Raw genomic sequence first — 113,887 nt, forward strand, 5'->3', positions numbered from 1 at the left:
ACGACGCTCGCGTCGGGCAGGTTGAGGAAGTACTGGTACCAGGCGTACGGCGTGGTCATCTCCGGATCGAGCCATACGTTGCCGCCCCCGGTGGACTTCCCGAGCTTGCGTCCCTCGGAGTCCGTCACCAGCGGAGTGGTCACCGCGTGCACCTGCGCGCCGTGCACCCGCCGCACCAGGTCGACGCCCGCGACGATGTTGCCCCACTGGTCGGAGCCGCCGATCTGCAGCTTGACCCCGTGCCGCTCGTACAGCTCCTGGTAGTCGGTCGCCTGCAGCAGCATGTAGCTGAACTCCGTGTAGGAGATCCCGTCGCCCTCGAGCCTGCGCTTGACGGTCTCCCGCGCGAGCATCGTGTTGACGGAGAAGTGCTTGCCGATGTCGCGCAGGAACACCGGCACGGACATCGCGCCCAGCCAGTCGAGGTTGTTGACCTCGATGGGCGGCACGTCGGCGTGGTCGAAGTCGACGAACTTCGCGAGCTGCCCGCGCAGCCGCTCCGCCCACTCCCGGACCGTCTCCTCGGAGTTCAGCGTGCGCTCGCCGACGTCACGGGGGTCGCCGATCAGCCCGGTGCCCCCGCCCGCGAGCAGCACCGGCCGGTGCCCGGCGTTCTGGAAACGCCGCAGCACGAGCATCTGTACGAGGTGACCGGCGTGCAGGCTCGGCGCGGTCGGGTCGAACCCGATATAGACCGCCAGCGGACCCGCGTCGAGATCGCGCCGCAGCGCGTCGAGGTCGGTGGACTGCGTGATCAGCCCTCGCCAGGCCAGCTCGTCAAGAATGTGCTCACTCACGCACTGGATTTTCCCCCACGCCCCGGTTCACCCCTCAGCCCGGGCGCGAACCCGGCCGCCACGCCGGTATGTGCTGACCGCCGGGGACCCGTCGATCCAGAACCGCCAGGGGATGTCCATCGCCGCGGCCACCCCCACCCGGGGGCCCGTGCGGATCTGCTCCTCGGGCACGCGCGGGCCGTCGAGCAGGCGCACGGACGCGTCCGGATCGGTGAGGTCGATGCCGTTGTGGGCGCGGTCGACACCGAGCACCGACGTCAGCACCGCGGGGCCCTTCGCGACGGCTCCGTTGCCTCTCGCGGTCGGCCGCCGCGACCTCGCCAGCTCGGTGCCCTCCAGCACCTCGCCCGCGCGCAGCAGGACCGCGCCCGGCTGCCCGTCGGTGAGCCCGACGATGTTGGCGCAGAAATGCATGCCGTAGACGAAGTAGACGTACAGGTGCCCGGCCGGACCCCACATCACATCGTTGCGCGGGGTACGGCCCCGATAGCAGTGCGACGCCGGGTCGTCGAGCCCCCGGTACGCCTCGACCTCGGCGAGCCGCACCCGCACGGTGCCCTGCTCGCCGCGGGACTCCAGCACGCAGCCCAGCAGCCGCCTGGCGAGGTCGACGGGATCGACGGCGAGCTCGTCGCGCGTGAGCTGACGGCTCATCGCGATGCGGGCCGATCGGTCGGAAACGGCACGGCTCCCCCAGCAGTGTCGGTCGGAAACTCCGGCCGCCACTCTAGGAGCCCGCCGCGACGGCCGGTCACCCTGTCGCCCACGACCGGTGCTCGGCCAGGCGCGCGACGAGCCGGTCGCGCTGCTCGGCGACCCGCGCAGGCGCCGTCCCGCCCCGCGCGTCCCGCGACGACACGGAGCCCTCGACGGTCAGCACCTCGCGCACGCTCGGGGTGAGCGCAGGGTGGATCTTCGCCAGCTCGTCGTCGGTCAGCTCGTCGAGCCCGGCGGCACGCCCCTCCGCGACCCGCACGCACTCGCCCGCCGCCTCGTGGGCGCTGCGGAACGGCACACCCTGCCGCACGAGCCACTCCGCGATGTCGGTGGCGAGCGTGAACCCGGCAGGCGCCAGCTCGGCCAGCCGTTCGGTGTGGAACGTGAGCGTGCCGAGCATCCCGGCGATCGCGGGGAACAGCAGCTCGAGCTGCTCGACGGAGTCGAAGACCGGCTCCTTGTCCTCCTGCAGGTCCCGGTTGTACGCGAGCGGCTGCGCCTTGAGGGTCGCGAGCAGCCCGGTGAGGTTGCCGATCAGCCTCCCCGACTTGCCCCTGGTCAGCTCGGCGACGTCCGGGTTCTTCTTCTGCGGCATGATCGAGCTGCCGGTGGCCCACGCGTCATCGAGGGTGACGTAACCGAACTCGGCGGTGTTCCAGATGATGACCTCCTCGGCGATCCGCGAGAGGTTCACCGAGAGCATCGCCACCGCGAACGCGAACTCGGCGGCGAAGTCGCGCGAGGCGGTGCCGTCGATCGAGTTCTCCACCGACGTGGTGAAGCCCAGTTCCTCCGCCACGGCCTCGGGGTCGAGGCCGAGTGACGAACCGGCCAGCGCGCCCGAGCCGTACGGCGACTCCGCGGCGCGGACATCCCAGTCGCGCAGCCTGCCGACGTCCCGCAGCAGCGACTGGGCGTGGGCCAGCAGGTGGTGCGCGAGCAGGACGGGCTGCGCGTGCTGCAGGTGCGTGCGGCCCGGCAGGACCGCGTCCGGGTACCGGTCCGCCTGCGCGACCAGCGCGTCGACGACGTCGAGCGTGCCCGCGACCACCCGGCGTGCCGCGTCGCGCAGCCACATCCGGAACAGCGTCGCCACCTGGTCGTTGCGCGAGCGGCCCGCGCGCAGCTTGCCGCCGAGCTCCGCGCCGGCGCGTTCCAGCAGACCGCGTTCGAGGGCCGTGTGCACGTCCTCGTCCGCGATGGTCGGCGTGAACGCGCCGGACGCGACATCGTCGGCCAGCGTGCCGAGTGCGGCGAGCATCGCGTCCAGCTCGTCGCCGGTGAGCAGCCCCGCCCGGTGCAGCACGCGGGCATGCGCCCGCGAGCCGGCGATGTCGTAGGGCGCCAGTCGCCAGTCGAAGTGGGTCGAGGCGGAGAGCGCCGCCATCGCCTCGGCAGGGCCGCTCGCGAACCGCCCGCCCCACAGGGCCACCGGCTGCCCGCTGTCCTTCTCGGTCACGCTGTCACTCTCTGTCGGAAACGGTCAGTTCTTGCTCTGCTGGCGCTTCGCCGCGATCTTGCTGGGCAGGCCCCACAGCTGCACGAAACCCTTCGCCAGCGACTGGTCGAAGGTGTCGCCCTCGTCGTAGGTCGCCAGGTTGAAGTCGTACAGCGACTCGTCGCTGCGCCGGCCCGTCACGGTCGCGGTGCCGCCGTGCAGCACCATGCGGATCTCACCGGTCACGTGCTCCTGGGTCTTCGCGACGAAGCCGTCCAGCGCGTCCTTCAGCGGCGAGAACCACAGGCCGTCGTACACCAGCTCGCCCCAGCGCTGCTCGACCTGCCGCTTGAACCGGGCGAGGTCGCGCTCGACGGTGACGTTCTCCAGCTCCTGGTGCGCGGTGATCAGCGCGATCGCGCCAGGCGCCTCGTACACCTCGCGGCTCTTGATGCCCACCAGCCGGTCCTCGACCATGTCGAGCCTGCCGATGCCGTGCGCGCCGGCGCGGGTGTTGAGCTCCTGGATGGCCTCGAGCATCGTCACCGGCTTGCCGTCGATGGCCACCGGCACGCCCTTGTCGAACGTGATCACCAGCTCGTCGGGAGCCTGGAAGTGGACGGTCGGGTCCTGGGTGTAGGAGTAGACCTCCTTCGGCGGCGCGTTCCACAGGTCCTCGAGGATCCCCGTCTCGACCGCGCGGCCCCACACGTTCTGGTCGATGGAGAACGGCGACTTCTTGGTGACGTCGATGGGCAGGTCGCGCTCCTCGGCGTAGGCGATCGCCTTCTCCCGCGTCCACGCGAAGTCCCGCACCGGGGCGAGCACGTTCAGGTCCGGCGCGAGCGCGCCGATGCCCACCTCGAACCGCACCTGGTCGTTGCCCTTGCCGGTGCAGCCGTGCGCGACGGTGGTCGCGCCGTGGTACTTGGCGGCCTCGGCGAGGTGCTTGACGATCACCGGCCGCGACAGCGCCGACACCAGCGGGTACCGGTCCATGTACAGCGCGTTGGCCTGCAGCGCGGGCAGGCAGTACTGGTCGGCGAACTCGTCGCGCGCGTCGGCGACGACGGCCTCGACGGCGCCGCAGTCCAGCGCCCGCTTGCGAATGGTCTCCAGGTCCTCGCCGCCCTGGCCGAGGTCGACGGCCACAGCCACCACCTCGGCGCCGGTCTCCTCGGCGATCCAGCCGATCGCCACCGAGGTGTCGAGCCCGCCCGAGTACGCGAGCACCACCCGGTCAGTCATGGTTGTTCTCCTCACTACCGTTTACGTCCGAAGTAGACGATCGCTGCGCCATCGCGGCGAAGCGGCCTGCCAGGTCCTTGCCCGACAGCGGTTCCCTGGCGATCACCGCCACCGTGTCGTCGCCCGCGATCGAGCCGACGACCTCCTCCAGCGCCGCCCTGTCGATCGCGCTGGCCAGGAACTGCGCGGCCCCCGGCGGGGTCCGCAGCACCATCAGGTTGCCCGAGGCGTCCACCGAGACCATCAGCTCGGCCAGCAGCCGCGACAACCGGGACGTACCGCCCTGCACGCCCCGCACCGGGCTGCCGTCCTCGGGGATCACGTACACCGGCGCACCGGAGTCCGCGCCCCGCAGCTTCACCGCGCCCAGCTCGTCGAGGTCCCTGGACAAGGTAGCCTGCGTGACCTCGATGCCCTCGGCGGCCAGCAGTTTGGCCAGCTCGGTCTGGCTGCGGATGGCCATCGTGGACACCAGCTCGGTGATCCTGGCCTGACGGGCGGCTCTGCTCATGGCGCCTCCGCGGGAGGGAATACGTCGGCGCGGCTCATCGTCGGTCCACCTGGTCGAGCAGCCAGACGAGCAGCGCCTTCTGTGCGTGCAGGCGGTTCTCCGCCTCGTCCCACACCGCGCTGGCCGGGCCGTCGAGCACCTCGTCGGTGATCTCCCAGCCCCGGTGCGCGGGCAGGTCGTGCAGCACGATCGTGTCCTGGCCGGTGCGGGCCAGCAGCTCGGCGTTGACCTGGTACGGCCGGAACGGCAGCACCCGGTCCTTGCCGTCGTTCTCCTGGCCCATCGAGGTCCACGCGTCCGTGGTCACCACGTCGGCGCCGTCGACCGCGGCGTGCGGGTCGGTGAACACCGTCGCGCTGCCGCCCGTCTCCGCCGCTCGCTTGGCCACCGCGTCGAGCACCCACGGCGCCGGGTGGAAGCCCTCCGGCGCCGCGACCCGCACGTGCAGCCCCGCCGTCACGCCGCCGAGCAGCAGCGAGTGGGCCATGTTGTTGGCCGCGTCACCCAGGTAGGTCAGGGTCAGCCCGGCGAGGGTGCCCTTGTACTCCCGGATCGTCTGCAGGTCGGCGAGGATCTGGCACGGGTGGAACTCGTCGGTGAGCGCGTTGACCACCGGCACGCTCGCCACCGAGGCGAAGGCGTCGATGCGGGCCTGCGCGAACGTGCGCCACACCACCACGTCGACGTAGCGCGACAGCACCCGCGCGGTGTCCTCGATGGTCTCCTCGCGGCCGAGTTGCATGCTCCGCCCGTCGACCACCACCGGGTGCCCGCCGAGCTGCGCGATGCCGACCTCGAAGGAGAACCGGGTCCGCGTCGAGTTCTTCTCGAAGATCACGGCGGCAGCCTTCGGGCCCGCGAGCGTGTCGCGGTAGGGCTGCTTCTTCAGCTCGTCGGCGAGGTCGAGGACCTGGAGTTGCTCCTCGGGGCTCAGGTCGTCGTCGCGGAGGAAGTGGCGAGGCATGTCAGTCGGTGTCCTTCGTGGTGGTGGAGTCGAGTGCGCCGGGAAGCGCGGCCAGGAACTCGTCGGCCTGCTCGTTGCTGAAGACCAGTGGTGGGGCGAGCCGGATGACGTCGGGCTGGATCGGGTTGATCAGCAGGCCCGCCCGCTGCGCCGCGGCGGCGACCGTGGCCGACACCTGCTCGCGCAGCAGGATACCGATCAGCAGGCCCGAGCCCCTGACCCCGCCGATCAGGGGGTGACCGAGGTCTTCGACGCCGGCGGCGATCTCCTTGCCGAGGCCGGATGCGTGTTCGAGCAGGCCGTCGGCGGCGATCGTGTCGAGCACCGCGAGCCCGGCCGCGCAGCACACCGGGTTGCCGCCGAAGGTCGTGCCGTGCTGGCCGGGCTCGAACAGCGACGCGGCCTCACCGGTGGCGATGCACGCGCCGAGCGGCAGTCCGCCGCCGAGCCCCTTCGCGAGCGTGATGACGTCCGGGACGATGCCGGCCTGGTGGAAGGCGAACCAGCTGCCCAGCCTGCCGATGCCCGTCTGCACCTCGTCCACCACCAGCAGCGCGCCGTGCCTCGCCGTGATCGCGCGGGCGGCCTGCAGGTAGCCCTCCGGGGGGACGACGACGCCGTTCTCGCCCTGGACGGGCTCGACGACGAACGCGGCGGTCTCGCCGTCGACGGCGGCCTCCAGCGCGGCGACGTCACCGAAGGGGATGTGCTCGACGCCGGGGACCAGCGGCTCGAACGGTGTGCGCTTGCCGGGCTGGCCGGTGAGCGACAACGCGCCCATCGTCCGGCCGTGGAAACCGCCCTCGGTGGCGATCACCTTCGTGCGGCCGGTGCGCCGGGTCAGTTTGAGCGCGGCCTCGACGGCCTCGGCACCGGAGTTGCAGAACAGCACCCGGCCGTCACCGTCCACACCCGACAGGTCGAGCAGCCGCTCGGCCAGCTTCAGCGCGGGCTCGTTGATGTAGAGGTTCGACGTGTGGCCGATCGTGGAGATCTGCTTGGTCACGGCCTCCACCACGGCGGGGTGGGCGTGGCCGAGCGCGTTCACGGCGATGCCGGTGAGCAGGTCGAGGTAGCGGTTGCCGTCGGCGTCCCACACGACGGCGCCCTCACCGCGCTCCAGCGACAGCTGCGGGGTGCCGTAGTTGTTCATCATCGCGGCCTGCCACCGCTGCTGCTTGTCCTGGTTGGACACTACGCTCCCCCTGTCTCCTGCGGCAGGACCATCGTGCCGATGCCCCGCGACGTGAACACTTCGAGCAGTACCGAGTGCGCGATCCGCCCGTCGATCACGTGCGCCCTGCGGACGCCGCCGTTGATCGCCCGCAGGCAGGCCTCCATCTTCGGGATCATGCCGCTCGCGAGGCTCGGCAGCAGTTCCTCCAGCCGGTCGGCCTCGATGCGGTCGATCAGCGACGAGCGGTCGGGCCAGTTCGCGTAGAGGCCCTCGACGTCGGTGAGCACCACGAGCTTCTCCGCGCCGAGCGCCGCGGCGAGCGCGCCCGCGGCCGTGTCGGCGTTGACGTTGTGCACCACGCCGTCGATGTCGGGGGCCACCGTGGATACCACGGGAATGCGCCCGGCGTTGACGATGTCGAGCACGGCGTCCGGGTTGACGCTCGCGACCTCGCCGACGAGCCCGACGTCCACGGGCTCGCCGTCGACCGTGGCGTGCTTGCGCTCCGCGGTGAACAGCCTGCCGTCCTCGCCGGAGATGCCGACCGCGTACGGGCCGTGCGCGTTGATCAGGCCCACCAGCTCGCGGCTGACCTGGCCCACCAGCACCATCCGGACCACGTCCATCGTCTCCGGGGTGGTGACGCGCAGGCCGCCCTTGAACTCGCCCTCGATGCCCAGCCTGCCGAGCATCGCGGTGATCTGCGGGCCGCCGCCGTGCACGACCACCGGCCGCAGCCCCGCGATGCGCAGGAACACCATGTCCTGCGCGAACGCCCGCTTGAGGTCGTCGTCGATCATGGCGTTGCCGCCGTACTTGATCACCACGGTGGCGCCGTGGAACCGCTGCAGCCACGGCAGCGCCTCGATCAGCACACCGGCCTTCTCCGCCGCCGTGGCCAGCCGCTCGTCGGCGGGTACCAGAGATTCCGCCCCCGTCATGTCGAGTACGCCGAGTTCTCGTGCACGTACGCGTGCGTGAGGTCGTTGGTCCAGATCGTCGCCTTCTCCTCGCCCGCCTTGAGGTCGACGATCACGCTCACGGCGCGCTCGGTCAGGTCGACCTTGTCGCGGGGCTCGCCCGGCTGGCCGTCCTTGCAGATCCACACGCCGTTGAACGCCACGTCGAGCGCGCCGGGTTCGAACGCCGCGTTCGTGGTGCCGACGGAGGCGAGGATGCGGCCCCAGTTGGGGTCCTTGCCGAAGACGGCGGTCTTGAAGAGGTTGCTGCGCGCGATGGCGCGGCCCACCTCGACGGCGTCGTCCTCGGTCGCCGCGTTGACGACCTCGATCGCGATGTCGTGGTCGGCGCCCTCGGCGTCGCCGAGCAGCTGCTGGGCGAGGTCGTGGCAGAGCTCGGTGAGCCGCGCGGTGAACTCGGCCTCGTCCGGCGTCACCCCGGATGCGCCGGAGCACATGAGCAGCACGGTGTCGTTGGTGGACATGCAGCCGTCGGAGTCGAGCCGGTCGAAGGTCACCCTCGTGGCGGCGCGCAGCGCGCGGTCGGCCGTGTCCGCGTCCACCTGTGCGTCGGTGGTGACGACCACGAGCATCGTGGCCAGCGCGGGGGCGAGCATTCCCGCGCCCTTCGCCATGCCGCCGATGCTCCAGCCGCCGCCCTCGCGCAGTGCCTCCTTGCTGCGGGTGTCGGTGGTCATGATCGCCTCGGCCGCGGCGGGTCCACCCGCCGTGGAGAGCCCGGCCGCGGCGTCGGTGATGCCTGCCATGAGCTTGTCTGCCTGCAGCTGCTCCCCGATGAGGCCGGTGGAGCACACGACGACGTCGATCGCGCCGATGCCGAGCTTGTCGGCCACCAGCTCCGCGGAGGCGTGCGTGTTCTGGAAGCCCTCGGGACCGGTGTAGCAGTTGGCTCCGCCGGAGTTGAGCACGACGGCCTTGGCCTTGTTGCCCTGCATCACCTGCTCGCTCCACAGCACGGGGTTCGCCTTGCAGCGGTTGGTGGTGAACACGGCGGCGGCGACATCGGAGGGTCCGTCGTTGACGACGAGTGCGACGTCGGGTTTGCCGCTGGCCTTGAGGCCCGCGGTGACCCCGGCGGCCCGGAAGCCCTGGGGAGAGGTGATCGTCATGGCGCGACTCCTACGGCCGGAAGTCCCGTGGTCTCGGGCAGTCCGAGCGCGATGTTCATGGACTGGACGGCACCGCCCGCGGTGCCCTTGGTGAGGTTGTCGATGGCGGCCACGACGACGAGCCTGCCCGCGTCGGCGTCGACGGCCACCTGCAGCTGGACGTTGTTGGAGCCGACGGTGGCCGCGGTGGTGGGCCAGCTTCCCTCGGGCAGCAGCTGCACGAACGGCTCGGCGTCGTAGGCCTTCTCGTACGCGCTCCTGACCGTGGCGAGGTCGGTGTCGGCCGCGAGCGGAGCGCTCGCGGTGGTGAGGATGCCGCGCGGCATGGGCGCGAGCACCGGCGTGAACGACACGGTCACCCGCTCGCCCGCGACCAGGCTCAGGTTCTGCGCGAACTCCGGCGTGTGCCGGTGGGCGCCGCCGACTCCGTAGGCACTGGCCGAGCCCATCACCTCGGAGCCGAGCAGGTGCGGCTTGAGGCTCTTGCCCGCACCGGACGTGCCGGTGACGGCTACCACCGTGACCTCGGGCTTGACGAGGCCCGCGGCGAACGCGGGCGCCAGCGCGAGCGTGCCGCCGGTCGGGAAGCAGCCGGGGACGGCGATGCGCTTGCTGCCCTTGAGCCGCTCGCGGGCGCCGGGCAGCTCGGGCAGACCGTAGGGCCAGGTGCCCGCGTGGTCGCCGCCGTACCAGCGCTGCCAGTCGGTCTCCTCGGTGAGCCGGTGGTCGGCGCCGAGGTCCACGACGAGGACGTCCGGGCCGAGCTGGGCCGCGAGCTGGGCGGAGTGCCCGTGCGGCAGCGCGAGGAAGACGACGTCGTGGCCGGCGAGCTTCTCGGGGGTCGTCTCCGTGACGACCCGGTCCGCGAGGGGCACCAGGTGCGGCTGGTGCTGGCGCAGCGGCGTGCCCGCGCTGCTCGCGGCGGTCAGTGCGCCGATCTCGATGTCCGGGTGGGCGAGCAGCAGGCGGAGGAGCTCCCCACCCGCGTATCCGGTGGCACCGGCCACCGCAACCTTCACCGTCATACGCATGATTATGCATGACTGCGCAATATCAATCAAACGGGTTTCCCTAGGCGGGGGTGACGGCTCCGTTCGCGCCGCTTCGCGGCCGGAGGCCCGTTCTTGTCGGTGCCCGCTTCTACGGTCGCAAGACATCAACGAGAACGACACGCGGGGGCATGATGATCGAGCACGGTGACCGGGGACCACAGGAAAGGCGGGCCGGTGATGACGCATCCGCTGGTGCGAGCCGTGCGGGACGGCCTCGCGGAGCTGGCCAACCCGGCCAAGGCGCCGGACATGCGGCGGTACATGAAGTCGGAGCTGCCGTTCCACGGGGTGCCCAAGCCCGCCAGGGAGCTTCTTGGACGCCGGCTGTTCGCGGAGTACCCGCTGCCCGACGTGCCGGTGTGGGAATCCGTGGTCCGGCAGCTGTGGGACGAGGCGGCCCACCGCGAGGAGCGGTACCTGGCCATCGACCTCACGGGCCACCGCGCCTACGCCCGCTGGCAGACGCCGGAGCGGCTGCCGCTGTACGAGCACCTGATCGTCACCGGGGCATGGTGGGACTTCGTGGACGAGATCGCGATCCGCCGCGTCGGTCCCCTCCTGAGGGCAGACCCGGAGACGGTGTCACCGCTGGTGCGCGCGTGGGCCCGCGACGGCGACCGGTGGAAACGCCGGACCGCCGTCATCTGCCAAGTGGGGTCCAAGCAGGCCACCGACCCGGACCTGCTCGCGTACTGCGTGGAGGCCAACGTGGGTGACCCGGACTTCTTCCTGCGCAAGGGCATCGGCTGGGCCCTGCGCCAGTACGCGCGCACCGACCCGGACTGGGTCCGCGCGTTCGTCACCGGACACCCCGGGCTGTCCCCGCTCTCCAGGAAGGAGGCGCTCAAGCACCTGGGCAGCACCACCACTACCGCGTAGCGGCCAATTTCGGCGCGTAGCGGCAGCAGCCCTGCGGAGCGGCAGGAGCCCTGCCGCTCCGGGACACCGTCAGCCGCGGAGAACGGCGCCGAACCGCTCGGTCGCGGCGGCGACGGCGGCATCGCGGGCCTGGGTCGCCTCCTCGACGGTGAGGGTCCGGTCGGCCGCGCGGAAGCGCAGCTTGTACGCCAGCGAGCGCTTGCCCTCGCCCACCTGCTCGCCCGTGTAGGTGTCGAACAGGGTGACGTCCTCGATCAGCTCGCCGGCGCCCTCGCGCAGCGAGGCGGCCAGGTCGGCGGACGGCACGTCGGCGCCGGTCACCAGTGCCACGTCCAGCAGCACGGGCGGGAACGGCGAGATCGACGGCGCGGGCCGGGAGTCGCGCAGCGGCACGGCGTCGAGGTCGAGCTCCATCGCCACGGTGCGCTTGGGGAGGCCGAGCGCCTCGACGACCTTGGGGTGCAGCTCACCGGCATGGCCGACGGCGACGTCGCCGACGAGCAGCCGGGCGCAGCGGCCCGGGTGCCACGGCGGCAGGTCGGCGGCCTCGGTGCGCAGCTCGACCCCGCCCGCCTCGGCGATGGTGCGGGCGGCCTGCACGGCGTCGGCCCAGTTCGCGGTCTCGCCCTCGCCCCACCAGCCGGAGCGGCGGCGCTGGCCGGTGAGCACCACGGCGACGTGCTGGGGCTGCGCGGGCACCGCCCGCTCCAGCGCGGCCAGGTCCTCGTCGCTCGGGCGGGCCTCGACGCCGGGGTCGGGCGCGGCGGCGCGGCCCTCGCCGGGCAGTACCACCTGGCCGATGTGGAAGAGCGCGAGGTCGCGGAAACCGCGGGAGATGTTGCGCTGCACCGTTTCCAGCAGACCGGGCAGAAGGGAGGTCGCCAGCTGGTTCTTGTCCGCCTCGAGCGGGTTGCGGACGGTCAGGCCGCGCCTGCGGGCGTCGTCGGCGGGCAGCCCGAACTCGTCCCAGACCGAGGCCGGGACGAACGGGAAGGGCAGCACCTCGACGTAGCCCGCCTCGGCGAGCGCGCGCGACACCGTGCGGCGGCGCCGCTGCGTCTCGGTCAGGCCCCGGCCCGCGGGCGCGGGCGGCAGCGTGGACGGGATGCTGTCGTAGCCCTCGAGCCGCAGCACCTCCTCCACCAGGTCGGCGGGCTGCGCGAGGTCGCCGCGCCAGCTCGGCGGCACGGCCGTGACGAGCGCGGTTCCGTCGTCGCCGGTGCCGACGGCGACCTTGCAGCCGATCTGCGTGAGGCGGCCGACGGTGACGCCGCGCTCGTAGCGCACGCCGGCGACCCGGTCGGGCAGGTTGATCGGCATCGTGATGGCCGGCATCGGCGGGACCTCGCCCACGTCGGTGCGGCCGGGACGGATGCTGCCCTCGCCGTACTGGCGCAGCAGCCTGGCCGCGCGCTCCACCGCGACCGCGCACAGCTGCGGGTCGGTGAAGCGCTCGAACCGCTTCGCCGCCTCGGAGAACAGCTTGTGCCTGCGCGCGGTGCGGCTGATCGACGGCGGGTCCCAGTGGGCGGCCTCGAGCAGCACGTCGGTGCTGTCCGTGCTGATCTCGGTGCTCGCGCCACCCATGGTGCCCGCCAGCGAGATGACGCCGCTGTCGTCGGCGATCACCACGTCGTCGGGGTCCAGCGCGCGCTCGGCGTCGTCCAGGGTGACGAGCTTCTCGCCCTGCCGGGCCCTGCGCACCACCAGGTCGCCCTTGATGGAGCCGGTGTCGAACGCGTGCAGCGGGTGGCCCAGTTCGAGCATCACGTAGTTGGTGACGTCGACGGCCAGCGAAATGGAGCGCATGCCGGACAGCAGCAGCCTGCGCCGCATCCACCACGGCGTCGGGGCGCCGGCGTCGAGGCCCGTCACGCGGCGCAGCACGAAGCGGCGGCAGCCCTCCGGGTCCTCGATGTGCACGGGCCAGGCCTCGCCCTCGGCCTCCGGCACCTCGATCTTGGCGGGGTCGCCCAGCGGCACGTCCAGAGCGCACGCCAGCTCACGGGACAGGCCGCGGATCGACAGCGCGTAGCCCCGGTCGGGCGTGGGAGCCAGCTCCAGCACGGTGTCGTCGAGGTCGAGCACCTCGCGGGCGTCGTCGCCGGGGCTCGCGGTGCCCGACGGCAGGACGAGGATGCCGGTGTGGTCCTCGCCGAGGCCCAGCTCCCTCGCCGAGCAGATCATGCCCTCGCTGACGCGGCCGTAGGTCTTGCGTGCCGAGATCGTGAAGTCGCCGGGCAGCACCGCACCCGGGAGCGCGACGACCACCAGGTCGCCCTCGGCGAAGTTGCTGGCGCCGCAGATGATCCCGTTGGTGCGCGGGCGGGTCGGGTCGACCTCCTCGGCGTCCTCGGCCGCGTCGCCGGTCCCGGCGGTGTCGTCGTCGGAGTCGGCATCGTCGTCCGCCTCATCGAGGTCGGCGTCGCCGACCTCCACCTGGCAGTACCGGATCGGCTTCTTGAACTCGGTGAGCTCCTCGATCTCGACCACGCGGCCGATCACGAGCGGACCGGTGACCGTGCCGAGCGGCTCCACGCCCTCGACCTCGATGCCGATGCGCACGAACGCGTCGACCAGCGCCTCGGTCGTGACGTCGTCGCTGAGCTCGAGGTGCTCCTTCAGCCAGCTGACGGGGACTCGCACTACGCCACTCCTTCTCGCGGGACACCCGCACCCGGTCGGCGCGAACGACCAGCTTCGCGATTGTCAGCCATTCACGCCTCCGTCCCGAAGGGAAGGGTGAACCGCACGTCGCCCTCCACCATGTCGCGCATGTCGGGGATGCCGTTGCGGAACTGCAGGGTCCGCTCGAGGCCCATGCCGAAGGCGAAGCCCGAGTACACGTCGGGGTCGACGCCGCAGGCGCGCAGCACGTTGGGGTTGACCATGCCGCAGCCGCCCCACTCGACCCAGCCCGCGCCGCCCTTCTTCTCCGGGAACCACACGTCCACCTCGGCCGAGGGCTCGGTGAACGGGAAGTAGTGCGGGCGGAACCGCGTGCCGGACTCCTCACCGAAGATCGCCCTCGCGAACGCGTCGAGCGTGCCCTTGAGGTGCGCCATCGTGATGCCCTTGTCCACGGCGAGACCCTCGACCTGGTGGAACACGGGCGTGTGCGTGGAGTCCAGCTCGTCGGTGCGGAACGTCCGGCCGGGGCAGACGATGTAGACGGGCAGGTCGCGGTGCAGCAGCGCCCTCGCCTGCACGGGCGAGGTGTGCGTGCGCAGCACGAGGTTCGAGTCCTCGTCGCCGACGTAGAACGTGTCCTGCAGCTGCCGGGCGGGGTGGTCCTTGCCGAAGTTCAGCGCGTCGAAGTTGAACCACTCGGCTTCGAGCTCGGGGCCCTCGGCGACCTCGTAGCCCATGCCGATGAAGACGTCCGCGACCCGCTCGGCGATGGTCGTGATCGGGTGCCGCGCACCCCGGGGGACGCGGTCCCACGGCAGGGTGACGTCGACGGCCTCCTCCCGCAGCACGCGCTCGTCGCGCTCGGCCTGCAGGGCGGCGAGCCGGGCGTCGTAGGCGGCCTGGACGGTCTGCCTGGCCTCGTTGACCCGCTTGCCGGCCTCGGCCTTCCGCTCCTTGGGCAGCGAACCGATCTCGCGGCGCGCGAGCGACAGCGGCGCCTGGTCGCCGAGGTGGGCCGGCTTCACACCGGCCAGCGCGTCGAGGTCCGCGGCGGCGGCGAACTCCTCCTCGGCCGCCTTGACGGCGGCCGCGAGCTTCTCGGAGGCGAGCGGGTCCACCTGCGGGGACTCTTGCTTGTCGAAGGCTTCGGACATGGCTCCTCGGCGTCCGCAGACGGTTCTGGAAGCACCACGCAGGCGCGAGCGAACGTGGCGGAGGGACGGGAAGATTCTAGGTGATCCGGGTTGGCCGCCCGGCGGTCACCCTCGGTCAGGGCTCGTTCCGCAACGCGCTCGCGTAAAGGCAGACGGCGGCCGCGGTGGCCAGGTTGAGGCTTTCGGCCCTGCCGTAGATGGGCACCTTCACGACGGCGTCGGCCGAGGCCAGCACGTCCTCGGGCAGCCCGTGGGCCTCGTTGCCGAACAGCCACGCCGTCGGCTCCGCAAGGCCGGGCGCCGAGCGCAGGTCCTCGTCCGCGTAGCCGTGCGCGGCGACGGTGCGCAGCCCCGCCCGCGCGCACGCGGCCAGCACGGCGGCGACGTCGCGGTCCCTGGCGACGGGAAGGTGGAAGAGGCTGCCGGTGGAGGCGCGGACGCACTTGCCGTTGTGCACGTCCACCGCGTCGCCCGCGAAGATCACCGCGTCGGCACCCGCGGCGTCGGCGGCGCGGAGCACGGTGCCCGCGTTGCCGGGATCGGCGATGCCGACCAGCACGGCGACCAGGCGCGGCGACCCGGCCAGCGCCGTGTCCAGCCCGACGGTGACGGTGTCGCACACGGCCACGAGGCCCTGCGGCGACACGGTCTCCGACAGCAGCTCGGCCGCCCGCTGGTTGATCGGCGACACCCGGGGTGCCTGGTCGAGCAGGTCCGGATGCCTGGCCGCGGCGGCCTCGGTGACGAACAGCTCGTGCACGCGCCCGTACCGCAGCGCCTCGCGCACGGCCCGCGCTCCCTCGGCGAGGAAGCGGCCCGCCTCCTCGCGGCCGGACCGGGTGGTCAGGCGCCGGGCGGCAACGACCCGGGGCGTCCGGTGCGTGAACACCGTGACCTCCCCGGGTCGGTCGTCACCGGCGATCAGGCCGACTTCTTCTCTTCGGTGTTGACGTTCTGCTTCGCGAGCTCGGCGAGCGAGGCGAACGCAGCGGCGTCGTTGACGGCGAGCTCGGCCAGGATCTTGCGGTCGACCTCGACACCGGCGGCCTTCAGGCCCTGGATGAACCGGTTGTAGGTGATGCCGTTCTGCCGGGCGGCGGCGTTGATGCGGGTGATCCACAGCTGCCGGAAGTCGCCCTTGCGGGCACGACGGTCCCGGTAGGCGTAGTTGAGCGAGTGGAGCGTCTGCTCCTTGGCCTTGCGGTACAGCCGCGAACGCTGACCGCGGTAGCCGCTGGCCAGTTCGAGAGTTGCGCGACGCTTCTTCTGGGCGTTCACCGCCCGCTTGACGCGTGCCACGGGTCCATCCTGTCGTTCAGGGGGCGCGCCTGGGCGCCCCGGTGGTTACGGCGGTTCGTCGGAGGGTCAGCGACCGAGCAGCTTCTTGATGCGCTTGACGTCGGCGGCGGCGACCTCGGTGGTGCCCTCGAGGCGGCGCGTGACCCGGCTGGACTTCTTCTCCATCAGGTGGCGACGGCCGGCCTTCTGGCGGCGGATCTTGCCGGTGCCCGTGACCCGGACACGCTTCGACATCCCGCTGTGAGTCTTGTTCTTCGGCATTCTTTCCTCTTTCAGACGGCAGCACACCGAGAACCGGTGTGCTGCTGTGCGTGCTCTCGGCCGACGCTGGCCGTCACGACTCGGCGGACTCGGTTTCCTTGGCCGCCTTCGACTTTGCCTTCGCGTTCTTGTGCGGCGCCAGCACCATGATCATGTTGCGGCCGTCCTGCTTCGGCGACGACTCCACGAAGCCCAGCTCGGCGACATCGTCGGCGAGCTTCTGCAGGAGCCGGAATCCCAGCTCGGGCCGCGACTGCTCCCGTCCTCGGAACATGATCGTCACCTTGACCTTGTTGCCGGCCGCGAGGAAGCGGGACACGTGGCCCTTCTTCGTCTCGTAGTCGTGCTGGTCGATCTTGGGACGCAGCTTCTGTTCCTTGATGACGGTCAGCTGCTGGTTCCGGCGGGACTCGCGGGCCTTCTGGGCGCTCTCGTACTTGAACTTGCCGAAGTCCATGAGCTTGGCCACGGGCGGGCGTGCCTGCGGGGCCACCTCGACGAGGTCGAGGTCGGCCTCCTGGGCGAGCCGCAGCGCGTCCTCGATGCGGACGATGCCGACCTGCTCACCGTTCGGTCCCACGAGGCGAACCTCGGGAACACGGATGCGCTCGTTGATGCGCGTCTCGGAGCTGATGGGGCCTCCTTGGTCCAAGTGTCGCTGTTCTCGTCTCGACCCTGGTGCCCACATACCACGGGCCCCGGTCACACGTACTCTTCGTACTCGTGTGCGGGGCCCTCGATCCGATCGGTGCCTGGCGGTACCAGGCGTTCCGCCTGCGCCGATACGGTGGAACCGCTCGTACGCCGCGGGACCGGACCCGGCCGCCTCGTCGTGCTGGCGGCGACTCGGGTGGGAGCGGGGCTCCACTTGCGGCCCCCGATCGCTCGGAGGCTGGTCGCTCGTGGAAGGGTACCAGACGTGGTGGACAACGCTTCTCAGCAGCCCGAAAATTCCCCGGACGACCGCGAGCTCCGGGACATCCCGAGTGTCGAGGTCATCAGCAGGGCCGCCGTCATGCTGCTCTCCGCCGCCGCCGAACGGCTCGGCCTCGCCGACTCCGACCCCGACACGAGCCCGCACCGCGACCTCGACGAGGCCCGGAGGCTGATCACCGCCCTCGCCGGGCTGGTCACCGCCTCCGGCGAGTACCTCGGCCTGCACGCGGCGCCGCTGCGCGACGGCCTGCAGTCGCTGCAGAAGGCGTTCCGGGAGGCGTCCGCGGTGCCGGACGAGCCGGGTCAGGGCCCCGGCGAGAAGTACACGGGCCCCGTCTACTGACCTACCCGTCGAGGACGGCGAGCGCGTCGATCTCCACGAGCAGGCCCTCCGGAAGGCCCACGTACACGGTGGTGCGCGCGGGGTACGGCGCGGGGATCAGCGCGTTGTAGGTCTCGTTCAGCTCGGCGAAGTGCGCGGTGTCGGTGAGGTAGACGCGCATCATCACGACGTCGGTCATGCTCGCGCCCGCCTCGGCGAGCACGGCCTCGAGGTTGGCGAACACCTGCCGGGTCTGCTCGGCCACGCCGCCGGGCACGACCGTGCCGGTGGCGGGATCGATGCCCACCTGGCCCGCGAGCTGCAGGATGTCGCCCTTGCGCTTCGCCTGCGAGTACGCGGCGACGGGCTTGGGGGCGGCGTCCGTGCTGATCGCACCGTTCGTCATCGGCTGGTTCCTCCCTGTTCGGTCCTCGTCCATCCACATCGGACGGACGCTTCCTCCGCGGCCGCCAGCAGGTCGGGGACCAGCGCCAGCAGGCCGTCGATGTCGAGCAGCACGGTGGGCACGGACAGCGACAGCGCGGCGAGCACCTCGCCGCGGGCTCCGCGCACCGGTGCCGCGATGCAGTGGATGAAGTCCTCGTGCTCTCTCGCGTCGAGGGCGTACCCGCGTTCGGCGACGCCCGCCAGCTCGGCGAGGTAGGCGTCGGCGTCGCGGATGGTGTTCGCCGTGAGGGCCGGGTAGTCGAGCGAACGGGCCAGCTCCTCGCGCCGGGCCGGGGGCAGCGCCGCGGCCAGCACCTTGCCGACCGCGGTGCAGTGCAGCGGCGCGCGCTTGCCGACGCGCGAGTACATCCGCACGGCGTGGTGCCCCTCGACCTTGTCGATGTAGACCACCTCGCCGTCCTCGAAGCTCGCGAGGTGCACGGTGTGGCCGGTGCGCTCGTTGAGCGCGGCGAGCGCCGGTTCGGCGCCGCGGCGCACGTCGCGCTGTTCGAGTGACCGGTTGGCGAGATCGAACAGCGCGCTGCCCAGCCGGTAGTGCCGGGCGCCCTCGCGGTGCACGAAGTGGTGCGACTCCAGCGTGCGCAGCAGCCGCAGAACGGTGGACTTGTGCACGCCGATCTCCTCGGCGAGCTGGTCGAGCGTCTTCGGCTCGCCGGCCAGCGCGGCGACGAGCGTCAGCGCGCGGTCGAGGCTCTGGCTCACTGGTGCACCAGCTCCCCGCCGCTCAGCCGCGCCGCCGCCCACTCCTGCTCGCCGGCACGCAGCAGCGTGGCCACGACGCCGCGGGGCAGCGGCGCGCTCACGTCGTCCCGGGTGAGCAGGGTCGCGGCGGCCTGCAGGTGTCCCGCGCGCAGGCGGGTGCGGGCGTCCTCGCCGCGCAGCGTGGCCGCGAGGAACCCGGCCGCGAACGCGTCACCGGCCCCGACGGGCTCCACCACGTCGACGGCGAGCGCGGGCTCGAACACCGGCGCCCGTCCGCACTCCAGCAGCGTGGCGCCGCGTTCGCCGTGCTTGACCACTACCGTGGCCGGTCCGGGCAGCAGCGCGCGCAGGCGCGCGGGCTCACCGGTCCCCCACACCTGCCCGGCCTCGTCCTCGCCGGTCAGCACGAGGTCGGCGCGAGCGGCGAGCGCGGCCACCTCGGCGGGGTCGCGGCCCGCCCACAGCGCGGGACGCCAGTTGACGTCGAACGACACCAGGCGGTTTTCCCGTGGCGCGTCGAGCAGCGCGCGGACGAGGTCGTGGCAGCCGGGCGACAGCGCCGGGGTGATGCCGGAGAGGTGCACCAGGCGCACGCCATCGAGGTCCACTGTGGACAGCAGTTCGGGTCCCATCGCGGACGCGGCCGAGCCCGCGCGGTAGTAGCGCATGACGGTGCCCGACGCGCCGTTCTCCTTGACGTAGAGGCCGGTCGGGCGCGCGGGGTCGGCGCGGACGCCGCGGACGTCGACACCCTCGGCGGCGAGTTCGCCGACCAGTGCCCTGCCGAAGGCGTCGTCGCCGACCGCTCCGGCGAACGCGCTCGGCACACCCAGCGCGGCCAGCGCGCGGGCCACGTTGGACTCGGCGCCGCCGACGGTCCGGCGCCACGTGCGCACCTCGTCGGCGGGCCCCGGCTCGGCGGGCACGAACACCGCCAGCGCCTCGCCGACGCACAGCACCTCGACCACGTATCCCCTCCGCATCCGGCCGTTGACCCCGCTGTGAGCGCGATGCTACACCTTTCGAATGCGTTCTACGCAATCAGCGTTGCACATAGCGCAACGTAGGCCCGCGACGATGGACACCGCCGCCCTGCGCGCCCTCGGCGAGGAGCGGCTCGACTGGCGGTTCAAGGCGCTGCCCTCGGACTGGGAGGGCCGCCCGCTCGCCGAGGCCGCCGCGAGCGGGGCGAGGCTGTTCGACGACGGGTTCGTCGGGCCGGTCGTGGTGCTCGGCGCGGCCGCGCTGGACCACAACCTGCGCGCGATGGCGGACTGGTGCGCCGCGCACGGCGTCGCGCTCGCCCCGCACGGCAAGACCACGATGGCGCCGCAGCTGTTCGCGCGGCAGCTCGAGCACGGCGCGTGGGGCATCACCGCCGCCAACGCGAGCCAGCTGCGCGTGTACCGCGCGTTCGGCGTCTCGCGGGTGCTGCTGGCCAACCAGCTCGTGGACCCCGCGGCGCTGCACTGGCTCGCTGCGGAGCTGGGCCGTGACCCGGCGTTCGAGTTCTGCTGCTGGGCCGACTCCGTGCGCGGCGTCGAGCTGATGACCGAGGCGCTGGCCGGCGCCCCGCGACCCGTCGACGTGCTCGTGGAGCTGGGCGCGGGCGGCGGGCGCACCGGCGTGCGCGACCGGGAGACCGCGCTCGCCGTCGCCGCCGCGGTGCGCGACAGCCCCGTGCTGCGGCTGCGCGGCGCGGGCGGTTACGAGGGCGCGCTCGCCCACGACACCGGCGCGGAGGCACTGGCCCGCATCACGTCCTATGTGGACGACCTGCGCGCGCTGACGATCGCGCTCGCCGAGGGCGGCTACGCCGCCGGGGACGCACCGCTGCTCGTCACCGCGGGCGGCAGCGCCTACTTCGACCTCGTGGCCGAGGGGCTCAGCAGCGGCTGGCCCGGGGACCTCGCCGTACTGCCGATCCTGCGCAGCGGCGCCTACCTCACCCACGACGACGGCTTCTACCGCGCGATGTCGCCGCTCGGCGCCGCCCCACGGGTCGAGGGCACCCCCTTCGAACCCGCGCTGCGCGCGTGGGCTCAGGTGACGTCGCGGCCCGAACCGGACCTGGCCCTGCTGACCCTCGGCAAGCGCGACGCGTCGTTCGACGAGGGGCTGCCCGAGCCGCAGCTGCACCGCCCACGCGGCGGCGGCGTGCGGGAGCTGGCCGGCCACACGGTGACCAAGCTCAACGACCAGCACGCGTTCGTGGCGCTGCCGCCGGGCTCGCCGCTGGAGGTCGGCGACTGGGTGGGGCTCGGGCTCTCCCACCCGTGCACGGTGTTCGACAAGTGGCCGGTCGTCCCCGTGGTCGGCGAGGACGGCGAGACCGTCATCGACCTGGTCCGCACCTACTTCTAGGAGACCGAGATGGACACCGTCCTGCGCGGCGCGCGCATCGCCGACGGCACCGGGAGCGAGCCGTACGAGGGCGACGTCGGCATCGGCGAGGGCCGCATCACCGCGATCGGCGGGCCGGGCTCGCTCACCGGTTCGCGTGTCGTCGACAGCACCGGGCTCGTGCTCGCGCCCGGTTTCATCGACATGCACGCGCATTCCGACCTCCAGGTGCTCGCCGAACCGGACCACCTCGCCAAGGTCTCGCAGGGCGTCACCACCGAAGTGCTCGGCCAGGACGGGCTCTCCTACGCCCCCGCCGACGACGCGACGCTGGCCGCGCTGCGCGCGCAGCTGGCAGGCTGGAACGACGACCCGCCGGGCTTCGACTGGAACTGGCGCTCCGTCGGCGAGTACCTCGACCGGCTCGACGAGGGCATCGCGGTGAACGCCGCCTACCTCGTGCCGCAGGGCTCGGTGCGGATGCTCGCCGTCGGCTTCGAGAACCGGCCCGCCACCGAGTCCGAACTGGACACCATGCGGCGGCTCGTCGTCGAGGGCATGAGGCAGGGCGCGTTCGGTCTGTCGTCGGGACTCACCTACACCCCCGGCATGTACGCGGACACCGGCGAGCTCGTGGCGCTGTGCGAGGTCACCGCCCAGCACGGCGGGTACTACAGCCCGCACCACCGCAGCTACGGCGCGGGCGCGCTGGAGGCGTTCGCCGAGATGGTGGAGGTGTCGCGGCGTTCGGGCTGCCCGCTGCACCTCGCGCACGCGACGATGAACTTCTCCGTCAACAAGGGCAGGGCGCCGGAACTGCTCGCGTTGCTGGACGACGCGCTCGCGGACGGGTGCGACATCACGCTCGACACCTACCCGTACCTTCCGGGCGCCACGTACCTGTCCGCGCTGCTGCCCAGCTGGGCCGCGGAGGGCGGTCTCCACGCCACGCTCGCGCGACTGTCCGATCCGGACACCCGCGAGCGGATCCGCGCCGAGCTCGAGGAGACCGGCTCCGACGGCGCACACGGGGTGCCGATCGACTGGGCCGCCATCGAGATCAACGGCGTCCGCGACCCGGCCAACGCGCACCTGGTGGGCCACAGCGTCGCCGCCTCGGCCGCGGCGCAGGGACGCGCGCCCAGCGACCTGTACTTCGACGTGCTGCTCTCCGAGCGGCTCGGCACGTCGTGCCTCATGCACGTGGGGCACGAGGAGAACGTCCGCGCGATCATGCGGCACCGCACGCACACCGGCGGCAGCGACGGCCTGCTCGTCGGCGACCGCCCGCATCCGAGGGCGTGGGGCACGTTCCCGCGCTACCTCGGCCGGTACGTGCGCGAGCTCGGCGTGCTCTCGCTCGCGGAGTGCGTCGCCCACCTGACCGGCAGGGCCGCGAGGAGGCTGCGGCTGCCCGACCGCGGGCTGGTGCGCGAGGGCTACGCCGCGGACCTGGTGCTGTTCGACCCGGAGACCGTCATCGACACGGCCACGTTCGACGCGCCGAGACAGCAGGCCGAGGGCATTCCGTACGTGTTCGTCAACGGCGTCGCCGCGATCGACGACGGCCGGTCCACCGGAGCCCTCGCGGGCGGCTCCCTGCGCTCCCCCGGGAGGACGGCGTGACCGGATTCGTCGACTGGCTGCAGGAGTCCACGGCGGGGCTGCTGACGCTGGCCGCGGTGTCGATCGCCGTGCTCCTGGTGCTGATCATCCGCGTGAAGCTGGAGCCGTTCATCGCGCTCATCGTGGTGGGCCTGCTGACGGCGCTCGCCGCGGGTGTGCCGGTGGGCACGCTGGTCGGCTCGGCACAGGGTGCGTCGGACTCGTTGCTGGAGTCCGGTTTCGGGGGCGTGCTCGGGCACATCGCGGCGATAATCGGGCTCGGTACGCTGCTCGGCGCCGTGCTGGAGAAGTCGGGCGGCGCGCAGGTGCTCACCTCGGCGCTGCTGCGGGCGTTCGGCGAGCAGCGGGCTCCCCTCGCGATGGGCATCTCCGGGCTGATCTTCGGTGTGCCCGTGTTCTTCGACATCGGCATCTTCGTGCTGGCACCGCTGGTCTACGTCGCGGCGAAGCAGGGCGGGCGCTCGATCCTGCTGTACTGCCTGCCGCTGCTGGCGGGGCTGTCGGTGACGCACGCGTTCCTGCCGCCGCACCCCGGTCCCGTCGCCGCGGCGGGACTGCTGGGCGTGGACCTCGGCTGGGTCATCCTGATGGGCGCGGTCGCGTGCCTGCCCGCGTGGTTCCTCGGCGGGGTGCTGTTCTCGTCGTGGATCGGCAAGCGCATCGACGTCCCCGTACCGGAGGAGATGCTGGCCGCGTCACGGCAGGACGGGCCGGGCGCCGCGAAGGACGCGCCGTCGCTGCGGCTGGTCTCGGTGATCATCGCGGTGCCGCTCGTGCTGATCCTGCTCGGCACGTTCGGCAGCATCCTGCTCACCGAAGGCTCGTGGCTCTCCGGTGCCGCCACGTTCGCCGGCACGCCCGCGGTGGCGCTGACGATCACGGTGCTGCTGGCGTTCTGGCTGCTCGGCACGCGGCGCGGGATGACGGCGAAGGACCTCGCCGAGCTCTCCAGCGTCGCGCTGCGGCCGGTGGCGATGATCCTGCTCGTGGTGGGCGCGGGCGCGTTCTTCGGCACGGTGCTCGCCGAGACCGGCATCGGCGACGCGGTGGCGAGCTCGCTCGACTCGGCGGGGCTGCCGGTGATCCTCGCCGCGTACGTGATCAGCTGCGGCATGCGCATCGCGCAGGGCTCGGCGACCGTCGCGATCGTGACCACCACCGGCATCATCGCGCCGACCGTGGCCCAGCTCGGCTACTCCCAGCCCCAGCTGGCGCTGCTCGTGGTGGCCATCGCGGCCGGGTCGATCATCGCCTCGCACGTCAACGACGGCGGGTTCTGGATCGTCTCGCGCTACTTCGGGATCTCGGTGCAGGACACGTTCAAGACGTGGACGGTGCTGGAGACGATCCTGTCGGTGGTGGGCTTCGCCGTGGCCGCGCTGCTGATGGTGTTCGTGTCGTGACGCCTCACGACACGGGCGAGTACCTGACCTCGGGGCGGCCCACGCTGCCGTAGTGCGGTTTGCGCTCGGCGAGGCCGTTGTCGGCGAGGTACTCCAGGTACCGCCGCGCCGTCACCCGGGAGACCCCGGTCGCCGTGGCGACCGCGGCCGCCGACAGCCCGTCGCCCGTCTCGGCGAGCACCGCGCTGATCGCGTCGAGGGTCGCCCCGCTCATCCCCTTCGGCAGCGAACCGTGGTCGGGGGTGCGCAGGGTCGCGAGCATCCGGTCGACGTCGGCCTGCCCGCTGACCTCGCCCGGTTTGGCGATGTGCTCCCGGAACTGGGCGTAGCGCTCCAGCTTGTCGCGCAGCGACGCGAAAGTGAACGGTTTGAGCAGGTACTGCACCACGCCCGCCGACACCGCCGCGCGGACCACGGCGAGGTCGCGCGCCGACGTGACGGCGATGACGTCCACTTGCGCGCCCGCGGCCCGCAGCGCCTGGCACACGGCGAGGCCGTGGGTGTCGGGCAGGTAGAAGTCCAAGAGCACGAGATCGACGGGGTGCCGCCCGCAGAAGCGCACCGCCTCGCTGCCGGAGTGCACCACGCCGGCGACCGTGAAGCCGGCCACGCGCTCGACGTACTGCCGGTGTGCGTCGGCGGCGACCGGGTCGTCCTCCACCACGAGCACGTTGATCATCCGGTGACGTTCCCTCCCGCCGAACCGTAACAGTCCCTCACCGCAGCGGGATCCGCACCGTGAACACGGCACCGGGAGCGTTGGCGACCTCCACCGTGCCGCCGTGCCTGCGCACCGCCTGCCCGACGAGCGCCAGCCCGAGGCCCCGGCCCGCCTCACCCCCGCCCGGCTTGGTGGACCAGCCCCTGCGGAAGATGTCCGACGCCGCGTCGTCCGCGATGCCCGGACCGGTGTCGGCGACGCGCAGCAGCAGCTCCCGCTCGTCGGCGCGCACGGTCACCGTCACCCTGGGCGCGCGCTCGGCGGCCGTCTCGATCGCCGCGTCCACCGCGTTGTCGACGAGGTTGCCGACGATCGTCACCAGGTCGCGGGGGCCGATGTGCGGCGCGGGGTCCTGCATCGCGGTGTCCTCGGTGAGCACCAGCTCCACGCCACGCTCGCTGGCCTCGCTCGACTTTCCCAGCAGCAGCGCGGCGAGCACCGGTTCGGCGACCGCGCCGACGACCCGGTCGGTGAGCTGCTGCGCGGTCTCCAGCTCGGCCGTGGCGAACTCGACCGCCTGCTCGACCTTGCCGAGTTCCACCAGCGACACCACCGCGTGCAGGCGGTTGGCCGACTCGTGCGCCTGGGAGCGCAGCGACTCGGCGAAGCCGCGCACGGTGTCCAGCTCGCCGGTGAGGCTCTGCAGCTCGGTGTGGTCCCGCAGCGTCACGACGTTGCCCATCCGGTCGCGCGAGCGCACCGGCATCGTGTTGACGAGCAGCACCCGCGTGTCGGTGACGTGTAGCTCGTCGCTGGCCGGCTCGCTCGACACGAATGTGGAGACCAGCCCGGGCACGAGCCCCAGCTGCCCCACGGGACGGCCGCGGACGTCGGCGGGCAGGCCCAGCAGCTCGCGCGCCGCGTCGTTGCACAGCACCACGCGCCCGTCGCGGCCGACGAGGACGAGCCCCTCGCGCACCGAGTGCAGGATGGCCTCGTAGTACTCGAACATCCGGCTCAGCTCGGCCGGGCCCACGCCCCTGGTCTGCCTGCGCAGCCGCGCGCTGACGAGGTAGCTGCCCGCGACGCCGGCGACGAGCACGCCGCCCGCGACCGCGAGCACCGGTGGCAGGCGCTCACTCAGCTCCTTCGAGATCGACTCCACCGTGATGCCGACCGCGACCAGCCCGGCCACGCCGCGGTCGTCGTCGAACACCGGCGCGACGGCACGCACGGACGGGCCGAGCGTGCCCGTGTAGGTCTCGGTGAACAGCGTGCCGCGCAGCGCGGGCCCGGTGTTGCCGATGAACCGCTTGCCGATGAGTGACGGGTTCGGGTGCGTGTAGCGGATGCCGTCCCGGTTCATGATCGTGATGAAGTCGACGCCCGTGTCGGCCCTGACCCGCTCGGCGAAGGGCTGCAGCTCGGCGCTGGGGTCGGCCGCGGCGAGCGCGTCCCGCACGCCGGGCGAGTCGGCCAGCGTCGCCGCCACCGACACGACCTCCTCCGCGGCCTTGTCGTCGGTCGCCTGCGCGGCGTCCAGGTAGGCGAGCACGGTGCCGCCGCCGACGAGCAGGCCCACCAGCACGAGCTGCAACACGAGCAGCTGACGGGCGAGGCTCCAGCGCCGGGCGGAGGACAGGGACGACGGCACGCGCACCGCCACATGACATCACAGTCGCGGCGAACGAAATGAACACAACCGTGACCCCCACGCGGACGGTGCCGATAGTCGTCCTGACGCAAACCGACCCGAGGAGGCAACGATGCCTGAACCGTCCACGGCGGCAGGCCAGGCCCCGAAGCGCCGCGACCGGATGCACTACCTCTACCTCGCGGTGATCGCGGCGGTGGTGCTCGGCGTGATCGTCGGGTTCGCCGTTCCCGACTTCGCCGCGGAGCTCAAGCCGCTCGGCAGCGGCTTCGTGTCCCTGATCAAGATGATGATCAGCCCGATCATCTTCTGCACGATCGTGCTCGGCATCGGCTCCGTGGCCAAGGCCGCGAAGGTCGGCAAGGTCGGCCTGCTCGCGCTCTGTTACTTCCTGCTGATGTCCACGTTCGCGCTGGCGATCGGGCTCGTGGTGGGCAACATCCTGCACCCCGGCGAGGGCATGCACCTCGACCCCGCGGACGCCGCGGCCGTCCAGGAGCAGGCCGCCGAGGGCGGCGAGGGCACCGTCGACTTCCTGCTGGGCATCATCCCCGAGTCGCTCGTGTCGGCGTTCACCGAGGGCTCGGTGCTGCAGACGCTGCTCGTGGCCCTGCTGGCCGGGTTCGCGCTGCAGAAGATGGGCGGCGCCGGCGAGCCGATCCTGCGCGGCATCGAGCACATCCAGCGGCTCGTGTTCCGCATCCTGGCGATGATCATGTGGGCCGCGCCCGTGGGCGCGTTCGGCGCGATCGCCGCCGTGGTCGGCGAGACCGGCTGGGAGGCTTTGCGCAGCCTCGCCGTGATCATGATCGGCTTCTACCTGACGTGCCTGGTGTTCGTGTTCGCCGTGCTGGGTGCGGTGCTGTGGTTCGGCGCCCGGATCAACGTGTTCAAACTGCTGGGCTACCTCGGCCGCGAGTTCCTGCTGATCGTGTCCACGTCGTCGTCGGAGTCGGCGCTGCCGAGGCTCATCGCGAAGATGGAGCACCTCGGCGTCAGCAGGCCGGTGGTCGGCATCACGGTGCCCACGGGCTACTCGTTCAACCTCGACGGCACCGCGATCTATCTCACGATGGCCACGCTGTTCATCGCGACCGCGCAGGGCAGCCCGCTCGGGGTCGGCGAGCAGATCTCCCTGCTGGTGTTCATGATCATCGCGTCGAAGGGCGCGGCGGGCGTCAGCGGCGCCGGCATCGCGACGCTGGCCGGTGGCCTGCAGTCGCACCGTCCCGAGCTGGTCGATGGCGTCGGCTTCATCCTCGGCATCGACCGGTTCATGTCCGAGGCCCGTGCGCTGACCAACTTCGCGGGCAACGCCATCGCGACGGTCGTGATCGGCTCCCTGACGAAGGAATTCGACCGGGAACAGGCGCATCGCGTGTTTTCCGGACAAGATCCGTTCAACGAGGCTACGCTCGTGGATGATCACCAACCTGCGGCCGAGACGGAGCGGGTGAAAGAACCCGCACCCGTCTAGAGCTGTCCGGGCCGGCGTACTTCCACATCCCCCGGCCGGCCCGGTGGAATCCCAGCACACTGGGGTTCGATCGACCGCCAGGTCTCGCCCGTGATCGCGGGCCGGGCCTGGCGGTCCGCGCTTTCCGGGGTCCGTCAGCCGAGCCGCGCCCGCAGGCCGCGCAGGCCCCGGCGCATCATCGCGGCGTGGTTGACGCGGAACACCGGGTGGGCGAACGGCGAAAGCGTGCGCAGCAAGGTCTTGTGCACCACCACGTGCTGGGCGATCTCGAGCCGCGTGCCGCCGCCGTCCGCACGGACGAGGCCGGTGAGCGAGCCCTCCAGGTCACCGGCGAGCGCGACGCCGAGCCGCCCCGCGCGCTCGTCCTCCTCCACGCGCGTCAGGCGCAGCCGTAGCGCGAACGGGAGGCTGGCGCGGCACACGAGCTCGGCGGTGTCGTCGTCGACGCGGGTCACCGACCGCACGTCGGGCCACCACGCGGGATAGCTGCCGAGGTCGACGAGCGTGGCGAAGACGGTGGGTGCGGGAGCCCTGATCGTCCAGTCGGTGCGGAACCGGTAACGGGTCAGCGGCACCCACCCAGTATGCCGCCGACCCATTGTGGTTCAGCCCATCCTGTAGCCCACCATGCAGTGAAGGTGGCCTTCACCGCGTTCAGCTAGGCCAGGATGGGCTTGAGGAACTGGCCCGTGTAGCTCTCCTCGCTGTCCGCGACCTGCTCCGGCGTGCCCTCGGCGACCACCATGCCGCCGCCGGACCCGCCCTCGGGGCCCATGTCCACGATCCAGTCGGACGTCTTGATCACGTCGAGGTTGTGCTCGATCACGATCACCGTGTTGCCCTTGTCCACCAGCCCGTTGATCACGCCGAGCAGCTTCGAGATGTCCTCGAAGTGCAGGCCGGTCGTCGGCTCGTCCAGCACGTAGACGGTCTTGCCGGTGGAGCGCTTTTGCAGCTCGCTGGCGAGCTTCACCCGCTGCGCCTCACCACCGGACAGCGTCGGCGCGGGCTGGCCGAGCCGGACGTAGCCGAGGCCGACGTCCACGAGCGTGTGCAGGTGCCGGTGGATGGCCTTGATCGGCTCGAAGAACTCGGCGGCCTCCTCGATCGGCATGTCGAGCACGTCGGAGACCGTCTTGCCCTTGTAGTGCACCTCGAGCGTCTCGCGGTTGTAGCGGGCGCCCTTGCAGACCTCGCACGGTACGTAGACGTCCGGCAGGAAGTTCATCTCGATCTTGATGGTGCCGTCGCCCGCGCACGCCTCGCACCGGCCGCCCTTGACGTTGAAGGAGAACCGGCCCGGCTGGTAGCCGCGGACCTTGGCCTCCGTGGTGGCGGCGAACAGCTTGCGCACGTGGTCCCACACACCCGTGTAGGTGGCCGGGTTGGAGCGCGGCGTCCGCCCGATCGGCGACTGGTCCACGCGCACGAGCTTGTCCACGTTGTCCAGGCCGCGCACCCGCGTGTGCCTGCCAGGCACCTGGCGCGCGTTGTTCAGCTTGTTGGCGAGCACCGTGGCGAGGATGTCGTTGACGAGCGTCGACTTGCCCGAGCCCGACACCCCGGTGACGGAGATGAGGCAGCCCAGCGGGAACGACACGTCGATGCCGCGCAGGTTGTGCTCGCGCGCGCCGACGACCGTCAGCTGGCGCTTCTTGTCGACCGGGCGCCGGATCGCGGGCACCTCGATGACGCGCCTGCCGGAGAGGTAGGCGCCGGTGAGCGACTCCTTGTTGCGCAACAGCTTCTTGTACGGTCCGCTGTGGACGATCTTGCCGCCGTGCTCTCCCGCGCCGGGGCCGATGTCGACCACCCAGTCGCTGGAGCGGATGGTGTCCTCGTCGTGCTCCACGACGATCAGCGTGTTGCCCAGGTCGCGCAGCCTGGTCAGCGTCTCGATGAGCCGGTGGTTGTCGCGCTGGTGCAGGCCGATCGACGGCTCGTCCAGCACGTAGAGCACGCCGACGAGCCCGGAGCCGATCTGCGTCGCCAGCCGGATGCGCTGCGCCTCCCCGCCGGACAGCGTGCCCGCCGCGCGGTCGAGGGAGAGGTAGTCGAGGCCGACGTCGAGCAGGAACCGGAGCCGCGCCTGGATCTCCTTGAGCACGGCGCCGGCGATCATCGCCTCGCGCGGGCCGAGCTCCAGGTCGTCGAGGAACTCCGAGGCCTCCGCCACCGACAGCGCGCAGACCTCGGCGATGGAACGCTCCCCCTGCTCGGCGTGGGCGAGCGTGACCGCGAGAATCTCGGGCTTGAGCCGGGTGCCCTGGCACGCGGGGCACGGCACCTCGCGCATGTAGCCCTCGTAGCGCTCGCGCGCGTAGTCGGACTCGGTCTGCTCGTGGCGCCGCTCCAGGAACGGGATGACGCCCTCGAAGTTCGCGTAGTAGGAGCGCTGCCTGCCGTACCGGTTGCGATAGCGGACGTGCACCTGCTCGTCCACGCCGTGCAGCACGGCCTTCTGCGCCTTGGCTGGCAGCTTGCGCCACGGCTGGTCCATGCGGAAGCCGATGGTCTCGGCGAGCGACTCCAGCAGCCGCTCGAAGTACTCGGCGCTCTGCCCGCCCGCCCACGGCGCGATGGCGCCCTCGGCCAGCGACAGCTCGTCGTCGGGCACCACCAGCTCGGGGTCGACCTCCTTGCGCACACCGATGCCGGTGCACTCGGGGCAGGCGCCGTAGGGCGAGTTGAACGAGAACGAGCGCGGCTCCAGGTCCTCGATCGCCAGCGGGTGCCCGTTGGGGCAGGCCAGGTTCTCGGAGAAGCCGCGGATGCGGTGCGGGTCGTGCTCGGGCAGGTCGACGAACTCCAGCTCGACCAGGCCGTCGGCGAGCCGCAGCGCCGTCTCGACCGAGTCGGTGAGCCGTTGCTTCGCGGTGGCCTTGACCGTGAGCCGGTCGATCACCACCGCGATGTCGTGCTTCTCCTGCTTCTTCAGCTTCGGCGGGTCGGTGAGCGCGTGCACGGTGCCGTCCACGCGGGCGCGCGCGTAGCCCTGCTGCTGGAGGTTGGCGAACAGGTCGACGTACTCGCCCTTCCGGCCGCGCACGACCGGGGCGAGCACCTGGAACCGGATGCCCTGCTCCATGTCCAGCACCTGGTCGACGATCTGCTGCGGCGTCTGCTTGCTGATCGGCTCGCCGCACTGCGGGCAGTGGGGCTTGCCCGCGCGGGCGTAGAGCAGGCGCAGGTAGTCGTAGACCTCGGTGATCGTGCCCACCGTCGAGCGCGGGTTGCGGGAGGTGGACTTCTGGTCGATCGACACGGCGGGCGACAGGCCCTCGATGAAGTCGACGTCCGGCTTGTCCATCTGGCCGAGGAACTGTCGGGCGTAGGCGGACAGCGACTCCACGTACCGCCGCTGGCCCTCCGCGAAGATCGTGTCGAACGCCAGGCTCGACTTGCCCGAGCCCGAGAGGCCGGTGAACACGATCATGCTGTCTCGCGGCAGGTCGATGTCGACACCGCGCAGGTTGTGCTCGCGGGCGCCGCGAACTACGAGGCGATCAGCCACCCGAAGGTCCCTTCACTGGTCTGTGGAGTGCCGGCGTCGAATCTGACAATCGGCCGCCACCATGCTAGGTCGCACCACCGACAGAAACCGCCGGCTCGGAGTCCGGCCGGACCGGTGCCTCGAGGGCGGGACCCCTCCTGCCGGGGCGCGAACCGGTGAGCACACGGTACGCCGGTCGTTCGACGAGGACGGTCACGAGCCAGCCCAGTACGACCGCGAACGCGACCACCAGCACCAAGCGTAACCACCACACCGACAGGCCCGCCTCGGAGAGGACCCTCGCGAGCTGGTAGCCCAGCGCCTGGTGGACCAGGTAGACGCCGAAGCTGATGCCGCTCAGCCACGCGACCGGCCTGCGCAGGCGCCGCAGCCCCGGCAGGTCCCAGTCGGGGCCCCTGGCCGCGAGGCACATCAGTCCGAGCATGACTGTGAACCCGGCCACGGACTCGGGCCGGGGCTCGCTCGTCCGGAACGCGTGCAGCACGATCACGGTGAGCAGCATTCCCGCGAGGTGCGGGGTGGAGAGCCTGCGCCGCTGCCACAGCCAGATCGCGAGGCCGACCGCGAACAGATGCGCGTAGAAGAGGCCGCTCGCCGTCGGCAGCACGTCGAGGACCAGGCTCAGCACGGGCGACGCCGCGGCGATCCCGAGCACGGCCCACAGCGCGGTGTGCAGCCGCACCCGGTGGTGGAGCCGGGCGCGCCAGAGCAGCGCCGCGCCCGCGAACGCGAGCACCTGGATCGGCATCGTCCACCACGAGCCGTCGATGCGGTGGTACGGGTCGGGGTTCCACAGGTGCAGCAGGCTCCCGTGGAGCAGGAGGTCGTTGAGGTCGGGGACGTGCCACGGCGGCAGCGGGCCGGGCACGTCGGGCACGACCGGCGGCGCGAACAGCAGACCGGACCAGCCGGGCCGGTACTCCCAGCCGTTGAAGCCGACCACCAGCAGGCGCGCGGAGACGTAGGTGAACGCCAGTGCGGCGAAGTAGGCGGGCAGCATCCGCGCGAGCCGGGCCCGGAACCACGTCCCGGCGTCGCCCCTGCGGAGCGTCGGACCGATGAAGTAGCCGGAGAGGACGAGCAGCGTGACCGTGCCGAACGGGACGTTGAAGGAGAAGGGATACGCCTCGATGCCCGGCACACCCGCCGCCACGCCCGTGACGTGACCGGTCACCACGAGGGTGATCGCGACCACCCGGATGAGGTCCCAGCTGAGCCGCCGCGACGACGCACGGTGAGGCCGCGGGGAACTCGTCACTGATTTTCCTCTTTGCCGGTGATCTCGGTCAGCGCACACTAACCGGCTGTACGGGCGCGCTCTCGATCGGGGCGCGATCACCTACTACCGTGTGCCGGGTGAACGTCGTTGAGGAGTACACCGGCCACGTCGAGCCAGGGGGCGACGCCGCGCGGCGCACGCTCGACGCGCTGACCATCACCAAACTCTCGGTCGGCCCCATGGACAACAACGCCTACCTGCTGGTCTGCCGGGCCACCAACGAGGCGCTGCTGATCGACGCGGCGAACGACTCGGAGCGGATCTCCGACCTCATCGGGCACGGCCCCGACCGCCCTGCGCTGCGCAAGATCGTCACGACCCACCAGCACGCGGACCACTGGCAGGCGCTGGGCGCCGTCGCCGGCGCGAACGGGTCCTACACGGCGGCCCACCCCGCGGACGCGGACCCGCTGCCGGTGCCCCCGGACTACCTGCTGGAGCACGGCGACACGATCACGGTCGGCGACTGCACCCTGGAGGTCATCCACCTGCGCGGCCACACGCCGGGCTCGCTGGCGCTGCTCTACCGCGACCCGGCGGGAGTGCCGCACCTGTTCACGGGCGACTCGCTGTTCCCAGGCGGGGTCGGCAAGACGAACTCGCCGGAGGACTTCACGTCGCTGCTGAACGACGTCGAGGAGCGCGTCTTCGGGCAGCTGCCGGACGAGACCTGGTTCTACCCGGGCCACGGGGACGATTCGACACTGGGCGCGGAGCGCCCGAAGCTGACGGAGTGGCGACAGCGCGGCTGGTGAGCTGACCGTCCTACCAGTCGTCGTCGCCGAAGAACGCGTCGACCTCCTCGCGCATCCGCGCGGCATCGACCGAGGGCAGGCGTCGGTGCCGCGCGACCAGTTCCTCGGCGGTGTGCCGCGGCCTCGGCGTGTCTGCCAGGCGGTGGCGCGCCCAGCGGCGAGCCGCCGCCGTCAACTCGGCCCGGTGCGGCAGCGGGCTGTCGCGCTCCAGGAACTCCCACATGCCCCAGATGGCCACGGCGAACGCGGTCCGCGTCGTGGCGGGCGTCTCCCGCCAGGCGGGTAACCCTCGCGCCCACAGCTCAGCGGTGACGGGCGTGTGCCCGGCGGCCACCAGACGGGCCACCAGGAAAGCCACGTCGACCGCCGCGGCGCCGGTGCGTGACCAGGCCCAGTCCACGATCCGTGCCCGCCCTCCGTCCACCAGGATGTTGAGCGGGTGCAGATCGGTGTGCACCAGGCTGTCGCCGTCGGCGGCCTCGATCGCGTGGCCTTCCAGATCGATCAGCCGATGCAGGTGCTCCCGCGCCCACGGGTCGAGATCCGCGGGCGTGTTCCTGGCCAGCCGGCGCCAGGCCGCCAAGCGGCCCCACTGCTCGGCGAGGAGGGGCGCGGACGCCGGACAGTGCGCCAGTTCGCGGGCGAGCGTCGTCACCGCCTCGGCGACCACGGGCAGATCGGCCGAGCCGGGCGCGAGATCGGCGTGCCGTCCGGCGGCGTGGTCGAAGCCGAGCAGCAGCCAGCCGTCCACCTCGGCTCGCCACCACAACCGGGGCGCGACCGCCGAAGGCAACCACGGATTGACCTCCGCCTCGTGCCGGTGCATCCGTCCGCGCCGACCTTCCGCGCCGGCGATGCCCTTGCAGAACACCGGCCCCTCGGAGGTGTGCAACGTCGCCGAGAAGTCGGAGTTGCGCCCGGCGGAGGGAATCTCGGCGCGGACGACGGTCCCGGCCTCCCGCTCGATCGCGGCACGCACCGGCGCGGGCAAGGCTTCCCAGGTACTGCGGGCCATCGCTCCCCCTACCCGCACGCGGGCGGCGGGTCGTCGTGGCAGCCATTGTGGCAGCCGGTGCACGAGATGCTGTTCACCTGTGGCCAGAGGGCCGCGTCCACCGTGTACCCGGCCTGCTCGATGACGGCGACCGTGCGCAGCAGCGTGGTGTGAGCGGCCTCGCCCGATGGCGCCGGCTCGCCCTCGACGGCAGGCACGTGATGCAGGAACCGGCCCGCGACCCGGTCGCAGAAGTCGGCGACGCCTGGCAGGGGAACGTCGCCGTCCCCGAGTACGGCGAGCCCGTCCTGCTCGACCTCGAACAGGTCGGCGTCGGAGATCCGGCGTGGGACCTCGCTCCCCTCGCCGTCGACTACGCCGACTTCTCCCGCGTCTCCGACGACGACTACCGCGCCTTCTCCGACGCCTACGGTGCCGATGTTCTGAGGTGGACGGGTTTCCGCCCCGTGGCCACCGTCAGCGAACTGCGGTGGACCGCGTTCGTGCTGAGCAAGGCCGACGGCACCAACGACGCGACGCGGGAGGCACGGCACCGGCTGGCGTGCCTTCGCGGCGAGGTCGAGCGGCCGTGGTCCTGGACCGCGTTCTGAGCGTGCACCCTGTGGAGATCCGGCACCCTCAGCCCGCCCGCCGCGCGAGTGAGCGGATCGTCGTCGTGCCCGGGCCCGACGGCAGGAACGCGAACACCGTCGACGGGATCGCCGATTCCCGGAGCCTGCGCAGTTCCGGTTCCTGGTAGCGCACACACCTGTCGTGCCATTCCCGGATTCCCGCCATCCAGTCTTTCAGTCCGTCCGCGTGGCGGGTGAGGATCTCCCGCACCGGGTCGTCGACGTCGTGCTCCTCGAACAGCGCCGGCAGGCCTTGCTCGACCAGGGTTTCGAACTGCCGCATCCGCTGTTCCATGAGCTTCACCACGAGGTCGCGGGCGTGGAGGCGGTCGGTGTTCAGGAACTTCTCCACCACCAGCACCATGTTGTGCACCTCGCCCTCGTACTCGACTTCCTTCTGGTACGAGTACAGGTCGTTGGTGAAGCACGCGTAGTCCTGCGCCGAGGTTTCCAGCTCCCGCAGCACCCGCGTCTGGTACAGGTGCTCGGGCACCTCGTCCGCGTGCGCCAGGCGCGCGAGCCCGATCGTCATGTCCGAGCCGAACGTCCTGCGCCGCGTCTCCACGTAGTCCACCGGGTCCGGGATCCGGTTCTGCGCCTGGTTCGCAAGCTCCCAGAGCCAGCTCGCCGTCATGTCCTCCACGGCCGCACGGAACCGCCTGCGCGCGAACTCCGGCATCGGGCCCGCGGTGCGCCGCCACAGGTCCGCGAGCCCGCGTTCGAGCGCGTTCGCCGGTTCCGGGGTCTCACCCGCGTCGAGCGGCATGAACGCGGGGAACCGGTCGTTGCACGCCTTCGCCGCCGCGAGGTTGCGGCCCGCGCCGAACACGACCGGGAAGTAGTCGTCGCCGTAGGTGCCCCAGGCGAGCCAGTCCGCCGACAGGTACAGCTGCCCGGGGCTCGCGTCGGCGTGGATCATCGACGCGCAGTGCGCCAGGTCCAGGCCGCGGAACCGGCGCTCGTCCCACACGCCGCCCGCCTCGACGCCGGGCACGGAGTCGAACATGCCCATCCGCCGAGCCCAGCCCACCGCGTACTCCCTGGCGTCGTCGAGGTGCGGGCTCATGCGGAACGGATACGGCAGGTACACCTCGGGCAGCGGCAGCGGGCCGGTCGGCGTGAACGGCACGTGTGAGTGAGCACTGGCCCTGGGCCGCGCGCCGGGCGCGAGGTTGATCCCCGCGGTGCCGAGACCGCTGGGCCCGAACCCGGTTCCGCCGGACACCTCCTCGTTCATGTACCTGCTCGACTTCGCGTGCCATTCGTGCCCGCCGGCCTGCCAGTCCTGCAAGCCTTTCGCGTAGGCGAGCACCGCGGTCCGCTCGTGCGGCGCCGCGCCGTACTCGGCCAGCAGCGCGGGGATCTCGGTCACGGCCGTGTTCTCGAACTGCTGCAGACGCGAGGTGAGCAGGTCGTTGACGAGCTCGGCGGCGTCCTGGGTGGGGCAGTCGAGGAACCGCTCGAACACGAGCACCGCGTTGGAGTTCTCGCCCTCCTCCCGCACCTCGCGCTGGTAGGAGAACAGGTCGTTGCGCAGGTGCACGGCGTCGGCGAACGTGTCGGTGAGCACCCGCAGCGGGCGCGTTCCCGCCAGCCCCGCCGGGATCTCCGCGCGGGCGGCATACTCGATGAGGTTCGCCGACCACGGCGCGCCGCCCACCCTCCGCCGCATCTGGATGTACTCGATGGGGTTGGCGATCCGGCCGCGGTCGATGTTGTCGAGCTCCCACATCGACTCGACCATCAGGTTGTGTGTGCTGGTGCGGAACCTCTCGCGCCACGCGGGCGACATCGCGGGTACGGTCCGTGCCCACAGGTCCTCCAGCCCCGCCTCGGCCGGGTTCTCCGGTTCCGGCGGCTCCTCGCCGTCCTCGGTCATGAACAGCTCGAGCCGGTCGAGGTAGGTCCTGGCGCCGTCGAGGTCACGGGAGTACTTGAACTGCTCGAGGAAGTGGTCGTCGAAGAAGAACACCCAGACGTACCAGTCGGTGATCAGGTCGAGCGTGGGACCGTCGCAGTCGGGGTGGGTGTACGCGCACATGAGCGCGTAGTCCATTGCGGACAGATCCTCCTCCGTCCACACCAGACCACCGCCGGGTTTCTCCGTGTCGAGCATGCCCATCCGCCGGGCCCACGCCGTGCTGTGCGCCCTGGTCCCCTCCAGGTTCCGGGTTGATCCGCGCGGGATAGGGCAGGTAGAAGTCCGGCAGCGTGAATGCCTGCATGAGCGTTCCAACTCCCTCGGGGGCCGACTGCGGTGCTGCGCTCGCCCTCGACGCTGACAGCCCGCCACCACCGCGGGCTACGTCCGCGAGGGGGAACCGGCGGAACCGTCGGAGGACCCGCCGCGGACACGCTGCGTAGCCCACGACGCGGTGAGGCGTTTCCGACTTTCGATGGGTTGCCGTCAGCGCTTCACGGCCACCAGCCTGGGTGCATGGGTTCGACACGCCGGGTGCCGGCCGTCCTCACCGGTCTGGTCCTCCTGCTCACCGCCACGGCGCCCGCGACCGCCGGGGAGTCAGCCGGCTCCGTGTACGAGGTGGACACCGCGAACGCCGCGCAGCGCACGGAGATCGCCGCCACGGGCGTGGACGTGCTGGGCGTGCGGGACGGCACGCTGACGTTCGTGGCGGGCCCGGAACAGGCACGGGAACTGCGCGCCGACGGGTTCCGGCTCCAGCGTGTCGGCGAGGCGCCCACCCGGGTGACGGACGCGGCCGCGCCCGCCGACTTTCCCTCTGGCGACGAGGGCTACCACACCTACGCCGAGGTGACCGCGGAGCTGGAGCAGGCCACGCGCGACCACGGGGACATCACGCGGCTCTCCAGCGCGGGCGAGTCGTTCGAGGGCCGCCCGCTGCACGTGCTGAAGATCAGCGACAACGCGGCGGCGGACGAGGACGAGCCCGAGGTGCTGTTCACCTGCAACCAGCATGCCCGCGAGCACCTGACCACCGAGATGTGCCTGCGCATCGTCCAGCGCTTCACCGACGGCTACGGCAGCGACGCCACGGTCACCGGGTTCGTCGACAGCCGCGAGATCTACGTGATCCCGACCGTGAACCCGGACGGCGCCGAGTACGACATCAGCGGCGGGCAGTACCAGGGCTGGCGCAAGAACCGCCAGGGGCAGGGCACCGACGTCAACCGCAACTGGGGCCACCGATGGGGCTGCTGCGGCGGGTCGAGCGACGACTCCGCCGACGAGACGTTCCGCGGCACGGAGGCGTTCTCCTCCCTCGAGGCGAGGGCGGTGGCCTCGTTCGTCGACTCCCGCGTGGTCGGCGGCGCGCAGCAGATCACCGCGCACATCGACTTCCACACCTACTCCGAGCTCGTCCTGTGGCCCTACGGCTACACCACGGACGACACCGCGGAGGGGATGAGCCCGGAGCAGGCGAAACGGTTCTCCGACGTCGGCACCGAGCTGGCGAACAGCAACGGGTACACGCCCCAGCAGTCCAGCGATCTCTACGTCACCGACGGGTCGATCAACGACTGGATGTGGGGCGAGCACCGGATCCTGAGCTTCACCTTCGAGATGTACCCCGCGGACGGGAACGGTCTCGACGGCTTCTACCCGCCCGACGAGCAGATCGGCCCGCAGACCGCGCGCAACGACGGCGCGGTGGACATCCTGCTGCGCGAGGCGGGCGAGCCGGGCTGAGTCTCGAGTCCTAACCGGACTTGCTCTGGTCGTTGCTGAGCCACTTCTCCGGCCGCATCCGCACGAGGATCGAGCGGTCGCCGAGCGCGCCGTCGACGTAGGCGGCCGCGTCGGCCTCCGGCAGGTAGCGGCGGGTGATCGCGAGCGCCTGCTCCCGCGTCGGCGGCTCGTCGTTCCCGACGACGGGTCCCTCGGCGGTGACGTAGCGGTAGGGCCATTCCTCCGACTGAGCGACGAGGCTGAACCGGCCCGCCTTGCGGATGTTGCGGTCCTTGACGGTGTCGCGTTCCATCCAGAGCAGCACCTCGCCGTCCACGTAGTCGTACCAGATCGGCACGGCGAGCGGCGCCCGCCCGTCCCGCTCCACCGCGAGCACCCCCACGTGCACCCCGGACAGGAACGCCTCACGCTCGGCTGCGGTCATGACGAACGACATCGCGATTGTCCCTTCGGCTCCCCAGAGCTGGTCATCGTCGCCAACACGGGGAGCCGCAAGAACATTCCGCCTCAGGCGTAGGCGCTCGCGAGTTGCTCCGCCCGGTCGAACGGCGACCAGCCGACCTCCCGGCCGTCGAGCTGCGCGACCATCACCTCCAGGCCCGCGTGCCAGCCCGCGCCCGCCGGGGCGAGGGTGTCGCGGTCGCCGACGACGTTGGTGAACACCACGTGGCAGCCGCCGTCGCCGTCCGGGGACAGCTCCCAGCGCAGGGTCTCCTCGCCCCACGTGAACTCCAGCAGCCTCGGCGGATCGGCGCGCAGCACTTCGCCCTCGGTGACGTGGCCGGGGTCCATGCCGTAGCGGCGCACCTGCTCGGCCGTGACGCCGAACCGCAGGCGCGCGCCGGGTCGCAGGTCGAACTCCACGACCGCGGGGAACCACGAGCGCAGGTGCTCCGGCTCGGTGATGGCCGCCCACACCTTCTCCGGCGCGTGCCGCACGTGCCGCTCGAAGCGCAGCGCGCACCGGCCGTCACCGGTCTCGTGCACGGTGCCCAGGTCCAGCTCGGTGGTGTAGTCGCGGCGCAGTCGCTCGGTGCGCTCGGCGGGCCACGGGCAGCGGACGTCGCCGTGCAGCGCGGCGAAGAACAGCTCCAGGTGCGTCTGCCACGCCGCGAGCGCGGTCGCGCGCAGCCCGGCGAGCCGGGACGGCACGGTCTGCGTCAGCACGAGCCGCGTGCCGACGGGCTCCTGCTCGCGCAACTCGAACCGCACGCGCCCGGCGGGCACACCGTCATGCAGCCACGCGTACTCCACGACGCGGCCCTCCTCGACGGCGGTCACCTCGCCGGTCTCGGCGTAGCCGTGCGCGAACACGACCGGAACCGGCCCGTCCACCCGTGGTTCGTCGCCCTCGGCGAGTGTCCGCCACACCTCGGCGGGCGGTTGCACGAGATCGCGCTCGAACCGCAGCTCGTACCCCTCGCCCGAGCGGCGCACCTCACCGCGGCCGAGGCCGAACTCCTCGACGTAGCGTTCCGCGCGGGCGAGGAACTCCGGTGCGGGCGCGGGGCGGCCGTCGAGCCGTGCGCCCAGCAGGTCGAGGCACGCGTCCCAGCCGGGGGCCTGGCGCGCCACCGAGGGCAGGTCGCCGGTGGTGCCGGTACCGCTGAGCGTGTGGCTGAACAGCAGCAGGCAGCCGGAGTCGTCGGGCACCAGCTCGAAGCGCAGCACCGAGTCCGCCCAGCGGAAGGCGTAGACCTTCGGCGGGTCGTACTCCAGCACCTCGCCCTCGGCGAACGGGCCGCCGAGGTCGTGGCGCTCCTCGCCGAAACGGAACCGCATGGCGGCCCCGATCGAGGGCTCGGTCTCGATCGCGGCGGGGAACCAGTGCGCCGACTCGGCCGGGTCGGTGACCGCGCGCCACACCTTCTCCGGCGCGTGCGCAAGCCGCCTTCTGAAGCGCAGCACGGGTTTCCCTGCGACGACGTCCATGCTGCCCAGCGGGTCGAGCTCGCCGAGCGCGGTGCCGAGCGCGTCGAGGCAGCCCAGCCAGCCCTGGTGCATCTGCCCGGCCCACTCGTCGTCGGCGAAGCGGTGCCGGAAGATCAGCAGGCAGCCCGTCCCGTCGGGTTCCAGGTCGAACCGCGCGTGGTGGGTCCCGGTCTCGGCGTCGAACTCGTCGAACGCGAACACCGACTGCTCGGCCAGGTCGGTGATCACCGCGCGGACCTCGGTGCCCTCCTCGTCGCGGAACCGGATCGCCCCGCCGACCCGCAGGTCCAGTTCGGTCGCGGTCAGGGGATACCACCGGCTCAGGTGCTCCGGTTCGGTCAGCGCTCGCCACACCTTCGCGGGCGGATGCCGCAGCCTGCGCTCGAACCGCAGCTCCCAGCGGTCCCCCACCCGTCGCGCCACGTCGTTCACTGGTCATCCTTTCCGTCGTCGTCGGGCATCGTGTCGAGGTGCCGCTCCAGCGCGTCGAGCCGGTCCGCCCAGAACCGCCGGTAGGGCGCGAGCCAGGCGTCGATCTCCAGCAGGGGTTCCGGGCGCAGGCGGTACCAGCGGCGCTGCGCGTCGTGCCGGACGTCGACGAGCCCGGCCTCGCGCAGCACCTTGAGGTGCTTGGAGACCGCGGGCTGGGTCAGCGTCAGCCGCTCCACGAGATCGCCGACCACGCGTTCACCATCGCGCAGCAGGTCGAGGATCTCCCTGCGCCGGGGCTCGGCGAGGATCTCGAACGTTGTTGCCACCTGAGCAATATAACTACACAGGCATATAGAGGCAAGGGTCAGTGCCAGGTGGCCTGGTGCTCCCTGATCTGCCCGGTGACGCTGGAGCCGTCGTAGTACCGCTCGTAGAACGCCGGGTCGACGTGGTGCACCACCGCGCCGAAGTTGCACTGCATGGGGTTGAAGTACACGGGCGCCTGCCCGTAGCGGGCCACGCAGTAGTCGAAGTACGCCGCGCACGCGTCGGCCGCCCAGTCGCTGATCCGGATCACGGGGTGCTCGACGAGCTCGCGCACCACGGCGGCCTTGAACGGGCCGCGGTGCCGCAGCATCCAGTTGTCCTCACCGCGCGACATCGTGCCACCCGGGCCGTACTTCTGTGCCAGCATCGCGTCCACCACCGCGCGCCCGTCCGGGTACCTCGGCGACGGCACGTAGGTGGCCTCCTTGAGCCCCTCGACACCGAACGTCTTGAGCGCACCGCTGGCCACCGGGGCCCGCTCGTTGAGCGGTTCGTGCCGGAAGCCCAGCCCCGTGGCGATGTCGGGAAAGGCGCCCATGAGCACGTCGTCGAAGAAGCCGCAGAAGATCCAGTTGCCGAGCCCCATCGCCTCGGCGGACAGGCGCATGTTCTGCACCATCGAACCCGGCGGGTACGTCTCCACCTGGAACAGGAACTGCTCGTACTGGCTGATGGCGAGCGGGAACTCCAGCTTGCCCTGCCCGACCCACCGCGCCGTGCCCGCGGGCTCGGCCGTCGCGTCGTCGACGAGATAGACGTGCCAGGCGTCGAAGATGTTGAGCAGCGCGCTGAAGTAGAGCCAGCCGACGTCGGTGACCGGGATGAACCACGTGGTGCCCGGCCGGTTCAGGTTGTACTGGTACGGCCCGAACAGCGACGCGTTCGGCGCGCCGGGCGCCCGCACCGCCCAGTCGACGTCGGGCCTGCCGTCGTGGATCTTGCGCAGTCCGGACCGGTACCAGTCCAGCACCTTGTGGTAGTCGCGCTCGCTTTCGATCTCGACCATCCGCTCGCGCTCGGTGCCGGGGTCGTAGACGAACGCGCCCTCGTCCTTGATCACCAGCAGGTCGTGTGCGAACGAGTTGCCCGCGGCCGCGGCGGTGCGTCCCGCGATGCCGGTCAGCTCGGGGAAACCGCCGCTCGTGGCGATGTCCCAGTGCACCATGCCGTTCGGCCCGCAGGCCGACCACGCGGTGATCGCCTCCTCCACCTCCGTCAGCGGCACCACGGGATGCTCGGAGACGAACGCGAGCGGGCCTCTCGGCTGGCGCAGCCGCCTGCCCGTGGCGGAGAGCTCCTCCTCGCCGCTGTCGATGCGGTAGCCCAGGGCGACCCTGCGGCTGCGCAACGTCGACAGCAGTTGCGGCAACGTCCGCGTCCGCTCGAAGTAGGCCTTCAGCTGCCGCTGCTCGGACTCCGTGGGCTCCGTGGCCGCGTGCGGTGCGGTGGTTGTCATCGGCTCCTCCTGATCCGTGGCCGATCAGGGACGCCGGAGCTGCATCCGGTCGCCTTGCTCCACAATGGACTCCAGCGGCCGGCGCGAACCGCCTCGGCGGCCCGTGCCGCCTGGCTGACCGTGTTGGCCGACAGGAGACGGCGCGGCAGAGCTTTCCGCGCCATCCGAGCAGAATAGGCCCGCCCGCGCCGTGGCGGCACCGCCACGCGGCGCAAGTGAAATGTGGAGCCCTGCCCTAGAAAGCCCGACCGCGGTGGGGCTCAGCGCGTCCGCCAGTCGGCGTGCAGCCTGCGGGAGGCCACCAGCTCCACCGCGAGCAGCACGCCCACCGCCTCGGCGGCCAGCAGCCCGATCAGCACGAGCAGCTGGGTCACCCCGGCCTGCACGGGCCCGGCACCGCCGAGCAGCACGCCGACGAACGCACCGGGCAACGTCACCAGCCCCACCGTGCGCGTCTGGTCCAGCGGCGGGATGAGCGCGTGCCCGGCCGAGGGGCGGCAGATCTCCAGCGCGGCGGCACGCTGCGGCAGCCCGAGCGCGAGCGCGGCCTCGTACTCGCCGTAGCGCGTCCGCAGCTCGTCGACGGCGCGGCGCGCGGCCTGCGCGGTCGCCGTCATCGTCCCGCCGATCACGATGCCCGCGATGGGCACCACCGCGATCGGCCGCAACGGCACCACGCCGGACGCCAGCACCAGCCCCAGGACGGGCACCACACCGCCGCCGAGCGCGACCGCCACCCACGCCGCGTCCCTCGGCACGCCGATCCGCCGGGCCGCCGTCACCACGGCGACGGTGAACATCAGCAGCACGAAACCCGCCGTGAGCCAGCCCGAGCGCAGCACGGCCACGATCACGAACGACACCGCCGCGAGCTGCACCACCGCACGGACACCCGCGACCACCACGGCCCGCCACGAGCCGAGCCCGCCGAGCCACACCACCGCCGCCGCGAGCGCGAGCAGCAGCACCAGCACGACCGCCAGCGCGGGACCGGCGACGACAGCTCCATCACTCACGTGGAAGATCGTCGCCCATCGCGGCGCTAACCTCGACCCCGTGACGCACAACGAGCCCGCTGAGCCCGAGTACCCGCAGTCGCGTTTCCAGCCGCCGCCCGGTGCCGCCCGGATCCTGCTCATCCGCCACGGCGCCTCCGCCGCGGCCCGCGAGAGCGAGCCGTTCCCGCTGGTCGGGGGTCAGGGCGACCCGACGCTCGCACCGGACGGCCACGAGCAGGCCAAGAGGGTGTCCGACCGGCTCGCAGGCGAGCCGATCGCCGCGCTCTACGTCACCACCCTGCGCCGCACCGTGCAGACAGCGGCACCGCTCGCGGAACGCCTCGGCCTCACGCCGTCCGTCGAGGAGGACCTGCGCGAGGTGCATCTCGGCGAGTGGGAGGGCGGCCTGTTCCGCAAGCACATCGCGGAGGGCCACCCGGTCGCGCGCAGGCTCGCGGAGGAGCAGCGCTGGGACGTGATCCCGGGCGCGGAGTCCAACGACGCCTTCGCGGCGAGGGTCGGCGGGGCCCTGCACCGGCTCGCCGCCGCGCACCCGGACGAGCAGATCGCGGTGTTCACCCACGGCGGGGTGATCGGCCAGGCGATGGCGCTGGCGAGCGGGGCGAAACCGCTGGCCTTCGCGGGCGCCGAGAACGGCTCGATCTCGGAACTGGTGGTGACCGGGGAGCACTGGCTGGTGCGCCGCTTCAACGACCACGCCCACCTGGACTGACGCCCTCAGGCGAGGATCCGCAGCGGGTTCTCCACGAGGGTGCGGAACTCGGCGAGCCAGCGGGCGGCGACGACGCCGTCGACGGGTCGGTGGTCCACCGACAGGGTGACGGTCATCGTCTTGCGGATCGCCACTTCGCCGTCGACGGCGACGACGTCGTCCCGCACGGCGCCGACCGCGAGGATCGCCGACTGGGGCGGGTTGATGATCGCCGCGAACTCCTCGACGCCGAACATGCCGAGGTTCGACACGGTGATCGAGCCGCCCTTCAGGTCCCGCTGCGTGAGCGCGCCGTCCCTCGCCTTGCGGGCCTGCTCCCGGATCTCGGCCGCGATCGCCGACACCGACTTGCCGGCGCAGTCGCGGATCACGGGCGTGGCCAGTCCGCCGTCCGTGGCCACCGCGACGGCGACGTCGACATTCGCGAGCCGGTGCACCGACTCCGGCGTCCACACCACGTTCATGTCGGGCACGAGCTCGTGTGCCTTGGCCACCGCCTTCACGACGAGGTCGTTGACCGAGACCTGCTCGGAGCCGCCGAGCTCGGCCCTCAGCCCGGTGAGCCGGTCGGCGAAGCAGCGGGCGCGCACGTAGAAGTGCGGGGCGTCGCGTTTGCTCTCCGTCAGCCTGGCCGCGATCGCCCTGCGCATCCGCGTGTGCGGCACCTCGTCGAACTCGGCCGGCACCGCCGGCAGGCCGGGAGACGCCGGCTCCGGCTCGGGTGCCACGGCCACCGGAGCCGGAGGGGTGAGGCGCCCGGCGGGCTCGGCGTTCTCCCTGGCGGCCACGGCGGCCATGACGTCCTTGCGCACGATCCGCCCGCCGGGCCCGGTGCCGTGCAGGTCACCCAGCCGCAGCCCGGCCTCCTTCGCCAGCTTGCGCGCGAGGGGGCTTGCGAAGATCCGCTCCGTCGCCGCCGCCGACCGCTGCCGGGGCACCTCCCCCGCGGGCGCCTCCTCGACGGGCTCGGGCGCCTGACCCACCCCGAGCCGCGCGAGCTCGGCGTCCACGTCGGACACCTCTTCGTCGACGCCACCGACTACCGCGATCGGGTTACCCACCTCGGCCTGCACCGAGGCTCCGGCGAGGATCTTCAGCAGCCTGCCTTCGGCCTCCGCGGTGATCTCGACCTGCGCCTTCTCCGTCTCGATCACCACGAGCGGGTCGCCCTCGCGGAAGGTCGCCCCTTCGTCGATGCACCAGTTCGACACCACCGCGTCGGCGGATGCGGCGGCAACCGCCGGCATGTTGAGGAGTTCGGCCACGTCGTTTCCTCGGAGAAAGTAGGTACGGGAACGGGGTTACTGCGCGATCCTGGTCAGCGTCTCGACCACGTCCGGCGTGCGCGTGATGGCGGCCTGCTCGAGCACCTTGCTGATGCTCGGCGCGGCCTCGCCGCCGTGTACCCGCTGCACCGGCTGGTCGAGCCAGTCGAACAGCCGCCGCTGGATCTCGTCGGCGAGCCAGGCTCCGTAGGAGGTCCCGGCGGCGCCCTGCTCCACGATCACCACGTTGTTCGTCTTGCGCACGCTCTCGCCGATCGTGTCCCAGTCGAGGCTCGCGCGGTCCAGCCACCGCAGGTCCACCACCTCGGGGTCGATCCCGTCGAGCTGTCCCGCCGCCTCCAGCGCCACGTTGGTCATGGCCGAGTAGGTGAGCACCGTGAGGTCGGTGCCATGCCGCTTGACGCTCGCCTTGCCGACGGGAAGGCAGTAGTCGAGATCGTCGGCGGGGCCGGGGCCGGTGGCCTTGTACAGGTCGACGTGCTCGATCACCAGCACCGGGTCGTTGCACGTGAGCGCGCTGTTCATGAGGCCCACGTAGTCGAAGGGCGTCGACGGCGCGACGATGCGCCAGCCCACGGCCGTCGCGAAGATGCCCGCGGGATCCATGGAGTGCTGCGAGCCGTACCCCGCCCCCATGGCGATCTTGGTCCGCAGCACCAGCGGCACGTCGATGTCGCCGCCGAACATGTGCCGCACCTTGCCGATCTGGTTGAACACCTGATCGGCGGCCACCCAGACGAAGTCCGCGTACATCAGCTCGACGACCGGCCGGAACCGGTTGTCGACGGCGATCCCGCCCGCGAGCCCGGCGAACGCGTTCTCGCAGATCGGCGTGCCCAGCACCCGGCCGGGGAACGCCGCGGCGAGCCCCTTGGTGGCCCCGTTGGTGCCGCCGCCGAGCTTGTGGATGTCCTCGCCGAGCACCACGATGCGGTCGTCGGTGAGCATCCGCCGGTGCATCACCTCAGGGATGACCTCGATGAACTTGCGCTCGGCGAGCTCACCGTCGAACGCCTCGTCGTCGACGACGCGGACACCCTCGAACTCCTTGAGGTCGCTGCGGATGCCGACGTCGACGAAGTCGGGGTCGGGCCACAACGCGGGCTTGATGCGCTGCTCTCCCCGCTTGCCGCCCGGCAGAGGCTCCAGTAGCGCCGCACCGATCTCCTTGAGCGCGTCCTTCGCCTGGCCGAGGAACTTCTCGCACCCGGCCTCGGTCAGCAGTTCCCGCTCGGCGAGCCGCCGGACCATCGCATCGAGCGGGTCGCGTGCCTTCCACGCGGCCTCCTCGTCCTTCGACCGGTAGCCGAACGCGCTGCCGGGGAAGGGCCCGTTCTGGTGGAAGTACCGGTAGACGTCGGCCTCGATCAGGGTCGGCCCGTGGCCCGCGCGCATGTGCTCGACGGCCTGGACCGTCGCGAGGTGGACGGCGAGCGGGTCCATGCCGTCGACGCGCCAGCTGCGGATGCCGAAACCGGGGCCCCTCGCCGACAGGCGGCTGTCGCCCGTCGCCTCCTCGACCGTCGTCGCCACCGCGTACTGGTTGTTCTCGACGAAGAAGCACACCGGCAGCCGCCAGGCCGCGGCGAGGTTGAACGTCTCGAGCGCGGAGCCGATGTTGACCGCGCCGTCCCCGAGGAACGTCACCGACACGGCGTCGTCGCCGGACTGCTTGCTGGCCCAGGCGAACCCGGCAGCCTGCGGCACGGCGCCACCCACGATCGCGTTGGTGCCCATCGCCCCGGCCTCGCGCCAGCACAGATGCATGGAGCCGCCCCGGCCCCGGCAGTAGCCCTCGGCGAGGCCGCAGATCTCGGCGAGGGTGCGGCGCAGCATCGCCTTCACCTCCGGCCGCAACGGCTCCTCGGGATCCACACCGCCGGGAGCGAGGTAGCCGAGCGCCTTGGACAGGAACTGGTGGTGCCCCCGGTGGGAGCCGTTGATCGTGTCGGCGGGCCGCAGCGCCAGCACGGCGCCGGCGGCGCCGCCCTCCTGCCCGATGCTCGAATGCGCGGGCCCGTGCACCAGGCCCTTCCTGGCGAGGTCGAGCACGTACTCCTCGAAGACCCGGATCAGGGCGACGTGGACGAACAGGTTCTTGAGCAGTGCCGGATCGGCCTGCCGCCAGTCCGCGTCGGTCGTCCTCAGCTCGTGCCACCCGGAGGCCGCGTGCAACTCCGTGTACTCGGGCATCGCTTTCCTCCACCGAACAGCGTCTCGACGCGGCGTTTCAACAAACGGATCACTCGTTTCAAATGACAGTAGCGAGGCCCTGCGCATCCCGCAAGGGACCGCCCAGACGGCAGTGCCCACCTGGACTGACGCGAAAGCGTCGGACCCCGAAGGCATCATGGGGGCATGTACCGCGAGAGCCCCGCGCCCGCGCACCTGCGCGACGCCGTGCGCTGCCTCTGGCAGAGCACGGTGACCCCGGGCAAGCGGATCGTGCCCGACGGGTGCGTCGACCTGATGGTCGCCGGCGAGCGGGTGTTCGTCGCCGGGCCCGACACCGGGCACTGGGACACCGCGCTGCCCGGCGGCACCCTCGTGCACGGCATCCGCTTCCGGCCCGGTCACGCCCCGCGCGCGCTGGGCGTGGCCGCCGCGGAGCTGACCGACCAGCGGGTGACGCTCGCCGACCTGTGGGGCTCGCACGGAGCCGCGGCCACCGACCTGCTGCTGCACCGGCCCGCCGCGCTCGCCGACGTCGTCGCGGGCAGGTTGTCCCGCGAGCGGGACCCGCTGCTGGAGACGCTGCTCGCCCGCCTCGACGACGGGGTCGCCCGGGTGTCGGAGGCGCTCGCCGGGCTCGGCGTCGGCGAGCGCCAGCTGCGGCGGCGGTTCACGCTCGCCGTCGGCTACGGGCCTGCGACCTACCTGCGCGTCGCCCGCCTGCAGCGCGCCATCGCGGGCACCCACAGGGCCGCCGACCTCGCGTCGCTCGCCGCCGGGGCCGGCTACGCCGACCAGGCGCACCTCTCCCGCGACTGCCGCGACCTCACCGGCTCCACCCCGCGGGCCTTCTTCCGGCTCGCCCTGGCCGCGTGACCGTTCCGTTCAAGACCCGGCCCGGCCGGGCTGCCATGCTCACGGCATGAGCACATCGGCACTCGACCGCGCCCACGACTTCCTGGTGACCCACGCGAGGCTGCTCGAACGCCGCCTCGCCGAGCTGTGGCTCGGCAAGTCGGCCCCGGCCACGGCGTTCGCGGTGCTCGACGCGCTCGCGGCATACCGCAACCCCGACGGCGGCCTCGGGCACGCCCTCGAACCGGACGCGCGCGCCCCGGAGAGCCAGCCCCTGGCCGTGGACTTCGCGCTCGAGGCCGTCGAGCAGGTGCTGGACTCGCCGGCCGGGGCCGATCCGGTGGTCCGTGACCGGGTCGCCGGGTTCGCGGAGAGTCTCGTGCCCTACCTGGAGTCAGTCGCCGCGCCCTCCGGCGGGCTGCCGATCGTGCTGCCCTCGGTCGCCCGGTACCCCCGGGCCGCGCACTGGGGCGACGGGCGGTTCCCGCCCGGGCTCAACCCGACGGCCGGCATCGTCACGCGCCTGCGCAGGGCGGGGGCGAAGGGAGCGTGGCTGGACACCGCCGACGAGTTCTGCCGCGCCGAGATCGACCGGCTCACCGGCCTCGACGGGCACAGCGCGCTCAACGTGCTCCACTTCCTCGCACACGCGCCCGACCGGGACTGGGCCGCCCGCCAGCGCGCGGAGATCGCCGGGCGCCTCGCCGGCCTGCCCCACTTCCACCTCTACCCCGGGGAGGGCTACGGGCTGACCCCGCTCGACCTGGCCCCGCTGCCGGACGACCCGCTGCGCGAACTGGTCCCCGCCGACGCCGTCACCGCGCACCTCACGGCGCTCGCGGCGGCCCAGCAGCCCGACGGCGGCTGGCCGCTGTCGTGGGAGCCGCCCGGCCCGGCGTCGCTACTGGAGTGGCGCGGCGTGGTGACACTGAAGGCTGCCCGCGCGCTCGGGGCCAACGCCTGAAGGCTGGACACCACCCCGAGGGAACGGCAGACTGGGGAAACCGCCTACAGCAAGTGTGTGACTATGTGCGTTCGGTATTACTGCCGGTGAAATCTCGCACAAATAGGATCGAGAAGCGCACGAACCCGCACAGACGGGCTAGTCTATGCGCATGTCTGTCGCGCTCGAGAACGTGCTCGCCAAGGCCGGCCTCCGGGTCAGCTCGTCGCAGTTCCTGGCACTGGTGGAGGAGGCCGCACGACGGCTGTCCCCGCCGAACCCCGAGCCTGCGCACTACTTCTCCGCCGAGCAGCAGGAGGCGCTGGCCGACGTGGGACTCGACCTCGCGTCGCACCGCCAGGGCGAGACCGACTACCGCGCCCGCAGCGTGGCCGAGCACGCCGTGCTCGCCGACTCCGCCCTCACGGTGATCGAGGCGGCCCGCAGGCTCGGCGTCGACGACAGCAGGATCCGGCACCGGCTCAAGGAGCGCAGGCTCACCGGCTGGAAGGACCAGGGCGGCTGGCGCCTGCCCGCGTGGCAGTTCACCGCCACGAGCGTCCTGCCGGGCATCGAGACCGTGCTGCGTGCCGTGCCCGAGGACTCGCCCGCGCTCGTCGTCGCGGCGTTCATGAGCACTCCGCAACCCGACCTGGTGATCAACGGCAAGCCCGCCACCCCGAGGCAGTGGCTGCTCGCCGGGGGCGATCCGGAGCCCGTCGCGCAGCTCGCGACCACGCTCGGCACCCCGGCCTGAACACACGGCGAGAGCACGAGGAGACGGTTAGTCACGCTCGATGGCAAGGCTGCCACTACCCCCCGCGCGCGCGGTACTGCTCAACGAGCTGCGCAGGAACGAGGACATCGTCGCGGTGCACCCGGGCACCCGCCTGGTCCGGATCTTCACCGCCCGCGGCAACCACCCACAGCGCTGGGACACCTTCCGCTACACCGGCCCGCTGCCGCACGGCCGCTTCGACCCGCAGCAGCCCCGGCACGGCGAGCCGGTGCACGACCCGCACAACGGTGTCCTCTACTTCGGACTCTCGGTGCGCACGAGCATCGCGGAGGTCTACCAGACCACGTCCACTGTGGACCGTAAGACGCGCGGGCCGCACCTGGTGATCGTGCGACCGTCGCGCACGCTGCGCCTGCTCGACCTCTCCGGCCTGTGGCCGACGCGGGTCGGCGCCTCGCAGGAGATCTCCAGCGGGCCGAAGAAGATCACCCAGGCCTGGGCGAGGGCCGTGCGCGCGGCGTTCGGCGACCTCGACGGCGTCTGGTACCGGTCGTCGATGGACTCCGGCGCACCGGCCGTCTGTCTGTGGGACCCGCCCTCGGGCGGCGCCCTGCCGTCGTCGCCGGACGTGCTGCTGCCGCTGGACCATCCCGGTCTCGACGTGCCGCTCAGCCGCGTCTGCCAGGAGCTGAACTACCTGATGCTCAACTGACCGGCAGGTACCGCCGCCACCAGTCGAGCACGGCTTCGAAGCGCTGCAGCCGGTGCCGGGGCTTTCCGGACCGGGTCAGCTCATGGCCCTCGCCGGGGAACAGCAGGAACTCGGTTTCCGTGCCGTTCTTCTTGAGCGCCACGAACATCCGCTGCGCCTGCTCCAGCGGGCAGCGCCAGTCCTGTTCGGAATGCACCACCGCGAACGGGATCCTGATGTCGGCGGCGTAGGTGAGCGGGCTGCGCCTGCGCTGCTCCTCCGGGTCGGTGCCCACGTAGTTCTCGGTGAAGAACCAGCCGATGTCGGAGCTGCCGGAGAACGAGTCCCACGCGTTGACCGCCCGTTCGCTCCACGCGGCGCGGAACCGCTCGCCGTGGTGCGACGCCAGCCAGCCGGTCATGAACCCGCCGTAGGACCCGCCCATGACGCCGACTCGCCCGGAGTCCACATCGGAGCGTTCCAGTACCGCGTCGAGCAGGGCCAGCAGGTCGTCGGCGTCGACGGTGCCGAGCGCCCCGACGACGGCACGCCCGTGCCGCTCGCCGTAGCTCGCCGACCCGCGCGGGTTGGCGAGCACCACGGCGTACCCGGCCGAGGCATACACCTGCGCCTCGTCGAAGAGGCTCCACTCGTAGGGCGCGAACGGTCCGCCGTGGATGACGAGCAGCACCGGGTGCGGGCCCTCGCCCTCGGGCAGTACGAGCCAGCCGTGCACGGGGTAGCCGTCCGGCGCGGTCGCGGTGAGCTCCTCGGCGGACCGGATGCCGCTGTCCCGCAGCGGCGCGGAGAAGTCGGTCAGCCGGCTGGCCTCGCCGCCGCTCAGCACCACGACCTCGCCCGCGTCGGCGGGGCCCGCCTGCACGAGGACGATCGTGTCCCCGTCGACCGCGAAGCTCCGCACGGCGGCACGCTCACCGGCGAACAGCTTGAGCCCGGACAGCTCCACGCGGTCGCCCTCGCGCGGCACCGAGCGCAGCTCGGCCGCGCCGCGGTTGCGCACCACCACGAGCACGCCGTCCTCGTAAGGGACCGGCTCGCCCACCGGGGCGCAGTCGACCGTCTCGGTGTCGGTCAGCCTTCTCGGCTCCCCGCCGGGGGCCGCGGCCCACAGGCCGGTGTTGCGCGCCACCTCGGACAGCCCCTCGAACTCGAGGCCGTAGTAGAGGATCGTGCCGTCGGCGGCGACGGCGGGATGCGAGGCGGTGCCCCGGGTGCGCACCGCGAGCACGGGAGCGCCGCCCCCGGCGGGAACCGCGTACAGGTCGGTGTGCAGCGTCTCGGTGCGGTCCCAGTCGCGCGGGGCGACGACGAGCACCGACTCGCCGCCGGGTGTCCACGCCGGGTCGGAGACGTCGGCCTCACCCTCGGTCAGCGGTGCCGGGTCCGTCGCGGGCTCGGCCGTGTCCACCACGAACAGGCGCTTCGGCCGGTCGCGCAGGAAGCCGACGTCGTCGACGCGGTAGTCGTACCGCGTGATGCGCCGCGGTGCCTCCTCGGCCGCCTCGGGAGCATCGTCCTCGCCGGGAGGCGGGGTGCCGTAGCGGCCGGGCTCGGGCACGCGCGCGGTGAACGCGATCCGCCGCGAGTCGGGTGCCCACACCGGTGCGTCCACGCCGAGGGGAAGTTCGGTGACCCTGCGTGCCTCGCCGCCCGAGACGGGCATGACGTGCAGCTGAGGGCGGGAGAGCGGGCCGGACTTGCCGGTGCCGCGCAGGAAGGCGACCCACCGGCCGTCCGGGGAGACGGCGGGTGCGCTGTCGCGCTCTCCGTGGGTCCAGGGGGTGTCGGCGCCGTCCGGCCCGATCCGGCGCAGCGAACTCCGGTAGGAGTTGCCTGCCAGATCGGGCCGGGACAGCGCGACCAGGATCAGGTCGCCGGCGGCTGCCGGCCTGCCGGGAACGGCGAGCAGTTCGAGGTCAACGGGACGCACGGCCCCGACACTACCCGATCCTTAGCAGAACTAACGGTTACTTCTCGGTCCGCGAACCGGCTTCCTGCTCCGCGTGGTCCTGGGCCCCGAGCTCCTTCGCCTCGCGCTCCTCACGCTGCTCGGGCGCCTCGGCCTTGAGGTTCATGCCCCCGGCGCTCGCGGCCTCGGGGTCACGCTTGGCCTTGCGCAGGCTGAGCAGCGTGGTGGCGGTCAGGACCACCACGATGAAGCCGAGCGACATCCAGTTGTTGATCTCCAGCCATGCCGGGGTCACGTGGTACTCGTGCAGCGCGTGCAGCACGAGCTTGAGCCCGATGAAGCCGAGGATGATCGCCAGCCCGTAGGACAGGTAGACGAGCTTGTTGACCAGGCCGCCGAGCAGGAAGTACAGCTGCCGCAACCCCATCAGCGCGAAGGCGTTGGCGGCGAACACCAGGTAGGCGTCCTGCGTGATGCCGAAGATCGCGGGGATCGAGTCGACCGCGAACAGCAGGTCGGCGCTGCCGATCGCGACGATCACCACGAACATCGGCGTGATGTAGCGCTTGCCGTCCTTCTTGACGAACGAGTGGTGCCCCACGTAGTCGTCGGTCACGGGGAAGATCTTGCGAACCCAGCGGGTGACGGCGTTCTCGTGGTACTCCTCGTGCCCGCCGTTGTCGCGGACCATGCTGACCGCCGTCCACACGAGCACGGCGCCGAAGAGGAAGAAGATCCACACGAACTGCGCGATCAGCGCGGCACCGACCGCGATGAACGCACCGCGCATCACGAGCGCGATGAGAATACCGATGAGCAGGACCCGGTGCTGGTGGATCGCCGGGACCTTGAACGACGACATGATCACCATGAAGATGAACAGGTTGTCGACCGACAGGGAGTACTCGGTGATGTACCCGGTGAAGAACTCGACCCCGGGATCGTGTCCACCGAACACCCAGACCCCGATACCGAACAGCACGGCGCACGAGACGTAGAAAGTCACCCAGCGGGCGGCCTCGCCTGTCGTGACCTCGTGCGGCTTGCGGTCGACGATCACGAGGTCGATCGCGATCAGGACGAGTAGCCCGCCAATCGTGGCGAGCCACAGCCAAAAGGGCACCGTCATCTAAAGAATCCTCCGGTTAGCGGGATAGCGGCCACTACCCGGAGGTCTCTCCCACCGGACGCACCGGCCGACGGCGCCGGGTGCCCCGAGGGGACAGCCGTGTTGACGACACCGTCGCGAAGGAATACTCCCCTCCACAACGCCTCCATCATCGCGGGTCGGAGTCCGGAAAGCCAGCCACGATCACGCACGTCACCTTGCTTGCATGCGTAACTTCGGTCACATCGGACAACCCTGTGTGCCTGGTCCGGGATGCCCGTCGGACGTTCTCAGCAAACGCACCATAATGTGAACGCCGTGCCCCGAACACTCGAGCTACGCGGCCGTCGAGGCCGCCTGCTGACGATCTATCTCGTGGCCGCGGTGCTGGTCGCGGGCGGCGCGGTCTGGCTGACCAGCGGCGACGAGCCCGCCCGGTTCCACACGCAGGACGCGACCATCGACGTCGCGGCGGCTCCCGGCTCACCCGATCGAGTCCAGCTGGACGTGACGCTGTACCTGCCTGAGCAGACGCCGGCGCCCGCCGTGCTGCTGCCGCACGGCTTCGGCGGGGACAAGACGAGCGTGAGCCGCGACGCGGGCGAACTCGCCGAGCGTGGCTTCGTGGTGCTGACCTATTCGGCTCGCGGGTTCGGGCACAGCACCGGGCAGATCTCGCTGAACGACCCCGACTACGAGGTGGCCGACGCGTCCCGCCTGGTCGATCACCTGGCGAGCCTGCCCGAGGTGCTCAAGGACTCCGACGGCGACCCGCGCGTCGCCGTCACCGGCGCCTCCTACGGTGGCGCGCTCGCGCTGCTGCTGGCGGGCACCGACCGGCGGATCGACGCGATCGCGCCGGTGATCACCTACAACGACCTCGCCCAGGCACTGCTGCCCAACGCGGCCACCAGGGACGACGTCCAGGCGGGCACGCCGTCGCCGGGCGCGTTCTCCGCCGACGGCGTCCTCAAACGGGCCTGGGCGGGCACGCTCTTCGCCGCGGGCCTCGGCGTCGCCTCCACCTCCGGTGGCACCGGGCCCGACGCCGTCGAGGCCGGCGACGAGGTGGACAACGACGACGTCGGCGCCGGCACCGCCTCGGCGGGCGCGTCGGCCCCGGCCGCCGCGGGCGGTGCGCAGCGGCCCCCGTCCTCGGCGCCCCAGCCGGGCACGTGCGGCCGCTTCACCCAGGCCGTGTGCGCGGCCTACACCGACGTCGCCACCGACGGGCGTGCCTCCGAGCGGACGATCGAGCTGCTGCGCCGCGTCTCCCCCGCGTCCGTCACGAGCGACATCACCGTGCCGACGCTGCTGGTGCAGGGCGAGAACGACACGCTGTTCGGACTGGACCAGGCGGATGCCAACGCCCGGCAGATCACCGAGGCCGGGGGCTCGGTGTCCACGATCTGGTACACGGGCGGCCACGACGGCGGCGGTCCGGGACCGCAGCTGCGCGGCAAGATCGCCGACTTCCTCCGGTTCCACCTCACCGGCGAGGGCGAGGACCCCGGAACGCCGTTCACCTACGACGTCCAGGGCGCGCTGCGGGCCAACGGCGCACCGTCCGTGCGCAGCGTGGAGGCCCCCGCGTACCCGGGGCTGACCTCGGGCACCACCGAGCGGCGCGACGTCGCACTCGGCGGGCCGGAGCAGACGGTCGTGCGCCCGCCGGGCGGCACGCCGGCCGCGGTCAGCGGCATCCCCGGCCTCAACCGGGTGGTGGCGGGCTCCTCACGGCTGTCCGGCCTGTTCTCGGTGGACCCGCCCGGCCAGTCGGCGGTGTTCGCCTCGCAACCCGTCGACGCGCAGCTGCTGCTCGCCGGGGCCTCGACCGTGCGACTGCGGGTGTCGGCCGACGGCCCGGTGCCCGACGGCGGCGCGGTGCTCTTCGCCAAGCTCTACGACGTCAGCCCCGACGGCAGCCGCACGCTGCCGGGCAGCGCGATCGCGCCGATCCGCGTCCCGGACCTGCCCGCCGACGGCTCCCCCGGCGAGGTCACGGTGACTCTGCCCGGCGTGGTGCGGCCGATCGAGGCGGGCCACTCGCTGCAGCTCGTGGTCGGCACCACCGACCAGGCCTACGCCACGCCGACCGAGCCGGCCGCGTTCACGATCTCCCTGGTGGACGGCTCGCCGCTGTCGGTGCCGGTGGTGCCGGGCGAGACGGTGACCTCCGGCTGGCCGGCCGGGCAGCTGCTCGGCATCGCGGGCGCGCTGCTCGCCGCCGCGGCGGTGGCGGTCGTGGCGGCGCTGCGGCGCAAGCGCTCGCACAAGGTGGACCCGGAGCTCGCCGGGACGCCGATGGTGATCGAGGGGCTCACGAAGTCCTACCCCGGCGGGCTCACCGCCGTGAACGACCTCTCCTTCCGGGTCGAACCGGGCCAGGTGCTCGGCCTGCTCGGCCCCAACGGCGCGGGCAAGACCACGACCCTGCGCATGCTGATGGGCCTGATCACGCCCACCAAGGGCGAGATCAGGGTGTTCGGATACCGCATCACACCCGGCGCGCCGGTGCTCTCCCGCATCGGCTCGTTCGTGGAGGGCTCCGGCTTCCTGCCGCACCTGTCCGGCGAGGCCAACCTGCGGCTGTACTGGCAGGCCACCGGCCGCCCCGAGGAGAAGGCCCACTTCGCCGAGGCACTGGAGATCGCGGGGCTCGGCGACGCCGTGCACCGCCGGGTGCGCACCTACAGCCAGGGCATGCGGCAGCGGCTCGCGATCGCGCAGGCGATGCTCGGCCTGCCGGAGCTGCTCGTACTCGACGAACCCACCAACGGGCTCGACCCGCCGCAGATCCACCAGATGCGTGAGGTGCTGCGGCGCTACGCGGCGACCGGGCGCACGGTCGTCGTGTCCAGCCACCTGCTCGCCGAGGTGGAGCAGACCTGCACGCACGTGGTCGTCATGCACCGTGGGCGGCTCGTGGCCTCGGGAGAGGTGCACGAGATCGTCGCCGCGGGCGGCGAGGCGACGTTCCGGGTGGACAACCCTGAGGCCGCCGCCGAGGCGCTGCGCGCCGTGGGCGGAGTGTCCGGTGTGGACATCGAGGGCACCCTCGTGCACGCCGACCTCGACGGGCTCGCCCGCTCCGAGGCCGTCGCGGCGCTCGTGCGGGCCGGGGTGTCGGTGGAGCAGGCGGGGCCGAGGCGGCGCCTGGAAGACGCGTTCCTGCAACTGGTCGGGGAAGGTGGTGAGGGCAGCTCATGAGCAAGGCGAGCAAGGCCGCCGAGGAGAACGCGCGCCTCGACCACGGCGTGCACACCGACCCGGCGGCGCTGGACGAGCTGACCGACGCGGCCAGCAGCGAGGCGACCGAGGTCGGCGCCGACGGCGCCGTGGCCGGGTACCGGGCGGGCCGCACGCTGCGGCTCGGCGTGGAGCTGCGCAGGCAGCTGCGCAGGCGGCGCACCCAGCTCGTGCTCGGGTTCGTGGCGCTGCTGCCGTTCATCCTCGTGGTGGCGTTCGAGATCGGCGACGCGAACCCGAACAACCGCTCGGGCGGCTTCATCGACCTGGCCACGGCGAGCGCGCCGAACTTCGTCGTGCTGGCGATGTTCGTGTCGGGCTCGTTCCTGCTGCCGATGATCGTGGCGCTCTACTTCGGGGACACCATCGCGAGCGAGTCGTCGTGGTCGAGCCTGAAGTACCTGCTCGCGATCCCGGTGCCGCGCCACCGGCTGCTGCGGCAGAAGGCGATCACCTCGGCGCTGCTGTCCGCGCTGACGCTCGCGGTGCTGCCGGTGGTGTCGCTGATCGTCGGCGTGCTCTGGTACGGGGCGGGCGACGCGATCAGCCCGACCGGCGACTCGATCTCGTTCGGGCAGAGCGTGCTGGCCATCCTGCTCGGCACCGTCTACATCATGATCCAGCTGGCCTGGGTGGCCGGTCTCGGCCTGCTGCTGAGCGTGTCGACCGAGGCACCGCTGGGCGCGGTCGGCGGCGCGGTGCTCGTGTCGATCCTGTCCCAGATCCTCGACCAGATCACCGCGCTCGGTGGCCTGCGGGACTTCCTGCCCACGCACTTCTCGTTCGCGTGGATGGACCTGATCGCCACCGACATCGACTGGACCGACATGGCCAGTGGCGCGCTCTCGGCCGTGCTGTATGCGACGATCTTCGGTCTGCTGGCCGCACGCCGGTTCGCGACCAAGGACATCACCAGCTGAGGGAGCCCCGATGCCGTCGATTCACCTCGAACCCGAGGGCGACGTCGCCGTGCTGCGCATGGAGCACGGCAAGGCGAACGCGCTCGACATCACGCTCTGCCGGGAGCTGAGCACCCGGTTCGAGGAGGTGGCCGAGGCAGGCGGCTACCGGGCGGTGGTGCTGACCGGCACCGGTGGCGTGTTCTCCGCCGGCGTGGATCTCAAGCGGATCGTGGACGGCGGCGCGAGATACGTGGCGGAGTTCCTGCCCGCCCTGTCGGACGCGTTCCTGAGCGTGTTCGACTTCCCCCGCCCCGTGGTCGCGGCGGTGAACGGGCACGCGATCGCGGGCGGTGGCGTCCTCGCCGCCGCGTGCGACCACCGGGTGCTCAACGCGGGGCACGGGCGGGTCGGCTGGACCGAGCTGCTGGTCGGCGTGCCGTTCCCGCTCGTGGCGATGGAGATCCTGCGCTGCGCCTACGGTTCGGCGCGCCTGCCGCGGCTCACGTTCGCGGCGGGCACCCCCGCCGGGCAGGACGCGCTGGCGCTCGGCCTGGTCGACGAGCTCGCCGAGGCGGACGCGGTGCTGCCGAGGGCGCTGGAGGTGGCCCGCACGCTGGGTGCGGTGTCCCCCGCCGCGTTCGCGCACACGAAGAACCAGATCCACCGGCCGTACAACGAGCGCATCGGCGAGCAGCGCGCCGCCGACGACGCGAGGGTGGAGCAGCTGTGGTCGGCGCCGGAGTCCCTCGCGTCGATCGGCGACTACGTGCGTTCGGTGCTCGGCTCGCAGTGAAGGCCACCTTGCCTGCGTTGGGCGCAGTGAAGGTGGCCTTCACTGCGGTTCGGGTAGCCCGCTAGCCCCACTGGTACTTGAGGAACTTCCCGTCGAGGGTCACGACCACGCGCTCGCCGCCGGGGTCCTCGCGGCGGTCGACGTCGAGCTTGAAGTTGATGGCGCTCATGATGCCGTCGCCGAACTTCTCGTGGATCAGCTCCTTGATCGTCGGCCCGTAGACCTGCAGCACCTCGTAGAACCGGTAGATCGTCGGGTCGGTCGGCACCGCCTGCTCCAGCGCGCCGCGCGTGGGCTGCGCGGTGAACGCCTCGACGGCGTCGGTGCCGAGTTCGAGCACGTCGGCGACCGACCGCGCCTGCGCCGCGCTCATCGGGTGCTCCCCGAGCAGGGCCGCGGTGGTCCACGCGAGCGGCGCGTCGGCCACCTCGGCGAGCCTCTCCCACGTCAGCCCGAGCCTCGTCTTCGCGGCGACCACCGCCCGGCCCGCTTCCTTCTTCGTCAGCATGGCGCCGACCGTAATGCCGTCACGTTGCGCCGGTGTTTCGGCGAAGGAGCAAGATCATCCAGCGGGGCTCACCGCACACGGAACTCGTTGCCCTCCGGGTCCCGCAGCACGAGGCACCGTCCCGTGGCGTCGTGCACCTCGCGCAGCACCGTCGCCCCGCCCTGCGTCAGCACCGCGACGCGCGCCCGCACCTGTTCCCAGCCCTGTTCCGTGCCGGGGCGCGGTGCGCTGGCGTTGACGTCGAGCCGCACACCGCCGGTCCCCGGCCGCTCCTCCGGCACGCGCCGGAACAGCAGCCGCGGCCCCTGGCCCGCCGGGTCCGCGACAGCGGCGAGCGTCCCCTCCTGCCCCGGTTCCTCCGGTTCGACCTCGTAGTCGAGCGCGAGTGCCCAGAACTGCGCGAGCCTGCGCGGGTTCGCGGCGTCAAAGGTCACCTGCACACCAAGCGCCATGCGGACCAGTGTGCACCGGGACACGGACGGTTCCGGCGTAAACTTCGCCGATCACCGGCTCGCACACGGCCCATCCCGGCAAGGAGGCCGCCATGTCCCGCCCCGTGCACTTCGAGATCCACGCGAGCGACCCGGAACGCGCGATCACCTTCTACGCGACGGTCTTCGAGTGGTCGTTCGAGAGATGGGGCACCAGCCCGTACTGGATCGTGTCCACGGGCGATGGCCCCGGCATCGACGGCGGGCTCACCCAGCGGGAGGGACCGGAGCCGGCGAAGGACGCCCCGCTGAACGCGTGCCCGCTCACGATGGACGTCGACCACCTCGACCCGGCGATCCGGAACGTGGAGCAGGCCGGCGGCAGCGTCGTCGAGCCCCGGCGCGCCATTCCCGGCGTCGGCTGGGTCGCCTACTGCCGGGACACCGAGGGCAACCTGTTCGGGCTCATGGAGAACGATCCCAGCGCGGAGTGACGCCCTACTTGACCCCCGCGGCGTCCATGCCGCGCATCTCCTTTTTCAGCTCGGCGATCTCGTCGCGCAGCCGCGCGGCCAGCTCGAACTGCAGGTCGCGCGCGGCCTGCATCATCTGCTCCGTCATCTGCTGGATGAGGTCGGCCAGCTCCGCACGCGGCATCGTGGTGACGTCGCGATCGGTGAGCACACCCGAGCTGCGCACGCGGTCGCCCTGCTCCGGCTTCTTGCCCCGCGACGCGTTGCGGCCCGAGCCACCGACGGCGATGCCCTCTTCGGAGTCCTCGGCCTCGGTGTAGACGCGGTCGAGGATGTCGGCGATCTTCTTGCGCAGCGGCTGCGGGTCGAGGCCCCGCTCCTTGTTGTACGCGATCTGCTTGTCGCGCCTGCGGTTGGTCTCGTCGATCGCGTACTGCATCGAGTCGGTGATCGAGTCGGCGTACATGTGCACCTGGCCCGAGACGTTGCGTGCGGCGCGGCCGATCGTCTGGATCAGGGACGTGCCGCTGCGCAGGAAGCCCTCCTTGTCGGCGTCGAGGATCGCCACCAGCGACACCTCGGGCAGGTCGAGCCCCTCCCGCAGCAGGTTGATGCCGACGAGGACGTCGAAGTCGCCGGAGCGCAGCTGCCGCAGCAGCTCCACCCGGCGCAGGGTGTCGACCTCGGAATGCAGGTACCGGACCCGGATGCCGAGCTCCAGCAGGTAGTCGGTGAGGTCCTCGGCCATCTTCTTGGTCAGCGTGGTGACGAGCACGCGCTCGTCCTTCTCGGCGCGCGTGCGGATCTCGTGCACCAGGTCGTCGATCTGGCCCTCGGTCGGCTTGACCACCACCTCGGGGTCGACCAGCCCGGTCGGGCGGATGACCTGCTCGACGAACTCGCCGCCGGCCTGGCCCATCTCGTACGGTCCCGGCGTGGCCGAGAGGTACACCGTCTGCCCGATCCGGTCGGAGAACTCCTCCCAGGTCAGCGGCCGGTTGTCCAGGGCGCTGGGCAGCCGGAACCCGTGCTCGACGAGCGTGCGCTTGCGGGAGGCGTCGCCCTCGTACATCCCGCCGATCTGCGGCACCGTCTGGTGCGACTCGTCGATGACGAGCAGGAAGTCGTCGGGGAAGTAGTCGAGCAACGTGGCCGGGGCCGAACCGGCCGGGCGGCCGTCGACGTGCCGCGAGTAGTTCTCGATGCCGGAGCAGAACCCGACCTGGCGCATCATCTCGATGTCGTAGCTGGTGCGCATGCGCAGCCGCTGCGCCTCCAGCAGCCTGCCCTGCTTCTCCAGCTTCGCGAGCTGCTCCTCGAGCTCCGCCTCGATGCCCTGGATGGCCTTCTCCATCCGCTCGGGACCCGCGACGTAGTGGGTGGCCGGGAAGATCCGCACCTCGTCGACCTCGCTGACGATGTCGCCGGTGAGCGGGTGCAGGTAGTACAGCTTGTCGATCTCGTCGCCGAAGAACTCGACCCGGATGGCGAGCTCCTCGTACGCCGGGATGATCTCCACGGTGTCGCCACGCACCCGGAACGTGCCGCGCGCGAACGCCAGGTCGTTGCGCGTGTACTGCACGTCGACCAGCGCCCGCAGGAATGTGTCGCGCTCGACCTCCTGGCCGACCTCCAGCTTCGCCGAGCGGTCGAGGTACGACTGCGGGGTGCCGAGACCGTAGATGCACGACACGCTCGCGACCACGATGACGTCGCGCCGCGACAGCAGGTTCATCGTCGCGGAGTGCCGCAGCCGCTCCACGTCGTCGTTGATCGACGAGTCCTTCTCGATGTAGGTGTCGGTCTGCGGGACGTAGGCTTCCGGCTGGTAGTAGTCGTAGTAGCTGACGAAGTACTCGACCGCGTTGTTGGGGAACAGCTCCCTCAGCTCGTTGGCCAGCTGCGCCGCGAGCGTCTTGTTCGGCGCCATCACCAGCGTCGGCCGCTGCACCCGCTCGATCAGCCACGCCGTGGTGGCCGACTTACCGGTACCCGTGGCGCCCAGCAGCACGACGTCCTTCTCGCCGGCCTTCAGCCTGCGTTCGAGCTCGTCGATGGCCGCGGGCTGGTCGCCGGCGGGCTGGTACTCACTGACGACCTCGAAGCGGCCGTCCGACCTCGGGATCTCGGAGACGGGCCGGAACTCGGAGTGCGCCAGCACGGGGTGTTCGGTTGCGAAAGCCACGTTCCCCAGGGTAAGCGCAGCCACCGACAATTCCCGCCCGGCGGCGGGCAACCCCTGCTAGGAGGCGCGGATCAGCCCCGGCGGCAGGTTGCGCGCCGACACCGCGAGGCACGCCTCGCAGGGCATGCCGGTGAAACCGGACAGCAGCTCGGCCTGCCCGGGGACGATCCCCTCGCCACAGAGGGCGGCCAGCTCGCGGGGCGGCGTGCCCGGAGCGGGTGCGGGCACCAGGTGACACACGCGTCTGGTCTCGCCGACGACACCGCGCCGCAGGCGGACGACCATCACCGCTTCACCCGGTTCTCGCACGACGGACCCCATATCAGAGGAGAGTAGGGGCACGCACCGGCGAACTCTTCGTGCCACCCGACCAATGATCGGCCACACTACTGGTCCGGCAGACCGAAAAGGTGTCACACGTGGTGTGTCGTGGCCCCCTGGCGGGGAGGCGACGGAGCCCCTGAGGGCGGACCCCCAGCGCCACCTGCAGTGAAGGCCACCTTCACTGCGCCCAACGCAGTGAAGGTGGCCTTCACTGCACGAAGGGGTTGCCCCGAGCGAGGGGGTCAGCGCCGGGGCAGGACGGCACCGCCGAGGCGGTGACAGAGGTTGAGCGCGAGCTCGACATCGAGGCGGTTGTCCGACACCGGCCTGCCGAGCAGCTCCTGGGCCTTGCGCACGCGGTACTGCACCGAGTTCTTGTGCATCAGCAGCCGCGCCGCCGCGGCGGTGTAGCTGCTGCCCGTGGCGAGGAAGACCCGCAGGGTCTCCCGCAGCCGTTCGTGCTGGTCGTCGTCCACGGCGAGGCCCCGCAGGGTGTCCTCGACCCACATCCGCGCCGCCGACAGGTCCGACGCCATCAGCGCGAACGCGCCGACGTCACGGAACGCGAGCACGCGGTCACAGCCCTTGCCCGCGGCGACCGCGAGCGCGTGCACGCGCGCGGCCTGCCGGTGGGTCCGCCGGAACCCCTCGAGGTCGCGGCCAGGGTCGCCCACCGCGAGGCGCACGTCGGCGTCACCGGCGATCGCCCGCTCCAGCTGCTCGGCCGTGGGCACCTGCGGCTCCCTGACCGGCAGCCACACCCACGCGCACAGCTCGTCGTTGGGCACGAACAGCGGCCGCGCGTCGCGCGCCAGCTGCTCCGAGAACCGCCCCGCCAGCGCCTCCAGCCCGGCGAGCGGGTCGATCGGATGCGCGGTGTCGGCGTACCAGACGACGAGGCCCACGTGGTTGCCCCGCAGCCGGTAGCCGAGCGCGGCCTCGCTGGCGCCGATGTCCAGTCCGTCCTCGTCGAGCAGCGCGCGCACCCTGGCCGCCCGCACCGCGCTGCGGTTGAGCAGCCAGTTGTCGCGCTCCTCCTCGTAGGCGGTGACGACCTGCTGCGTGACGCGGTCGATGAACGCGAACGCGCCGGACAGCGCGTCGCGCAGGGCGGCGCCGAGCACGTCCACCTCGTGGATCTGCCGGATGCCCTCGTCGATCGCCTGCTCCAGCACCGCCATCTGCCCGAGGTAGTAGGCGCGGATCAGGTCGACCACCGGGGTGCCGCGCTGCGCGAGGCGGCGGGCGTACTCGAGCGCGGCGGCGGGCGCCTCGACGCGGGCCGGGTCGATGCCGTGCATGAAGATGCGCACCGCGGTGTCGATGTTCTGGTACACGCTCGCGGAGAGCAGGCTGACCATGCCCTCGTCGTCGTGCACGAGGTGCGGCAGCTCCTTTTCGTAGAGGCTCACCAGCTCGGCGGTGACCTCCGCGGCGCGCTCGTTGAGCGCCGCGGCGATCCGCGAGAGCCTGTCCGAGCGGCCGGCCGCGTCCTCCACGTGATCACTCTAGGGCGTGCGCTCGCCCTGTGGGGGCGAACCCCGCAAGATGGCAGCATGCATCCGCCGAAGCGCGAGAGGTTCGACGTCGCGGCACGCACCAACACCGATCCGAAGGGGATCGTCCGCGAGGTCGAGGAGTACCGCCGGACGCCGTTCGGCCTCTACCTGGCGCGGCCCACGCCCGGCCGCCGGCAGTTCCACTACCTCGAGTCGTGGCTGCTGCCCGCGCTCGGCCTGCGCGTGACCGACTTCTGGTTCAGCCCAGGCCACGAACGCGACCAGGACTTCTACCTCGACGTCGTGAGCATCGAAACCGAGGGCGACACATGGCTGGTCACCGACCTCTACCTGGATCTGGTGCTGCGCGAGGGCAAGGGCGTCGAGGTGCTCGACACCGACGAGCTGCTCGCGGCGGCCGAGGGCGGCCTCGTGCCGAGGGAGCAGGCGTGCCGCGCGCTGGAGACGGCCTACGCGACCGTCGACGCGCTCGCCAGCCACGGCTACGACCTCGCGCGCTGGTTGTCCACTGTGGACATCTCGCTGAGCTGGCGCCGGCATCCACCGAACGGTTGATGCCCGCTGCACCCAGGGGTGGACCCGGGTATGGCCGCCGGGACGATCCGGACAGCACCCTGACCAGGCGATCCTTGGTCCATGCCCATCATCGACGTGCAGAACCTGCACAAGCGCTACGGCGACAAGGTCGCCGTCGAGGACGTCTCGTTCACGGTCGAGCGCGGGGAGATCTTCGGGATACTGGGGCCGAACGGAGCCGGCAAGACCACGACGGTCGAGTGCATCGAGGGCCTGCGCAGGCCCGACGGCGGCACCGTCTCCGTACTGGGGCTCGACCCGAGGCGCGACACCGCCGAGCTGCGCCAGCGGCTCGGCGTCCAGCTGCAGGAGAGCGAGCTGCCGGAGCGGATGAAGGTCCGCGAGGCGCTCGATCTCTACGCCTCCTTCTACCGCGACCCGGCGAACCCGGACGAGCTGCTCGACATCCTCGGCCTCACCGCCAAACGCGACTCCGCGTACAAGAAGCTCTCCGGCGGCCAGAAGCAGCGGCTCTCGATCGCCCTGTCGCTCATCGGCAACCCCGAGGTCGCCGTGCTCGACGAGCTCACCACCGGACTCGACCCGCAGGCACGGCGCGAGGTGTGGGACCTGATCGAGCACGTGCGCGCGGGCGGCGTGACGATCGTGCTCGTCACGCACTTCATGGAGGAGGCGGAGCGCCTCTGCGACCGGCTCGCGCTCATCGACTCGGGCAAGGTCGCCGCGATCGACACCCCGGCCGGGCTCGTCGCGGGCGTCGACGACGAGCAGCGGATCCGGTTCCGGCCTTCGCAGCCGATCGAGGACGCGGTGTTCGCGGAGCTGCCCGAGGTGCGCAGCGTGGAGCGCCGAGGGAACCAGCTCGTGATCACGGGTACGGGCAACGTGCTGCACGCGGTCACGTCCGCGCTGGCGCGCAGGCAGATCATCGCCGGCGAGCTGCGGGTGGACCAGGCCAATCTCGACGACGCGTTCGTCGCGCTCACCGGCCGGAAACTGGACTGAGGGGAAACAAGGACATGTCCGCACTGGGCAAGATGACCGCCAGCGAGACCAGGCTGTTCCTGCGCGATCCCGGGGCACCGATCACCGTGGTCGGCATTCCCGTGGCGCTGCTGCTCGTGTTCAGCCTCATCCCCGGCGCCAACGAGCCGAACGCCGAGTTCGGCGGCAACTCCGTGATGGCCAACCTGATCGCCCCGCTGGCCGTCGCGATCCTGCTCGGGATGCTCGCGCTGACGATCTTCCCGGCCTTCATGGCGACCTACCGCGAGAAGGGCGTGCTGCGCAGGCTCTCGGCCAGCCCCGTCTCGCCGAGCACGCTGCTGCTGGCCCAACTGATCGTCAACCTCGTCGCCGCGCTCGTGGTGGTGCTGCTGGTCGTGGTGATCGGCACCGCCGTCATCGGCATGGAGGCACCGGCCAACCCGCTGGGCCTCACGGTGTCGATCGTGCTGGGCACCGCGGCGTTGTTCGCGATGGGCCTGTTGATCGCCGCCGTCGCGCCGACCGGCCGCGCGGCGGGCGCGATCGGCTCCGCCGCGTTCTTCCCGATGCTCGCGCTGGGCGGCGTCTGGGTGCCGAAGGAGCACCTGCCGTCGTTCTTCCAGGGCGTGGCCGACGTGCTCCCGATGGGCGCCACGTACAACGCGCTGCGGGAGACGTGGGCCGGCGGCGACCCGCAGCTGCTGCAGCTCGGTTCGCTCGTGGTGTTCACCGTGGTGTGCCTCGTGCTCGCGGCACGCTTGTTCCGCTGGCAGTGACGGCGGACGGCCATGCGCGGCTCGTGGCTCCTGACGGGTGTGCCCGGCGATAATGGGCCGGTGCAGGACTGCGACGAGCCGCGATCGGCCTTCCTGACGACCGGTGCGGACTCGCCGTGGCGCCCCTGGGTGCACCGGTTCGAACGCGTCATGCCCCTCGTCCTCCTCGGTCTGGCGACCGTCCTGAGCCTCGCGCAGGGCCAGCCGTGGGAGCGGCGGTGGGGCACGCTCGCGCTGGCGGGCGTGGCGCTGTGCTGGGTGCTCGCCACCGACACGTTCCTGCCGAGGCGCTGGCGCGGGTCGACCCCGGTGCTCGTGGTGGCGTTCGCGGGGCTGCTCGCGATCGCCAGTGTGCTGATGGCCAGGGACATGTTGTTCCTGGTCTTCCTCGTCACGTGCTTCTTCCGCGCGATCGCGCTGGGCCCGATGCCGTTGGTACTGCTCGGGCTGACGGCGACGTCCGCGCTGATCAACAGCCTCGGCTCGGGCGGGCCGCTGCAGGCGCTGCGCGAGTGGCCCGTTCCGTACCTGGCGATCGTGCTCATCCAGACGGCCGCGATCGGCGGCGGGCTGGAGGTGTCGCGTCAGCTCGTGCGGCAGAACGAGCAACGGCGCAAGGCCGTGGCCGCGCTGGAGGCGGCGCTGGAGGAGAACGCGGGGCTGCACCGCCAGCTCCTCGCGCAGGCGAGGGAGGCGGGGGTGCTCGACGAACGCCAGCGGCTGAGCCGGGAGATCCACGACACGCTCGCACAGGGCTTCACCGGGATCATCACGCAGTTGCAGGCCGCCGAGGAGACCCACGGTGACCCGGCGGAGCGGCAGCGGCACGTCGACGCGGCGGGCGCGCTGGCCCGCGAGAACCTCCAGGAGGCACGGCGGGCTGTGCGTGCGCTGAGCCCGGAAGCGCTCGAGAGCGCCGGGCTGCCCGAGGCGCTCGCCGGCGTGGTGCACCGGTGGTCGCAACGCTCGGGCGTGCCCGCGGAGTTCACCACCACCGGAACCCCGGGCCCGATGCACCCGGAGATCGAGGCGACGCTGCTGCGCATCACGCAGGAGGCGCTCGGGAACGTCGCGGAGCACGCGAAGGCGCGCCGGGTCGGCCTCACCCTGTCCTACATGGAGGATCAGTTGACACTCGACGTGCGCGACGACGGGATCGGTTTCGACCAGGAACGCCTGCGGCGCAACGGAACCGACTACCGGGGCTTCGGGCTCGGCGGCATGCGCCAGCGCGTGCAGCGGCTCGCGGGCTCGCTCGTGGTCGAGTCCGAGCCGGGCGGCGGCACGGCGATCTCGGCCACCGTGCCCGCCATTCCCTTCCAGGAGTCCCGGTGACCGCGCCGATCAGCCTGCTCATCGTCGACGACCATCCGATCGTGCGCGACGGCCTGCACGGCATCTTCACCCGCGAGGCGGGCTTCGAGGTGCTCGGCGAGGCGGGCGACGGCGACCAGGCCGTCACACTGGCCGAGCGCTTGCGCCCCGACGTGGTGCTCATGGACCTGCGCATGCCGGGCACGGGCGGGGTGGCGGCCATCGCCGAGCTCGCCAGGCGCGGCAACCCGGCGCGCGTGCTCGTGCTGACCACGTACGACACCGACTCCGACGTGGTGCCCGCGATCGAGGCCGGGGCGACGGGCTACCTGCTCAAGGACTCGCCGCGCGACGAGCTGTTCCGCGCGGTGAGGGCGGCCGCACGGGGTGAGTCGGTGCTCTCCCCCGCCGTCGCGAGCCGCCTGCTCGGGCGCGTGCGCGCCCCCGCCGAGGAGCCGCTGAGCCAGCGTGAGATCGAGGTGCTGGAGCTGGTCGCGCGCGGGTGCACGAACAAGGAGGCGGCGAAACGGCTGTTCATCAGCGAGGCGACCGTGAAGACACACCTGCTGCATCTGTACGCGAAGCTCGGGGTGAAGGACAGGGCGGCGGCGGTGGCCGTCGGCTACCAGCGCGGTCTGCTCTAACCGGGGCTACGCCTCGGGGACGCTGATCAAGGAGAGCATGACGCGGTCCTTTCCCGGAGCGTGCTCGAAGTACGGCTCGAGCACCTCGAGGAGCCGTTCGCCGATCGCGGCGGCGTCGTCCTGGTCGACGTAGATCGCGACCTGCCGGTAGTTCAGCTGGTCGTTGCGGCTAAAGAGCTCGCCACGTTCGACGAGCCGGTCGAAGCTGCCCGCCACCTGAGCCAGCATCGTGAGCATGGCCTCCCGGTGCTGCTCGACGGTCATGGCCTGCGCCTCGTCCTCCCCCACACCGGGCGTGGTCTGGTGGAAGGTCACGGTCCGTTCGGTCGCGCCCCGCACGCGCCGTTCCCGGACCACCGTCAGGTAGCCGGCGTCGATGAGCGCTGCCACGTGCCGGTAGAGGGTCGTGGACGGAACCTCGGGAAGCTCGCGCTTCAGGTCGGTCGTGGTCACCTCCCGTCCCATGACGTGATGGACGATGCGCCAGCGGACGGGGTGGAGCAGGAGGTCGGCCGTCGGAGTGCCGGAGTTGCCCACAGTGTCACCGGTCCCAATGGTCGTATTGTTCCCACAGTTGGAAATATTACTGTTGTTCCCATCCGGAGCGTACGCGTCAGCCGAAACGGAGGCCTCGCCATGGCCACGACAGCAATCAGGGACAGCCGCCTCGTCATCCGGTTCTCGTGGTGGGAACGGCTCCTGGTGCGGCGAGCCACGTACGAGACGCCGCTGGCCGCTGTGAGGGAGATCGAGGTCCGCGACCGCTGGTCGCCGGTGATCGGCGCGCGCGGGCCTGATCGTCACCGGGCTGCTCAAGGTCGGCACCTGGAGGTCCCCTGGCGCCGTACGGCTCGTGTGCATGAAGCGGGGCCTGCCGACCCTGCGGGTCGTGCTCGACAGAGGACGATCGGGTAGCGGTTTCGACGAATTGCTCATCGGCTCCAGCCACGCCCGTGAGACGCAGGACGAGTTCCGGGCCACCCGCACCTAGGTGTACCCGGCCAGGACGTTGGTAGCGGCGAGCCTGGTTGAACGGGCGAGAACCTCCGGATGGGATGTGGCTTGTCTAAGGCCCACTCCGACCCGGAGGTTCTCGTGTCCCACGGTAGTGCCCGGCTGACCGTGCATGGTCGTCGACTGATCGTTCAACGCCACCAAGCAGGCTGGCCACAGGCCCACATCGCCGCCGCGATGGGCGTTTCTCGTCAGTGTGTGAAGACCTGGATCGACCGTTATGCGGTCGAGGGCGAAGCCGGTCTGGTCACGCGCTCGTCGCGGCCGCACACGATGCCCACCAGGACCTGCGATGAGGTCGAGCAGAAAGTCCTGGCTGCCCGCGCCGAGCATCGTGAGGGCCCCGACGTCCTCGGCCCGAAGGTCGGGGTGCCCGCGCGGACGGTGTCACGGATCCTGCGCCGCCATCGCGTGCCCTATCTGCGTGAGTGCGACCCGATCACCGGTGAGGTGATGCGCTGCTCGAAGCAGACCGCAATCCGCTACGAGCGTGAGCGGCCAGGCGAACTGGTGCACATGGACGTCAAGAAGATCGGTCGCATCCCCGACGGTGGAGGCTGGCGCGTCCACGGCCGCGCGATTCCACGCGACCGCGTCAACGGGCCCGGATACGACTACGTTCACTCGCTGGTCGACGACCACTCCCGCCTCGCCTACAGCGAGGTCCTGCCCGACGAGAAAGGCCCGACCTGCGCGGGCTTCCTCGAACGTGCGATCGCCTACTTCGCCGGCTACGGGATCACTCGGATCGAGCGGTTGATGACCGATAACGCCTGGGCCTACCGCTACTCACTGCGGGCATTGTGTGCCGAGCACGGCATCGTCCAGAAGTTCATCAAGCCCCATTGCCCCTGGCAGAACGGCAAGGTCGAGAGACTAAACCGCACCCTGGCCACCGAATGGGCCTACCGCCAGGTCTTCACCAGCAACGCCGCGCGAGCCGCCGCCCTTGCGCCTTGGATCGAGCACTACAACACTCAACGCCGCCACAGCGCACTCGGAGCCAAACCCCCGATCAGCCGGCTGCCACCAACCTGATGGCCGGGTACACCTAGGGCGTGCTGAACAGCCCCGCCCGTAGCGAGCGGCGATCCAGACGGCGGTGTCCCTGCGGGACACCCCGCCACCCGAGCCCCGCAAGGCGGAGGGAAGCCCTCGCACCGGGTCGTACTCGGGCTTTCCGGCAACGCGGCGAGGGCCGTCTGGGCGTCGCGCAGTAGGGCAGCGGTTGCTCGGCGCGCGCCTAGGGGCCGTCGGCACTCCACCCGGTGCGTGCGGCCCACTCCTCGGCGCGCGTGAACCCGGCGTCCACCCACGCCTGCTTCTCCAGGGCGTAGCCCTCGGTGGTGCCGTCCTCGGCGTGTGCCCGCGCGAGCCTGCGCTTCTCCTCGGTGTAGGCGGCGACCTCGCCGGGATTGGCGCGCAGCCAGTCGCGGAACAGCAGCGCGAGCCGCCACGCCGGTCCCCGCACCGAACGCACGTGCAGGTTCACCATGCGCGCCGGGTCGGCGTTGTGGTGGAACCGCTTGTGCCACAGGTGTTCCGGCGCGGCCCCGCCGTCCTGCGGGAAGTCGAACCAGCCGCCCTCCGCGCGAATGAAGCCGGCGTCGGCCAGCGCGTCGCTGATCGCATCGGCATCGTCCAGTGTGGACACCGTCAGCTGCAGGTCGAGCACGTCCTTGGCCACGAGCCCCGGCACGGCCGTCGACCCGATGTGGTCGGCCCGCACCAGCTTGTCCCCCGCCGCCAGCCGGACGCGCGCGAGCGCCCGCTCCGCCTGCGCCGGCCACGTGTCGTCGTGCTCCACCAGGTGCGGCGAGCGCGGCGGGCGCGGCTTGCGCAGCCGCACGTTGGCCTCGAAGGGGACCAGCCGGTCGGCCCACAACGCGTCCACCTGCGCCAGCACGATGCCGCGGGTGCCGCTGTTGTCGAGCCAGACGTCGGCGGCCGCCAGCCGCTGCTCCCGGCTCGCCTGCGCGGCGATGCGCGCGCGGGCGTCGGCCTCGGCCATGCCCCGCGACTCGACCAGGCGCCGGATCCGCACGTCCTCCTCGGCGTCGACCACGAGCACGAGGTGGTAGTTCGGCGCCATGCCGCCCTCGACGAGCAGGGGGACGTCGTGCACCACGATCGCGTCCGGCGCGACCTGGGCCATCAGCTCCACGGTGCGGTCGCGGATGCGCGGGTGGACGATCGCGTTGAGCCGCAGCCGCGACTCCTCACCGGTGAACGCCTTCGCGGCGAGCGCGGCCCGGTCGAGCGCGCCATCGGGCCCCAGAACGTCCTCACCGAACGCGGCGACGAGCTCCGCGAGGCCCTCGGTGCCCGGCTCGACGACCTCCCTCGCGATGCGGTCGGCGTCGATCAGCACGGCTCCGTGCTCGGCCAGCCGCGCCGCCACGGTCGACTTGCCCGCCCCGATACCCCCGGTGAGACCCACTCGCAGCATGCCTGCATTCAATCAGGCGGCACTCGCGTGCTGACTCTCAGCCAGCAACCCGATCCTGACGCAATTAGTTAGGGTGACACGCCGAGCGCTTACGACGATTCTGTGCATCGGTTGCGTACGGTGCCGGGCACAGGCGGTCGCCCACCCGGAGGAACGATGCCAGCCAGCAAGTACGTGGGGAGACACCGGCTCGGTACGCCCGGGCTGGTGCACTGCGTCATGCATCGTCCCGTGGCGGTCGCGCTCGACGAGTACCGCAGGAGCTGGCTGACGGCACTGCTCGTTCCCGCCAAGCACAGCCTCGCCGGCCTGCGCCGCCGCGCCCGCGCCGCCGCCCACGAGCGAGCCTGGGCCCCGGCGACGACCTAGGACCAACCCCTCAGCGGCCCGTATCCCGACAGGGATGCGGGCCGCTGCCTTTCTCGCACCGCCTGCACCTGGAGACTGCAGTGAAGGCCACCTTCACTGCGTTCAACGCAGTGAAGGTGGCCTTCACTGCGGAGGGGGTTCCTGCTCAGGCTCGGGCAGGCACGGAAAAGGCGGTGGCCCCGGTCCTGTTCGGACCGGGGCCACCGCCCTCACTCAGCTAGCTGCCGGGCTGCTCACGCACCGCCGGAGAGCTTCTCGCGCAGAGCCGCGAGCTGCTCGTCGCTGGCCAGCGTGCCGCCGGTGCTCTTCGAGCCCTGGTCGGACTGGCCGCCCGAGGTGTAGCTCTGGTCGCCACCGTCGACGCCGGTCGCGCCCTCGGCCACCGCCGCGGCGTTGGCCTGGGCCGCCTCGGCGACCTGGCGCATGTGCTGCTCGTAGCGCGCGTGGGCGTCGGCGTACTGCTTCTCCCACTCCTCACGCTGCTTCTCGTAGCCTTCCTGCCACTCCTGCGTGTCGGGGTCGAAGCCCTCGGGGTAGATGTAGTTCCCCTGCTCGTCGTACTCGGCCGCCATGCCGTACTGGGTCGGGTCGAACTCCGAGTCCGGCGTGAAGCCCTCGTTCGCCTGCTTCAGCGACAGCGAGATGCGGCGACGCTCGAGGTCGATGTCGATGACCTTGACCATGACCTCGCCGCCGACCTGCACGACCTGCTCCGGGATCTCCACGTGGCGCTCGGCCAGCTCGGAGATGTGCACCAGGCCCTCGATGCCCTCCTCGACGCGGACGAACGCGCCGAACGGGACGAGCTTGGTGACCTTGCCCGGCACGATCTGGCCGATCGCGTGGGTGCGGGCGAACTGGCGCCACGGGTCTTCCTGGGTGGCCTTCAGCGACAGGGACACGCGCTCGCGGTCCATGTCGACGTCGAGCACCTCGACGGTGACCTCCTGGCCCACCTCGACGACCTCACTCGGGTGGTCGATGTGCTTCCAGGACAGCTCGGAGACGTGCACCAGGCCGTCGACGCCACCGAGGTCCACGAAGGCACCGAAGTTGACGATCGACGAGACGACGCCCTTGCGGACCTGGCCCTTGGCGAGCGCGTTGAGGAACTCGCTGCGCACCTCGGACTGGGTCTGCTCCAGGTAGGCCCGGCGGGACAGGACCACGTTGTTGCGGTTCTTGTCCAGCTCGATGATCTTGGCCTCGAGCTCGCGGCCCACGTAGGGCTGCAGGTCGCGCACGCGGCGCATCTCCACCAGCGAGGCGGGCAGGAAGCCGCGCAGGCCGATGTCCAGGATGAGGCCGCCCTTGACGACCTCGATGACGGTGCCCTTGACGGGCTCGTCCTTCTCCTTGAGCTCCTCGATCGTGCCCCAGGCGCGCTCGTACTGGGCGCGCTTCTTGGACAGGATCAGGCGACCTTCCTTGTCCTCCTTCTGCAGGACGAGGGCCTCCACCGCGTCACCGACGGCGACAACCTCTGCCGGGTCGACATCGTGCTTGATGGACAGCTCACGGGACGGGATGACGCCCTCGGTCTTGTACCCGATGTCGAGCAGCACTTCGTCGCGATCGACCTTGACGATCGTGCCTTCGACGATGTCGCCATCGTTGAAGTATTTGATCGTCTTGTCGATTGCAGCGAGGAAGTCTTCCTCCGTCCCGATGTCGTTGACGGCGACCTGCTGCGCCTGCGCGGGGGCACTCGGGGCGGTGGTGGTGTCGATGGTCATTAGGTGGGTTGCTCCGGTAGCGGATTGTATTAGGAGATCTGCGGTTGCGTAGCGCATCGATGGGAACCAAGGCGACTACGATGCAATCGTTCACCCACGAACGGCCGCGAGCATCACCTCGAGGTGCGCGACCCTGACCGCCCAGCACGAAAACTGGGCCGAAGGCAGCGCGAACCCACTGCGCTAGAGAACATCCTACGCGGCGCGCGGCGCAGGGCACAATCAGGGTCCACCGACGATCACCGTCCCGTCCCGCAGGGAGGATGAGCCCGTGTCCATACCTCCTCCCGCCGATCGCCACGCGCGCGCCGAGCAGGTACTCGGCACCGCGGGCGTCGCCTACCGTCCCGTCGGCTCCGCCGAGGCCGTCGCGGCCAATTCGGCCTGGTGGGACGCCGACGCCGATGCCTACCACGCCACCCACGGCGAGTTCCTCGGCGAGGCGGACTTCGTGTGGTGCCCCGAGGGCCTGCGCGAGGCCGACGCCCGTCTGCTCGGCGACGTCACGGGTGCGGACGTGCTGGAGGTCGGCTGCGGCTCGGCGCCGTGCGCGCGCTGGCTGACGGCGCAGGGTGCCCGCACCGTGGCACTCGACCTCTCGGCCGGCATGCTCCGGCATGCCCGCGACGGCAACGCGCGCACCGGCCTGCACCCGGCCCTGCTGCGGGCGGGCGCCGAGCAGCTGCCGCTGCGGGGCGACAGCTTCGACATCGCCTGCTCCGCGTTCGGCGCCGTGCCGTTCGTCGCGTCCGTCGACGCCGTGTTCGCCGAGGTCGCGCGCGTGCTGCGGCCCGGGGGCCGCTGGGTGTTCGCGGTGACCCACCCGCTGCGCTGGATCTTCCCGGACGACCCCGGCCCGAACGGGCTCACCGCCACCCAGCCGTACTTCGACCGGACGCCGTACGTCGAGGTCGGCGAGGACGGCACGGCGACCTACGTCGAGTACCACCGCACGGTCGGCGACTTCGTGCGCGCGCTCGCGGGGACGGGCTTCCGGCTGATCGACCTCGTGGAACCCGAGTGGCCCGCCGGGCACACCCGCACGTGGGGGCAGTGGAGCCCGCTGCGCGGCAAGCTCTTCCCCGGCACGGCGATCTTCCGCGCGGTGCTCGATCCGTGACGGGCTTCGCGGCGCTCGACCCGCTGCTGCCCGAGACCGTCGATCCCGGCGCGGGCGAGCGGCTCACGGCGCCGCTGCCGGACGGCCGCGAGGTCGAAGGCGTGCTCTACCGGGCCCGTTACGAGGGCTGGGCGAGCCTGTGGCGCAGCAGGCAGGCGTGGGAGCTGACGCCGCTGGACGCGGAGCTCGGCGGTGAGGCGATGTCGGCGCTGCTCGCCGCGCTGCGCCACCGCCTGGCGAGGGAGTCGCCCAGCCCCGACTCGGCGTGCACGGTGACGTGGCCGAGCCTCGCCACCGGCGTGGTGCCCGCGCTGCTGCGCCACGGGTTCGCGCCGAGCGCGGTGCTCGCGGTCCGCGAGCGGGCGCCGGTTGCCCCGGTGCGGGCGGACGGCGTCGAGGTGCGGGCCGCGACCGCAGCCGATGCCGAGGAGCTCGCCGGGCTGTGGCTCGACGAGCTGCGCTACGCCGTGCTCGTGGGCCCCGCCGTGAACCGGCCGGACGCGGCCGGATGGCTGCTGGGCGAGCTGCGCAGGACGCTCGAGCGGGGTGAGCCGGTGTGGCTCGCCGAGTCCCAGGGGGTGCCCGTCGGACTCGCGATGTGCGCCTGGCCCGCCCCGGCACCGGACCGGATCGCGAACGGCCTGTGGGCCCACGTCGGCACGGTGTCGGTCGCACCGGGGGCCCGCGGCACCGGCGTCGGCCGCACGCTGATGGCGACCGCGCATCGCGAGCTGCTCGCGCGGGGCGCGCACGGCACGTACCTGTTCTACAGTCCGCACAACGCGTTGTCGTCGGTTTTCTGGCACCGGCAGGGGTACCGTCCACTGTGGACGACATGGGAGGTCAGGCCGGCTTCGGCGTTGCGCTAGCGAACGAGGAGGGGGAGCAGATGAGGGAGGGCACGGACCTGGTCGCCGACCAGGCCACGCGGTTCGCCGCGATCGATCCGCTGCTGCCGGTGATCACCGAGCCGCCGGACGGCGAGACGCTGGTGGCGACGCTGCCCGACGGCGGCCGCGTCACCGGCGTCCTGCGCGTGACGTTCACGGACGCGGGCGCGCCGGAGGCGGTGTGGTCGGCGCTGGAGACGTGGGAGCTGACGCCGCTCATCGGCACGCGGGGCACCGAGGGGATGGACGCCGTGCTGCGGGCGTGCCGGGCGCGGCTGGACACGGAGTCGCCGGGCGAGGACTCGGCGTGCCTGGTGGCCTGGCCGAGCCGGGACGCGGAGGCGACGCGGGCGCTGCTCGACCACGGCCTCGTGCCCCTGTCGGCACTGGCCGTGCACACCGGGGAACAGCCACCGGCCGCGGGCAACGGCGATGTCTCCGTGCGGGCGGCCGAGCCCGGCGACGTCGAGGCGATCGTGCGGCTCGAGTGTTCCGCGGTGGACTACTCGAGCCGCGTCGGCAACCTGCGCGTGCGGCCGGGCGCGGCGGAACGGCGCCGCGCCGCGCTGAGAGCGCAGCTGGCCGGAGGGGCGCCGATCTGGCTGGCGGAGCTGGGCGGCGAGGCGGTGGGCGTGGTCGACGGCGGCTGGGCCGAGGTCGAGCGCGGCACCTGGCTCGGCACGGTGCTGCCGGAGGGGCGCTGGGCGTTCGTGCACAGCCTCGGCGTGGCGCCGAGGGTGCGGGGCCTCGGCGTGGGCCGGACGCTCATGGCCGCGGCGCACGCGCGGCTGGCCGAGCCGGGGGTGCGGGGCACGTACCTCTACTACAACCCGCTGAACCCGCTGTCGTCGGTGTTCTGGCACCGGCAGGGCTACCGCCCGTTGTGGACGGTCTGGGAGGCTCGCCCGGCTTCGCTGTTGCGCTGAGCACCCCACGTTGTCGCACTAGACTGAATGGCCTAATTTTGCACTGACGAGTCAGTTCAAAAGGAGGCCCCATGCAGGTGGTCGCCGATCGGGTCTCACTCGACGGCCCGCACGGCACGCTCTTGCCGGAAACGTCGCTCACCGTGTCGAGCGGCGAGTTCGCGGTGGTCCACGGCGACCCGGGCACCGGGATCACCGCGTTCGGCCTGGCGCTGGCGGGCAGGCTCCGACCGACGACCGGCACGGTCACCGTCGACGGCGCGGCCGATCCGGCCCGCCTGCGCGAGCGGGTGGCCGTGGTGGACTCCCCCGGCGTCAGCGAGCCCGACGAGACGCTTCCGCTGCGCGTCGTGGTGGCCGAGGAGCTGGCGCTGGCGGGCAGGCCCGCGAACCAGGCCGCCGTCGCGGACTGGCTGGCCGCGCGCGACCTCGCCGCCTACGCCCGCACGCGCTTCGAGAACCTGGCGGCCGAGCCGCGCACGCGCCTGCTGACCGACCTGGCCGCGAGCAGGGCAGGCGCCGGCATGCTCGTGCTCGACCGGCCCGACCGGCACACGAGCGACGTGGACTCCTGGTGGATGCTCGCCCACGAGCACGCCGAGCGTGGCCTCGCCGTCGTGGTGCTCACCGCGACCCTGCCGGTCTCCGCACTGCTCACCACCCCCGCCCGCATCGGCAGGCTCGAGCAGCCCGCCCCGCAGCGCTGCCAGGAGGAACCGATCCCGTGAACCCACTGCGCATCGCGTCGGGAGAGCTGCGCAGGCTGACCAGCGGGACGCTGCCCAAGCTGGCGGTCGCCGCGCTCGTGCTCGTCCCCCTGCTCTACGCGTCGCTGTACCTCTACGCGAACTACGATCCCTACGGCAGGCTCGACAAGCTGCCCGCGGCCGTCGTCAACGCCGACACCGGCGCGCAGGACGCCGACGGTCACCAGCGTGAACTCGGCGAGCAGGTCACCGACGAGCTGGTCTCCTCCGGCAGCTTCCAGTGGCACCGGGTGTCCGAGACCGAGGCGCGCGACGGCGTCCGCGACGACGACTACTCGTTCGCGATCACGATCCCGGAGGGCTTCTCCTCCGCGTTGCTCTCCAGTGGCGAGCTCGACCCCCGCCAGGCCGCGATCACGCTGACCACCAACGACGCCAACAACTACCTGTCGCGCACGATCGCCGACCAGGTGGCCGAGCAGATCCGCGACACCATCGCGAAGCAGGTCGGCGAGGAGGCCGCGAACCGGTTCCTGGTCGGGTTCTCCACCATCCACGGCCGGACGCAGGAGGCCGCGGGCGGCGCGACCCGGCTGGCCGACGGCGCGACCCGGCTGCTCGACGGGCAGCAGGAGCTGGCGGACGGGGCGCAGCGCCTCGCGACGGGCAGCACCCAGCTGGCGACCGGCCTCACCACGTTGCGCGGCAGCACCGAGCAGTTGCCGCAGCAGACGAGGAAGCTCGCCGACGGCGCCACTCAGGTCGCGACGGGCAACGCCCAGATCGCCGCGCTCGGGAACGCGCTCGCGACCACGTCCGCGAACCTGCGCGGCGACCTCGACGACGCCACGGGCCGGCTGGCGCAGCGGCTGCGGGACGGCGGGCTGTCGGAGCCCGAGGTGCAGCACGTGCTCGGCGTCGTCGGCGAGCTGCGCGCCCCGCTCGACAACGCCGACACCCAGATCCGGCAGGCCGCGGGCCGGCTGAACACGCTCGCCGACGGCTCGCGGCAGGTCGCCACCGGCGCCGAGCAGCTCGCCGCCGCCGCGCCCCAGCTCACCACGGGTATCGCGAGCGCGTCCGACGGCGCCAACCAGCTCGCGGGCGGGGCGGCGAGCCTGAAGGACGGCGAGGCCACCGCACTGACCGGTACGCGCGAGCTCGCCGACGGCGCGGGGCAGCTGCGCGACGGGCTCAACGAGGGCCTCGAACAGATCCCGAACGCCGACAAGGACACCCAGCAGGCCGCCGCGGCCACGATCTCCGACCCGGTCGCGATCAACTCGGTGGGCCTCGCCTCGGCGGGCACCTACGGAGCCGGGCTCGCCCCGTTCTTCCTTGCCCTGGCCACGTGGATCGGCGCGTTCGTGCTGTTCCTGCTGCTGCGGCCCCTGTCGACGCGCGCGCTCACCGCGGGCGCCTCGCCACTGCGGGTCGCGCTCGGCGGGTGGCTTCCGGCCGCCGTGCTCGGCATCGCGCAGGTGCTCGTGCTGTTCGCCGCGGTGACGTGGCTCGTGGGCATCGACGTCGCGAAACCGCTCGCCGCGATCGGCTTTCTGCTGCTGGGGTCGCTGACCTTCACGGCGATCCTGCACGCGCTCAACGCGTTCTTCGGCGCCGTCGGCAAGTTTCTCGGCCTGGTGCTGCTGGTGCTCCAGCTGGTCACCGCGGGGGGCACGTTCCCGTGGCAGACGATCCCCGACGCGCTGCACCCGCTGCACGTCGTGCTGCCCATGGGCTACGTGATCGACGGGCTGCGGCACCTGCTCTACACGGGCGCCTCGATGCGGCTGTGGCCCGACATCGCCGTGCTGCTCGCCTGGCTCACGGGTGCGCTGGCGGTCTCGGTGCTCGCCGCGCAGAAGCGTCGCGTGTGGACGGTGCGGCAGCTGAGACCGGAGCTCGCGCTGTGAGCCCGCGCGCGGAGGCCACCAGGCGCAGGCTGTTCGAGGCCACGATGCGGCTCGCGCGCAGCCGCGGCCTCGCGGCGGTGACCGTGGACGAGATCGCCGCCGAGGCCGGGGTCGCCAAGGGCACCGTGTACTACAACTTCGGCAGCAAGGACGGGCTCGTCGAGGCGCTGCTGCGGTACGGGGTGGACCTGCTGGCCGGGCGGCTGCGCGCCCCGGCCGCCGACCCGGACCCCGTGGCCGGGCTCGCCGACGTGGTCGACGCGGCACTGGTGTTCATGAGCGAGTACCCGGGCTTCTCGCAGATCCTGGTCAGCGAGCTGTGGCGGGGGCCGGGGCAGTGGCAGGCCACCCTGCTGCCGCTGCGGGAGAACATCGTCTCGGTACTCGAGGACCAGCTGCGGCGGGTGGCGGAGGCCGGGCGGTTCCCGGAAGGGGTTCCGCTGCGCACGGCCGCCGCCGCGCTGTTCGGCACGCTGCTGGTGGTGGCGCTCGACTGGCTCGTGTTCGAGCCGGAGCGCAGCCGCGAGGAGGTCCGCGACTCCGTGCTGACGCTGCTCGCGGCCCGCGCTCAGTGACCGTGCACGGGCCTGCGCTCGCCGAGCTGGTGCAGCGAGGACGGACGGCCCTCCAGCGCGCGCTCGACGGCGTAGAGCACGCCGCGCCAGATCTCGTCGTGACCGAGCGGCCGGGTGGCGGCGAGCTCGGAGACCGAACCGAGCAGCACCTGCTGCGTCGGATGCCCGAACAACACCGGCTCCGGCTCGTCGGGCACCGCGGCGAGGTCCACGAGCGAGCGCACCTCGACGACGGGAGCCGTGGCGGTCAGCAGTGGTTCCACCACGCCGAGTACGGAACGCCGGTACGACTCGTGCACCCACGCCACCAGCAGCTCGGCCGGGGCCGTCAACGCCTTCTCCACCTTCGTGGCCAGCTCGCGCGGGCGGTCCCAGTGCGCCTCCACCCAGATCGCCTTGCCCGCGCCCACGCGGTCCTTCCTCCGGCCCCGGGACCACCTCGGCGGCGGGACGGCGGCGTCGTCGGTGGCCGGCAGCGGGACGTAGCGCCTGCTGGGTGAGACCACTCGCCAGCCGTCGAGAGCGAGCTCCTCCACCACGACGCTGAGCATGCCGCTGCCGGCGAGGATCAGCGCGTTGCGGGCTGTCATACCCGCAAACCTACCCCTTTTTCACGGAAATCAACCCGTGCCGGTTACCGGAAATGGCGTGCAAATCCCCATTCCGGCCCCCCGGAACGCAAAACCCGCGTCAGTGCGCCGCGTCGTTCCACGACCGGCCGAAGCCCACCGACACCTCCAGCGGCACGGCCAGCTCGTAGGCCGCGCCCATCTCCTTGCGCACCAAGGCTTCCACCTCGTCGTGCTCGCTGTCGGCGACCTCCAGCACGAGCTCGTCGTGCACCTGCAGCAGCATCCGGCTGCGGAGGTCCGACTCGGCGAGGGCACGGTGAACACCCAGCATGGCGACCTTGATGATGTCGGCCGCGCTGCCCTGGATGGGCGCGTTGAGGGCCATGCGCTCGGCCATCTCGCGGCGTTGCCGGTTGTCGCTCGTCAGGTCGGGCAGGTAGCGGCGCCTGCCGAAGATCGTCTCCGTGTAGCCGACCTTCGCCGCCTTGTCGACCACGCTGTGCAGGTAGTCCCGCACGCCGCCGAACCGGGCGAAGTAGTCGTCCATCAGCCCGCGGGCCTCCTCGGTGGAGATGCGCAGCTGCTGGGAGAGCCCGTACGCGGACAGACCGTAGGCGAGCCCGTAGTTCATCGCCTTGATCTTGGCCCGCTGCGCGCCGGTGACCTCGGTGGGCTCCACCGAGAACACGCGCGCGGCCGTGGCGGCGTGGAAATCGAACCCCGACTGGAACGCCTCGATCAGCTCCGTGTCGCCGGAGAGGTGCGCCATGATCCGCATCTCGATCTGGCTGTAGTCGGCCGTCATGAGCTGGGTGTAGCCGGGGCCCACGACGAACGCCTCGCGGATGCGGCGGCCCTCGTCCGTCCTGATCGGAATGTTCTGCAGGTTCGGATCCACTGAGGACAGCCTGCCGGTGGCGGCGATGGTCTGATGCAGCGTCGTGTGGATGCGGCCGTCGTCGGCGACCGACTTGATCAGCCCCTCGACGGTGGTCCGCAGGCGCGTCGCGTCGCGGTGCTCCAGCAGGTGCTGCAGGAACGGGTGCTCGGTCTTCTCGAACAACGTCTGCAACGCGTCCGCATCGGTGGTGTAGCCGGTCTTGGTGCGCTTGGTCTTCGGCATGCCCAGCTCGTCGAAGAGCACCACCTGCAGCTGCTTGGGCGAGCCCAGGTTGATCTGCTTGCCGATGACGGCGTAGGCCTCCTCCGTGGCCTGCCGCACCCGGTTCGCATAGTGGGCCTCCAGCGTGGTCAGCTGTTCCAGGTCCACGGCGATGCCCGCGGCCTCCAGGTCGGTGATCACGCCGAGCAGCGGCAGCTCGATGTCAGCGAGCAGCGGCGCGCCGCCGATGTCGGCGAGCTCGCCGGCGAGCGCACCGGCCAGCTCGGCCACCGCGCGCGCCCTGACCAGCTCACCGTGCACGATCTTCGTCTCGCCGTCCGGGTCCTCCGCCGTGTCCAGCAGCGACAGCTGCCCGTCGTCGGCGGAGCCCTCCGAGCGCAGCTCGCGGTGCAGGTACCGCAGCACCAGGTCGTCCAGCTCGAACGAGCGCTGGCCCGGCCGCACGAGGTAGGCCGCGAGCTCAGTGTCCATCGTCAGGCCCGCGACACGCCAGCCCCTCGCGAGCAGCGCGTGCAGCGGCACCTTCAGCGCGTGCCCCACCTTGCGGGCCGCCGGGTCGGCCAGCCACGCGGTGAGCGTCTTCTCGTCGGCCTCGTCGAGCCTGGTGACGTCGAGGTAGGCGCCCTCGCCGCCGGGCGCGGACAGCGCGATCGAGCGCAGGTCCGCCGCCACCGACGCGCCGGTGACGCGGAAGGCCAGCCCCGTGGGGCCGGTGTCGCACCCGTGCCGGGCGAGCCAGTCGGCGAGCGCACCGGGCTCGAGCGCCCCGCCGCGAATCTCGAAGCCCTCGTCCGCCTCCGGCTCCGCCGCCGACAGCGACGCGAACAGCCGGTCGCGCAGCACCCGGAACTCCAGCTCGTCGAACAGCCGGTGCACCGCGTCGCGGTCCCATTGCTGCACGCGCAGGCCCTCGGGGACGGTCTCGAGCGGCACGTCCCGGACCAGCTCGGTGAGCTGCCGGTTGAGCAGCACCGAGTCGACGTGCGAGCGCAGCGCGTCGCCGACCTTGCCCTTCACCTCGTCGATGCGGTCGACGAGGTCGCCGAGCGTGCCGAACTGCTTGATCCACTTGGCCGCGGTCTTCTCCCCCACGCCGGGAATGCCGGGCAGGTTGTCCGACGGGTCGCCGCGCAGCGCCGCGAAGTCGGGGTACTGCGCCGGGGAGAGCCCGTACTTCTCCTCGACGGCGCCGGGGTCGAAACGCACCAGGTCGGACACGCCCTTGCGCGGGTAGAGCACGGTGACCGCGTCGGTGACCAGCTGCAGCGCGTCGCGGTCACCCGTACAGATGAGGACCTCGTAGTCGTCGGCCGCGGCCTGGGTGGTGAGCGTGGCGATGATGTCGTCGGCCTCGTACCCCTGCTTCTCCAGCACCGGGATGGCGAGCGCGGCGAGGATCTCCTTGATCAGCTCGACCTGGCCCTTGAAGTCGTCGGGCGTGGTCTGCCGGTTGGCCTTGTAGTCGGCGAAGGTCTCCGACCGGAACGTCTGCCGCGACACGTCGAACGCCACCGCGAGGTGCGTCGGCGTCTCGTCCCTCAGCAGGTTGATGAGCATCGAGGTGAACCCGAAGACCGCGTTGGTGACCTGCCCGGTGGACGTCCGGAACCGGTCCGCGGGCACGGCGAAGAACGCCCGGTAGGCCATCGAGTGACCGTCGATGAGCAACAGCCGGGGTGTGTCGTTCGCTACTGAGGTGTTTGCGTTCGGGCTCACGACCGTGAGTCTAGGGTGAGCCTCTGACAGTCCCGCCTGTCGTGTCGAACTAGGAGCTGTGAGTGACCGAGCACGTGTCGGAAGAGGAGATCCGCGAGCAGCTCGCGGGCATCAGCCCCGAGATCGCGGAGCAGCAACTCAACGACAAGGTCGGTCTCGACTTCATCGAGCTGAACCCCGAGCGGGTCGTCGGCACGATGCCCGTCGCGGGCAACCTCCAGCCCTACGGTCTGCTCCACGGCGGCGCCAACGCCGTGCTCGCCGAGGCGCTCGGGTCCACGCTCGCGGCACTCAACGCGGGTGCCGGGCGGGCGGCGATGGGGCTGGAGCTGTCCTGCACCCACCACCGGGCCGCCCTGAAGGGCCTGGTGACCGGTGTGGCCGTGCCGCTGCACGTCGGCCGCAGCACGATCACCTCGGAGATCACGATCACCGACGAGTCGGGCCGCCGCACCTGTACCGCCAGGCTGACCTGCATCGTCAGGGACCGGCCGCCGGGCTCCTGAGCGACCCGCTCAGCGGCCGGCGCGGGTGAACGTCACGTGCGTGACCCCGCTGGGTGAGGCGATCGCCTCGACCCGGTAGTCCTTCTCGAGGCCCTCCAGCCCGTCCCAGAGGCGCACGCCCCGGCCGAGCAGGATCGGGACCACCACGGCGTGCAGGTGATCGACGAGCCCGGCGGCGAGGAAGTCGCGGATCACGGTGGGGCCTCCGCCGATGCGCACGTCCCTGCCGCCCGCCGCCTCGCGAGCGAGGTCGAGTGCCTCGGCGGGGGACGCGTCGAGGAAGTGGAACGTCGTGCCGCCCTCCAGCTCGATCGGAGGGCGAGGGTGATGGGTCAGGACGAAGACGGGTGTGTGGAAGGGCGGGTTGGGTCCCCACGCGCCCTTCCACTCCGGGTCCTCGTGCCATCCGGGGTGGCCCCACTTCCCCGCGCCCATGATCTCGGCGCCGATCCCCGGGTCGTGCCGCTGGACGAAGGCGTCGTCGACGCCGCGGCTTCCGCCGGCCTGCCACCAGCTGGTCGCGAACATCCACTGGTGCAGCCGGTCGCCGGCGTGACCGAAGTGTGCCTCGGCGCTCTGGCCCTCCCCGGTGCCGAAGCCGTCGAGCGAGATGGCGAAGTTGTGGACGCGGACGAGTGACATGGTGCTGCTCCCTGGTTCCGGTGGTCTGAGGTGCTGGTTGCCCCGTCGCTATGGACCCCCTGCGGCCCGGAAACTCATCGGTCGCCTCGACCCGGGGTAACGTCTCCACCGGCACCTCTACCGGCAAGGCAGGCACAACACCTCATGGACCTCGACCTGGCGCAGGTCCGCGCCTTCGTCCTCACCGCCGAACTGCGCAACTTCAGCAGGGCGGCCGAGCGGTTGTTCCTCACCCAGCAGGCCCTGTCCAAGCGGATCAGCAGGCTCGAGGACGCACTCGGCGTCCGGCTGTTCGTCCGGACCAACCGCACGGTGGAGCTCACCGCCGACGCGCAGCGGTTCCTGCCCCGCGCCCAGGACCTGCTGCGCGCCGCCGACGCCGCCGTCGCCGTGCTCGGCACCGCCGACGCGCCCGTGCGCCTCGACCTGGTCGACAACCGGCTCTCCCCGATGTTCATGCTGCGCCGACTCGCCGCGCGCGACCCGGGGCTGCGGGTGGAGCGCAGCTGGCGGCGCGGGCTGGCGAACGCGGTCGATCCGTTGCTGCGCGGCGAGGTCGACGTGGCGTTCGGCCGCGTCCACGACCTCGGCCGCGAGCTGCCCGCCGAGCTGGAGCACCGGCTCGTCCGGCTCGAACCGCTCGTCGCGCTGCTGCCGCCGGAGCATCCGCTCGCGGGTGGCGACGTGATCCGCATGGCCGACCTGCGGCCGGAGGGCATCTGGCTGCCCTCGCTCGCCGGACCCGTCGAATGGCTCGCGTTCCTGCGCCGGATGAGCGAGAGCCTCGACGTGCCGCTCGACGACTCCGGGGTCAGCTTCGACCTGCGGCACACGCTGGAGCAGACCCGCTACGGCCCGCCGCGGGTGCCCCTGGCCGGTGCCGACATGGAGCTGGCCCCCGACCTGAACCTGCGGGTGCTGCCGTTCGAGCCGTCACCGCTGTTCCCGTGGTCGCTCGTGTGGCGCAAGGGCAGGCAGCGCCCCGCCGTGAGCAAACTCCTCGCCCTCGCGGGGCGCACGAGCCGGGCCGAGGGCTGGTGTGCCCACGACCCGGCACGCACGTGGCAACCCGACCCGCCCGCAACTGAGGCGGCTGTCACAGACGCTGCCGGAACCACGCAGTGAACTCGGCGTCGGCCACCGCCGCGTGGGGCGTCTGCGGCGCGGGCTCCAGCCCCGGCTCCTCGGCGAGCGCGTGCTCCATACCGGGCACCACGACGAGCCTGCCGCGCTCGCCCAGCTCGCGGCTCAGTGCCTCGGCCGGCTCCCGGAAGGCCACGTCGTCCTGCCCGCCGACCACGATCAGCACGTCCGTGCCGAGCTCGCCCGCCCTGCGAACGAAGTCGAACCGCTCGGCGACGGCCCGGGAGCGCTCACTCCAGTGGTAGGTCACGCCGAACCGCCGCGCGTTCGCCGCCACCACGGGCGCCAGCTGGATCACCGGGCTGACCAGCGCCGCCGCCGCGACCGGGACCTCTCCCCGCACGAGCACCTCCAGCGCGACGGCCGAGCCCGCCGAACCACCAGCGACACCGATCGGCGCGTCCGTGATCGGCAGCTGCTCGCGCAGCGCCGCCAGCGCGGCGGGCAGCTCGGCCGCGGCCTGGTCGGTCACCGGCTCCGCGACGTTGAGCACGTAGTCCTCGCCCGCCAGCCGGAAGAACTCGTCGGACCCGCCCGGCAGCGACCGTTCCCCCGACATCGGCAGTCCGAAGTAGATTCGCCACGCCGGCACCCCCGCCATCGGCAGCGCCGCGGCCATCGCCCGCTCGCTGCGGGGCGCGTCCATCAGGTGCCACGTCACGATGGCCGGGGCCGGGCCGCTGGTGCCCTCGGGGCGCAGCGCCACGTACGGCACTCCGGCGGCGACGCCCTTGATCATGGCCGAGGTCTGCATGGTTCCTCCTGTTGTTTTCCTGTGACACCAAGCAAACCGCCTGCTCAGGCCCCCGTCCAACAGCTTTCGCGGCGCCGGTGACAACCGGCGGTTGTGATCGGGACCGGCCGTCGGCTCCGGTCGCACCGATGCCCGATAGCCTGGCCCGATGGAGCGGGACAACGTCGGAGCGACGCTCGACGAACTGGTGGAGTGGGCGGACAGGGCACTGCGGGAGCCTCCCGTCGACACCGGCCACGCGGAGCTGGCGCTGCAGCTGCTCTCCGACGAGCTGGGCGTCCGCGACCTCGGCCAGCTGAGGACCGGCGACCTCGCCGAGCTGCTGCTCGGCGTGTACCCGGAGGCCGTCGAGCCCGGCCACGAGGAGGACGCCGTGGTCGCGCTGCACCACCTGATCACGTTCGGCGCCGAGACCGGCCGACTCGACGCCGGCCACGCCGCCGCGCTGCGACAGGAGCTCGACGACATCGAGCCGGAGCTCGGCGGAGCGCCGGAGGTGGACCTCAAGGAGGCGTACGGCCTGCCCGACCGCATCGGCCCGCTGCGCCTGCCCGCCGAGCCGGAGCTGGCCGCGGCGGCGCGGAAGGTGGCGGTGATCGAGCGCGCCCGGCGGCTCGCGCTGTGGTGCGGCGAGGGGCGCGCGGTCTTCGAGACCGTGGGACTCGGCGACGAGGACCGCGCCGCCGCCGCGAGCGAGCTGGGTGAGTCCGAAGAGGACATCGTCCAGCTGTACCTGCTGGCCGAGGACGTCGACTTCATCGTCCCCGGCGAGGAGGGCACGCAGCTCGGCGAGGCCGCCGACGTCTGGCCGGACGGCGGCGACGAGGACGTGCTGGACATCTGGGGCCGGGCACTGGCCGCCGTGCTCGCGTGGAGCCTCCTGACCGACGCCGACCGCGCGGGTGAGGGCGAGCTCGACTTCGAGGGCGCCGGCGCGTGGTTCATGCCGCTCTTCCTCGCCCGCTACCGCGGTCTGCCGGTGCCCGCGATCAGCGAGATGATCTTCGACCTCGCCACGCCGGAGCTGGTCGCCGACGACGCCCGCGCGCGCTGGGACGCCTGGACGGCCGAGCACGGCGACCCTGCGGAGGTCCTGCTCGGCAGGCTCACCGAGCTCGGCGCCGTGGACATCTCCGACGGCGTCACGCGCGCCACGCCGCTGGCGGTGTGGGCCATGCGCGACGAGCTGCTCGACTCGGGTGTCGAGGTGCCCCTGCTGCCACCTGCCGACGAGCTGTCGGCGGCAGACCTGCTCGAACTCGCTCTGTCCGGGATGGACGGTGAGCTGGAGGTCGAGGCGGAGGCGTGGCTCGCGCGGCGCTCCGGCGACGCCGCGGCCGCGGAGCTGCTCGCGGCCGCCGCCGAGGGCGGCGCGGCCGAGCGGACGGTCGCGGCCGCGCTCATCCGGGAGCGGATCGGTGTCGAGGCCGAGACGCAGCTGCGCAAGGCGCTGGACGTGCCCATGCTCCGGCCGCACGCCAAGGCGTCGCTGGAGCTGCTGCTCGGCCCGCACCCGGACTTCGCGGCGACCGAGGAGGACGGCGCCCGGCTGCTCGTCGACGAGATCGCCGGCAGTGTGCACGGCGTCGCCGAGGAGGATGTGCCCACCCTGCTCGGCGCGACCGTGCCCGCCGGGTACGCGACGCTGTTCGAGACGGTGTGGCGGCTCGACCACCCCGACACGCACCGGGTGCTCACGCTGATCGGCGAGCACCACCCGGACAAGGCCACCGCGAAACAGGCCCGGAGGGCCGCCCACAAGGCCGCAGGCCGAACCCACTCCTGACCCCTACCCACCTCACCCTGCGCACCCAGCCGCAGTGAAGGCCACCTTCACTGCGTTGAACGCAGTGAAGGTGGCCTTCACTGCAGTCGCCCTCACTGCGGGAGGGGCGCTGTGGGAGGGGCGCTGTGGTCAGGCGACGCCGAGGTAGGCTTCCTTGATCGACTCGTCGGCGAGCAGTTCCTTGCCCGTGCCCGACTTGACGATCGAACCGGTCTCCAGCACGTAGGCGCGGTGCGCCCGCGACAGCGCCTGCTGTGCGTTCTGCTCCACGAGCAGCACCGTGGTGCCCTCCTTGTTGATCTCCGTGATGATGCGGAAGATCTGCTGGATGAACTGCGGCGCGAGGCCCATCGAGGGCTCGTCGAGCAGCAGCAGCTTCGGCTTCGACATCAGCGCCCGCCCGATGGCGAGCATCTGCTGCTCGCCGCCGGAGAGCGTGCCGCCCGCCTGGGTGCGCCGCTCCGCGAGCCGGGGGAACAGCTCGAAGACGTGGTCCATCTCCGCGGCCAGGTTCTTGCGGTCCTTGCGCGCGTAGGCGCCCATGTCGAGGTTCTCGTACACGGTCATGCCGGGGAAGATCCCCCGGCCCTCCGGTGCCTGCGAGATCCCGCGCACCACCCGGAGGTCGGCGCGCAGCCGCGTGATGTCCTCGCCCGCGAACGTGATCGTGCCCGCGGAGACGGGCCGGATCCCGGAGATCGCGCGCATCGTGGTGGACTTGCCGGCCCCGTTGGCGCCGATGAGGGTGACGATCTCGCCCTCGTTGACGGTGATGGTCAGCTCCGAGACCGCCTTGATCCGTCCATAGTGGACGGAAACGCCGGAAAGCTCAAGCAAGGTCATCGTCGGGAACTCCCAGGTAGGCGGCGATCACGGCGGGGTTCTCCCTGATCTCGGCGGGCACACCCTCGGCGATCTTCTTGCCGAACTCCAGCACCACGATCCGGTCGGTCACGCCCATCACGAGCTTCATGTCGTGCTCGATGAGCAGCACCGTGTACCCGTCGTCGCGGATCTTGCGGATCAGCCCCATCAGCTCTTCCTTCTCGATGGGGTTGAACCCGGCCGCGGGCTCGTCGAGGCACAGCAGCTTGGGCTCGGTCGCGAGCGCGCGGGCGATCTCCAGCCGCCGCTGGTAGCCGTACGGCAGGTTCTTCGCCTTGTCCGCGGCCCGGTCGACGATGCCGACGAAGTCGAGCAGCGCCATCGCCCGCTCGATCGCCGCCTTCTCCTCCCGGAAGTGCCTCGGCGAGCGCACGAGCGCGCCCATGACGCTCGTCTTGTGCCGCGCGTCGGTGCCGACGACCACGTTCTCCAGCGCCGTCATCTCGCCGAAGAGGCGGATGTTCTGGAACGTCCTGGCGATGCCGCGCCGGGTGATGTTGTGCCTGGCGAGCTTGCCGAGGGGTTTGCCCTCCAGCAGCACCCGGCCGGACGTCGGCCGGTAGACGCCGGTCATGGCGTTGAAGCAGGTGGTCTTGCCCGCGCCGTTCGGGCCGATGAGGCCGAGGATCTCGCCGCGGCGGATGCCGAACGACACCGAGTCCAGCGCCGTCAGGCCGCCGAAGCGCATGGTCAGCTCGTCGATCTCGAGCAGCGTCTGACCGACGTCGACGGCCATCTCCCGGTCGGAGGCGACGACCTCCGCGACCTCCGCCTCGTGCTCGGCGAGCTCCGCCTCGGTCATCTGCTGCAGCTCGGCGACGAGACCGCCCTCGGCCTTCACCTCGGGGCCGTTGCCGTTCTCCGGCTGGGTCATCACACGCCCCCGTTCCGGTCCGTCGAGACCGACGCGTCGTGACTGATCTGCTCGCCCCGGCCCAGCAGGCGCTGGTACGCCTGTCTTCCGTAGGTGAGCAACCGCTGCCGCGCGCCGAGCAGGCCCTGCGGGCGGAAGATCATCAGCACGATCAGCGCGAGGCCGAAGATCAGGTACCGGTATTCGGCGATGCCGAGGAACCGCGCCGGGATGTAGGCCACGATGATCGCGCCGAGTATCACGCCGACCTTGTTGCCCGAGCCGCCGAGGATCACCGCGGCCAGGAACAGCATCGACGTCACGACGTCGAACTTCTGGTTGTTCACGAACGCCAGCTGGCCCGCGTACAGCGCGCCGGAGAGGCCACCGATCGCGGCGCCGATCACGAACGCCCAGATCTTGAACTTGAAGGTGTTGACGCCCATGATCGCGGCGGCGTCCTCGTCGTCGCGGATCGCCACCCAGGAGCGGCCGACGCGGCTGCGTTCGAGGTTCCCGACGAGCACCAGGATCAGGATGATGATCGTGACCGTGAGCCAGTACCACGGCGTGCCATCGGTGTTGTTGAAGATGGGTGTGCCGTCGGCGTGCGTGCCGGGCGGGTGGCCGACCTGCTGGAAGCCCTGGTTGCCGCGCAACGGCTCCAGGTTGTCGGCCAAGAGCCGCACGATCTCGCCGAAGCCGAGGGTGACGATGGCGAGGTAGTCGCCGCGCAGCCGCAGTGTCGGCGAGCCCAGGATGACGCCGAACACCATCGTGATCGCCATCGCGATGGGCAGCACGGCGAGGAACGGCAGCTTGGTGAGTGCGGAGTCCGGGCTCGTGAACAGCGCGGCGACGTACGCGCCGATCGCGAAGAAGCCCACGTAGCCGAGATCGAGCAGACCCGCCTGTCCCACCACGACGTTCAGTCCGATGGCGATCAGCGCGTACCGCGCCACCTCGAACATCGCGATCGGGAAGTCGTAGCCGGGTTCGGTGGTGATGATCGGCGGGTTCAGCTCCGGCAGCGCGTAGATGAACACCACCAGCGGGATCAGGATCGCCCACTGCTGGAACCGGTTGAGGTTGTTCCACCACTCGCCGAGCGAACGGCGGCCGGTGGTGGTCGTCGTCTTCGTCGTCGTGGTGGTCATACCCGCGCCTTTCCGAGTGACTCGCCGAGGATGCCGGTCGGGCGGAACATCAGGATCAGCACGAGCAGCACGAAGGCGACGACGTCACGCCATTCACCGCCGAAGAGCGACTGCCCGTAGTTCTCCATCAGCCCGAGCAGCAGCCCGCCGAGCAACGCGCCGCGCAGGTTGCCGATGCCGCCGAGCACGGCGGCCGTGAACGCCTTGATCCCGAGCAGGAACCCGCCCTGGTACGCGGCGCCCTGAGGGATCTTCATCATGTAGAACAGCGCCGCGGCGCCGGCGAGCAGGCCACCGATGAGGAACGTCATCATGATGACGCGTTCCTTGTTGACGCCCATGAGGGTCGCCGTGTCGGGGTCCTGTGCGACGGCGCGGATGCCGCGGCCGAAGCGGGTCCGGTTGACGAACGTGTCGGCGACCAGCCAGAGCAGGATCGACGCGAGCACGATGACGATCGTGATGTTGGTGACGCTGGCGCCGAAGATCTCGAAGACCGGTTCGGGGCGCAGCAACCGGATGGCCTGCTCGGGGTTGCCGCCGCGCCAGATGAAGATCAGCTGCTGCAGGACGAACGAGGCGCCGATCGCGGTGATCAGGAAGACCAGCCGGGGGGCGCCGCGGTTGCGCAACGGGCGGTAGGCCACGCGTTCGAGCACCACGGCCGTCGCACCGGACACGAGCACCGCGGCGAGCAGCGCCAGCAGCAGGAAGCCGACCAGCTCGAAGATCGCGAGCTCGGCGGTGGGACCGGGCCGGAAACCGAGGGCGTAGAAGGTGAACCACGTCGCGTAGGCGCCGTAGATGAACACCTCGGAGTGGGCGAAGTTGATGAGCTTGAGCACGCCGTAGACGAGCGTGTAGCCGAGCGCGACGAGCGCGTAGATGCTGCCCTGCGCGAGCCCGTCGACCGTGTTGCTCCAGAACTGGTCGACCAGTCCCTCGACGTCGAAGCTGATCAGGCTGTCACTCTGCGCAAGGTACAGCGAGGACAGGTGGTGATGAATGGACAAGGCGTTCTCCACGTGGGGGCCGGGGCGCGCGCCGGCGGGATCGGCCGCCGGGCGCGCGCCCCGACAAGGAAGTGCGTGAGCCGGAGATCAGCCCTGCGGCTTGATCTCGGTGTTGCGGACGATCTGACCGTTCTCGACCTTGTAGGTCCAGACGGTGCTCTCTGCCAGCTCGCCCTTCTCGTTCCACTTGAAGCTCTTGGTCAGGCCCTGTCCCTCGTAGTTCTTGACGAACTCGAGCATGCCCGCACGGTCCTTGACGCCCGAGTCGATGCCCTTGAGCAGGATCGTCGCGAGGTCGTAGCCCTCGGGCGAGTACGTGCCGGGCGCCTTGCCGCCGGACTGCTTCTCGTAGCCCTCGTTGAACTCGGTGAACTGGTCGGCGGGAACGCACGGGCACGTGAAGTACACGCCCTCGGCGGCATCACCGGCGCCCTTGACGAACTCGTCGTCCTTCACACCGTCGGGGCCGACGAACTGCGCCTCGACACCGGCGTCGAACAGCTGCTGCGCGAACGGCGCGGCCTCCTGGTAGTAGCCGGAGAAGAAGATCGCGTCCGGGTTCTCACCCTTGATGCTGTTGACCACGGCCGAGAAGTCGGTCTGCTTGGTCTTGACCTCTTCCTGGCAGCTCGCCTTGTCGCCGAGGCCCTCGGTGATCGAGTTGGCGAGGCCGATGCCGTACTCCGAGTCGTCACGGACGACGCAGACGGTCTGCGCACCCAGTTCCTCGGTGATGAACTGCGCGGCGGCGGGGCCCTGCGTGTTGTCGTTGCCCAGACCGCGGAAGAAGGTCTTCCAGCCGTTCTCGCTCAGCGCGGGGTTGGTGGCCGACGGCGTGAGCTGCACCAGGCCGGCGTCGTCGAAGATGTTGCCCGCGGCCTTCGACTCACCGGAGAAGGGCAGGCCGACGACGCCGATGATGTCCTGCGTGTTCACGATCTGGGTGACGATGCCGGGGGCCCGGTCGGGCGTGCCCTCGGTCTCGAACTCCTGCAGTTCGACCTGGCAGTTCGGGTTGTTCGAGTTGTGCCGCTCGATGGCGACCTTCACGCCGTTGAGGATGTTCTGCCCCAGCGCGGCGTTGGCGCCGTTGATGGTGCCCGCGTAGGCCAGCTTCGTGCCGGCGTCGCACTGGGCGTTGCCGTCGCCTGCGGGGTCGGCGGCGTTGGCTGCTTGGGCCGGCGCGCTGGCCTGAGGCTGCGAACCCTGGTCGTCGCCGCCCCCGTCCTCGGTGCGCGCGGCGCACGCGCCGAGAACCAGCGACGCCGTGGCCGCCAGCAGCACAACCCGCCCAAACCGTGCTCTTGACACATTTCCTCCCGATGTCCTTCAAAGACGCAGGAACCGCGACCCCACCCCGAAAGGTCTCGACCTGACTGGGCGATGAAGTTAGCCGTGCAGGTGGTGATTGCACAGCAACCGTCAGCCGTTGTATCCACATCGTGACGGTTTCAGGGACGGTTAACCGGCAGTTCACGCCCGATCGAAGCAACGCAACAATCAGGTCTGAACCATCGGTCGTCGACGAGCACCGTGCGATGCGCTCTCCCCAGCCCCTGCCACCACGTCCCGTTGCGGAGTGAGAGGAACCGTACAGCACGCGAACCAGCCGAAAGTCGCACTCGGCGCCCCGTCCGCCGGGCACGACCAGCGCTGTTCACGCAACAACGCCCGCCTCTGTGATCTACATCACAGAAGCGGGCGTTGTTGTCGTTCCGGGCGGGCCCGTTACTTGGCGATGTTGTCGACGATGGCCTGCGCGACGGCCTTCATCGTGGTCCTGCGGTCCATCGCGGTGCGCTGGATCCAGCGGAAGGCGTCGGGCTCGGTGAGGCCCTGCTGGCTCATGAGCAGGCCCTTCGCGCGGTCGATCAGCTTGCGCGTCTCGAGCCGCTCGTTGAGCCCGGCGACCTCGGACTCGAGCGCCTGCAGCTCGGCGAACCGGCTGACGGCGAGCTCGATGGCGGGCACGAGGTCACGCTTCGCGAAGGGCTTCACCAGGTAGGCCATCGTGCCCGCCTCGCGGGCACGTTCGACCAGGTCACGCTGGCTGAACGCGGTGAGGATGACGACGGGCGCGACCCGGTCACCGGTGATCTTGGCGGCTGCCTCGATGCCGTCGAGCTTGGGCATCTTGACGTCGAGGATCACGAGATCGGGCTTGAGATCGGCGGCGAGTTTGATAGCTTCTTCCCCGTCGCCGGCCTCGCCGACCACCTCGTAGCCTTCCTCGCGCAACATTTCGACGAGGTCAAGCCGGATCAGTGCCTCGTCCTCCGCGACGAGCACACGACGCTGCGGTGCGGTGACAACACCGTTGGCCTCGGCCTCGGTAGCCGCTTCGGTCACCGGGGTCCTCCTGGGCGATCGACGGGATGTGAATACGTGCGGCGTGCCGCGGCTTCCAGGCTACCGGTGAACGGCGTATCCGGAGAGATGGCGTTCGCCACGTGCGGTGATCGCCGCGTGGGTACCTCGGACGAAACATTCCCGTGGTAGCCCGAATGCCGGGGACCGGTGGACGGCGAGTAAAGTTCGCCCACACGCCCCCGTAGCCCAATTGGCAGAGGCACACGACTCAAAATCGTGCAAGTGTGAGTTCGAGTCTCACCGGGGGCACCGCCTGTTCAGAGACCCGTCGCGCGGACCCGGCGGCGGGCCGCCATCGCTCGGGAGGTCGCGGGCAGCCACCAGAGCACAGAGCACCGCGAGCACGATCGCCGGAGGCGTCAGCACCAGCGCGAGTGTTCTCGGGATCACCGTCGGTGATGTCGCGGACAACCGAAGGTGATCACCACGACTGGGCGAACCAGGAAGATCGTGGCCCCGGCGATGGTCGTCAGCACCCGCGTCACCGCGACCAGCACCGTCGACGGCCGACGTGCCTCGGCGCCGCCCAGCCGGGAGGCGGTCCCGGCTGCGGGACCCGCGACCACGGTGGCGGGGGACCCTGGGCGTCGGCCCAGTCCGCGGCCAAGGTCGTGACCCGCTCGGCCGGAAACCCGGTGCGGTGCACGAACTCCAGCAGCGTTGGCGGTGTCGCGCGGGCATGGGAGACGCCGACCCGCAGCGGCGCGCCGGTGGCGTACATCCGCATCAGCGGTGCCCGAGTCCCCGTGGCGAGGTCGCGCAACGGGCGAGCCCTCGCACCGAAGGACTCGGTGATCGCAGGTCGTGCCGGATCGTCGTCCAGGCGGGCTGTCCCGTGCTCGCGGTGTCCATCGAAGGGCATGCCGAGGGCGAACGCCCCGAGGCGCTGACCGCGGCGACCGAGATGTTCAGCGAGGCACGGCGCCCGCACGGCTCGACACCCTCGTGGTCGCCGCCGCCGAGCACAGCGCGAGACCGCTCGACCGCGTGTCCGCGCAGTTCGAAGAGCTGGTCCGGCCGCGAGCTGAGCGGGATCAGTCCTCTGTGGACGGCTGCCCGGTGATGGCCGCGATGGCCTTCTTCCTCGCCGGCTCCCCCACCTCGGGCAGCACGAACTTGCGCGCCCGCAGGTACGCGACGAGATCCGGGTCCGGCGCGATCCCGTGCTCACGCAGGTAGTAGCCCACCGAACCCGGCCACACCCACACGCCGTCGGTGCGGAAGTTCAGCGGCACCGCCGGATCGCGGTCCGGCGCGAACGCGTCGGTGTCGTAGCTGCGGGCGGCCATCACCACGGGCGCGTTCGTCAGGTAGTCGAGCACGCGGTCACGCTCCGCGGGCGGCAGCGGCGACCGGTCGACCACCGGCCTGCCCTCGGCGTCGAGGCCGTCGTAGACGCGCGGCTGCCGCAGCCCGTACTCGTCTGCGGGCCGGTCGCCCGAATCTCCCCCCGCCCGCTTCGTCAGCCACTCCGGGACGAACCGGTCGGCCCTCGGGAAGAACCGCAGCTCGTCGGCGAAGCCGATGGGCGGCGGCACGCGCCGCCACGCCGGCTCCTCGTCGATCACGAACTCCGTGCGCGGCCGGCCGCCGGGCACGAAGACGAGGGCGGCCGAGAGCCACGTGCCGCGCCCCGGCTGGTACATGCCCGTACGCAGGGTGCCGAGCAACTGCACGGCCGGGGGCGGCGGCTGCACGGGCACCGGCGTGCCGTCCGGCCTGGTGACCACGACGTCGGCCTCGATGTGCCTGCCCGCGGCGCGGTACTCGACGCGCACCTGCCGCCAGCCGGGCGGCAGGCCGGCGGTCACCGCCTGGCCGATCTGCCCGATCAGCTGGTGCCGCTGCTGCGGGTTCAGCGGTCCCGGTGGCCGCGTCATCGGGTGCTCCTAACCCTGCAGCCCGCGCTGGAACCAGTCGGGCATGTTCTCCGGCGAGCGCGGGAAGCGCTCCTGCTCGCGCTGGAAGTGCTCCCGTTCCGGCGCCGACGGAAACGACGGCAGGTCGTTGTAGTTGTACTTCACGGAGAACGTGTCGGGCGGATCGACGATCAGCCGGAACGAGTACCAGGTGCCCACGTCCTGGGTGTACATGCCGCTGCGCAGCTCGGAGAACAGCGGCGCGAGCGTGCGCGGCGGCGAAAGCCTGACCACCCGGCCGTCCGCCAGCATGGCGCTCGCCCCGACGTTGACCTTTCCGCCGAGCGTCAGGTAGTCCATGATGATGCGCTGCCAGCCGGCGGGCGCTTGCTCGAGCACGACCTTGGTCGCCTCACCGAGCAGGCGGTACTGCTCATCCGGTGGCATCGGCGTCGTCATCCTGGTGTCGTCCTCTCGCCTCGTCCAGTGTCCCGCGTACCTTAGGACACCGCGTCGGGTGCGATGTCCTGGCCCGCCTCGTCGATCCGCTGCCGCAGCCAGCCCGGAACGTGCTCCTCCGACCGCGGGAAAACCGTCAGGTCATGGGCGAAAACCCACGGCGGGACATCGGGAACCCACGCCGGGTCCTCGTCCAGGTTGAAGGAGACCTCGGGCCGCCCGCCGGCGGTGAGCACGAACCTCGCGGAGAACCACGTACCCCGGTCCGGCTCGTACATCTCCTCGCGCAGCGCGGAGATCTCCCCCTCCAGGGAGCGGGGCGAGACGTCCGGCGTCGACCCGTCCGCCATCGTCACGGCGAACTCGGTCTGCACGACGGCCGCCAGCGCCCAGACGGAGAAGACGATGCGCCGCCACCCTTCGGGTGCCTCTTGCTCGATCCGGGCGAGGATCCGCCGGATCGCGTCGTCAGTCCTGCTGTCGTTGCTTGGGTGGGGCATAGTGTTTCACCTTCGACCAGTCCACGTCCTTGGCGTCCTTCAAGCCCTCGGGCGTGTTGATGAACGCTCGCTCGAACACACGCACCCGGGGCTCGCCGGTTTCCGGATCGATGTCCTTGACCCGCCAGCGCATGACCTCTCTTTCGGCGAGCCCGTCCTCGGCGCGCCGCGGCGTCTCGACCTCGAGCCGCTCGATCTCGACGTCCTCGCCCGTGGCCTGAGCGTAACGCGCGATCTGCTCTTCCTGCTGCCGCCACGACTCCCCGCGCCCCAGCTGATCGAAGCCGTCCCTGGCGTTGCCGCTGTTGGACGCGGCCAGCTGGCCGTGCATGTTGCCGTAGCCGCCGGGGCCGCCGCCCTCCGTCGGCGCGAGGTGACCGCCGGCCCAGCGCACCTTCCGGTACTCCCTCTCGTCCGGGGTCAGTTGGCTGTCGGGCACGCCCTCCTTCTTGTAGGCGTCCCGGCCCTCGTCGCCTGCCCGGCTCTGGGCCGCCGGATCGCGGTAGTTGTCGTTCGACGGGCCGTAGACCGGCTGGCCGCTCATCCCCTCGGTCTGGGCCCGGTCGTTCGTCTCGAAGTAGAACTTCTTCTCCGGGTCCCGCCAGTTGTCCACCTCGTACTTGCACTCCGGCAGCATGTGGTTGAAGTCGGGGTTGGTGCCTGCCTTGATCGCCTCCTGGTCGTCCTTGGGCAGCTTCTTGATGTCCTTCCAGTCGGCATCCGAGTCGTACTGCCGGCCGGGGGTCAGCTCGACCCATTTGATGTCGCCGTTCGCATCGGTGTAGAACGTGGTGCGCGCGGCGACCTCGCCGTTCGCGCCCTTGTACTCCACCGGGATGGCCGTGTTCTTCGGCAGCTTCCCGTTCTCGTCGAGCAGCCCCTGCTGGTCGCGCAGTGCCGGCGGAATCCGGTAGGGGTCGTCCGGGGCGATGACCTCGTTCTTCGGCGGGAACGAGTTCTTCTCCGGCATCTCGGTCTCGATGGTTTTGTGCGGCGACCGCGGCGGATCGTTGTACGGGTTGGGCGGATCGCTGTCCGGACCGGCATCGGGATCGTGGCGGCCCGGCCGGTCGTAGTCGACGATCGGCGCGTGCTCGGCGTGACCGGGGCGGTAGAAGTCCGGGTCTTCGGAATGGACCTGGTAGTCGCCCCACTCCTCGTCCAGCCGCGAGTAGTCCTTGCCGCGGGACTGTGCGCTGTCGACGTCGATGTCGTCCTTGTCGGCGTCGGCCGTGTCCGGGGTGAAGGCGTCGTCGCTGCCCCTGGATGTCGAGCCGTCGGGGCTGTGCACCGACCACTCGCCGTTCGGCGGGATCCTGGGCCGCACCTGGCCGTCGGGGCCGACCTCGTAGTCCGACGAGAAGACCCGGCCGTCCGAGTCGGTCCAGGCGGGCTTGTTCGGGGCGAGCACCTCGGTGTCGAGTTCCCTGGACAGGCGCTGGGCGAAGTCGTTGGAGCCCGCGTCGCAGCCGATCAGCCGGATCGGGCGGCCGTCGTAGTCGCCGTTGCGGCGCAGGATGTCCGCGAACTCCTCGGGCGTGTAGAGCTGGTTGCCGATGCGGGCGTGGCCGTCGGGCGTGACGTGCACGTCCGCCGTGTAGCGGCCGTCGGGGTCGGGCTGCACACGGTGCGGCAGGTCGCCCATCTCGGGGTCGTCGCGGTGGAACGAGGTGCCCGCCGGGGTGGACTCGGCGTGCCGCTGGTTCACCTCGTCCGGGCCGAGCTTCTCCGGATCGTGGTGCGGCGGCGTGCCCGGATCGCCGGGGTCGTGGTGGCCGTTCTGGCTGTGGTTCCCGTTGCCGTCCGGGGTGTGCTGCCCGGGCTGACCGTCCGGGTGGGACGGTCCGCCGTGGGGTGGCTGGTGTCCGGGCGGTGTGGCGCCGTGGTGCGACGGCGCGGGGCTGTTCGGGCCCGGACCGAACCCGCGGGGCGCCGCCTGCGGCGGTGTGTTCGGGCTCGGTGTGTTCGGGGCCGGTGTGTTCGGGGCCGCTGTGTTCGGCCGGGCCGCGGGCGCGTCCGGGGTTCGTGGCGTGGGCGCGCCCGGGCTGCCGGGTGTGCCGGTCCAGCCGCCCGAGGCGCCGGGGCGGCCTCCCTGCGAGCCCGCGCTGGGGCTCCCGCCGCCGGGCGCGCCGGGACCGCCCGCGGGACCGCCCGCCATCGGGGTGCCCTGCTGGCCCGATGGCGACGAGCCGCCGCCGTCGGGACCGCGCTGGGAGGGCACCGCCGACGGGCCCGCGTCCGGGGTGCGCGGCATCGTGCTGCTGGGCTGCGCCGACGCGCTCGTGGACGTACCGGAGTCGTGGTGCGTGCTCGGCGACGGGCCGCCGGAGCCGCTGTGCGGCGCGGGGCCGCCGGTGTGGGTGCCCGGCGACGACGGCGACCCCGAAGGGCTGTCCCCGCCACCGTGGGGAGCCGGGGACGGCGAGCTGTGCGAGGGCGACGGGGACGACGGCGGCGCGCCACCACCGTCGGGGTGCGCAGGGTGGAGCGAGCCGCTGCCGGCCGGGGGTGTGTTCGTGGTCGTCGACGGGGAGTCGCCGCCACCACCGCTCGAGGTCGGCGCGTCCGCCCGGCCGGGGCTGCCCGGCGACGGTGCATCCGTGCCAGGGCCGCCGTTCGAGGTCGGCGAGTTCGTCGTGGACGGGTTCCCGCTCGAGGACGGGGAGTCCGTCGTGGACGAAGGAGAGTTCGCCGGATCCGGGTTCCCGCTCGAGGACGGAGAGTCCATTGTGGACGAGGGACTGTTCGCCGGGCTCTGGTAGCCCGACGACGGCGAGTCCGCGCCGCCCGGGTTGCCGTTCGACGGCGAGTTCGAGGTGGACGAAGGCGAGTTCGTCGTGCTCTGGTAATTCGACGACGGAGTGTTCGTGGTGGCCGGGTTCCGGCTCGATGAGGGGGAGTCCCCGCCGCCGGACGGCGAGTCACCGGTGTCCGGGCTCCCGCTGTCGCCCGTGCCGTTCGTGCCGTTGCCCGTGGACGAGGAGTCGCCGCCCGATCCGTTGCGCGTGCTCGCGGGCGGGGCGTCGGTGGCCGTGGCCGGGTCCGAACCGTCACCATCCGGCGAGGAACCGTCCGAAGAGGACGAATCACCGTCCGAAGAGGATCCGCTGTCGCCGGGGTCGCCACCCGAGCCGTCGCTGGTGTTGCCCGAGTCCCCGCCGTCGGAACCGGAACCACCGCCGCTGGAACCGCCCCCTCCCGGCGTGTCCACGTCCGGACCGCCGCGCTGGAGGAAGCCGCCGGGAGTGATGTTCTTGGTGCTGATCACGTCGAGGCCGGTGACCTTGCCCGCGATCTTGCCGCTGACCTTGAGGATCTTGGCGAGGATGTCGCCCAGCTTGCCCAGCAGCGGCGAGACCTTGCGGATGGTCTCCAGCAGCTTCTTCAGCAGCTCGGCGATCTTCGTTCCCCACTTGGAGATCGCCGTGACCGCCTGCGCGACCACGACGGGCGTCCCGAATCCCAGCGAGAACACCGTCTCCAGCACCCAGGAGATCAGCTTGCCGACGAGGTCGGCGATCAGGTCGCGCACCGTCTCCCTGACGAAGCTCACGACCTCGCCGAAGATCATCACGACGGTGCTGATCGACCCGGCGACCGACGCCGCGCCCGCGATGGTCTCCTCCTGCTCCTTGCAGGATTCCCGGTAGGAGTCGGCGGCGGCACCGGTCCAGCCGGTCGTGCCGTTCGCGACGGCGTTGGCGAACGAGACCTTGGTCTCGTCGAGATGCGTGGCGACGTTGCTCCACGTCTCCGAATAGGACTGGATCACCGGCGGGTCACCGCACACCGAGTCCAGCATGTCCTTGAGCGGCTGGATGTGCTCCATCAGGAACGAGGCGACCGACGACATCAGCCAGCCGAACGGGTCGATGGCCGCCGCGGCGCCCTCCGCGGCCAGGCCCAGCACCCCGAGGCCACCCTCGACCCAGTTGCCGTCCTTGATGCCGTTGAACGTGTCGATCGCCGACTCGGCGATGCCGATGCCGCCCGCGTAGCCGTAGTCGCCGTTGCCCGAGGTCAGCGGACCGGGGCCGTCACCGTCCTGCGGCGCGTCCGCGACGAGCGAGTTCCCCTCCGGCATCAGACCTCACCGCCCTTGAACGCGTCGGTGACGCTGTCCTCGGTGCCCTGGTAGGTCTCGGCGGCCTTGCGCACCTTGTCGGCGGTGGCCTGCATCGCGCTCACCGCCTCCTTGAGCGCGTCGATCCCGTACTGCTCGACCGGGTCCAGCAGCATCCGGAACGGCTGGCAGAGAATTCCGTAGGCGTCTGTTGGCATGCTGACCGTGTTCGCGGCGTCGACTGCCTGGTTGAGCTGGTCGGTGCAGGCGTCGATCTGCGTGGCGTGCGCCGTGAGATCCGAGCCGAGCTCGAAGCCACCGCCCTCTGGCATGGTTCCCCCTAGTCAAGCCGGTCGGTCAGGACAGAATCGAGCGCCCGCCGAAATCGTCGTCATCGTCGTCGGCCTGCCGCCTGCGTGGCCTCGCCTGCGGCTTCGGCGGCATCGCGGGCGGCGGGCCCTGGCCGGGCGGCGGCGCCTGCGGGCGCGGCGGACGGGCCGGTGGCTCCTCGTCCTCGGGCCCGAACCGCATTTCCCGCTGCGGCGGCTGCTGCGCGGGCGGCTCGTCCTCCGGCGGCTCGGGGAAGGTCTTCTTCGCGTCCTCGAAGACCTTGTTGGCGGCCTGGTCCTCCGTGCCGATGGTCTCGGCCATCGCCTGCTGGAGCAGCTCGGGAATCCGCGACTGCGCGGTCTGCACGGTGCGCATGATCTGCATCGACAGCTCGGCCATGCGCTTGCCCTGTGCGCTCTCGGCGATCGACAGGTTGGTGAGCAGGCCCTTGGCGTTGATGGTCACCTCGATGGTGTTGTCCGGGGAGCGCTCGGTGACCGAGAGCTCCTGGACCCGCGAGGCCATCGCCTGGTAACGCTGTGCCTGCTCCTGGATGCGCCGGTTCCAGTCGTCGACCATGCGCTCGCTGGCCTCGATGCCGTCCGGCATGTGCATCCTTCCGTCATGCGCGTGCTGACTCCCCATAGTGACGGTGGCATCCCCCGTCTGGTTCCGGCTCGCGCGGATTTGGCCCGAACAGCGCAAGCATAGGACCTGGTCCGGACCTCGGTCTCACCGATCAGGTGACTGCCATCGGGCGCCCGTTGTTCCTAGGTTGAGTCGTGTGGGCGCGCTGCATCGGAGGACCGGACCGGCTCCCCGGCGCGGCCGCGACGCTGCCAGGACCTTCCTCACCCGCTCACCCGGCGTGCCCGCCGAGTTGCCCGCCTACGTCTTCGGCGGCGCCTTCTACGCGCGGCTGGCCGACCGGCTCCTCGGCAACCTGCCGTGGTACCGGCGCGTGCTGCGCGGCCACCGCCTGTGCACCCTGCTCGACGCCCAGGCCGCGAAGCTCGATCCCGCCGCCTACGCCATGCTCGCGCAGACACCGGTGCGCGATGCCTTGCGCGGCCTGGGTTTCCCGCCATTCCTCGCCGGCACCCTCGGCGAGGACACGGCGCTGGGCGCGCGGTGCATCCTCGGCGGTGTCCACCGGGCCGATCTCGGCGCGACGCTGCGCGTGCTGATCGCGCTCGTCTGCCCCGAGCTCGGCGCCTGCCCCACCTGCCTCGCCGTGCACACGACGTTCGCCTCCCCCGGGCTGCTGCGGCGGCTCCGCGTGCTGGCCGGGTACGACCGTCAGCTCTCGCGGTCGAGGACGGGACGCACCAGGAACGGGCGGTAGCCGAGGCTCGACGGCAGCGGAACGTGTTCGAGCGCGCCCGTCGGCACGTGGCAGCGGACCAGGCCCGAGAAGCCGCGGACGGCCCGCAGGCCCTCGGCCGTGAACAGCGCCGTGTGCCGGTCCTCCCACACCGGACCCGTCGGCACGCTCGTGCTGGTCTGGGTGCCCTCCGGCAGCGCGATCGCCGTCCTGGCCCCGCTGCCGGGCTCGATGGTCTCCAGCGCCGGCGGCGCGTAGCGGCAGGTGTGGACCAGCTCTCCGCCGGGAACCAGCTGGACGGGTTCCCCCTGCGGCAGCCGCAACCGTGCGCAGCCGGGCGTGAGCACGGCCAGCTCGCCGCCGTCGACGATCACGGCCGCCCCGCTCAGCGCGTCGAGCTGGACGAACTGCACCGGCAACGGCTCCGGCCGCTCACCGGGCACCCAACGGAACGACTCGCCCAGCCGCGTGTAGAACACGGCGCCGCCGTGGATCCCGTGGACGCGGGTGCCGAGCTCGTCCTGCCTGGGCAGGCTCGCCACGCTCCCGTCTGCGAGATCGACGACGTGCACCTGGTCCCACGACCGGCGGCCGACGTGGGTCTCCGTGCCCGCCACGAGCCTGCCGTCGGCGCTGCGCACCGGGTGGCTGCCGAGGTCGGCGGGCAGCCGCTCGGGTTCGCCGTCCCAGCGGACCAGCGTGCCCGGCCCCGCCGTGGTGAACACCGCGATGCCCGCCGGCGTCTCCCACGCGGTGTAGCAGTGCCGGCCCTCGGCTTTGCCCAGCGGCACCGGTTCGCCGTCGCGCCACACCACCACCGTGCCGTCGGCGGCGACCATGCCCGCCGCCGGCGGCCCGCCGGGTGTGCTGACCGGCTCGGTCTCGTGCCGCGGTGGCGTCCAGACCGCCGGGGGCGCCGGCTCCGGGGGCCGCCTCGGCAGGGCGGTGACGGTCTCGCCGTCGACCGCGACCAGCCTGCGGGCGACGGCGTGCTCCAGCAGCGCGGGCAGTTCCGCCTCGGGCAGCAGCAGCCGCCCTACAAGCCCCTCGGTGCGCGCCGGGTCGCTCCAGGCGGCGACGGACGCGAGGTCCGACGCCGCCCAGACGTAGCGTTCGCGGCCGGTGCCGGACAGCGCGGGCCTGCCACGCCGGAGCCAGCGCGGCGGCTCCTGCCTGGCGGGCGCGGGCCAGAACTGGACGAGCCAGACGTCGCCCTCCTCGCCCTCGTCGGCGGCACGGCGCGACACGCGCGCCCGGAACGACCCGCGTGCGCCGAGCTCGAGCGTGCCGTCGTCGGTGCCGCCCGTCAGCAGGCCCAGCGCGACGGCGCCACTTCGGCTGTGGAACGGCGTCTCGACCACGTCCTCCCACGCGTCCCCCGCCGAGGGCGGCTCGGTGTCGTGGGCCTCCAGCCGCACGGACTGGTACGGATCACCCGCGTGGCCGTGCAGCCAGCCGTCCCCCGCCGTCGCGATCGTGCCGGCGAGGGCCTCGGTGGCCAGCTCGCCGAGCAACGCGTTCTCGTGCTCCGGCAACGACTCCTCGCGCGCGGGCCAGTCGTCCCTGACCACCACGGTGCCGTACTCGGGCAGGTACTCCGTGTCCTCGTGAACCCCCAGCAGTGCCATGTGCGGGACGCTAACAGCACCCTCCGTCAGCTTCGCTCCGCGTCGCTGTGCGGGTGCAGCGGCGTGCCCGCGACGGCGCAGTGCACCCGCACCGGGCTCGCCTCCGCTTCCGGTTCGCGCTCGCGCAGCCTGGCCGGGACCCCGACGGCGGCGATCACCGCGCCCGCGAGGAGCAGGCCCGCGCAGATCAGCATCGCCGCGCGGTAGGCGGGCCCGAGCGCGACCGGATCGGTGAGGCTGCCGGTGCCCAGTCCCGCGGCGAGCGGCAGCACCGCGACCGCGAGCAGCCCGGCCGCGCGGGCGACGGCGTTGTTGACGCCGCTGGCGATTCCGGCGTGCCGGTCGTCGACCGAGCCGAGGGCCGTCGCCGTCAGCGGCGCCACGGTGAGCGAGAGGCCGAGGCCGAACAGGATCACCGGCGGCAGGACGTCGGCCAGGTACGACGCGTCGGCGCCGATGCGCGAGAGCAGCACGAGCGCGCCCGCGCACACCACCGGGCCCGCCGTCATCGGGATCCGGGGCCCGATGCGCTCGGCGAGCGCACCGGCGCGCGCCGACAGCAGCAGCATCAGCACGGTCACCGGCAGCAGCGCGATCCCGGCTTCCAGCGGCGGGAACCCGGACACCACCTGGAGGTTGAGGACCACGAGGAAGAACACCCCGCCCAGTGCCGCGTACACGACGAACGTGACCACGTTGGTGGCGGAGAAGGCGCGGGAGCGGAAGATGCCCAGCGGCAGCATCGGATGCGCCGAACGCCACTCCACCACCAGGAAGCCCACCATCCCGGCGACGCCGAGGCCGAGGCTGCCCAGCACCACCGCGGACGCTGGGCCCAGCTCCGGCCACGCGGTGAAGCCGTAGGTGAGCCCGGCGAGGCCGAGCGCGCCGAGTACGGCCCCGGCCACGTCCAGCCCGCCCACGGCACCGGGGTCTCTGGTCTCCGGCACGTGCCGCACCGCGACGGCGCACACGAGCACCGCCACCGGCACGTTGATGAGGAAGATCAGCCGCCAGCTCGCGATCTCGACGAGCCAGCCGCCCAGGAACGGACCGAGCGCGCCCGCGACACCGGCGAGCCCCGACCACGCCCCGATCGCCTTCGCCCGGTCGTCAGGGTGGAACGACGCCTCCAGTATCGCCAGCGCGCCGGGCGTGAGCAGCGCCCCGCCGACGCCCTGCAGCAGGCGGGCGGCCACGAGCATCTCGACCGACGGCGCCACCGCGCATAGCAGGGACGACACGGCGAACCACGCGACGCCGAGCAGGAAGACCCGCTTGCGGCCGAAGCGGTCGCCGAGCGAGCCGCCCAGCAGGATCAGCGCGGCGAGGCTGAGCGTGTAGCCGTTGACCGTCCACTGTAGAGCAGCGGTGGTCGCGCCGAGGCTCTCGCCGATGTCCGGCAGCGCGATGTTGACCACCGTGGCGTCGATGAAGGTGAGCCCGGAACCCAGCACGGTCGCCAGCAGGACCCACCGGCCGGCGGCCTGCCCGTAGCGCAGTGCCGGCGCGCTCGCGCCACTCGTCGTCATGAGGGCTCATGGTCGTCGCGGGCGCGAGCGCGGGCAAGACGGCGCAGGATTCAGCGGCGCGCGCGCAGGGCCGCCACGGCCTCGCGGGCGTCCTCCTGCACGAGGTCGGCGTTGATCGCCGCGGCCGCGCCGACCCCGGCCGCCGCCGAGGACATCACCTGCGCGCGGGGGTCGGCGACGTTGCCCGCCACCCACACGCCGGGCACCGCCGTGGCACCCTGCGCGTCGGCGGGCACGTAGGTGGCGATCACCTGGCCGCCGACCTCCAGCTCGGCCGTCTCGAGGCCCAGCCCGGCGAGCACACCGGCGCGGGCGGTGGCGCGTGGCGCGACGGCGAGCGCCTCCCTGGCCACGATCTCGCCGGAGCGCAGCCGGACCCCGGTGAGCTCGTCGCCGGTCACCTCGAGTGCCGCGACTTCTCCTTCCACGACGGTCACGCCGAGCGCGTTGAGCTGCTCCCGCTCCTCGGCGGTGAGCGCGGGAGCCGTGTGCGTGAACAGGGTGACGTCGTCGCTCAGCTGCCGGAACAGCAGCGTCTGGTGCATCGCCATCGGGCTGGTGGCGAGCACGCCGATCGCGCGGTCGCGCACCTCCCAGCCGTGGCAGTAGGGGCAGTGCAGGACGTCGCGCCCCCAGCGCGCGGCGAGCCCCTCGATGCCGGGCAGCTCGTCGGTGAGCCCGGTGGTCACCAGCAGCCGCCGGGCGAGCACCTGCCCGCCGTCGGCGAGCCGGACGCGGAAACCACCGTCTCCCAAGGCTTCCGCCGACGACACCGTGCCGCTCACGATCTCGCCGCCGTAGGCCTTGACGTCGGCGCGGCCCTGCGCCAGCAGCTCGGCGGGCGGCGTGCCCTCGCGGCCGAGGTAGTTGTGCACGCCGTCGGCGGGCGCGTTGCGCGGGTCGCCCGCGTCGACCACCAGCACCGACCGGCGTGACCGGGCCAGCGTCACCGCGCCGCTGAGCCCCGCGGCGCCGCCCCCGGCCACCACCACGTCGTAGTTCTCGTTCACCTGCGAATCCCTCCACTCGTCCACTCCCGGCACTATGCGCTCAGGCGGGCGGGAATGACAAAGGAAATTGCCAGAACCGCAAAACGCTCAGGCTCGGGCCGCCCAGCGGCCGTCCTCCCGGCTGATGCGCACGGGGTGGTCGAACGTCTTGGTGACGTGGTCGCTCGTGAGCACGGCGTCGGCGGCGCCGATGGCGAGCACGCGGCCCTCTCGCAGCAGCAGCGCGTGCGACGTGCTCGCGGGCAGCTCCTCCAGGTGGTGGGTCACGAGCACGGTCGCGAGCCGAGGATGCTCCCGGCGCAGCGCGTCGAGGCTCGTGAGCAGCTGCTCGCGGGCGGCGAGGTCGAGCCCGGTGGCGGGCTCGTCGAGCAGCAGCAGCCTCGGGCTGGGCAGCAGCGCCCTGGCGATCAGCGCCCGGCCCCGCTCGCCCTGCGACAGCACGGGCCAGCGCGCGTCCCGCCGCGTGGCGAGGCCGAGCATGCCGATCAGCTCGTCGGCCCTCGCGACCTGGTCCGGCGTGGGCTGCCAGCGCGGCACGGGCTCCGTCGTGTTGGTCAGCCCGGTCAGCACGACGTCGCGCAGGCGCAGGGGCGTGGTGAGCGGGTGGCGCGGGTCGACGTGGCCGACGAACGTCCGCAATGTCCGCAGGTCGACCCTGCCGAGCCGGTGCCCGAGCACCTCGACGGTTCCCCGGGTGGGGTGGGTGCGCGCGCCGAGCAGGCCGAGCAGCGTGCTCTTGCCTGCGCCGTTGCCGCCGAGCAGCGCCCAGTGCTCGCCGGGCCCGACGGTGAGCGACACCGATCGCAGCAGGTAGTTGCCCTCGCGCACGAGGTCGACGTCGCGGACGTCCAGCACGGGTCCGGTGTCCTCGGGGTGCACGCTCACCGCTCTCCCACCGCCGCCCTGATCACGGACAGCACGCTCTCCAGGTTGTCCACGGTCGCCGCGACCGCCGCGGCCTCGTCGCCGCGTTCCAGCGCGGCCAGCAGGTCGGTGTGCGCGTCCGCGACGTCGGGCAGGTCCTCCTCGTGCCGCACCATGTCCGTCAGGGCCTCGAACAGCACCGGGCGCACAGCGGTGAAGAGGCTCAGCAGCAGGGCGTTGCCGGACAGTTCGACCACCGAGCGGTGGAACTCCAGGTCCGCGGTCACGAACGCGGCGGCGTCGCCGCCGTCGAGTTCGCGCCGCCGGCGCAGGCCCGCGCGCAGGCGCTCGACGTCCTCGGGCCGGACCCGGTGCGCGGCGAGGCGCGCGGCCTCCACCTCCAGGGCGCGACGGACCTCGTACACCTCGAGCAGCCGCGCGCGCCGGACGAGCCGCCCGACGTCGATCACGCCGACCACGCCGGCCCCCTCGTCCGGCGGGTCGGCGACGAACGTGCCCGCTCCGTGGCGCACGTCCAGCAGCCCGTCCCGCGCGAGCAGCCGCACCGCCTCCCGCACCGACGATCTGCCGACGCCCAGTTCGGCGGCGAGCCGGACCTCGTTCGGCAGCCGCTGACCCGGCCGCCACTCCCCGCTCCGCAGCCGCTCGCGCAGCAGGCTCTCCACCTGCGGCACCACCGGCCCGTGCCGCAGCACCGGTGCCCTGGCCACGCGCCACCTCCCCCGAAGATCGCCGGGAGCGAGCCTAACAAGGGTCAGCAGAGGTCTGAGGACTCACCCGGCCGGGGTGCGACGCCCGTCACCCCGGCTCGCTCACCTCGCCGGAGAGCAGCGCCTCACCGAGGGCGGTGACGTGGTGGACGACGGCGCCGCCGTCCCGCGTGCTGTCGACCAGCCCCGACTCCCGCAGCACGGCGGCCTGCTTGCTCGCGGTGCCGACGGACGTGCCCAGGCGGGCCGCCAGCGCGCTCGTGCTCAGCGGCGTGGTCAGTGCCCGCAGGCAGTCGGCGCGCGTGCGGCCGAGCAGCGGGACGAGGCGCCGGCCCGGCGACGGGTTCCCGCCGCCGCCGTCGCCCGCCGGGTAGATGAGCACCGGCGGCAGGTCGTGGTCGACGAGCGTCACCGGCCGCCCCGCGCAGAAGTAGCTCGGCACCAGGGTGAGCCCCCGCCCGGCGAGCTCCAGGGTCCGGGTGCCCGGATAGGCGATGTCGAGCACCTCGCCGTTCCACCCGAGGACCCCCGGCACGCTCGCGAGCAGCGCGCCGGCACCGTCGCGGGCGAGCGCTCTGACGCGGGCGGCCCGGTCGGCCGCGACGATCCGGCACACCTCGTGCCACCGCGGCGCCACGAGCGCGTCGTGGGCCTCCCGCAGCGCGGCGACCACGAGGTGCCGCCACCTGCGGTCGCCGTCGGCGAGCTCGCGCACCCATCCCGGTGCGGGCCGCCGCGCGAACACCGCACGCAGGTCGGTCAGCAGCCGCGCCCGGGGCGTGCAGGCGACCGCCTCGCAGCCCTCGCCGATGTCGGTCACCGGCCGGGCCGGCGTCAGGAAGTCCGGAAAGGTCCCCCTCCGCGGCACCAGGGTGAACAGCGGGCCGAGCCGGTCCAGCCGTTCACTGGCCTCCGCCCGCAGGCCGTCGCGAGCCCGGTGCAGGCTCAGCACCAGCTCCCACATCGGATCGGGCCGGTCGGCGACCCGGATCCGCTGCAGATCGTCGCGTTCGAACACCATGCGTAACCGCATTCGTCTCGCCTCCCCCAAGACGCAGACAATCCCCCGCGCTCAAACTGACAGGCTCCTGCGCTGTGTGACGGCACGTCGGCCCAGGTTCACCCGAACGGTGCGGTGGCCCTCGGCCGCACCGGGAGGCCCGCGGCCCGGGAACAGTCGTCGACGAGTTCCATGGTCGCGATCTCGGCACCCTCGCCGGTGCCCAGCGGCGCGCCCTCACGCAGGTGCGCGGCGAACGCCTCCAGCTGGTACGCGAACGAGGAGCGCGGGCCGAGGTGCTCGGTGCGCGTGCCCTCCGGGGTGGCGACCGTGACGCGGTCGTCCCAGTCGGGCCGGACGAACGACGCCGCGGTGGCCTCGCCACGGGACCCGGTGACCCGGCAGCGGAACACGACCTCCCGGGCGGCCATGCCGCACCGCAGCTCCCCCACCGCGCCGCGGGGGAACTCCAGCGCGGCCTCCAGCCATTCGTCCACACCGGGCCGGCCCCGTCGCTCACCCGCGCGGGCGGTGACCACGCGCGGCGCCCCGCCCGCCCACGGGGCGAGCAGCCGATGCAGGTGCAGGCCATAACAACCGACGTCCATGAGTGCGCCGCCCGCCAGCGCGTAGGACCAGCGCGGGTCGTCCTCGGCCGGTGCCGGGATCAGCGTGACGGCCTCCACCGCGCGCAGCTCGCCCAGCTCGCCGGAGTCCAGCAGCTCCAGCAGCCGCCGGGCCACGGGGTGGTAGTGGTAGTGGAACGCGGGCAGCACCGTGAGCCCGGCACGCCGTGCCTCGGCGAACACCTCCCGTGCCTCGGCCGCGGTGGAGGCGAACGGTTTCTCGCTCAGCACGTGCTTGCCCGCGCGCACGGCGGCGAGGTTCCACGGCCCGTGCAGCGCGTTGACGAGCGGGTTGTAGACCACCTCGACGGTGTCGTCGGCCAGCACGGCGGCGTAGTCGCCGAGGACCCGCTCCACGCCGTGCCGGGCGGCGAACGCCTCCGCCCTCGCCCGGTCGCGCGCGGCGACGGCCACCAATCGCTGCCCCGTTTCCGTGGCGGGCGCCACAATGACCGTCTCGGCGATTCTGGCCGCGCCGAGCACACCGATGCGAAGCGGTTCCACGCGCTTCTCCTCCCTTTTCCCGGAAGCGTGGTGACCGGGGTGCCCACACCGTGAGACCGATTCCCCCACCCATTCACGGTGACATAACCTGGCGGGTGATTCTCCTACAGTGACCCCGTTTTGGAGTGCTCGTGTCGGCAACGACGGACAATTTTTCAGCACGTAATTTTCTCCTGAAATCACCGACATCGTGTGCGGCGCCACAACCGGCGCCCGAGGAGCCGGTCCGGCTGGTACCGCTCGTGATCGCGGGCGCACTCGCCGTGGGGCTCAGCTGGTACGTGTGGGCGGTGCACGGCCAGCGCTTCGGCGCGCTGCTGATCATCGGGCTGTTCCTCGGCGTCGCGCTGTTCCACTCCCGCTTCGGGTTCACGTCGGCGTGGCGGCAGCTGATCTCCGTCGGCAACGGTGAGGGCCTGCGGGCGCACACGCTCCTGATCGGCACCGCGACCACGCTGATCGCGCTCATCGCCTCCTCCGGCGCGGGACTCTTCGGCGCGAGCCCGGAGTTGTCGGCGGGATCGATCGGACTGCCGCTCTTCCTCGGGGCGACGGTGTTCGCGATCGGCATGCAGCTCGGCGGCGCCTGCGCGTCGGGAACACTGTTCGCCGTCGGCGCGGGGCAGTCGACGATCGTGCTCACGCTCGGCGGGTTCGTCATCGGCTCGGTGTTCTACACGTGGGCGTTCCCCGCGTTCGACGGCTGGCCCGAGGTCGAGGGCGTCCTGCTCTCCGACCACGTCGGCTGGTTCGGCTCGTGGGCCATCACCATCGTGGCGCTGCTGGCGATCGTGGTCGTAACGAGAGTGGTCCAGGCCAGGCGGACGCCGCCGCCCGTGGGCGCCGTGCCCACGGCCCGCGGTGTCGCGCGGGTGTTCCGCGGCTCGTGGCCGATGCTCGCCGGCGCGGTGGTGCTCGGCGTGCTCGCCGCGGCGGTGGTGCTCGTCTCCGGCGGCATCTGGGGCGTCACGACGGCGTTCGCCCTCTGGGGCGCCAAGCTGTTGCAGCTGTTCGGGCTGCACCCGGAGACGTGGGAGTTCTGGCAGCAGACCAGATACGCCACGATGCTCGAGGGTCCGATCTGGACGGAGAAGACCAGCCTCACCAACATCGGCATCATCCTCGGCGCCGCCGTCGCCGCGTCGCTGGCGGGCACGTGGAAGATCCGCGCCGAGATCCCCTGGCGCACCGCGGTCGCGGCCGTGCTCGGCGGCATCCTGATGGGCATCGGCGCGCGCCTGGCCGGTGGCTGCAACATCGGCGCCTACCTCGGCGGCATCTCCACCGGCAGCCTGCACGGCTGGCTGTGGGGCCTCTTCGCGCTCGGCGGCACCTGGCTCGGCCTCAAGCTGCGCCCCCTGTTCGGCCTGGCCACCCCGAAGCCCACCGACAGCGCCTGCTGACCCCTGACGAGTTGGCCCCCAAGGCCACCTTTGTTGCGTTGAACGCAACAAAGGTGGCCTTGGGGGCCGTCTGTTTCCCTCAGAAGGTGGGGAGGAGCTTGCCGGGGACGGCGTTGATCGATCGGATGAGGCCCAGCACGGGAACGCCCAGCGGAGCGACGGTGTAGACGTTGTGCAGGTCGCTCGTGTCCGGTTCGTCGACGATCACGACGTCGCTCTCCGACGGCGCCGGGCCCGGCGCGGCGGCCAGTGCGGGCGCGGCGGCGCCCACCACCGCGAGGCCCGCGAGGGCCCCGGTCGCGACGCCTCGCGCGAGGGTCTTCTTCATCACGGTACTTTCCTTCCTGGTCAAGGGATTCAGCCGGCGAGCACGGTCAGGACGCTGTAGATCGGCGCCAGCACGTCGGCCGGCACACCGGCCACAGGGCCGAGCAGCGGGCCGACGTCGGCGCCGGGCAGCAGCCAGATCGGCGCGGCGGGCTCGGCCGCCGCGACACCACCGGCCAGTCCCAGCGCGCCGGCGGTCAGCGCCAGCGACGCGGCGACGCGCGCCGCGGCCCTGGTCAACGCGGTCATGACGATCACCTCCTCTCGTTCTCCTCGTGCTGTCCGCCCAGGGGAAGGAGCGGAAGACTCACCGGCACGACCGTGCCGTGCTCGATCCAGTGGCCCGCGCCCTCGCCCGTCATCGCCATGCCCGGCGCGTGAGGCGTGCCCGGATTCATCGGCATCGCGTTGACCTGCGCCGACGCGAACACCCTCACCTCGCCGCTCAGCTGCTGACCCTGCGCGGCGAGCCACGCGAGGTAGCCGCCGAGCGTCGGGCGCTCCCCGCCGAAGGCGTTGCCGAGCCGGACCGTGAAGCTCACCGCCCGTTCCTCGCGCGGATCGAACCGCAGCGGCACCGACGACGTCGCCACCGAGTTCACCACCGGGC

107 protein-coding genes, 1 tRNA gene and 1 pseudogene (2 of these 109 cut by a window edge) are annotated in these 113,887 nt (G+C 71.8%); 38 read left to right on the forward strand and 71 right to left on the reverse strand.

The window, feature by feature from the left end:
* The 10 genes from tyrS to argC all read right to left on the reverse strand — a co-directional run.
* Positions 1-797, reverse strand: partial view of a tyrosine--tRNA ligase gene (gene tyrS / locus BA062_RS22025; protein ID WP_110339717.1) — the 5' portion only. Its footprint begins 478 nt before the window's first position; the window shows 797 of its 1,275 coding nt (coding positions 1-797); it begins with the start codon at positions 795-797; the stop codon falls past the left edge of the window.
* A 27-nt stretch (positions 798-824) separates the two neighbouring features.
* Positions 825-1,451 carry a DNA-3-methyladenine glycosylase gene (locus BA062_RS22030; protein WP_110339719.1) on the reverse strand — a complete coding sequence of 209 codons (627 nt, stop codon included), beginning with the start codon at positions 1,449-1,451 and terminating at the stop codon, positions 825-827.
* Positions 1,452-1,548: 97 nt separating this feature from the next.
* Positions 1,549-2,946 (reverse strand): argininosuccinate lyase, encoded by a 1,398-nt coding sequence (gene argH, locus BA062_RS22035; protein WP_210406971.1) that lies wholly within the window; start codon positions 2,944-2,946, stop codon positions 1,549-1,551.
* A gap of 51 nt (positions 2,947-2,997) precedes the next feature.
* On the reverse strand, positions 2,998-4,200 hold the full coding sequence (locus BA062_RS22040) for an argininosuccinate synthase (RefSeq protein ID WP_110339723.1): 1,203 nt from the start codon (positions 4,198-4,200) through the stop codon (positions 2,998-3,000).
* Positions 4,193-4,711, reverse strand: a complete 519-nt coding sequence (locus BA062_RS22045) for an arginine repressor (protein ID WP_110339725.1) — start codon at positions 4,709-4,711, stop codon at positions 4,193-4,195. The genes BA062_RS22040 and BA062_RS22045 overlap by 8 nt, the downstream gene beginning before the upstream one ends.
* Before the next feature lie 34 nt (positions 4,712-4,745).
* Positions 4,746-5,675, reverse strand: a complete 930-nt coding sequence (gene argF / locus BA062_RS22050) for an ornithine carbamoyltransferase (protein ID WP_110339727.1) — start codon at positions 5,673-5,675, stop codon at positions 4,746-4,748.
* Position 5,676: 1 nt separating this feature from the next.
* The gene (locus BA062_RS22055; RefSeq protein ID WP_110339729.1) at positions 5,677-6,870 is read right to left on the reverse strand and encodes an acetylornithine transaminase; all 1,194 of its coding nucleotides are present in this window, start codon (positions 6,868-6,870) and stop codon (positions 5,677-5,679) included.
* Positions 6,870-7,793, reverse strand: coding sequence for an acetylglutamate kinase (gene argB / locus BA062_RS22060; RefSeq protein WP_110339731.1), 924 nt, complete (start codon positions 7,791-7,793; stop codon positions 6,870-6,872). The genes BA062_RS22055 and argB overlap by 1 nt, the downstream gene beginning before the upstream one ends.
* Positions 7,790-8,941: a bifunctional glutamate N-acetyltransferase/amino-acid acetyltransferase ArgJ gene (argJ, locus tag BA062_RS22065; protein WP_110339733.1), complete on the reverse strand. Its 1,152-nt coding sequence runs from the start codon at positions 8,939-8,941 to the stop codon at positions 7,790-7,792. Before argJ ends, argB begins: the two co-directional genes overlap by 4 nt.
* The gene (argC, locus tag BA062_RS22070) at positions 8,938-9,966 is read right to left on the reverse strand and encodes an N-acetyl-gamma-glutamyl-phosphate reductase (RefSeq protein WP_110339735.1); all 1,029 of its coding nucleotides are present in this window, start codon (positions 9,964-9,966) and stop codon (positions 8,938-8,940) included. Before argC ends, argJ begins: the two co-directional genes overlap by 4 nt.
* A 204-nt stretch (positions 9,967-10,170) precedes the next feature.
* On the opposite strand from argC, the gene BA062_RS22075 reads away from it, so the two are divergent.
* Entirely contained in the window at positions 10,171-10,872 is a 702-nt protein-coding gene (locus BA062_RS22075) for a DNA alkylation repair protein (protein WP_110339737.1), read from the forward strand.
* Positions 10,873-10,941: 69 nt separating this feature from the next.
* Here BA062_RS22075 and pheT read toward each other — a convergent pair whose 3' ends face one another.
* The 6 genes from pheT to infC form a co-directional block, all read right to left on the reverse strand.
* The gene (gene pheT, locus BA062_RS22080; protein WP_110339738.1) at positions 10,942-13,518 is read right to left on the reverse strand and encodes a phenylalanine--tRNA ligase subunit beta; all 2,577 of its coding nucleotides are present in this window, start codon (positions 13,516-13,518) and stop codon (positions 10,942-10,944) included.
* A gap of 71 nt (positions 13,519-13,589) precedes the next feature.
* The gene (pheS, locus tag BA062_RS22085; protein ID WP_110339740.1) at positions 13,590-14,657 is read right to left on the reverse strand and encodes a phenylalanine--tRNA ligase subunit alpha; all 1,068 of its coding nucleotides are present in this window, start codon (positions 14,655-14,657) and stop codon (positions 13,590-13,592) included.
* 115 nt (positions 14,658-14,772) lie between these two features.
* Positions 14,773-15,546, reverse strand: coding sequence for a TrmH family RNA methyltransferase (locus BA062_RS22090; protein WP_210406959.1), 774 nt, complete (start codon positions 15,544-15,546; stop codon positions 14,773-14,775).
* 32 nt (positions 15,547-15,578) lie between these two features.
* On the reverse strand, positions 15,579-15,956 hold the full coding sequence (rplT, locus tag BA062_RS22095; protein WP_110339742.1) for a 50S ribosomal protein L20: 378 nt from the start codon (positions 15,954-15,956) through the stop codon (positions 15,579-15,581).
* A gap of 66 nt (positions 15,957-16,022) precedes the next feature.
* On the reverse strand, positions 16,023-16,217 hold the full coding sequence (rpmI, locus tag BA062_RS22100; RefSeq protein ID WP_110339744.1) for a 50S ribosomal protein L35: 195 nt from the start codon (positions 16,215-16,217) through the stop codon (positions 16,023-16,025).
* A gap of 73 nt (positions 16,218-16,290) precedes the next feature.
* Positions 16,291-16,905 (reverse strand): translation initiation factor IF-3, encoded by a 615-nt coding sequence (gene infC, locus BA062_RS22105; protein ID WP_110339746.1) that lies wholly within the window; start codon positions 16,903-16,905, stop codon positions 16,291-16,293.
* A gap of 231 nt (positions 16,906-17,136) precedes the next feature.
* Between infC and BA062_RS22110 the strand changes: the two genes are divergently transcribed.
* Entirely contained in the window at positions 17,137-17,496 is a 360-nt protein-coding gene (locus BA062_RS22110) for a DUF1844 domain-containing protein (protein WP_110339748.1), read from the forward strand.
* Position 17,497: 1 nt separating this feature from the next.
* Here BA062_RS22110 and BA062_RS22115 read toward each other — a convergent pair whose 3' ends face one another.
* The 3 genes from BA062_RS22115 to BA062_RS22125 are packed head-to-tail and all read right to left on the reverse strand — an operon-like array spanning position 17,498 to position 19,628.
* Entirely contained in the window at positions 17,498-17,881 is a 384-nt protein-coding gene (locus tag BA062_RS22115; protein ID WP_110339750.1) for a RidA family protein, read from the reverse strand.
* Positions 17,878-18,645, reverse strand: a complete 768-nt coding sequence (locus tag BA062_RS22120; RefSeq protein WP_110339752.1) for an IclR family transcriptional regulator — start codon at positions 18,643-18,645, stop codon at positions 17,878-17,880. The genes BA062_RS22115 and BA062_RS22120 overlap by 4 nt, the downstream gene beginning before the upstream one ends.
* The gene (locus tag BA062_RS22125; RefSeq protein ID WP_110339754.1) at positions 18,642-19,628 is read right to left on the reverse strand and encodes a sugar kinase; all 987 of its coding nucleotides are present in this window, start codon (positions 19,626-19,628) and stop codon (positions 18,642-18,644) included. The genes BA062_RS22120 and BA062_RS22125 overlap by 4 nt, the downstream gene beginning before the upstream one ends.
* A gap of 94 nt (positions 19,629-19,722) precedes the next feature.
* Between BA062_RS22125 and BA062_RS22130 the strand changes: the two genes are divergently transcribed.
* Genes BA062_RS22130 through BA062_RS22140 form a run of 3 tightly spaced genes read left to right on the forward strand, consistent with a single transcriptional unit; the run spans position 19,723 to position 24,017 of the window.
* The gene (locus tag BA062_RS22130) at positions 19,723-21,009 is read left to right on the forward strand and encodes an amino acid deaminase (protein WP_110339756.1); all 1,287 of its coding nucleotides are present in this window, start codon (positions 19,723-19,725) and stop codon (positions 21,007-21,009) included.
* A 9-nt stretch (positions 21,010-21,018) separates the two neighbouring features.
* Positions 21,019-22,614: an N-acyl-D-amino-acid deacylase family protein gene (locus tag BA062_RS22135; protein ID WP_110339758.1), complete on the forward strand. Its 1,596-nt coding sequence runs from the start codon at positions 21,019-21,021 to the stop codon at positions 22,612-22,614.
* Entirely contained in the window at positions 22,611-24,017 is a 1,407-nt protein-coding gene (locus BA062_RS22140) for a GntP family permease (RefSeq protein WP_110339760.1), read from the forward strand. The genes BA062_RS22135 and BA062_RS22140 overlap by 4 nt, the downstream gene beginning before the upstream one ends.
* 4 nt (positions 24,018-24,021) lie before the next feature.
* Here BA062_RS22140 and BA062_RS22145 read toward each other — a convergent pair whose 3' ends face one another.
* Entirely contained in the window at positions 24,022-24,696 is a 675-nt protein-coding gene (locus BA062_RS22145; RefSeq protein ID WP_110339762.1) for a response regulator, read from the reverse strand.
* Between the two features lie 37 nt (positions 24,697-24,733).
* Positions 24,734-26,332, reverse strand: a complete 1,599-nt coding sequence (locus BA062_RS22150; protein ID WP_245959946.1) for an ATP-binding protein — start codon at positions 26,330-26,332, stop codon at positions 24,734-24,736.
* 163 nt (positions 26,333-26,495) lie between these two features.
* Between BA062_RS22150 and BA062_RS22155 the strand changes: the two genes are divergently transcribed.
* The gene (locus BA062_RS22155) at positions 26,496-27,809 is read left to right on the forward strand and encodes a cation:dicarboxylate symporter family transporter (protein ID WP_110340445.1); all 1,314 of its coding nucleotides are present in this window, start codon (positions 26,496-26,498) and stop codon (positions 27,807-27,809) included.
* Positions 27,810-27,943: 134 nt separating this feature from the next.
* Here BA062_RS22155 and BA062_RS22160 read toward each other — a convergent pair whose 3' ends face one another.
* The 3 genes from BA062_RS22160 to BA062_RS22170 form a co-directional block, all read right to left on the reverse strand.
* On the reverse strand, positions 27,944-28,384 hold the full coding sequence (locus BA062_RS22160; protein WP_110339764.1) for an SRPBCC family protein: 441 nt from the start codon (positions 28,382-28,384) through the stop codon (positions 27,944-27,946).
* 83 nt (positions 28,385-28,467) lie between these two features.
* The gene (uvrA, locus tag BA062_RS22165; RefSeq protein ID WP_110339766.1) at positions 28,468-31,323 is read right to left on the reverse strand and encodes an excinuclease ABC subunit UvrA; all 2,856 of its coding nucleotides are present in this window, start codon (positions 31,321-31,323) and stop codon (positions 28,468-28,470) included.
* Between the two features lie 64 nt (positions 31,324-31,387).
* The gene (locus BA062_RS22170) at positions 31,388-32,581 is read right to left on the reverse strand and encodes an acyltransferase family protein (protein WP_110339768.1); all 1,194 of its coding nucleotides are present in this window, start codon (positions 32,579-32,581) and stop codon (positions 31,388-31,390) included.
* 98 nt (positions 32,582-32,679) lie between these two features.
* Here BA062_RS22170 and BA062_RS22175 point away from each other — a divergent pair, with 98 nt between their 5' ends.
* The gene (locus tag BA062_RS22175) at positions 32,680-33,357 is read left to right on the forward strand and encodes an MBL fold metallo-hydrolase (RefSeq protein ID WP_110339770.1); all 678 of its coding nucleotides are present in this window, start codon (positions 32,680-32,682) and stop codon (positions 33,355-33,357) included.
* A gap of 10 nt (positions 33,358-33,367) precedes the next feature.
* Here the strand turns inward: BA062_RS22175 and BA062_RS22180 are convergent, their stop codons facing one another.
* The gene (locus BA062_RS22180) at positions 33,368-34,372 is read right to left on the reverse strand and encodes a phosphotransferase (RefSeq protein ID WP_245959947.1); all 1,005 of its coding nucleotides are present in this window, start codon (positions 34,370-34,372) and stop codon (positions 33,368-33,370) included.
* A gap of 8 nt (positions 34,373-34,380) precedes the next feature.
* Positions 34,381-34,569, reverse strand: coding sequence for a hypothetical protein (locus tag BA062_RS39550; RefSeq protein WP_146240057.1), 189 nt, complete (start codon positions 34,567-34,569; stop codon positions 34,381-34,383).
* Here BA062_RS39550 and BA062_RS22185 point away from each other — a divergent pair, their 5' ends adjacent.
* Positions 34,570-34,962, forward strand: a complete 393-nt coding sequence (locus BA062_RS22185) for a phosphotransferase family protein (protein WP_146240058.1) — start codon at positions 34,570-34,572, stop codon at positions 34,960-34,962.
* Between the two features lie 28 nt (positions 34,963-34,990).
* On the opposite strand, the pseudogene BA062_RS22190 reads toward BA062_RS22185, so the two are convergent.
* Positions 34,991-37,208, reverse strand: a pseudogene (locus tag BA062_RS22190) (terpene synthase family protein).
* Between the two features lie 212 nt (positions 37,209-37,420).
* On the opposite strand from BA062_RS22190, the gene BA062_RS22195 reads away from it, so the two are divergent.
* The gene (locus BA062_RS22195) at positions 37,421-38,653 is read left to right on the forward strand and encodes a M14 family metallopeptidase (RefSeq protein WP_110339774.1); all 1,233 of its coding nucleotides are present in this window, start codon (positions 37,421-37,423) and stop codon (positions 38,651-38,653) included.
* A 10-nt stretch (positions 38,654-38,663) separates the two neighbouring features.
* Here the strand turns inward: BA062_RS22195 and BA062_RS22200 are convergent, their stop codons facing one another.
* The 5 genes from BA062_RS22200 to BA062_RS22225 form a co-directional block, all read right to left on the reverse strand.
* Complete coding sequence (locus tag BA062_RS22200; RefSeq protein ID WP_245959948.1) at positions 38,664-39,089, reverse strand: pyridoxamine 5'-phosphate oxidase family protein; 426 nt, start codon at positions 39,087-39,089, stop codon at positions 38,664-38,666.
* A gap of 71 nt (positions 39,090-39,160) precedes the next feature.
* Positions 39,161-41,017 (reverse strand): SRPBCC domain-containing protein, encoded by a 1,857-nt coding sequence (locus tag BA062_RS40570; RefSeq protein WP_245959949.1) that lies wholly within the window; start codon positions 41,015-41,017, stop codon positions 39,161-39,163.
* Entirely contained in the window at positions 41,014-41,343 is a 330-nt protein-coding gene (locus BA062_RS22215; RefSeq protein WP_110339776.1) for an ArsR/SmtB family transcription factor, read from the reverse strand. The genes BA062_RS40570 and BA062_RS22215 overlap by 4 nt, the downstream gene beginning before the upstream one ends.
* 38 nt (positions 41,344-41,381) lie before the next feature.
* Positions 41,382-42,800 carry a hypothetical protein gene (locus BA062_RS22220; protein ID WP_110339778.1) on the reverse strand — a complete coding sequence of 473 codons (1,419 nt, stop codon included), beginning with the start codon at positions 42,798-42,800 and terminating at the stop codon, positions 41,382-41,384.
* A 260-nt stretch (positions 42,801-43,060) separates the two neighbouring features.
* Positions 43,061-43,816, reverse strand: a complete 756-nt coding sequence (locus BA062_RS22225) for an ABC transporter permease (RefSeq protein ID WP_110339780.1) — start codon at positions 43,814-43,816, stop codon at positions 43,061-43,063.
* Between the two features lie 40 nt (positions 43,817-43,856).
* Between BA062_RS22225 and BA062_RS22230 the strand changes: the two genes are divergently transcribed.
* Complete coding sequence (locus BA062_RS22230) at positions 43,857-44,531, forward strand: histidine phosphatase family protein (protein ID WP_110339782.1); 675 nt, start codon at positions 43,857-43,859, stop codon at positions 44,529-44,531.
* A gap of 5 nt (positions 44,532-44,536) precedes the next feature.
* Here BA062_RS22230 and BA062_RS22235 read toward each other — a convergent pair whose 3' ends face one another.
* Complete coding sequence (locus BA062_RS22235) at positions 44,537-45,796, reverse strand: dihydrolipoamide acetyltransferase family protein (RefSeq protein WP_110339784.1); 1,260 nt, start codon at positions 45,794-45,796, stop codon at positions 44,537-44,539.
* Between the two features lie 36 nt (positions 45,797-45,832).
* Complete coding sequence (locus tag BA062_RS22240) at positions 45,833-48,010, reverse strand: alpha-ketoacid dehydrogenase subunit alpha/beta (protein WP_110339786.1); 2,178 nt, start codon at positions 48,008-48,010, stop codon at positions 45,833-45,835.
* A 165-nt stretch (positions 48,011-48,175) separates the two neighbouring features.
* On the opposite strand from BA062_RS22240, the gene BA062_RS22245 reads away from it, so the two are divergent.
* From BA062_RS22245 to BA062_RS22260, 4 genes are all read left to right on the forward strand, one after another.
* A complete protein-coding gene (locus BA062_RS22245) occupies positions 48,176-48,865 on the forward strand; it encodes a helix-turn-helix domain-containing protein (RefSeq protein ID WP_110339788.1) in 690 nt (229 codons plus the stop codon).
* A 46-nt stretch (positions 48,866-48,911) separates the two neighbouring features.
* Positions 48,912-49,808: a hypothetical protein gene (locus BA062_RS22250; protein WP_110339790.1), complete on the forward strand. Its 897-nt coding sequence runs from the start codon at positions 48,912-48,914 to the stop codon at positions 49,806-49,808.
* Between the two features lie 151 nt (positions 49,809-49,959).
* Entirely contained in the window at positions 49,960-50,544 is a 585-nt protein-coding gene (locus tag BA062_RS22255; RefSeq protein ID WP_110340451.1) for a MerR family transcriptional regulator, read from the forward strand.
* 40 nt (positions 50,545-50,584) lie between these two features.
* Positions 50,585-51,238 carry an RES family NAD+ phosphorylase gene (locus tag BA062_RS22260; RefSeq protein ID WP_110339792.1) on the forward strand — a complete coding sequence of 218 codons (654 nt, stop codon included), beginning with the start codon at positions 50,585-50,587 and terminating at the stop codon, positions 51,236-51,238.
* Here BA062_RS22260 and BA062_RS22265 read toward each other — a convergent pair.
* Both BA062_RS22265 and BA062_RS22270 read right to left on the reverse strand, forming a co-directional pair.
* Positions 51,231-53,168: a S9 family peptidase gene (locus tag BA062_RS22265; RefSeq protein ID WP_110339794.1), complete on the reverse strand. Its 1,938-nt coding sequence runs from the start codon at positions 53,166-53,168 to the stop codon at positions 51,231-51,233. The two genes, BA062_RS22260 and BA062_RS22265, sit on opposite strands and share 8 nt — an antisense overlap.
* Before the next feature lie 37 nt (positions 53,169-53,205).
* A complete protein-coding gene (locus BA062_RS22270) occupies positions 53,206-54,276 on the reverse strand; it encodes a TerC family protein (RefSeq protein ID WP_110339796.1) in 1,071 nt (356 codons plus the stop codon).
* Between the two features lie 252 nt (positions 54,277-54,528).
* On the opposite strand from BA062_RS22270, the gene BA062_RS22275 reads away from it, so the two are divergent.
* From BA062_RS22275 to BA062_RS22285, 3 genes are read left to right on the forward strand one after another with little or no spacing between them, the layout of a single operon-like run.
* Positions 54,529-57,465, forward strand: coding sequence for an alpha/beta fold hydrolase (locus BA062_RS22275; protein WP_210406960.1), 2,937 nt, complete (start codon positions 54,529-54,531; stop codon positions 57,463-57,465).
* The gene (locus BA062_RS22280; RefSeq protein WP_110339798.1) at positions 57,462-58,424 is read left to right on the forward strand and encodes an ABC transporter permease; all 963 of its coding nucleotides are present in this window, start codon (positions 57,462-57,464) and stop codon (positions 58,422-58,424) included. The genes BA062_RS22275 and BA062_RS22280 overlap by 4 nt, the downstream gene beginning before the upstream one ends.
* Before the next feature lie 10 nt (positions 58,425-58,434).
* Positions 58,435-59,199 (forward strand): enoyl-CoA hydratase/isomerase family protein, encoded by a 765-nt coding sequence (locus BA062_RS22285; RefSeq protein ID WP_110339800.1) that lies wholly within the window; start codon positions 58,435-58,437, stop codon positions 59,197-59,199.
* A gap of 61 nt (positions 59,200-59,260) precedes the next feature.
* Here the strand turns inward: BA062_RS22285 and cynS are convergent, their stop codons facing one another.
* Both cynS and BA062_RS22295 read right to left on the reverse strand, forming a co-directional pair.
* Positions 59,261-59,707, reverse strand: coding sequence for a cyanase (cynS, locus tag BA062_RS22290; protein ID WP_110339802.1), 447 nt, complete (start codon positions 59,705-59,707; stop codon positions 59,261-59,263).
* Positions 59,708-59,775: 68 nt separating this feature from the next.
* Positions 59,776-60,159, reverse strand: a complete 384-nt coding sequence (locus BA062_RS22295) for a VOC family protein (RefSeq protein WP_110339804.1) — start codon at positions 60,157-60,159, stop codon at positions 59,776-59,778.
* A 92-nt stretch (positions 60,160-60,251) separates the two neighbouring features.
* Between BA062_RS22295 and BA062_RS22300 the strand changes: the two genes are divergently transcribed.
* Positions 60,252-60,632: a VOC family protein gene (locus BA062_RS22300; protein WP_110339806.1), complete on the forward strand. Its 381-nt coding sequence runs from the start codon at positions 60,252-60,254 to the stop codon at positions 60,630-60,632.
* A gap of 4 nt (positions 60,633-60,636) precedes the next feature.
* On the opposite strand, the gene uvrB is transcribed toward BA062_RS22300, so the two are convergent.
* The 3 genes from uvrB to BA062_RS22315 all read right to left on the reverse strand — a co-directional run bounded on the left by uvrB (position 60,637) and on the right by BA062_RS22315 (position 64,619).
* Positions 60,637-62,796, reverse strand: coding sequence for an excinuclease ABC subunit UvrB (gene uvrB / locus BA062_RS22305; protein WP_110339808.1), 2,160 nt, complete (start codon positions 62,794-62,796; stop codon positions 60,637-60,639).
* 57 nt (positions 62,797-62,853) lie between these two features.
* On the reverse strand, positions 62,854-63,105 hold the full coding sequence (locus tag BA062_RS22310) for a hypothetical protein (RefSeq protein ID WP_391359254.1): 252 nt from the start codon (positions 63,103-63,105) through the stop codon (positions 62,854-62,856).
* Positions 63,106-63,362: 257 nt separating this feature from the next.
* Positions 63,363-64,619, reverse strand: a complete 1,257-nt coding sequence (locus tag BA062_RS22315; protein WP_110339812.1) for a PucR family transcriptional regulator — start codon at positions 64,617-64,619, stop codon at positions 63,363-63,365.
* A gap of 57 nt (positions 64,620-64,676) precedes the next feature.
* Here BA062_RS22315 and BA062_RS22320 point away from each other — a divergent pair, with 57 nt between their 5' ends.
* From BA062_RS22320 to BA062_RS22340, 5 genes are all read left to right on the forward strand, one after another.
* Entirely contained in the window at positions 64,677-65,195 is a 519-nt protein-coding gene (locus tag BA062_RS22320) for a ribonuclease FAU-1 family protein (RefSeq protein WP_110339814.1), read from the forward strand.
* A gap of 81 nt (positions 65,196-65,276) precedes the next feature.
* Complete coding sequence (locus tag BA062_RS22325) at positions 65,277-66,182, forward strand: ABC transporter ATP-binding protein (protein WP_110339816.1); 906 nt, start codon at positions 65,277-65,279, stop codon at positions 66,180-66,182.
* 14 nt (positions 66,183-66,196) lie between these two features.
* Positions 66,197-66,940: an ABC transporter permease gene (locus BA062_RS22330; RefSeq protein ID WP_245959950.1), complete on the forward strand. Its 744-nt coding sequence runs from the start codon at positions 66,197-66,199 to the stop codon at positions 66,938-66,940.
* A 150-nt stretch (positions 66,941-67,090) separates the two neighbouring features.
* Positions 67,091-68,275 carry a sensor histidine kinase gene (locus BA062_RS22335; RefSeq protein ID WP_245959951.1) on the forward strand — a complete coding sequence of 395 codons (1,185 nt, stop codon included), beginning with the start codon at positions 67,091-67,093 and terminating at the stop codon, positions 68,273-68,275.
* Positions 68,272-68,898 carry a response regulator gene (locus BA062_RS22340; RefSeq protein WP_110339820.1) on the forward strand — a complete coding sequence of 209 codons (627 nt, stop codon included), beginning with the start codon at positions 68,272-68,274 and terminating at the stop codon, positions 68,896-68,898. Before BA062_RS22335 ends, BA062_RS22340 begins: the two co-directional genes overlap by 4 nt.
* Positions 68,899-68,904: 6 nt before the next feature.
* Here BA062_RS22340 and BA062_RS41355 read toward each other — a convergent pair whose 3' ends face one another.
* Positions 68,905-69,759, reverse strand: a complete 855-nt coding sequence (locus BA062_RS41355) for a helix-turn-helix domain-containing protein (protein WP_210406961.1) — start codon at positions 69,757-69,759, stop codon at positions 68,905-68,907.
* Here BA062_RS41355 and BA062_RS40990 point away from each other — a divergent pair.
* Complete coding sequence (locus BA062_RS40990) at positions 69,758-69,889, forward strand: hypothetical protein (protein ID WP_281271651.1); 132 nt, start codon at positions 69,758-69,760, stop codon at positions 69,887-69,889. The genes BA062_RS41355 and BA062_RS40990 overlap by 2 nt on opposite strands.
* 104 nt (positions 69,890-69,993) lie before the next feature.
* The gene (locus BA062_RS22355; protein ID WP_110339822.1) at positions 69,994-70,950 is read left to right on the forward strand and encodes an IS481 family transposase; all 957 of its coding nucleotides are present in this window, start codon (positions 69,994-69,996) and stop codon (positions 70,948-70,950) included.
* Positions 70,951-71,155: 205 nt separating this feature from the next.
* On the opposite strand, the gene coaE is transcribed toward BA062_RS22355, so the two are convergent.
* Positions 71,156-72,361 carry a dephospho-CoA kinase gene (gene coaE / locus BA062_RS22360; RefSeq protein ID WP_110339824.1) on the reverse strand — a complete coding sequence of 402 codons (1,206 nt, stop codon included), beginning with the start codon at positions 72,359-72,361 and terminating at the stop codon, positions 71,156-71,158.
* Between the two features lie 156 nt (positions 72,362-72,517).
* On the opposite strand from coaE, the gene BA062_RS22365 reads away from it, so the two are divergent.
* Entirely contained in the window at positions 72,518-72,730 is a 213-nt protein-coding gene (locus BA062_RS22365) for a hypothetical protein (RefSeq protein ID WP_110339826.1), read from the forward strand.
* A gap of 233 nt (positions 72,731-72,963) precedes the next feature.
* Here the strand turns inward: BA062_RS22365 and rpsA are convergent, their stop codons facing one another.
* Entirely contained in the window at positions 72,964-74,466 is a 1,503-nt protein-coding gene (gene rpsA / locus BA062_RS22370; protein ID WP_110339828.1) for a 30S ribosomal protein S1, read from the reverse strand.
* Between the two features lie 271 nt (positions 74,467-74,737).
* Between rpsA and BA062_RS22375 the strand changes: the two genes are divergently transcribed.
* The 6 genes from BA062_RS22375 to BA062_RS22400 all read left to right on the forward strand — a co-directional run bounded on the left by BA062_RS22375 (position 74,738) and on the right by BA062_RS22400 (position 80,597).
* A complete protein-coding gene (locus BA062_RS22375; RefSeq protein ID WP_110339830.1) occupies positions 74,738-75,586 on the forward strand; it encodes a class I SAM-dependent methyltransferase in 849 nt (282 codons plus the stop codon).
* Positions 75,583-76,455, forward strand: a complete 873-nt coding sequence (locus tag BA062_RS22380) for a GNAT family N-acetyltransferase (RefSeq protein ID WP_110339832.1) — start codon at positions 75,583-75,585, stop codon at positions 76,453-76,455. The genes BA062_RS22375 and BA062_RS22380 overlap by 4 nt, the downstream gene beginning before the upstream one ends.
* A gap of 20 nt (positions 76,456-76,475) precedes the next feature.
* Positions 76,476-77,402, forward strand: a complete 927-nt coding sequence (locus tag BA062_RS22385) for a GNAT family N-acetyltransferase (RefSeq protein ID WP_110339834.1) — start codon at positions 76,476-76,478, stop codon at positions 77,400-77,402.
* Positions 77,403-77,473: 71 nt separating this feature from the next.
* A complete protein-coding gene (locus BA062_RS22390; RefSeq protein WP_110339836.1) occupies positions 77,474-78,130 on the forward strand; it encodes a P-loop NTPase family protein in 657 nt (218 codons plus the stop codon).
* Complete coding sequence (locus BA062_RS22395) at positions 78,127-80,022, forward strand: YhgE/Pip family protein (RefSeq protein ID WP_110339838.1); 1,896 nt, start codon at positions 78,127-78,129, stop codon at positions 80,020-80,022. Before BA062_RS22390 ends, BA062_RS22395 begins: the two co-directional genes overlap by 4 nt.
* On the forward strand, positions 80,019-80,597 hold the full coding sequence (locus BA062_RS22400) for a TetR/AcrR family transcriptional regulator (RefSeq protein WP_110339840.1): 579 nt from the start codon (positions 80,019-80,021) through the stop codon (positions 80,595-80,597). The genes BA062_RS22395 and BA062_RS22400 overlap by 4 nt, the downstream gene beginning before the upstream one ends.
* Here BA062_RS22400 and BA062_RS40265 read toward each other — a convergent pair.
* Positions 80,591-81,187 carry a Rossmann-fold NAD(P)-binding domain-containing protein gene (locus BA062_RS40265; protein WP_245959953.1) on the reverse strand — a complete coding sequence of 199 codons (597 nt, stop codon included), beginning with the start codon at positions 81,185-81,187 and terminating at the stop codon, positions 80,591-80,593. The genes BA062_RS22400 and BA062_RS40265 overlap by 7 nt on opposite strands.
* A gap of 100 nt (positions 81,188-81,287) precedes the next feature.
* Positions 81,288-84,008 (reverse strand): DNA polymerase I, encoded by a 2,721-nt coding sequence (gene polA / locus BA062_RS22410; RefSeq protein ID WP_110339842.1) that lies wholly within the window; start codon positions 84,006-84,008, stop codon positions 81,288-81,290.
* 62 nt (positions 84,009-84,070) lie between these two features.
* On the opposite strand from polA, the gene BA062_RS22415 reads away from it, so the two are divergent.
* Positions 84,071-84,514 (forward strand): PaaI family thioesterase, encoded by a 444-nt coding sequence (locus tag BA062_RS22415; protein ID WP_110339844.1) that lies wholly within the window; start codon positions 84,071-84,073, stop codon positions 84,512-84,514.
* Positions 84,515-84,523: 9 nt separating this feature from the next.
* Here BA062_RS22415 and BA062_RS22420 read toward each other — a convergent pair whose 3' ends face one another.
* Positions 84,524-85,156, reverse strand: a complete 633-nt coding sequence (locus BA062_RS22420) for a dihydrofolate reductase family protein (RefSeq protein WP_110339846.1) — start codon at positions 85,154-85,156, stop codon at positions 84,524-84,526.
* Positions 85,157-85,300: 144 nt separating this feature from the next.
* Here BA062_RS22420 and BA062_RS22425 point away from each other — a divergent pair, with 144 nt between their 5' ends.
* Positions 85,301-86,281: a LysR family transcriptional regulator gene (locus BA062_RS22425; protein ID WP_110339848.1), complete on the forward strand. Its 981-nt coding sequence runs from the start codon at positions 85,301-85,303 to the stop codon at positions 86,279-86,281.
* On the opposite strand, the gene BA062_RS22430 is transcribed toward BA062_RS22425, so the two are convergent.
* Complete coding sequence (locus tag BA062_RS22430) at positions 86,253-87,053, reverse strand: alpha/beta hydrolase family protein (RefSeq protein ID WP_110339850.1); 801 nt, start codon at positions 87,051-87,053, stop codon at positions 86,253-86,255. The genes BA062_RS22425 and BA062_RS22430 overlap by 29 nt on opposite strands.
* A gap of 148 nt (positions 87,054-87,201) precedes the next feature.
* On the opposite strand from BA062_RS22430, the gene BA062_RS22435 reads away from it, so the two are divergent.
* Positions 87,202-88,839: a hypothetical protein gene (locus tag BA062_RS22435; protein WP_110339852.1), complete on the forward strand. Its 1,638-nt coding sequence runs from the start codon at positions 87,202-87,204 to the stop codon at positions 88,837-88,839.
* Between the two features lie 129 nt (positions 88,840-88,968).
* Here the strand turns inward: BA062_RS22435 and BA062_RS22440 are convergent, their stop codons facing one another.
* From BA062_RS22440 to BA062_RS22465, 6 genes are all read right to left on the reverse strand, one after another.
* Positions 88,969-89,682 carry an ABC transporter ATP-binding protein gene (locus tag BA062_RS22440; RefSeq protein ID WP_110339854.1) on the reverse strand — a complete coding sequence of 238 codons (714 nt, stop codon included), beginning with the start codon at positions 89,680-89,682 and terminating at the stop codon, positions 88,969-88,971.
* Entirely contained in the window at positions 89,669-90,598 is a 930-nt protein-coding gene (locus BA062_RS22445; RefSeq protein WP_110339856.1) for an ABC transporter ATP-binding protein, read from the reverse strand. The genes BA062_RS22440 and BA062_RS22445 overlap by 14 nt, the downstream gene beginning before the upstream one ends.
* The gene (locus tag BA062_RS22450; RefSeq protein ID WP_110339858.1) at positions 90,598-91,734 is read right to left on the reverse strand and encodes a branched-chain amino acid ABC transporter permease; all 1,137 of its coding nucleotides are present in this window, start codon (positions 91,732-91,734) and stop codon (positions 90,598-90,600) included. The genes BA062_RS22445 and BA062_RS22450 overlap by 1 nt, the downstream gene beginning before the upstream one ends.
* Complete coding sequence (locus BA062_RS22455; RefSeq protein WP_110340461.1) at positions 91,731-92,741, reverse strand: branched-chain amino acid ABC transporter permease; 1,011 nt, start codon at positions 92,739-92,741, stop codon at positions 91,731-91,733. The genes BA062_RS22450 and BA062_RS22455 overlap by 4 nt, the downstream gene beginning before the upstream one ends.
* A 93-nt stretch (positions 92,742-92,834) precedes the next feature.
* Positions 92,835-94,028, reverse strand: a complete 1,194-nt coding sequence (locus tag BA062_RS22460; protein ID WP_110340463.1) for a branched-chain amino acid ABC transporter substrate-binding protein — start codon at positions 94,026-94,028, stop codon at positions 92,835-92,837.
* 447 nt (positions 94,029-94,475) lie between these two features.
* The gene (locus BA062_RS22465; RefSeq protein ID WP_110339860.1) at positions 94,476-95,096 is read right to left on the reverse strand and encodes an ANTAR domain-containing response regulator; all 621 of its coding nucleotides are present in this window, start codon (positions 95,094-95,096) and stop codon (positions 94,476-94,478) included.
* A gap of 196 nt (positions 95,097-95,292) precedes the next feature.
* Between BA062_RS22465 and BA062_RS22470 the strand changes: the two genes are divergently transcribed.
* Positions 95,293-95,366, forward strand: a tRNA-Leu gene (locus BA062_RS22470).
* 232 nt (positions 95,367-95,598) lie between these two features.
* Here BA062_RS22470 and BA062_RS40580 read toward each other — a convergent pair.
* The 7 genes from BA062_RS40580 to BA062_RS22505 form a co-directional block, all read right to left on the reverse strand.
* The gene (locus BA062_RS40580; RefSeq protein WP_245959954.1) at positions 95,599-95,979 is read right to left on the reverse strand and encodes a hypothetical protein; all 381 of its coding nucleotides are present in this window, start codon (positions 95,977-95,979) and stop codon (positions 95,599-95,601) included.
* A 172-nt stretch (positions 95,980-96,151) separates the two neighbouring features.
* Positions 96,152-96,997 carry a ferredoxin gene (locus BA062_RS22480; RefSeq protein ID WP_110339862.1) on the reverse strand — a complete coding sequence of 282 codons (846 nt, stop codon included), beginning with the start codon at positions 96,995-96,997 and terminating at the stop codon, positions 96,152-96,154.
* 9 nt (positions 96,998-97,006) lie between these two features.
* Positions 97,007-97,435 carry an antitoxin YezG family protein gene (locus tag BA062_RS22485; RefSeq protein WP_110339864.1) on the reverse strand — a complete coding sequence of 143 codons (429 nt, stop codon included), beginning with the start codon at positions 97,433-97,435 and terminating at the stop codon, positions 97,007-97,009.
* Between the two features lie 41 nt (positions 97,436-97,476).
* A complete protein-coding gene (locus BA062_RS22490) occupies positions 97,477-97,935 on the reverse strand; it encodes a hypothetical protein (protein WP_110339866.1) in 459 nt (152 codons plus the stop codon).
* Positions 97,904-102,019: a hypothetical protein gene (locus tag BA062_RS22495; protein WP_110339868.1), complete on the reverse strand. Its 4,116-nt coding sequence runs from the start codon at positions 102,017-102,019 to the stop codon at positions 97,904-97,906. Before BA062_RS22495 ends, BA062_RS22490 begins: the two co-directional genes overlap by 32 nt.
* Positions 102,019-102,330 (reverse strand): type VII secretion target, encoded by a 312-nt coding sequence (locus BA062_RS22500; protein WP_110339870.1) that lies wholly within the window; start codon positions 102,328-102,330, stop codon positions 102,019-102,021. The genes BA062_RS22495 and BA062_RS22500 overlap by 1 nt, the downstream gene beginning before the upstream one ends.
* 25 nt (positions 102,331-102,355) lie before the next feature.
* The gene (locus tag BA062_RS22505; protein ID WP_110339872.1) at positions 102,356-102,937 is read right to left on the reverse strand and encodes a YbaB/EbfC family nucleoid-associated protein; all 582 of its coding nucleotides are present in this window, start codon (positions 102,935-102,937) and stop codon (positions 102,356-102,358) included.
* A 175-nt stretch (positions 102,938-103,112) separates the two neighbouring features.
* On the opposite strand from BA062_RS22505, the gene BA062_RS22510 reads away from it, so the two are divergent.
* Positions 103,113-103,673 (forward strand): hypothetical protein, encoded by a 561-nt coding sequence (locus BA062_RS22510; RefSeq protein WP_146240060.1) that lies wholly within the window; start codon positions 103,113-103,115, stop codon positions 103,671-103,673.
* On the opposite strand, the gene BA062_RS22515 is transcribed toward BA062_RS22510, so the two are convergent.
* The 7 genes from BA062_RS22515 to BA062_RS22545 all read right to left on the reverse strand — a co-directional run bounded on the left by BA062_RS22515 (position 103,628) and on the right by BA062_RS22545 (position 111,547).
* A complete protein-coding gene (locus tag BA062_RS22515; RefSeq protein ID WP_110339876.1) occupies positions 103,628-105,280 on the reverse strand; it encodes a hypothetical protein in 1,653 nt (550 codons plus the stop codon). The two genes, BA062_RS22510 and BA062_RS22515, sit on opposite strands and share 46 nt — an antisense overlap.
* 26 nt (positions 105,281-105,306) lie before the next feature.
* Positions 105,307-106,812: an MFS transporter gene (locus tag BA062_RS22520; protein WP_110339878.1), complete on the reverse strand. Its 1,506-nt coding sequence runs from the start codon at positions 106,810-106,812 to the stop codon at positions 105,307-105,309.
* 50 nt (positions 106,813-106,862) lie between these two features.
* Positions 106,863-107,822 carry an NAD(P)/FAD-dependent oxidoreductase gene (locus BA062_RS22525; protein ID WP_110339880.1) on the reverse strand — a complete coding sequence of 320 codons (960 nt, stop codon included), beginning with the start codon at positions 107,820-107,822 and terminating at the stop codon, positions 106,863-106,865.
* Between the two features lie 87 nt (positions 107,823-107,909).
* Positions 107,910-108,707 carry an ABC transporter ATP-binding protein gene (locus BA062_RS22530; protein ID WP_110339882.1) on the reverse strand — a complete coding sequence of 266 codons (798 nt, stop codon included), beginning with the start codon at positions 108,705-108,707 and terminating at the stop codon, positions 107,910-107,912.
* The gene (locus BA062_RS22535; protein ID WP_110339884.1) at positions 108,704-109,417 is read right to left on the reverse strand and encodes a FadR/GntR family transcriptional regulator; all 714 of its coding nucleotides are present in this window, start codon (positions 109,415-109,417) and stop codon (positions 108,704-108,706) included. The genes BA062_RS22530 and BA062_RS22535 overlap by 4 nt, the downstream gene beginning before the upstream one ends.
* Positions 109,418-109,505: 88 nt before the next feature.
* On the reverse strand, positions 109,506-110,450 hold the full coding sequence (locus BA062_RS22540; protein WP_110339886.1) for an ArsR/SmtB family transcription factor: 945 nt from the start codon (positions 110,448-110,450) through the stop codon (positions 109,506-109,508).
* An 86-nt stretch (positions 110,451-110,536) separates the two neighbouring features.
* A complete protein-coding gene (locus BA062_RS22545) occupies positions 110,537-111,547 on the reverse strand; it encodes a Gfo/Idh/MocA family protein (RefSeq protein WP_210406962.1) in 1,011 nt (336 codons plus the stop codon).
* 131 nt (positions 111,548-111,678) lie between these two features.
* Here BA062_RS22545 and BA062_RS22550 point away from each other — a divergent pair, with 131 nt between their 5' ends.
* On the forward strand, positions 111,679-112,950 hold the full coding sequence (locus BA062_RS22550; RefSeq protein ID WP_110340465.1) for a YeeE/YedE family protein: 1,272 nt from the start codon (positions 111,679-111,681) through the stop codon (positions 112,948-112,950).
* A 79-nt stretch (positions 112,951-113,029) separates the two neighbouring features.
* Here the strand turns inward: BA062_RS22550 and BA062_RS22555 are convergent, their stop codons facing one another.
* The 3 genes in view from BA062_RS22555 to BA062_RS22565 are tightly spaced (at most 29 nt apart) and all read right to left on the reverse strand, a layout consistent with a single transcriptional unit that may run on beyond the window.
* The gene (locus tag BA062_RS22555; RefSeq protein WP_110339890.1) at positions 113,030-113,278 is read right to left on the reverse strand and encodes a hypothetical protein; all 249 of its coding nucleotides are present in this window, start codon (positions 113,276-113,278) and stop codon (positions 113,030-113,032) included.
* A gap of 29 nt (positions 113,279-113,307) precedes the next feature.
* Positions 113,308-113,526 carry a hypothetical protein gene (locus BA062_RS22560; RefSeq protein ID WP_110340467.1) on the reverse strand — a complete coding sequence of 73 codons (219 nt, stop codon included), beginning with the start codon at positions 113,524-113,526 and terminating at the stop codon, positions 113,308-113,310.
* Positions 113,527-113,531: 5 nt separating this feature from the next.
* Positions 113,532-113,887 carry the 3' end of a hypothetical protein gene (locus tag BA062_RS22565; RefSeq protein WP_110339892.1) on the reverse strand. 1,444 nt of this gene lie beyond the right edge of the window, so only the last 356 of its 1,800 coding nucleotides appear in the window; the start codon falls outside the window, past its right edge; its stop codon occupies positions 113,532-113,534.

It is taken from the genome of Prauserella flavalba (assembly GCF_003202235.1).
Lineage (GTDB): Bacteria > Actinomycetota > Actinomycetes > Mycobacteriales > Pseudonocardiaceae > Prauserella_A > Prauserella_A flavalba.

Bases quoted from the DNA above. Each gene is read 5' to 3' on its own strand.
- BA062_RS22030 (WP_110339719.1), bottom strand. From the start codon at position 1,451: ATGAGCCGTCAGCTCACGCGCGACGAGCTCGCCGTCGATCCCGTCGAC.
- BA062_RS22040 (WP_110339723.1), bottom strand. From the start codon at position 4,200: ATGACTGACCGGGTGGTGCTCGCGTACTCGGGCGGGCTCGACACCTCG.
- BA062_RS22045 (WP_110339725.1), bottom strand. From the start codon at position 4,711: ATGAGCAGAGCCGCCCGTCAGGCCAGGATCACCGAGCTGGTGTCCACG.
- argF (WP_110339727.1), bottom strand. From the start codon at position 5,675: ATGCCTCGCCACTTCCTCCGCGACGACGACCTGAGCCCCGAGGAGCAA.
- argB (WP_110339731.1), bottom strand. From the start codon at position 7,793: ATGACGGGGGCGGAATCTCTGGTACCCGCCGACGAGCGGCTGGCCACG.
- argJ (WP_110339733.1), bottom strand. From the start codon at position 8,941: ATGACGATCACCTCTCCCCAGGGCTTCCGGGCCGCCGGGGTCACCGCG.
- argC (WP_110339735.1), bottom strand. From the start codon at position 9,966: ATGACGGTGAAGGTTGCGGTGGCCGGTGCCACCGGATACGCGGGTGGG.
- BA062_RS22075 (WP_110339737.1), top strand. From the start codon at position 10,171: ATGACGCATCCGCTGGTGCGAGCCGTGCGGGACGGCCTCGCGGAGCTG.
- pheS (WP_110339740.1), bottom strand. From the start codon at position 14,657: ATGTCCGAAGCCTTCGACAAGCAAGAGTCCCCGCAGGTGGACCCGCTC.
- rpmI (WP_110339744.1), bottom strand. From the start codon at position 16,217: ATGCCGAAGAACAAGACTCACAGCGGGATGTCGAAGCGTGTCCGGGTC.
- infC (WP_110339746.1), bottom strand. From the start codon at position 16,905: ATGTGGGCACCAGGGTCGAGACGAGAACAGCGACACTTGGACCAAGGA.
- BA062_RS22115 (WP_110339750.1), bottom strand. From the start codon at position 17,881: ATGACGAACGGTGCGATCAGCACGGACGCCGCCCCCAAGCCCGTCGCC.
- BA062_RS22125 (WP_110339754.1), bottom strand. From the start codon at position 19,628: ATGCGGAGGGGATACGTGGTCGAGGTGCTGTGCGTCGGCGAGGCGCTG.
- BA062_RS22130 (WP_110339756.1), top strand. From the start codon at position 19,723: ATGGACACCGCCGCCCTGCGCGCCCTCGGCGAGGAGCGGCTCGACTGG.
- BA062_RS22135 (WP_110339758.1), top strand. From the start codon at position 21,019: ATGGACACCGTCCTGCGCGGCGCGCGCATCGCCGACGGCACCGGGAGC.
- BA062_RS22145 (WP_110339762.1), bottom strand. From the start codon at position 24,696: ATGATCAACGTGCTCGTGGTGGAGGACGACCCGGTCGCCGCCGACGCA.
- BA062_RS22155 (WP_110340445.1), top strand. From the start codon at position 26,496: ATGCACTACCTCTACCTCGCGGTGATCGCGGCGGTGGTGCTCGGCGTG.
- BA062_RS22180 (WP_245959947.1), bottom strand. From the start codon at position 34,372: ATGGCCCGCAGTACCTGGGAAGCCTTGCCCGCGCCGGTGCGTGCCGCG.
- BA062_RS22195 (WP_110339774.1), top strand. From the start codon at position 37,421: ATGGGTTCGACACGCCGGGTGCCGGCCGTCCTCACCGGTCTGGTCCTC.
- BA062_RS22200 (WP_245959948.1), bottom strand. From the start codon at position 39,089: ATGTCGTTCGTCATGACCGCAGCCGAGCGTGAGGCGTTCCTGTCCGGG.
- BA062_RS22220 (WP_110339778.1), bottom strand. From the start codon at position 42,800: ATGACAACCACCGCACCGCACGCGGCCACGGAGCCCACGGAGTCCGAG.
- BA062_RS22240 (WP_110339786.1), bottom strand. From the start codon at position 48,010: ATGCCCGAGTACACGGAGTTGCACGCGGCCTCCGGGTGGCACGAGCTG.
- BA062_RS22245 (WP_110339788.1), top strand. From the start codon at position 48,176: ATGTACCGCGAGAGCCCCGCGCCCGCGCACCTGCGCGACGCCGTGCGC.
- BA062_RS22250 (WP_110339790.1), top strand. From the start codon at position 48,912: ATGAGCACATCGGCACTCGACCGCGCCCACGACTTCCTGGTGACCCAC.
- BA062_RS22255 (WP_110340451.1), top strand. From the start codon at position 49,960: ATGTCTGTCGCGCTCGAGAACGTGCTCGCCAAGGCCGGCCTCCGGGTC.
- BA062_RS22260 (WP_110339792.1), top strand. From the start codon at position 50,585: ATGGCAAGGCTGCCACTACCCCCCGCGCGCGCGGTACTGCTCAACGAG.
- BA062_RS22270 (WP_110339796.1), bottom strand. From the start codon at position 54,276: ATGACGGTGCCCTTTTGGCTGTGGCTCGCCACGATTGGCGGGCTACTC.
- BA062_RS22275 (WP_210406960.1), top strand. From the start codon at position 54,529: ATGCCCGTCGGACGTTCTCAGCAAACGCACCATAATGTGAACGCCGTG.
- BA062_RS22280 (WP_110339798.1), top strand. From the start codon at position 57,462: ATGAGCAAGGCGAGCAAGGCCGCCGAGGAGAACGCGCGCCTCGACCAC.
- BA062_RS22285 (WP_110339800.1), top strand. From the start codon at position 58,435: ATGCCGTCGATTCACCTCGAACCCGAGGGCGACGTCGCCGTGCTGCGC.
- cynS (WP_110339802.1), bottom strand. From the start codon at position 59,707: ATGCTGACGAAGAAGGAAGCGGGCCGGGCGGTGGTCGCCGCGAAGACG.
- BA062_RS22295 (WP_110339804.1), bottom strand. From the start codon at position 60,159: ATGGCGCTTGGTGTGCAGGTGACCTTTGACGCCGCGAACCCGCGCAGG.
- BA062_RS22300 (WP_110339806.1), top strand. From the start codon at position 60,252: ATGTCCCGCCCCGTGCACTTCGAGATCCACGCGAGCGACCCGGAACGC.
- BA062_RS22320 (WP_110339814.1), top strand. From the start codon at position 64,677: ATGCATCCGCCGAAGCGCGAGAGGTTCGACGTCGCGGCACGCACCAAC.
- BA062_RS22325 (WP_110339816.1), top strand. From the start codon at position 65,277: ATGCCCATCATCGACGTGCAGAACCTGCACAAGCGCTACGGCGACAAG.
- BA062_RS22330 (WP_245959950.1), top strand. From the start codon at position 66,197: ATGTCCGCACTGGGCAAGATGACCGCCAGCGAGACCAGGCTGTTCCTG.
- BA062_RS22335 (WP_245959951.1), top strand. From the start codon at position 67,091: ATGCCCCTCGTCCTCCTCGGTCTGGCGACCGTCCTGAGCCTCGCGCAG.
- BA062_RS40990 (WP_281271651.1), top strand. From the start codon at position 69,758: ATGAAGCGGGGCCTGCCGACCCTGCGGGTCGTGCTCGACAGAGGACGA.
- BA062_RS41355 (WP_210406961.1), bottom strand. From the start codon at position 69,759: ATGCACACGAGCCGTACGGCGCCAGGGGACCTCCAGGTGCCGACCTTG.
- coaE (WP_110339824.1), bottom strand. From the start codon at position 72,361: ATGCTGCGAGTGGGTCTCACCGGGGGTATCGGGGCGGGCAAGTCGACC.
- BA062_RS22365 (WP_110339826.1), top strand. From the start codon at position 72,518: ATGCCAGCCAGCAAGTACGTGGGGAGACACCGGCTCGGTACGCCCGGG.
- rpsA (WP_110339828.1), bottom strand. From the start codon at position 74,466: ATGACCATCGACACCACCACCGCCCCGAGTGCCCCCGCGCAGGCGCAG.
- BA062_RS22385 (WP_110339834.1), top strand. From the start codon at position 76,476: ATGAGGGAGGGCACGGACCTGGTCGCCGACCAGGCCACGCGGTTCGCC.
- BA062_RS22390 (WP_110339836.1), top strand. From the start codon at position 77,474: ATGCAGGTGGTCGCCGATCGGGTCTCACTCGACGGCCCGCACGGCACG.
- BA062_RS40265 (WP_245959953.1), bottom strand. From the start codon at position 81,187: ATGACAGCCCGCAACGCGCTGATCCTCGCCGGCAGCGGCATGCTCAGC.
- BA062_RS22420 (WP_110339846.1), bottom strand. From the start codon at position 85,156: ATGTCACTCGTCCGCGTCCACAACTTCGCCATCTCGCTCGACGGCTTC.
- BA062_RS22425 (WP_110339848.1), top strand. From the start codon at position 85,301: ATGGACCTCGACCTGGCGCAGGTCCGCGCCTTCGTCCTCACCGCCGAA.
- BA062_RS22430 (WP_110339850.1), bottom strand. From the start codon at position 87,053: ATGCAGACCTCGGCCATGATCAAGGGCGTCGCCGCCGGAGTGCCGTAC.
- BA062_RS22435 (WP_110339852.1), top strand. From the start codon at position 87,202: ATGGAGCGGGACAACGTCGGAGCGACGCTCGACGAACTGGTGGAGTGG.
- BA062_RS22440 (WP_110339854.1), bottom strand. From the start codon at position 89,682: ATGACCTTGCTTGAGCTTTCCGGCGTTTCCGTCCACTATGGACGGATC.
- BA062_RS22445 (WP_110339856.1), bottom strand. From the start codon at position 90,598: ATGACCCAGCCGGAGAACGGCAACGGCCCCGAGGTGAAGGCCGAGGGC.
- BA062_RS22450 (WP_110339858.1), bottom strand. From the start codon at position 91,734: ATGACCACCACGACGACGAAGACGACGACCACCACCGGCCGCCGTTCG.
- BA062_RS40580 (WP_245959954.1), bottom strand. From the start codon at position 95,979: ATGCCCTTCGATGGACACCGCGAGCACGGGACAGCCCGCCTGGACGAC.
- BA062_RS22480 (WP_110339862.1), bottom strand. From the start codon at position 96,997: ATGACGCGGCCACCGGGACCGCTGAACCCGCAGCAGCGGCACCAGCTG.
- BA062_RS22485 (WP_110339864.1), bottom strand. From the start codon at position 97,435: ATGACGACGCCGATGCCACCGGATGAGCAGTACCGCCTGCTCGGTGAG.
- BA062_RS22490 (WP_110339866.1), bottom strand. From the start codon at position 97,935: ATGCCCCACCCAAGCAACGACAGCAGGACTGACGACGCGATCCGGCGG.
- BA062_RS22495 (WP_110339868.1), bottom strand. From the start codon at position 102,019: ATGCCGGAGGGGAACTCGCTCGTCGCGGACGCGCCGCAGGACGGTGAC.
- BA062_RS22500 (WP_110339870.1), bottom strand. From the start codon at position 102,330: ATGCCAGAGGGCGGTGGCTTCGAGCTCGGCTCGGATCTCACGGCGCAC.
- BA062_RS22505 (WP_110339872.1), bottom strand. From the start codon at position 102,937: ATGCCGGACGGCATCGAGGCCAGCGAGCGCATGGTCGACGACTGGAAC.
- BA062_RS22515 (WP_110339876.1), bottom strand. From the start codon at position 105,280: ATGGCACTGCTGGGGGTTCACGAGGACACGGAGTACCTGCCCGAGTAC.
- BA062_RS22520 (WP_110339878.1), bottom strand. From the start codon at position 106,812: ATGACGACGAGTGGCGCGAGCGCGCCGGCACTGCGCTACGGGCAGGCC.
- BA062_RS22540 (WP_110339886.1), bottom strand. From the start codon at position 110,450: ATGCGGTTACGCATGGTGTTCGAACGCGACGATCTGCAGCGGATCCGG.
- BA062_RS22555 (WP_110339890.1), bottom strand. From the start codon at position 113,278: ATGAAGAAGACCCTCGCGCGAGGCGTCGCGACCGGGGCCCTCGCGGGC.
- BA062_RS22560 (WP_110340467.1), bottom strand. From the start codon at position 113,526: ATGACCGCGTTGACCAGGGCCGCGGCGCGCGTCGCCGCGTCGCTGGCG.